96 protein-coding genes and 2 pseudogenes (1 of these 98 cut by a window edge) are annotated in these 115,343 nt (G+C 59.9%); 60 read left to right on the forward strand and 38 right to left on the reverse strand.

Features of this window, described 5'->3' with window-relative positions; translation table 11 throughout:
* Positions 1-58 precede the first annotated feature (58 nt).
* On the forward strand, positions 59-352 hold the full coding sequence (locus tag AACY50_RS04145) for a hypothetical protein (protein ID WP_339431857.1): 294 nt from the start codon (positions 59-61) through the stop codon (positions 350-352).
* A gap of 100 nt (positions 353-452) precedes the next feature.
* On the forward strand, positions 453-1,802 hold the full coding sequence (locus AACY50_RS04150; RefSeq protein ID WP_339431856.1) for an MATE family efflux transporter: 1,350 nt from the start codon (positions 453-455) through the stop codon (positions 1,800-1,802).
* On the opposite strand, the gene AACY50_RS04155 is transcribed toward AACY50_RS04150, so the two are convergent.
* The 7 genes from AACY50_RS04155 to AACY50_RS04185 form a co-directional block, all read right to left on the reverse strand.
* Positions 1,796-2,671, reverse strand: a complete 876-nt coding sequence (locus AACY50_RS04155) for an alpha/beta hydrolase (protein ID WP_339538193.1) — start codon at positions 2,669-2,671, stop codon at positions 1,796-1,798. The two genes, AACY50_RS04150 and AACY50_RS04155, sit on opposite strands and share 7 nt — an antisense overlap.
* A gap of 17 nt (positions 2,672-2,688) precedes the next feature.
* Entirely contained in the window at positions 2,689-3,483 is a 795-nt protein-coding gene (locus AACY50_RS04160) for a DUF4123 domain-containing protein (RefSeq protein WP_339538194.1), read from the reverse strand.
* Entirely contained in the window at positions 3,480-4,829 is a 1,350-nt protein-coding gene (locus AACY50_RS04165) for a type VI secretion system Vgr family protein (protein ID WP_339538197.1), read from the reverse strand. Before AACY50_RS04165 ends, AACY50_RS04160 begins: the two co-directional genes overlap by 4 nt.
* A 233-nt stretch (positions 4,830-5,062) precedes the next feature.
* The gene (speA, locus tag AACY50_RS04170; RefSeq protein WP_339431852.1) at positions 5,063-6,976 is read right to left on the reverse strand and encodes an arginine decarboxylase; all 1,914 of its coding nucleotides are present in this window, start codon (positions 6,974-6,976) and stop codon (positions 5,063-5,065) included.
* Positions 6,977-7,194: 218 nt separating this feature from the next.
* Entirely contained in the window at positions 7,195-7,566 is a 372-nt protein-coding gene (locus tag AACY50_RS04175; protein ID WP_007914613.1) for a translation initiation factor Sui1, read from the reverse strand.
* 187 nt (positions 7,567-7,753) lie between these two features.
* Positions 7,754-8,311 carry an NUDIX hydrolase gene (locus AACY50_RS04180; RefSeq protein WP_339431851.1) on the reverse strand — a complete coding sequence of 186 codons (558 nt, stop codon included), beginning with the start codon at positions 8,309-8,311 and terminating at the stop codon, positions 7,754-7,756.
* Between the two features lie 3 nt (positions 8,312-8,314).
* Positions 8,315-9,382 (reverse strand): DUF2333 family protein, encoded by a 1,068-nt coding sequence (locus tag AACY50_RS04185; RefSeq protein ID WP_339431850.1) that lies wholly within the window; start codon positions 9,380-9,382, stop codon positions 8,315-8,317.
* Between the two features lie 436 nt (positions 9,383-9,818).
* Between AACY50_RS04185 and gcbA the strand changes: the two genes are divergently transcribed.
* The 12 genes and pseudogenes from gcbA to AACY50_RS04245 all read left to right on the forward strand — a co-directional run bounded on the left by gcbA (position 9,819) and on the right by AACY50_RS04245 (position 26,007).
* Complete coding sequence (gene gcbA, locus AACY50_RS04190; protein WP_339431849.1) at positions 9,819-11,489, forward strand: diguanylate cyclase GcbA; 1,671 nt, start codon at positions 9,819-9,821, stop codon at positions 11,487-11,489.
* Positions 11,490-12,980: 1,491 nt separating this feature from the next.
* Positions 12,981-13,487, forward strand: a pseudogene (locus AACY50_RS28665) (methyl-accepting chemotaxis protein); the annotation flags it as partial.
* Positions 13,488-13,726: 239 nt separating this feature from the next.
* Positions 13,727-14,182: a type II 3-dehydroquinate dehydratase gene (gene aroQ, locus AACY50_RS04200; protein ID WP_064593231.1), complete on the forward strand. Its 456-nt coding sequence runs from the start codon at positions 13,727-13,729 to the stop codon at positions 14,180-14,182.
* A gap of 24 nt (positions 14,183-14,206) precedes the next feature.
* Positions 14,207-14,671, forward strand: coding sequence for an acetyl-CoA carboxylase biotin carboxyl carrier protein (accB, locus tag AACY50_RS04205; protein ID WP_096819740.1), 465 nt, complete (start codon positions 14,207-14,209; stop codon positions 14,669-14,671).
* 17 nt (positions 14,672-14,688) lie between these two features.
* Positions 14,689-16,047, forward strand: a complete 1,359-nt coding sequence (accC, locus tag AACY50_RS04210; protein ID WP_339431847.1) for an acetyl-CoA carboxylase biotin carboxylase subunit — start codon at positions 14,689-14,691, stop codon at positions 16,045-16,047.
* A 254-nt stretch (positions 16,048-16,301) separates the two neighbouring features.
* Positions 16,302-17,180 (forward strand): 50S ribosomal protein L11 methyltransferase, encoded by an 879-nt coding sequence (prmA, locus tag AACY50_RS04215; protein ID WP_339431846.1) that lies wholly within the window; start codon positions 16,302-16,304, stop codon positions 17,178-17,180.
* A 30-nt stretch (positions 17,181-17,210) separates the two neighbouring features.
* On the forward strand, positions 17,211-18,461 hold the full coding sequence (locus AACY50_RS04220; RefSeq protein WP_339431845.1) for a DUF3426 domain-containing protein: 1,251 nt from the start codon (positions 17,211-17,213) through the stop codon (positions 18,459-18,461).
* Between the two features lie 185 nt (positions 18,462-18,646).
* On the forward strand, positions 18,647-19,657 hold the full coding sequence (dusB, locus tag AACY50_RS04225; protein ID WP_339431844.1) for a tRNA dihydrouridine synthase DusB: 1,011 nt from the start codon (positions 18,647-18,649) through the stop codon (positions 19,655-19,657).
* Positions 19,654-19,974: a DNA-binding transcriptional regulator Fis gene (gene fis, locus AACY50_RS04230; RefSeq protein WP_002555375.1), complete on the forward strand. Its 321-nt coding sequence runs from the start codon at positions 19,654-19,656 to the stop codon at positions 19,972-19,974. Before dusB ends, fis begins: the two co-directional genes overlap by 4 nt.
* Before the next feature lie 82 nt (positions 19,975-20,056).
* The gene (gene purH, locus AACY50_RS04235; RefSeq protein WP_339431843.1) at positions 20,057-21,664 is read left to right on the forward strand and encodes a bifunctional phosphoribosylaminoimidazolecarboxamide formyltransferase/IMP cyclohydrolase; all 1,608 of its coding nucleotides are present in this window, start codon (positions 20,057-20,059) and stop codon (positions 21,662-21,664) included.
* Positions 21,665-21,837: 173 nt separating this feature from the next.
* Positions 21,838-23,133, forward strand: a complete 1,296-nt coding sequence (gene purD / locus AACY50_RS04240) for a phosphoribosylamine--glycine ligase (protein WP_339431842.1) — start codon at positions 21,838-21,840, stop codon at positions 23,131-23,133.
* A 99-nt stretch (positions 23,134-23,232) separates the two neighbouring features.
* Positions 23,233-26,007: a hybrid sensor histidine kinase/response regulator gene (locus AACY50_RS04245; RefSeq protein ID WP_339431841.1), complete on the forward strand. Its 2,775-nt coding sequence runs from the start codon at positions 23,233-23,235 to the stop codon at positions 26,005-26,007.
* A 22-nt stretch (positions 26,008-26,029) separates the two neighbouring features.
* On the opposite strand, the gene AACY50_RS04250 is transcribed toward AACY50_RS04245, so the two are convergent.
* From AACY50_RS04250 to AACY50_RS04260, 3 genes are read right to left on the reverse strand one after another with little or no spacing between them, the layout of a single operon-like run.
* On the reverse strand, positions 26,030-26,671 hold the full coding sequence (locus tag AACY50_RS04250) for a hypothetical protein (RefSeq protein WP_339538199.1): 642 nt from the start codon (positions 26,669-26,671) through the stop codon (positions 26,030-26,032).
* On the reverse strand, positions 26,668-27,405 hold the full coding sequence (locus AACY50_RS04255; RefSeq protein WP_339538200.1) for a hypothetical protein: 738 nt from the start codon (positions 27,403-27,405) through the stop codon (positions 26,668-26,670). The genes AACY50_RS04250 and AACY50_RS04255 overlap by 4 nt, the downstream gene beginning before the upstream one ends.
* 21 nt (positions 27,406-27,426) lie before the next feature.
* Entirely contained in the window at positions 27,427-28,227 is an 801-nt protein-coding gene (locus tag AACY50_RS04260; RefSeq protein ID WP_339431838.1) for a hypothetical protein, read from the reverse strand.
* Between the two features lie 235 nt (positions 28,228-28,462).
* Here AACY50_RS04260 and AACY50_RS04265 point away from each other — a divergent pair, with 235 nt between their 5' ends.
* Positions 28,463-29,059 (forward strand): MarC family protein, encoded by a 597-nt coding sequence (locus AACY50_RS04265; RefSeq protein WP_221732815.1) that lies wholly within the window; start codon positions 28,463-28,465, stop codon positions 29,057-29,059.
* 131 nt (positions 29,060-29,190) lie between these two features.
* Here AACY50_RS04265 and AACY50_RS04270 read toward each other — a convergent pair whose 3' ends face one another.
* The 5 genes from AACY50_RS04270 to cobG all read right to left on the reverse strand — a co-directional run bounded on the left by AACY50_RS04270 (position 29,191) and on the right by cobG (position 40,905).
* Positions 29,191-36,261 carry a TcdA/TcdB pore-forming domain-containing protein gene (locus AACY50_RS04270; RefSeq protein WP_339538201.1) on the reverse strand — a complete coding sequence of 2,357 codons (7,071 nt, stop codon included), beginning with the start codon at positions 36,259-36,261 and terminating at the stop codon, positions 29,191-29,193.
* A gap of 307 nt (positions 36,262-36,568) precedes the next feature.
* A complete protein-coding gene (cobJ, locus tag AACY50_RS04275; RefSeq protein WP_339538202.1) occupies positions 36,569-38,257 on the reverse strand; it encodes a precorrin-3B C(17)-methyltransferase in 1,689 nt (562 codons plus the stop codon).
* Complete coding sequence (locus AACY50_RS04280) at positions 38,257-38,991, reverse strand: precorrin-2 C(20)-methyltransferase (RefSeq protein WP_401159178.1); 735 nt, start codon at positions 38,989-38,991, stop codon at positions 38,257-38,259. The genes cobJ and AACY50_RS04280 overlap by 1 nt, the downstream gene beginning before the upstream one ends.
* The gene (locus AACY50_RS04285) at positions 38,988-39,614 is read right to left on the reverse strand and encodes a precorrin-8X methylmutase (protein ID WP_339431835.1); all 627 of its coding nucleotides are present in this window, start codon (positions 39,612-39,614) and stop codon (positions 38,988-38,990) included. Before AACY50_RS04285 ends, AACY50_RS04280 begins: the two co-directional genes overlap by 4 nt.
* Entirely contained in the window at positions 39,607-40,905 is a 1,299-nt protein-coding gene (cobG, locus tag AACY50_RS04290) for a precorrin-3B synthase (protein WP_339538203.1), read from the reverse strand. Before cobG ends, AACY50_RS04285 begins: the two co-directional genes overlap by 8 nt.
* Before the next feature lie 132 nt (positions 40,906-41,037).
* Between cobG and cbiE the strand changes: the two genes are divergently transcribed.
* The 25 genes and pseudogenes from cbiE (at position 41,038) to ureC (ending at position 65,561) form a co-directional block, all read left to right on the forward strand.
* Positions 41,038-42,249 (forward strand): precorrin-6y C5,15-methyltransferase (decarboxylating) subunit CbiE, encoded by a 1,212-nt coding sequence (gene cbiE / locus AACY50_RS04295; protein ID WP_339431833.1) that lies wholly within the window; start codon positions 41,038-41,040, stop codon positions 42,247-42,249.
* Complete coding sequence (locus AACY50_RS04300) at positions 42,242-43,339, forward strand: cobalt-precorrin-5B (C(1))-methyltransferase (RefSeq protein ID WP_339464605.1); 1,098 nt, start codon at positions 42,242-42,244, stop codon at positions 43,337-43,339. Before cbiE ends, AACY50_RS04300 begins: the two co-directional genes overlap by 8 nt.
* A complete protein-coding gene (locus AACY50_RS04305; protein WP_339538204.1) occupies positions 43,336-44,061 on the forward strand; it encodes a cobalt-precorrin-6A reductase in 726 nt (241 codons plus the stop codon). The genes AACY50_RS04300 and AACY50_RS04305 overlap by 4 nt, the downstream gene beginning before the upstream one ends.
* A 56-nt stretch (positions 44,062-44,117) precedes the next feature.
* A pseudogene (locus tag AACY50_RS04310) lies at positions 44,118-44,452 on the forward strand (type II toxin-antitoxin system RelE/ParE family toxin).
* A 4-nt stretch (positions 44,453-44,456) separates the two neighbouring features.
* Positions 44,457-44,780, forward strand: a complete 324-nt coding sequence (locus AACY50_RS04315; RefSeq protein ID WP_339494013.1) for a helix-turn-helix domain-containing transcriptional regulator — start codon at positions 44,457-44,459, stop codon at positions 44,778-44,780.
* Between the two features lie 112 nt (positions 44,781-44,892).
* On the forward strand, positions 44,893-45,291 hold the full coding sequence (locus AACY50_RS04320) for a DUF2946 domain-containing protein (protein ID WP_339538205.1): 399 nt from the start codon (positions 44,893-44,895) through the stop codon (positions 45,289-45,291).
* A gap of 48 nt (positions 45,292-45,339) precedes the next feature.
* Positions 45,340-45,819 carry a copper chaperone PCu(A)C gene (locus AACY50_RS04325; protein WP_339538206.1) on the forward strand — a complete coding sequence of 160 codons (480 nt, stop codon included), beginning with the start codon at positions 45,340-45,342 and terminating at the stop codon, positions 45,817-45,819.
* A gap of 21 nt (positions 45,820-45,840) precedes the next feature.
* Positions 45,841-46,287, forward strand: a complete 447-nt coding sequence (locus AACY50_RS04330; protein WP_339538207.1) for a DUF2946 domain-containing protein — start codon at positions 45,841-45,843, stop codon at positions 46,285-46,287.
* Between the two features lie 83 nt (positions 46,288-46,370).
* Positions 46,371-48,488, forward strand: coding sequence for a TonB-dependent copper receptor (locus tag AACY50_RS04335; RefSeq protein WP_339464601.1), 2,118 nt, complete (start codon positions 46,371-46,373; stop codon positions 48,486-48,488).
* A gap of 174 nt (positions 48,489-48,662) precedes the next feature.
* Positions 48,663-50,042 (forward strand): PepSY-associated TM helix domain-containing protein, encoded by a 1,380-nt coding sequence (locus AACY50_RS04340; protein ID WP_339493971.1) that lies wholly within the window; start codon positions 48,663-48,665, stop codon positions 50,040-50,042.
* A gap of 150 nt (positions 50,043-50,192) precedes the next feature.
* The gene (locus tag AACY50_RS04345) at positions 50,193-52,316 is read left to right on the forward strand and encodes a TonB-dependent receptor (RefSeq protein ID WP_339431825.1); all 2,124 of its coding nucleotides are present in this window, start codon (positions 50,193-50,195) and stop codon (positions 52,314-52,316) included.
* A 113-nt stretch (positions 52,317-52,429) separates the two neighbouring features.
* Entirely contained in the window at positions 52,430-53,218 is a 789-nt protein-coding gene (locus AACY50_RS04350) for an ABC transporter ATP-binding protein (RefSeq protein WP_339431824.1), read from the forward strand.
* Complete coding sequence (locus AACY50_RS04355) at positions 53,215-54,162, forward strand: ABC transporter substrate-binding protein (protein WP_339493968.1); 948 nt, start codon at positions 53,215-53,217, stop codon at positions 54,160-54,162. Before AACY50_RS04350 ends, AACY50_RS04355 begins: the two co-directional genes overlap by 4 nt.
* Entirely contained in the window at positions 54,159-55,169 is a 1,011-nt protein-coding gene (locus AACY50_RS04360) for a FecCD family ABC transporter permease (RefSeq protein ID WP_339431822.1), read from the forward strand. Before AACY50_RS04355 ends, AACY50_RS04360 begins: the two co-directional genes overlap by 4 nt.
* A gap of 326 nt (positions 55,170-55,495) precedes the next feature.
* Complete coding sequence (gene urtA, locus AACY50_RS04365; protein ID WP_221732833.1) at positions 55,496-56,761, forward strand: urea ABC transporter substrate-binding protein; 1,266 nt, start codon at positions 55,496-55,498, stop codon at positions 56,759-56,761.
* Between the two features lie 162 nt (positions 56,762-56,923).
* Positions 56,924-58,426, forward strand: coding sequence for an urea ABC transporter permease subunit UrtB (gene urtB, locus AACY50_RS04370; protein WP_339538208.1), 1,503 nt, complete (start codon positions 56,924-56,926; stop codon positions 58,424-58,426).
* On the forward strand, positions 58,426-59,505 hold the full coding sequence (urtC, locus tag AACY50_RS04375; RefSeq protein WP_339431819.1) for an urea ABC transporter permease subunit UrtC: 1,080 nt from the start codon (positions 58,426-58,428) through the stop codon (positions 59,503-59,505). Before urtB ends, urtC begins: the two co-directional genes overlap by 1 nt.
* Entirely contained in the window at positions 59,502-60,371 is an 870-nt protein-coding gene (gene urtD, locus AACY50_RS04380) for an urea ABC transporter ATP-binding protein UrtD (RefSeq protein WP_401159194.1), read from the forward strand. The genes urtC and urtD overlap by 4 nt, the downstream gene beginning before the upstream one ends.
* Positions 60,372-60,417: 46 nt before the next feature.
* Positions 60,418-61,116, forward strand: a complete 699-nt coding sequence (gene urtE / locus AACY50_RS04385; protein WP_103306101.1) for an urea ABC transporter ATP-binding subunit UrtE — start codon at positions 60,418-60,420, stop codon at positions 61,114-61,116.
* Between the two features lie 30 nt (positions 61,117-61,146).
* Entirely contained in the window at positions 61,147-61,986 is an 840-nt protein-coding gene (locus tag AACY50_RS04390) for an urease accessory protein UreD (protein WP_339538209.1), read from the forward strand.
* Between the two features lie 42 nt (positions 61,987-62,028).
* A complete protein-coding gene (gene ureA / locus AACY50_RS04395; protein ID WP_339431817.1) occupies positions 62,029-62,331 on the forward strand; it encodes an urease subunit gamma in 303 nt (100 codons plus the stop codon).
* A gap of 9 nt (positions 62,332-62,340) precedes the next feature.
* On the forward strand, positions 62,341-62,874 hold the full coding sequence (locus AACY50_RS04400; RefSeq protein ID WP_339431816.1) for a GNAT family N-acetyltransferase: 534 nt from the start codon (positions 62,341-62,343) through the stop codon (positions 62,872-62,874).
* 5 nt (positions 62,875-62,879) lie between these two features.
* Entirely contained in the window at positions 62,880-63,413 is a 534-nt protein-coding gene (locus AACY50_RS04405; protein WP_339431815.1) for a GNAT family N-acetyltransferase, read from the forward strand.
* On the forward strand, positions 63,413-63,718 hold the full coding sequence (locus tag AACY50_RS04410; RefSeq protein ID WP_007915947.1) for an urease subunit beta: 306 nt from the start codon (positions 63,413-63,415) through the stop codon (positions 63,716-63,718). The genes AACY50_RS04405 and AACY50_RS04410 overlap by 1 nt, the downstream gene beginning before the upstream one ends.
* 142 nt (positions 63,719-63,860) lie before the next feature.
* Positions 63,861-65,561, forward strand: a complete 1,701-nt coding sequence (gene ureC, locus AACY50_RS04415) for an urease subunit alpha (protein ID WP_339431814.1) — start codon at positions 63,861-63,863, stop codon at positions 65,559-65,561.
* A gap of 163 nt (positions 65,562-65,724) precedes the next feature.
* Here the strand turns inward: ureC and AACY50_RS04420 are convergent, their stop codons facing one another.
* The gene (locus AACY50_RS04420) at positions 65,725-67,353 is read right to left on the reverse strand and encodes a hypothetical protein (protein WP_339538210.1); all 1,629 of its coding nucleotides are present in this window, start codon (positions 67,351-67,353) and stop codon (positions 65,725-65,727) included.
* Between the two features lie 430 nt (positions 67,354-67,783).
* Between AACY50_RS04420 and AACY50_RS04425 the strand changes: the two genes are divergently transcribed.
* Positions 67,784-68,911, forward strand: a complete 1,128-nt coding sequence (locus AACY50_RS04425) for a sensor histidine kinase (protein WP_339431812.1) — start codon at positions 67,784-67,786, stop codon at positions 68,909-68,911.
* 148 nt (positions 68,912-69,059) lie between these two features.
* On the opposite strand, the gene AACY50_RS04430 is transcribed toward AACY50_RS04425, so the two are convergent.
* On the reverse strand, positions 69,060-69,365 hold the full coding sequence (locus tag AACY50_RS04430; RefSeq protein ID WP_339431811.1) for a chaperone modulator CbpM: 306 nt from the start codon (positions 69,363-69,365) through the stop codon (positions 69,060-69,062).
* Positions 69,366-69,388: 23 nt separating this feature from the next.
* Complete coding sequence (locus tag AACY50_RS04435) at positions 69,389-70,336, reverse strand: DnaJ C-terminal domain-containing protein (protein ID WP_339431810.1); 948 nt, start codon at positions 70,334-70,336, stop codon at positions 69,389-69,391.
* Positions 70,337-70,628: 292 nt separating this feature from the next.
* Here AACY50_RS04435 and AACY50_RS04440 point away from each other — a divergent pair, with 292 nt between their 5' ends.
* Complete coding sequence (locus AACY50_RS04440) at positions 70,629-71,903, forward strand: Hsp70 family protein (protein WP_339431809.1); 1,275 nt, start codon at positions 70,629-70,631, stop codon at positions 71,901-71,903.
* A 134-nt stretch (positions 71,904-72,037) separates the two neighbouring features.
* Here the strand turns inward: AACY50_RS04440 and AACY50_RS04445 are convergent, their stop codons facing one another.
* The 3 genes from AACY50_RS04445 to AACY50_RS04455 all read right to left on the reverse strand — a co-directional run bounded on the left by AACY50_RS04445 (position 72,038) and on the right by AACY50_RS04455 (position 74,418).
* A complete protein-coding gene (locus AACY50_RS04445) occupies positions 72,038-73,051 on the reverse strand; it encodes an AI-2E family transporter (protein ID WP_221732846.1) in 1,014 nt (337 codons plus the stop codon).
* Positions 73,052-73,254: 203 nt separating this feature from the next.
* Complete coding sequence (locus AACY50_RS04450; RefSeq protein ID WP_339464598.1) at positions 73,255-73,560, reverse strand: PsiF family protein; 306 nt, start codon at positions 73,558-73,560, stop codon at positions 73,255-73,257.
* Between the two features lie 63 nt (positions 73,561-73,623).
* On the reverse strand, positions 73,624-74,418 hold the full coding sequence (locus AACY50_RS04455) for an AraC family transcriptional regulator (RefSeq protein WP_339431806.1): 795 nt from the start codon (positions 74,416-74,418) through the stop codon (positions 73,624-73,626).
* Between the two features lie 96 nt (positions 74,419-74,514).
* On the opposite strand from AACY50_RS04455, the gene AACY50_RS04460 reads away from it, so the two are divergent.
* On the forward strand, positions 74,515-75,402 hold the full coding sequence (locus AACY50_RS04460) for a DMT family transporter (protein WP_339431805.1): 888 nt from the start codon (positions 74,515-74,517) through the stop codon (positions 75,400-75,402).
* A gap of 96 nt (positions 75,403-75,498) precedes the next feature.
* Here AACY50_RS04460 and AACY50_RS04465 read toward each other — a convergent pair whose 3' ends face one another.
* The gene (locus AACY50_RS04465) at positions 75,499-76,377 is read right to left on the reverse strand and encodes a triacylglycerol lipase (RefSeq protein ID WP_339431804.1); all 879 of its coding nucleotides are present in this window, start codon (positions 76,375-76,377) and stop codon (positions 75,499-75,501) included.
* Between the two features lie 258 nt (positions 76,378-76,635).
* Here AACY50_RS04465 and AACY50_RS04470 point away from each other — a divergent pair, with 258 nt between their 5' ends.
* Entirely contained in the window at positions 76,636-77,166 is a 531-nt protein-coding gene (locus AACY50_RS04470; protein WP_221732851.1) for a ferritin-like domain-containing protein, read from the forward strand.
* 59 nt (positions 77,167-77,225) lie between these two features.
* On the opposite strand, the gene AACY50_RS04475 is transcribed toward AACY50_RS04470, so the two are convergent.
* Complete coding sequence (locus AACY50_RS04475) at positions 77,226-79,301, reverse strand: AsmA family protein (protein ID WP_339538212.1); 2,076 nt, start codon at positions 79,299-79,301, stop codon at positions 77,226-77,228.
* Positions 79,302-79,685: 384 nt separating this feature from the next.
* On the opposite strand from AACY50_RS04475, the gene AACY50_RS04480 reads away from it, so the two are divergent.
* From AACY50_RS04480 to AACY50_RS04510, 7 genes are all read left to right on the forward strand, one after another.
* On the forward strand, positions 79,686-80,027 hold the full coding sequence (locus AACY50_RS04480; protein ID WP_339431802.1) for a hypothetical protein: 342 nt from the start codon (positions 79,686-79,688) through the stop codon (positions 80,025-80,027).
* 172 nt (positions 80,028-80,199) lie between these two features.
* On the forward strand, positions 80,200-80,832 hold the full coding sequence (locus AACY50_RS04485; protein WP_339431801.1) for a TetR family transcriptional regulator: 633 nt from the start codon (positions 80,200-80,202) through the stop codon (positions 80,830-80,832).
* A gap of 300 nt (positions 80,833-81,132) precedes the next feature.
* Positions 81,133-81,633, forward strand: coding sequence for an urease accessory protein UreE (gene ureE, locus AACY50_RS04490; RefSeq protein ID WP_339431800.1), 501 nt, complete (start codon positions 81,133-81,135; stop codon positions 81,631-81,633).
* On the forward strand, positions 81,630-82,304 hold the full coding sequence (locus AACY50_RS04495) for an urease accessory protein UreF (protein ID WP_339431799.1): 675 nt from the start codon (positions 81,630-81,632) through the stop codon (positions 82,302-82,304). Before ureE ends, AACY50_RS04495 begins: the two co-directional genes overlap by 4 nt.
* Before the next feature lie 23 nt (positions 82,305-82,327).
* Complete coding sequence (ureG, locus tag AACY50_RS04500; protein ID WP_339431798.1) at positions 82,328-82,942, forward strand: urease accessory protein UreG; 615 nt, start codon at positions 82,328-82,330, stop codon at positions 82,940-82,942.
* Positions 82,943-82,969: 27 nt separating this feature from the next.
* A complete protein-coding gene (locus tag AACY50_RS04505) occupies positions 82,970-83,542 on the forward strand; it encodes a HupE/UreJ family protein (protein WP_339431797.1) in 573 nt (190 codons plus the stop codon).
* 181 nt (positions 83,543-83,723) lie between these two features.
* Positions 83,724-84,857 carry an AGE family epimerase/isomerase gene (locus AACY50_RS04510; protein ID WP_339431796.1) on the forward strand — a complete coding sequence of 378 codons (1,134 nt, stop codon included), beginning with the start codon at positions 83,724-83,726 and terminating at the stop codon, positions 84,855-84,857.
* 53 nt (positions 84,858-84,910) lie between these two features.
* Here AACY50_RS04510 and AACY50_RS04515 read toward each other — a convergent pair whose 3' ends face one another.
* The 8 genes from AACY50_RS04515 to amaB all read right to left on the reverse strand — a co-directional run bounded on the left by AACY50_RS04515 (position 84,911) and on the right by amaB (position 94,863).
* Positions 84,911-85,675: an SDR family oxidoreductase gene (locus AACY50_RS04515; protein ID WP_339431795.1), complete on the reverse strand. Its 765-nt coding sequence runs from the start codon at positions 85,673-85,675 to the stop codon at positions 84,911-84,913.
* Positions 85,676-86,447: 772 nt separating this feature from the next.
* Positions 86,448-87,164 (reverse strand): ABC transporter ATP-binding protein, encoded by a 717-nt coding sequence (locus AACY50_RS04520; protein ID WP_339431794.1) that lies wholly within the window; start codon positions 87,162-87,164, stop codon positions 86,448-86,450.
* Positions 87,161-88,033: an ABC transporter ATP-binding protein gene (locus AACY50_RS04525; RefSeq protein WP_339538214.1), complete on the reverse strand. Its 873-nt coding sequence runs from the start codon at positions 88,031-88,033 to the stop codon at positions 87,161-87,163. Before AACY50_RS04525 ends, AACY50_RS04520 begins: the two co-directional genes overlap by 4 nt.
* Positions 88,030-89,331, reverse strand: a complete 1,302-nt coding sequence (gene livM / locus AACY50_RS04530) for a high-affinity branched-chain amino acid ABC transporter permease LivM (RefSeq protein ID WP_339431792.1) — start codon at positions 89,329-89,331, stop codon at positions 88,030-88,032. Before livM ends, AACY50_RS04525 begins: the two co-directional genes overlap by 4 nt.
* A gap of 3 nt (positions 89,332-89,334) precedes the next feature.
* Complete coding sequence (locus AACY50_RS04535) at positions 89,335-90,249, reverse strand: ABC transporter permease subunit (RefSeq protein WP_221733065.1); 915 nt, start codon at positions 90,247-90,249, stop codon at positions 89,335-89,337.
* A gap of 178 nt (positions 90,250-90,427) precedes the next feature.
* Entirely contained in the window at positions 90,428-91,561 is a 1,134-nt protein-coding gene (locus tag AACY50_RS04540) for an ABC transporter substrate-binding protein (RefSeq protein WP_221733066.1), read from the reverse strand.
* A 368-nt stretch (positions 91,562-91,929) separates the two neighbouring features.
* The gene (gene amaA / locus AACY50_RS04545) at positions 91,930-93,213 is read right to left on the reverse strand and encodes an L-pipecolate oxidase (RefSeq protein WP_339431791.1); all 1,284 of its coding nucleotides are present in this window, start codon (positions 93,211-93,213) and stop codon (positions 91,930-91,932) included.
* A 159-nt stretch (positions 93,214-93,372) separates the two neighbouring features.
* The gene (gene amaB, locus AACY50_RS04550; RefSeq protein WP_339538215.1) at positions 93,373-94,863 is read right to left on the reverse strand and encodes an L-piperidine-6-carboxylate dehydrogenase; all 1,491 of its coding nucleotides are present in this window, start codon (positions 94,861-94,863) and stop codon (positions 93,373-93,375) included.
* Between the two features lie 162 nt (positions 94,864-95,025).
* Between amaB and AACY50_RS04555 the strand changes: the two genes are divergently transcribed.
* Complete coding sequence (locus AACY50_RS04555) at positions 95,026-95,922, forward strand: LysR family transcriptional regulator (protein WP_339538216.1); 897 nt, start codon at positions 95,026-95,028, stop codon at positions 95,920-95,922.
* 35 nt (positions 95,923-95,957) lie between these two features.
* Here AACY50_RS04555 and AACY50_RS04560 read toward each other — a convergent pair whose 3' ends face one another.
* The gene (locus tag AACY50_RS04560) at positions 95,958-96,767 is read right to left on the reverse strand and encodes a helix-turn-helix domain-containing protein (RefSeq protein ID WP_339431788.1); all 810 of its coding nucleotides are present in this window, start codon (positions 96,765-96,767) and stop codon (positions 95,958-95,960) included.
* 174 nt (positions 96,768-96,941) lie between these two features.
* On the opposite strand from AACY50_RS04560, the gene AACY50_RS04565 reads away from it, so the two are divergent.
* The 5 genes from AACY50_RS04565 (at position 96,942) to nadE (ending at position 101,165) form a co-directional block, all read left to right on the forward strand.
* On the forward strand, positions 96,942-98,408 hold the full coding sequence (locus AACY50_RS04565; protein WP_339538217.1) for an alanine/glycine:cation symporter family protein: 1,467 nt from the start codon (positions 96,942-96,944) through the stop codon (positions 98,406-98,408).
* 135 nt (positions 98,409-98,543) lie between these two features.
* Positions 98,544-98,813 carry a hypothetical protein gene (locus AACY50_RS04570; RefSeq protein WP_339538218.1) on the forward strand — a complete coding sequence of 90 codons (270 nt, stop codon included), beginning with the start codon at positions 98,544-98,546 and terminating at the stop codon, positions 98,811-98,813.
* A complete protein-coding gene (locus AACY50_RS04575; protein ID WP_339431785.1) occupies positions 98,806-99,060 on the forward strand; it encodes a hypothetical protein in 255 nt (84 codons plus the stop codon). The genes AACY50_RS04570 and AACY50_RS04575 overlap by 8 nt, the downstream gene beginning before the upstream one ends.
* Positions 99,061-99,109: 49 nt before the next feature.
* Positions 99,110-100,333: a nicotinate phosphoribosyltransferase gene (gene pncB / locus AACY50_RS04580; protein ID WP_221733073.1), complete on the forward strand. Its 1,224-nt coding sequence runs from the start codon at positions 99,110-99,112 to the stop codon at positions 100,331-100,333.
* A gap of 4 nt (positions 100,334-100,337) precedes the next feature.
* A complete protein-coding gene (gene nadE / locus AACY50_RS04585) occupies positions 100,338-101,165 on the forward strand; it encodes an ammonia-dependent NAD(+) synthetase (RefSeq protein WP_339431784.1) in 828 nt (275 codons plus the stop codon).
* Positions 101,166-101,275: 110 nt separating this feature from the next.
* Here the strand turns inward: nadE and AACY50_RS04590 are convergent, their stop codons facing one another.
* Both AACY50_RS04590 and azu read right to left on the reverse strand, forming a co-directional pair.
* Positions 101,276-101,569, reverse strand: a complete 294-nt coding sequence (locus AACY50_RS04590; protein ID WP_339538220.1) for a hypothetical protein — start codon at positions 101,567-101,569, stop codon at positions 101,276-101,278.
* Between the two features lie 183 nt (positions 101,570-101,752).
* Positions 101,753-102,199 carry an azurin gene (azu, locus tag AACY50_RS04595; RefSeq protein WP_339431782.1) on the reverse strand — a complete coding sequence of 149 codons (447 nt, stop codon included), beginning with the start codon at positions 102,197-102,199 and terminating at the stop codon, positions 101,753-101,755.
* A gap of 343 nt (positions 102,200-102,542) precedes the next feature.
* On the opposite strand from azu, the gene AACY50_RS04600 reads away from it, so the two are divergent.
* Both AACY50_RS04600 and AACY50_RS04605 read left to right on the forward strand, forming a co-directional pair.
* Positions 102,543-103,130: an LOG family protein gene (locus AACY50_RS04600; protein WP_339431781.1), complete on the forward strand. Its 588-nt coding sequence runs from the start codon at positions 102,543-102,545 to the stop codon at positions 103,128-103,130.
* A 68-nt stretch (positions 103,131-103,198) separates the two neighbouring features.
* Positions 103,199-103,378 carry a hypothetical protein gene (locus AACY50_RS04605; RefSeq protein WP_339431780.1) on the forward strand — a complete coding sequence of 60 codons (180 nt, stop codon included), beginning with the start codon at positions 103,199-103,201 and terminating at the stop codon, positions 103,376-103,378.
* 128 nt (positions 103,379-103,506) lie between these two features.
* Here the strand turns inward: AACY50_RS04605 and AACY50_RS04610 are convergent, their stop codons facing one another.
* The 4 genes from AACY50_RS04610 to AACY50_RS04625 all read right to left on the reverse strand — a co-directional run bounded on the left by AACY50_RS04610 (position 103,507) and on the right by AACY50_RS04625 (position 112,926).
* Complete coding sequence (locus AACY50_RS04610) at positions 103,507-104,400, reverse strand: transglutaminase family protein (RefSeq protein ID WP_339431779.1); 894 nt, start codon at positions 104,398-104,400, stop codon at positions 103,507-103,509.
* Positions 104,400-106,886, reverse strand: a complete 2,487-nt coding sequence (locus tag AACY50_RS04615; RefSeq protein ID WP_339464591.1) for a circularly permuted type 2 ATP-grasp protein — start codon at positions 106,884-106,886, stop codon at positions 104,400-104,402. Before AACY50_RS04615 ends, AACY50_RS04610 begins: the two co-directional genes overlap by 1 nt.
* 88 nt (positions 106,887-106,974) lie before the next feature.
* Positions 106,975-110,250 (reverse strand): transglutaminase family protein, encoded by a 3,276-nt coding sequence (locus AACY50_RS04620; RefSeq protein ID WP_339507625.1) that lies wholly within the window; start codon positions 110,248-110,250, stop codon positions 106,975-106,977.
* A 363-nt stretch (positions 110,251-110,613) separates the two neighbouring features.
* Positions 110,614-112,926: a YgiQ family radical SAM protein gene (locus AACY50_RS04625; protein ID WP_339464589.1), complete on the reverse strand. Its 2,313-nt coding sequence runs from the start codon at positions 112,924-112,926 to the stop codon at positions 110,614-110,616.
* Positions 112,927-113,114: 188 nt separating this feature from the next.
* Between AACY50_RS04625 and AACY50_RS04630 the strand changes: the two genes are divergently transcribed.
* Positions 113,115-115,343, forward strand: partial view of a hypothetical protein gene (locus tag AACY50_RS04630; RefSeq protein ID WP_339433669.1) — the 5' portion only. The gene runs 495 nt beyond the window's last position; only the first 2,229 of its 2,724 coding nucleotides appear in the window; it begins with the start codon at positions 113,115-113,117; its stop codon lies off the right edge, out of view.

Raw genomic sequence — 115,343 nt, forward strand, 5'->3', positions numbered from 1 at the left:
GGGAACTCGGCCACCCACGTTGTGGCCCAAGGCTCAGCTCTTTCATCAGGATGCACACATGCAGGTAGAAAGCTTTTTCGAATGGCTCGGCCAGGCACTCGGCTCGGTCATCCGCTTTATCGTTGATGGCCTCAGCGGGCTGTTCAACCTGTTGAGCAATGCCGGCGGCAACTTTGTCGACGGTTTGGCCAGGACCTTGGGCATGGATACGTCGATCATCAGCATCATCGCGCTGATCGTCGGCTTGATGCTGCTGTGGTCCGCGATCCGCGCATTCATGAATGCATCGATCATTGCCGGGATCATCTGGTTGCTGCTGGGGTTATGGCTGCTGAGCTGGATCATCCACTGACACCGCAAAACCCTGTGGGAGCGAGCAGGCTCGCCCCCACAATTGATCGCCTTGCAACCCGCATCAATCGCTACAATCCCCGCTCCCCCAAGGAGCCCGCATGTCCAACCTGATTGCCGACTGGCGTGACCGCCCGACTCACCGCAAGGTCTGGGCGCTTGCTGCGCCGATGATCCTTTCCAATATTTCCGTACCACTGGTGGCGCTGGTCGACAGCACTGTCATCGGCCACCTGCCTCACGCCCATCAATTGGGCGCGGTGGCGGTCGGGGCCAGCCTGTATACCTTTCTCGCCTGGGCCATGGGTTTTCTGCGCATGGGCACCACAGGCTTCGCCGCGCAAGCGGCCGGGCGCAGTGATGGCGCGGCGTTGCGGCAAATTCTGTTGCAAGGTCTGCTGCTGGCGCTGGGACTGTCGCTGGTGCTCGGCACTTTGGGCGTACCGTTAAGCGGCGTGGCGTTGCACTTCATGCAACCGTCGGCGGAACTTGATCAACTGACCCGCGACTTTTTCCACACCCGGCTGTTCGGCTTGCCCGCCGCGCTGGCCAGTTACGCGCTGGTCGGCTGGTTCCTCGGCACGCAGAACGCCCGGGCGCCGCTGGCGATACTGCTGACCACCAACCTGATCAACATCGTGCTAAACCTGTGGTTCGTCATGGGGCTGGACTGGGGCGTGGTCGGCTCGGCTCGGGCTTCCGTGATCGCCGAATGGAGCGGTGCCCTTCTGGGGCTAATGCTGACCCGCAAAGCATTGCGCGCCTATCCGGGGCATATTGTCTGGGCCGCCCTCAAGGTGTGGCAGAGCTGGCGCCCGCTACTGGCGGTCAATCGCGACATTTTCATCCGCAGCCTGGCGCTGCAATCAGTGTTTTTCATGATCACCGTGCAAGGCGCTCGTCTCGGCGATGCCACTGTCGCGGCCAACGCATTGCTGCTCAACGGCCTGCTGCTGACTGCTCACGCGCTGGACGGTCTGGCCCACGCGGTCGAGGCGTTGTGTGGACACGCCATCGGTGCCCGTGATCGCCTCGCGTTGCGCCGTTCTCTGGTGGTGGCCGGCGGTTGGTCGCTGATCGCCAGCCTCGGATTCGCCACGCTGTTTTTGCTGGCGGGGCATGTGTTTATCGAAATGCAGACCAACATCCAGAGCGTGCGCGACACGGCGTTCATTTATCTGCCCTACCTCGCCGTGCTGCCGTTGATTGCGGTCTGGAGTTACCTGCTCGACGGTCTGTTCATCGGTGCCACCCGTGCGCGCGAAATGCGCAACGGCATGCTGCTGACAGTGCTACTGCTGGTGCCGTTCGCGTGGGCGCTGCAAGGTTTGGGCAATCACGGTCTGTGGATAACGTTTCTGTTGTTCATGGTGCTGCGCAGTCTCACCCTCGGCGCGCAAGCCCTCTGGCTCAAGCGCAACGACGGTTGGTTCAGCGGCGCGACTCACTGAGTCGGCGTGTGTTCGATGAACCCGACCACTTGATCAAGCACCGGCGCCAGTCGACGCAGTGGCCGTGACAGCGTCGCCACCAGTGTTATGTGATTGGGCCGCGAGTAATACAAATCCTGCACCGGCACCCCGACCTCGCGCAGTTTGCGCGCAAGGCCGCCGGTGTTGCGTGTCGGGTTGACCAGATCATCTTTGTTCGCGGCGATCAGCAGAGCCGGTGGAGCGTGGCGACTGACGTGATTGATAGGCTGCGATTGCGGCGGTGAGTCCGGCCAGAAAAACACCGGGCGCACGTCTGGATTCTTGATCGGCAGAAAATCATAAGGCCCGGCCAGACCGATCCAGCCGCTGATGTCACCGGGCGACATGCCCACCGCCGCGAGCCAGTCCTTGTCCAGCGCCAGCATCGCCGCGTTGTAGCCACCGGAGCTGTGGCCCATCAGATACAAGCGCTGCGGATTGCCGGAAAACTCGCGGATGTGCGTTTTGGTCCAGGCAACCGCCCGGGCGCCATCCCGCAAGAACTGCGGGTAACGCACCTGCGGATACAAGCGATAATCCGCCACCACCGCGACTATCCCCCGCGATGCCAGCGCCTCACCGACAAACGTGTAGTCTTCACGCTCGCCACTGTTCCAACTGCCACCGTAGAAAAACACCACCACCGGCGCATCCGGCAACGCATGATGCGGCACATACACATCGAGCTTCTGCCGGGGATCGTCACCATAAGCAATGCCCCTGGTTTTGTCGAACGTGGTGTCCGGGGTCAGCGCATTGAGCAGTTTGACCGGTGAACAACTGCTCAGTGCCAACAGCAACACGCCCCCCAGCATTGCGCCGAACCCTTGCCGGAAAAAACCTGCCATACGCGCAGAACCTCATCTCAAAATTGATCGCCGTGCCACTGGCGACGTACATGGTCAAGCCGCTCCTGCTGGGTCAGCCCCACCGGGGGAGGCACCAGCACGGCACGCGGATGCAGCAAGCGTAGCCACAACCAGCCATCGAGCACGGTGCGGTCGCTGAACCCCAGCTCCAGGCCTTGCTGGACATGGGAGGCCATTGCCGCGTAATCGGTTCCCAACGATTGGCACCAGCGCCAGATGTGCTGCTCCAGCAGGCAGGTTTGCAGGCGCTCGCGCTGACGACGGGTGAGGTTTTCTTCGATGTTCAGTGGCTCGACGGCCAGCCCGGGGTTACGCAACTGCTGCCAACCCTGACTGCCAATCGCGTAGTCGGCCCAGGTGCCACCGAACCAACGCAACAGGCGGATCGGCCCGAGCCAGCGACTCAATTCGCCAGCGTCGCAGGCGTCGAAAAAATAGCTCGCGGTCTGGCGGTTGTAATAGCTGAGCAAGGCCCGATGGCTCAAGCCGAACGAGACCGTGAGCATGCGCTGCAAGTGGCTGAGCAGCTCCTGCGCCGTTGCCTCGCTGCCCAGCAGCAGACCGCGCCAGGTATCCGGGTCGCTGTGACACAACGACGCCAATGCCGGGCAATCGTGCAAGTCGACCAGCACCGGACCGTGCTCACTGACCGGTTGAAACTCGGTACCGTCAAACAGCCTGAAGCGCCGCACTCCGGGGAAGCCCTGATGCAATACCGTCAATGCCCGCGCGGCATCCGCGCCGTCGAGCAACAGCCATTGCGCCGTCGGCTCATGCGCCGCGCCACTCATGTTGCGCCGCTCTGTTCAAGCGCCGCGACCAGCCGACAACTGCAGACCGACTCTGCGCAGTGGCTGAAACTGCCACCTCCCGGAATCAGGCACAGCAGCAATAATGGTTCGCCCGACGTCAGCAGTTGCTGCAAGCCTTCACTCACCAGCCGGTCCGGCACAGGCACCGGCGGCTCATCGCTGATCTGCGCCTCCATGACCGACGGCAGGAGAACGCCGCTGATCACCGGTTGATCTGGATCGCCCTCAAAGAAACTCACCACCACTTCCACGCCATCGCTCAGCGCCGCCAACGGCGCATCGGCCAAGGCCGGTGCGAGCGGCAGCCAACAATGACTCGGCGCCGCACCTTCGCCCTGATAGAGCCAATCGAACTGCACCGCCACCGGCCGCCTGCAGTCAGGCTGCGGCTCATCGACCGTCACCACCCAGGCCCGCTGCAGGCTGTGCATGCGTGGTCTCGACGGCATTGCGGCCGCCGCAGACGGCGGCAACTGCAGCGCGCCGAACAGTCGGTTGGCATAGGGCAGATCAAGGGCCGGATCCGCGCTATGTTCAATCCGCGTCAACAACCAATGGCGATTGCACTCGGCGAACGGATGATCGGCCAGGCGCAGCCATTGACCGCTGCGCAACGCCGCCAAATCACTGCGTCCTTCAGCATTTGGCGCCTGCCACGCGCCCTCGCCCTGAAACGATTCCAGCAATTGCCAACGGTGTACCGCGGGAGAAGAAAAAGGATCGGCGTGCTCGCCTTGATACTGCGCGACGTCAGCCAATGGCAACTGTGCCGGATCATCGCCGAACACCAGGCAATGCCGGTCGTGCGCGTGTTCAAAGAAATAGTGAATCCGTGCCTGCGCGCACAAGCGCTGGAGCAGTTGCAGATCGGACTCACGGTATTGCGTGCAGAACGTGCGGGCCGGGTAGTCGCCGCGCAACGCGAAGCGTCGCTGAGCGCCGACAATCCCGTGTTCCCTGAGTACCTGATCGATGATCTGCGGCACCGTTCGGCCACTGAATATCCGCTGACTGATACGCAGGTCAAGGCAACCGAGTTTCGGCCCCAGACGGATCCGGCTCAGCCGCGAACCGTGCCCGTGCTCATGCTGGACAAGACTCTGCAACTGCCCGTGCAAGCCCTCCCCCGACGGTCCGAAACACAGGAACGCCGAACGGTAAAGCAGGCCGGCGAGATCCAGCTGCGGATCGTCGATCAACACATCGATCTCGAACGCAAAAGGCTCGCTGAGGGCTTCGCTACCGGTAAAGGCCAGGACTTCGAAAGGGGCGGACAGGCCCGCTACATCGAGACGAAACGACGACTCGTTGACTGGATCGAACATGGGCGGATCTCTACAGGAGGGGCGGTCGGGGATTCTCGCCGAGACCCCGTGCCGAGTAGAGTGCCGAAGTACAACTTAGGAAATGACCTACGCGAAAAGCAGACCGGATGACTTTGCCGGCCTGGATAGCCAAGCATTTCGCGAAGATTTTGGGATGTATCCCACCGAGCCATCCGATTTTTCCGCAGCGTTTGGGAAAATTTCAGACAACCCGGCGAGATTGCAACCTGGCCTCAGGAGGACAGGTAGGAGGAGCGGGTCAGGCCCAGACGCAAGGCATCGAGAAATTGCGTACGTTCGCTGGCACTGATGCGGGCACTGGCGCATTTGTCGCGGTAGTGAGTCATCAGTTCTTCCGGCGACAAGTGCACGTAACGCAGCATGTCTTCGATGGTGTCGTGGGTTTCGATGCCGGCGTGGTACACGCTGCCATCGGCGTTCTGGTAGATGTTCACCGAGTCGGTGTCACCGAACAGGTTGTGCATGTCGCCGAGGATTTCCTGATAGGCGCCGACCAGGAACACACCCAGCAAGTAGTCTTCACCTTCGTTCAGGCCGTGCACGGGCAGGCTGGTCTCGATGCTCTGCTCGTCGACGTACTGGTTGATCTTGCCATCGGAGTCGCAGGTCAGATCCTGCAGCACGGCACGACGCAGCGGCTCTTCGTCGAGGCGGTGCAGCGGGATGATCGGCAGTACCTGATCAATGGCCCAGGTGTCCGGCAGGCTCTGGAACACCGAGAAGTTGCAGATGTACTTGTCGGCCAGCTTGTCGTTGAGCTCGTCGAGTACCTGACGGTGCGAACGCTGACGGGCTTTCAGCGAGTTGTGCAGGCGACGGCACACGGCGAAGTAGCACTGCTCGGCCAGGGCTTTCTCGGCCAGGGTCAGTTTGCCGTCGGCGTACTGAGCTGCCACGTCGCTCATGTAGTGCGTGGCGCGCCAGTAGGTTTCGGTGACCATTTCAATGTCGGTCGGACCCAGCAGGTCAACCAGCCACTGCACGGTTTCCGGCAGCGATTCCTTGTTCTCGATCTTCGGCACGTCGTCGTTGTGTTTCTCGACGTCGGTTACCTGCACCACCAGCATCGCGTGGTGCGCGGTCAGCGAACGGCCGCTTTCGGAGAAGATGTGCGGGTGCGGCAGGCTCTGCGCGTCGCAGAACTCCTTGAGCATCCCGACCACGACACCGGCGTAATCGTCCATGTCGTAGTTGATCGAACTGGCGTTGCGCGAGTGCGTGCCGTCGTAGTCGACGCCCAGACCGCCGCCAACGTCGATGTGATCGACCGGCAGACCAAGATTGCGCAGCTCGCCGTAGTAACGGATCGCTTCCTTGAAGCCGTGCTGATAGTCAGCCAGGTTGGCAATCTGCGAACCCATGTGAAAGTGCAGCAGGCGAATGCCTTGATCCAGGCCGGCCGCGCGGAAGCGCTCGACAACCGACAGCAGTTGCGCCGCCGACAGACCGAACTTGGACTTCTCACCACCGGTGTCCGCCCACTTGGACGACGCCAGCGACGACAGACGCACGCGCAGGCCGACCTGTGGCTTGACCTTGAGCGAGGCGGCTTCGTCGATCACCAGCGCGACTTCGGACTCTTTTTCGATGACGATGAACACGTTGTGACCGAGCTTCTGGCCCATCAGCGCCAGACGAATGAACTCGCGGTCCTTGTAACCGTTGCAGACGATGGTGCCGCCCTTCGGCGCCAGTGCCAGCACGGCCAGCAGCTCAGGCTTGGAGCCGGCTTCCAGACCGATGGAGACGTCCTGAGTGGCGATGATGTTCTCGATCACCGCTTCTTGCTGGTTCACCTTGATCGGGTACAGCGCGGTGTACTTGCTCTGGTACTCCAGGCGCTCGATGTTCGCATCGAAAGCACCGGTCAGTTGACGGACACGGTCTTGCAGGATGTCGGGGAAGCGAACCAGCAACGGCAAGGACAAACCGCTTTGGCGCAGTTGGTCGACTTGCTCGAACAAGTCGATAGGCGAACTGTTCGGGCCGTTCGGACGAACTTCGACGCGACCGGCGTCATTGATCGCGAAATACCCGGCCCCCCAATGGCGAATCCCGTAAACACTGCGGCTGTCCGCAACTGTCCATTGGCTGCCATCGTCTTTGCGTGTGCGTCTTACGGACATCGAAGTCCCCTATAAAGAAGTCATAGTGCGTCGCCTGATCTCAGGCCGGCGCAGTCTAAAGAATGAAAATGACGGTTCGTCAGCGCGGCGGTAGACCGCGCTGACAGCGTGGAGTTTAGAAACCGGTCATGAACAGGCTCTGTGAAACCATGGAGACGACGCCGATGCTGAAACTGTTCAGAACCGGATCAAGCCGCAGGTGGGTTTCACAGAGGCTGCTAGCCGCCGGACTTCTTCGCTTTGAAACCGTGCTTGATCAGCTCAGCCAAGAGTAGCTCGACATGATCGCCCTGGATTTCGATGATCCCGTCTTTCAACGCCCCACCGGTGCCGCAACGTTTCTTCAACGTTGTCGCCAACTCTTTGAGCGCGTCTTCAGCCAGCGGCACGCCGGTGATGGTGGTCACCGTCTTGCCGCCACGGCCCTTGCTCTCGCGACGCACGCGGGCAATGCCGTCACCGGCCGGGATCACGGTTTGTTTGCAGATACAGGCGTCCACCGGTTTACTGCATTCCGGGCAATGACGACCTGCGTCGGTGGAAAATACCAGGCCACCTAGGGCGGCGAAGGATGCGGCTTTTTTGGCCACCGGCAATCCTCTTGGGAGGACAAAGACTGATCGCAACCTTGGGCAAGGTTATCGACCGCGAAGCCCCACTCAGGCAGGGGCAGCGCTACTGCACCGACGCTTCACTGAAAGCAGTCCGGTACAGCTTGAAAAGGTCGCGCAGTGTAACGGCAAAAACGCCGATTGCTAAGAGCCAATCAGCGCCAATTTATGTGTTCTTTGCGACGTCGCTTTGCTGAGCCTTCAGATAGCGCTTGAGCGCAGCCAAAGAGTCCGGGCAATAAGGCTTTTGCTCGATTTCGCGCATCACTTGTTCGACGGGAATGAAGCGCGCTTCCAGCACTTCCTCGGGCTGCAGGATCAGCGGACCATCCCACACCGCGGAAAACGCCGAACACCACAGACGGTTGCCGGTGTCTTCGAAGTAGAAATGGTCGTGAGCGGTAAGTTCAACGCCGCTCACACCCAGTTCCTCTTCCAGCTCACGGGCCGCCGACTCGGCGTAAGTCTCATTCGCCTGAACCATGCCGCCGGCCGCCACGTCCCAGTAACCGGGATAAATGGCCTTGCTCAACGTGCGCCGGTGTACGCAAAGGTCGCCGGCAGAATTGAACAGCATGATGTAAGTGCCGCGACCGATCAGCCCTCTATCGCGCAAATCGGCACGTACCAAGGCACCGAGCAGGTTGTCCTGCTCGTCAACCCAGGCAATGTGTTCGGCATCCGAGGCAGCGCGATGCGCCGCCTCTTTGGCGCTCTGAGTCATGAATCAGCCCTGATTGAGCAGTTGACGCAAATCGATGACGGCGGCATTAGCCCGGGAAATATAGTTGGCCATGACCAGCGAGTGGTTGGCCAACACGCCGAAGCCACTGCCGTTGAGGATCATCGGGCTCCAGACAGGCTCCTGCGAGGCTTCCAGTTCGCGGATGATCTGACGCACGCTGACGGTGGCGTTCTTCTTCGCCAGCACGTCGGCGAAGTCGACTTCGATGGCGCGCAGCAAGTGCGACAGCGCCCAGGCCTGACCGCGAGCTTCGTAGAAAACATTGTCGATCTGCATCCACGGGGTTTCGACAACTTCTTCGTCGACCTGCGGCACTTGGCCAACGGCCGGCGCTTCGGTTTTCAGCGCGGTGTTGAGTTTGACCCGGCCAACGCTTGCCGAAAGCCGTTGCGACAGCGAACCCAAGCGGGTGCCGACATCGCCCAGCCAGTTGTTCAGGTTATCGGCACGGGCGTAGAACAGCGCGTTTTTCTGGGTCGGATCAGACAAGCGTGCCTGATAACGGCTCAAGGAGTTGATGCCTTCCTGATACTCCGACTCACTGGACGGCAGGATCCAGCTCTTGTTGTCGAAGTTGAAACGCGGTTCGGCCTTGGCCAGATCGGCATCTTCCGCCGACTGCGATTGCGAACGGGCGAAGTCTTTGCGCAGGGCACGGGTCAAGTCGCGCACTTGCACCAGTACGCCATATTCCCAGCTCGGCGTGTTGTCCATCCACAGGCCTGGCGGGAAGCGGTCATTGGAAATGTAACCGCCCGGTTTGTCGAGCAAGGTGCTGGCAACGGTCTTGAGGGTTTCGACGGTGGTGTAGCCGATCACCATTTGCTTGCCTTCTTTCTCGGCAGCCACCTGCGCGTTTTGTGCCACCGCAAACAGCGCCGGCTCCTGGCTCCAGTACCAGCCAAGGCCGATGGTCACCAATAGATAGATGCCGACCAGCGTGGCCAGCGCACGGCTGAACAACACCCCGCCGGCATAGCTGCGGGTTGCCGACTTCGGCTCGGCAGCACGTTCAGGCGCGCTGCCCGCGCGGTTTTTCCAGTCCAGCATGGCGATATCCTTTCAATCACTTGGGTTCAACGGTTCGACCACAACCATACAACAACGTGCCTTGGGCCGGCACCCGCCATTAAAGATAAGCAGTAATTCGTTCGAGCGAATGAAGCAACATTTGAACTAAGGGTTTCCCTGATACCGACTCCCCACATCCATAGCGTCTCAGGGCAGTGAAAACCCTCGCACAGCGCATTCACTGCACTGATGAGATGGGCACCTGAAAATCACTCAGAGTTAAGCAGATCACACAGCAAATTGCCGATTCAACGGGACTTCGCCGATGAACAGGTCAAAAACAAAACCAACGGGTCAGGAACTGAATAGTGACGCACTGCAGATTATTGACTCATGACACTCGTCTAAGGGAAAAGAGGTGCTAGCATAGAGCCACCAGTCGATCTCAGCATGCAGCCTAACTAGTAGTCAGGATATGACCGAGCCAGAAGACCCCAGCCGTGAGCGTCTCAAGCACCACTTTGCCCAGCGGGTAATTCATCAGGCACGTCAGATTCTTGAGATATGGCAGCGCCTGCAACGCAGTGAGTGGTCCACCGTCGACCTCGCCGAACTGAGCGAGGCCAACTTGCGCCTGCTGCGTTTTGCCGAGCGCTTCGAACAGCCCGAACACACCCAGCTTGCGCGCCACATCGGTCAATCGCTGGAAGCGGTGGATGCCAATCGTGGCCGACTGAGCAGCGGATTGATCACTGAACTCAATCGCCTGATGCAGCGCCTGTCGCGCACCGGCCTGCGCCATGGCGACCAACTCGACCAGACCTTTCTGCCGCCGCTGCGCAAACCGATCTACGTCATGCTGCAGGACCACGACCGCGCAGAGCGGCTGGCCAAACAACTGGAATTTTTCGGCCTGAGCGCTCAGGCGCTTGATAGCGTGCCAGCGTTTCGCTCCTCGATGGTCGAGCGTTTGCCGGCCGCGATCGTCATGGACGTGGATTTCAGCGGCGCTGGCGTGGGTCTGAAGCTCGCCGCCGAAGCGCAAGTGGGCCTGGACGAGCCGCTACCGTTGCTGTTCTTCAGCCTGCACGAAACCGACACCCCGACCCGTCTCGCCGCCGTGCGAGCCGGCGGTCAGGAATTTCTCACCGGCACCCTCGAAGCGTCGAGCCTGCTGGAGAAGATCGAAGTCCTCACCTGCGTCGCTCAGTACGAACCTTATAAAGTGCTGATCATCGATGATTCCCGCGCCCAGGCCTTGCACACCGAACGCCTGCTCAACAGCGCCGGGATCGTCACCCGCACGCTGATCGAACCAATTCAGGCCATGGCCGAACTGGCGGATTTCCAGCCAGACCTGATCATCCTCGACATGTACATGCCGGCCTGCACAGGCACTGAGTTGGCCAAGGTGATCCGCCACAACGACCGCTACGTCAGTGTGCCGATCATTTACCTGTCGGCCGAAGACGATCTGGATAAACAGCTCGACGCCATGAGCGAGGGCGGCGACGACTTCCTGACCAAACCGATCAAGCCACGCCACCTGATCACCACCGTGCGCAACCGCGCCGCCCGAGCGCGCAACCTCAAGGCGCGGATGGTGCGCGACAGCCTGACCGGTTTGTACAACCACACGCACATTCTGCAGTTGCTCGAAGACTGCTCATTCCGCGCCCGCCGCGAGAACAAGCCGCTGAGCTTTGCGATGCTCGACATCGACCACTTCAAACGGGTCAATGACAGCCACGGCCACCCAATGGGCGACCGCGTGATCAAAAGCCTCGCACTGTTTCTCAAGCAACGTCTGCGCAAAACCGATTTCATCGGCCGGTACGGCGGCGAAGAATTCGCCATCGTCATGCCTGACACCGATATCGAAGCCGCGCACAAAGTGCTCGACGAGATTCGTCAACGCTTTGCCGAAATCCACTACCCCGCGCAACCGCAAGACTTGTGGTGCACCTTCAGCGCGGGCGTGGTGGAAATGCATGACGATTCCGACAGCCTGATGATGGCCAGCCAAGCCGACGAAGCGCTGTACCGCGCCAAGGGTGCGGGACGTAATCGGGTGCAGGCCGCGCGGGACTCAAAGCAAAGTGCCATCTTTTCATCGGAATCAACCGATTCGGTCATAACCTTGTAATAGAACCGCAATAAATTCAGGCGCTTACCATTTCTGCCGTTGGTAGCCGTCATGCGCCTGAAGTTGCTCACCAATCTCAATACTCTGCTGCTGGTCGCCGTGTGCGTGGCACTCGGCGCCACCCTGTGGTGGTCGCAAAAAGCCCTGGAACGTCCGTATTTGCTGATGGAGCGTTATCTGGGACTGTCGCAGCAATTTCAGAACGAGGTGGCGCGCAACGTCGAGGACTACCTTGCCAGTGGCGATGCACTGCGCCTGAGCAGCGCCAGCCAGGCCATCGAAGGCTTGCAAAAAGAACTCGGCGACTGGCCTAAGGCACTGGCCGACACGCTGCACCCGAGCCTGTCGAGCCTCGAAGAATTCAGCAAAACCGATCTGCTCGCTGCCGGCAAACTGGCCGGTGATCCGCAGGCACTCCTGCTACAGGCCGAACGCGAACTGAGCGCCAACCTCGAGCAACTCAGCTCTTACGCCAATGGCAACGCGGCCTACCTGACGCCGCTCCTCGTCGCGTCTCAGCACGTGGGCAAACTGTCGTTGGCGCGGGACAAACTGGTCAGCAGCGGACGCAGCGAACTAGCCGCCGACGTTGAGCGAGAAGTCAGCAACATCCGCGCCCAGGCGCAGGTGATCGACGCCCTGCCCCTGCTCGGCGTGGTCGCCAGCAATGAATCGAACAGCGATGACTTCGCCGCGATGATGGGCATCGAGAACACCGAAAAAGCCGTCGCCGAAGACGCCGGTGTCGGCCTCAAGCGTGAACTCAACAGCCTGCTCGGCCGCTACCCGGCGGAGCTGGAACGCACCCGCGAGCAGATCCAGAAACGCACGGACCTGAGCAGCGCCACACGCTTGAAAATCGCCGCCGTGCAGCAAGCCATCGCCGGACTGGAGCCGGTGGTGCGCGCCCAGCACGGACAAATCCAGGGCGAAGTGCGACTCATGCAGGGCGCGATGATCGGCTTGATTCTGTTGATTGCGCTGCTGATCGATACCCTGCAGCGACGGCTGGCCCGCACCCTGACCCACCTGGCTCCAGCCCTGTCGACCTGGGCCGAAGGCGATTTCAGCCGTGACATTCAGTTGGGCAAAACCAACCGCGAACTGCACGACATCGAAGCCTCCCTCAACCGCCTGCGTGCCTATCTGGTCGATCTGGTCGGCACCATTCGCGGCAATGCCGAGCAAGTGGCGGGCAGCAGTCGGACCCTCGCCGAACTGAGCAACGATTTGCACAGCGGCGCCGAACATCAGGCCGGTGATACGGCGCTGATCCGTGACTCTCTCGGCGAACTTGAGGCCACCATCCAGCAAGTCGCCGACGATGCTCAGCAGGCAGCAGATGCCAGTCGCCATGCAGGCCTGGCCGTCGAACACGGCCAGACCGTCATCGGCCAGAGCCTGACGGGACTGCACGCGCTGGTGGGTGAAGTGCAGGGCAACGCGCAGATGATCGAGCATCTGGCCGAAGAGTCGGCGACCATTGGCGGCGTACTGACGGTGATCCGCTCGATTGCCGACCAGACCAACCTGCTGGCGCTGAACGCAGCGATTGAAGCGGCACGCGCCGGAGAAATGGGCCGCGGTTTCGCCGTGGTGGCCGAGGAAGTGCGCTCGCTCGCGCAGCGGACGGCGGGAGCGACGGCAGAAATCCAAACACTGATCGCTGGCCTGCAAACCGCCGCCCGGCAATCGGTCGAAGGCATGCGCGCGCAGGTCGAACACGCCGAAGCCACGGCCAATCAGGCGCAAGCGGCGGATGGCGCGCTGGATAAAATCGTTGGCGCGATCCAGACCATTTCCGACACGGCAATTCGCATTGCCGATGTCACCGCCCAGCAGAGCGGCGCGGTCAGCGAGATTCGCGATCACAGCGAACGGATTCATCAACTGGGTGGGGATAACTTGCTGCGAATCGGTCAGGGACGTGAACAGGGTGAGAACCTGCTGGTGCTGGGCGGGCAACTGCATACAGCCGTTCAGGCCTTCCGCGTTTGATCGATCGCCTTTGCGGGCAATCTCCCACAATCAATCGGTGTTGTTCACAATCCTGTGTGCGAGCTTGCTCACGAAGGCTTCCAACCATCACAAATGACCGGACTTAATGACACGGTCACAAATTTCGCGCAAACATCGGCCATCGTGCTGGCTATTGCATAGAACTGGACAGTCACAAAGCCTTTGCGGCATAGTCGCCGGGTTCTGACGATTGCTCACTCATGACAAGGACTACGCGGATGGCAACCCTACTGGTGCTGCACGGCCCCAACCTGAACCTGCTCGGCACCCGTGAACCGGGCACCTATGGGTCGACGACCCTGGCGCAGATCAATCAGGACCTGGAACGCCGCGCCCGCGAAGCAGGCCATCATCTGCTGTATCTGCAAAGCAATGCCGAGTACGAATTGATCGACCGCATCCACGCCGCTCGCGGCGAAGGGGTGGACTTCATCCTGATCAATCCAGCGGCTTTTACGCACACAAGTGTCGCATTACGTGACGCGCTGCTGGGAGTGAGCATCCCATTCATCGAAGTGCATTTGTCCAACGTGCACAAACGCGAACCTTTCCGCCATCACTCTTACTTCTCCGACGTAGCGGTAGGAGTGATCTGCGGCCTTGGCGCCAGCGGTTACCGACTGGCCCTGGAGGCTGCACTAGAGCAGCTTGAACACCAAGCTATACGCCCCTGACCGACCCTTGGGAGTTGATGATTCATGGATATCCGTAAAGTTAAGAAACTGATCGAATTGCTGGAAGAGTCCGGCATCGACGAGCTCGAGATCAAGGAAGGCGAAGAGTCCGTACGTATCAGCCGCCACAGCAAGACCCCGGCTCAGCAGTACTACGCGCCAGCTCCGATGCAAGCGCCGGCCGCTGCACCTGTCGCTGCTGCTGCTCCGGTGGCTGCTGCCGCCCCGGCTGCCGCTGCTGCTCCAGCGCTGAACGGCACCGTTGCCCGCTCGCCGATGGTCGGCACTTTCTACCGCAAGTCTTCGCCAACCTCGCCGTCCTTCGTCGAAGTCGGCCAGACCGTGAAGAAAGGCGACACCCTGTGCATCGTTGAAGCCATGAAGATGATGAACCACATCGAAGCTGAAACCAGCGGTGTGATCGAGTCCATCCTCGTCGAAGACGGCCAGCCGGTTGAGTACGACCAACCGCTGTTCACCATCGTTTGAACTGCGGAGAGCCTTTGATGACTGCGAAGTTGGAAAAAGTTCTGATCGCGAACCGCGGTGAGATCGCCCTGCGGATTCTGCGTGCCTGCAAAGAGATGGGCATCAAGACCGTCGCCGTTTACTCCAAGGCCGATAAAGAGCTGATGCACCTGGGTCTGGCAGACGAATCCGTCTGCATCGGCCCGGCGTCTGCCGCCCAGTCTTATCTGCACATCCCGGCCATTATCGCTGCCGCTGAAGTGACTGGCGCTACCGCCATTCACCCAGGCTACGGTTTCCTCGCGGAAAACGCCGATTTTGCCGAGCAGGTCGAGAACTCCGGCTTCGCTTTCATCGGCCCGAAAGCCGACACCATTCGCCTGATGGGCGACAAGGTATCGGCCAAGCACGCGATGATCGAAGCAGGCGTGCCAACCGTTCCAGGTTCCGACGGCCCGTTGCCGGAAGACGAAGAAACGGCGCTGCGCATTGGTCGTGAAGTCGGTTACCCGGTGATCATCAAAGCCGCTGGCGGCGGCGGTGGTCGCGGCATGCGCGTAGTGCACAAGGAAGAAGACCTGATCGCCTCGGCAAAACTGACCCGCTCCGAAGCAGGCGCGGCGTTCGGCAACCCGATGGTCTATCTGGAAAAATTCCTGACCAATCCGCGTCACGTCGAAGTACAGGTGCTGTCCGACGGCCAAGGCCAGGCCATCCATCTGGGCGACCGCGATTGCTCGCTGCAACGTCGTCACCAGAAGGTTCTCGAAGAAGCGCCGGCACCGGGCATCGACGAGCAGGCTCGCCAGGAAGTTCTGGCTCGCTGCGTCAAGGCGTGCATCGACATCGGTTACCGTGGCGCGGGCACTTTCGAGTTCCTGTACGAAAACGGTCGTTTCTACTTCATCGAAATGAACACCCGTGTTCAGGTGGAGCACCCGGTTTCGGAAATGGTCACCGGTATCGACATCGTCAAGGAGATGCTCAGCATCGCCGCTGGCAACAAGCTGTCGTTCACGCAGGATGACGTGGTGATCCGCGGTCACTCGCTGGAATGCCGGATCAACGCTGAAGACCCGAAAACCTTCATGCCGAGCCCGGGCACGGTCAAGCATTTCCACGCCCCAGGCGGCAACGGCGTTCGCGTCGATTCGCACCTGTACAGCGGTTATGCGGTTCCGCCGAACTACGACTCGCTGATCGGCAAACTGATCACTTACGGCGCCACCCGCGACGAAGCCATGGCTCGCATGCGCAATGCCCTGGACGAAATCGTGGTTGACGGGATCAAGACCAACATCCCGCTGCACCGTGATCTGGTGCGTGATGAAGGCTTCTGCAAAGGGGGGGTGAACATTCACTACCTCGAGCACAAGCTGGCAGGCGAGAAGCACTAAGCTTCAGCCCGCACCTGACAGAGCCGCCTTCGGGCGGCTTTGTTGTTTCTACAGTTTTCAAATACCCCTTGCGGGAGCGGGCTTGCTCACGAATGCGGTGTATCAGATACATTTATTTGTCTGGCACACCGCTTTCGCGAGCAAGCCCCACACAGGGTGCAATGCCGCTCCCACAAAACCTGCGCGCTCGCGTAAACTTGCGCGCTTCTCGCTGGCCGCTAGGCTGCAATCATATTTTTTCAAAGGTGCCCGCCATGCCTTGGCTGCAAGTACGTCTGGCCATCAGCCCGGAACAAGCCGAAACCTACGAAGACGCGTTCCTTGAAGTCGGCGCCGTATCGGTGACCTTCATGGACGCCGAAGATCAGCCGATCTTCGAGCCGGAACTCAACACCACCCCGCTGTGGGCGCACACACATCTGCTGGCCCTGTTCGAGGGCGGCACCGAACCCGCACCGGTACTGGCCCACCTGGAACTGCTGACCGGCAGCCCGCTGCCGGAGCATCACAGCGAAGTCATCGAAGACCAGGACTGGGAACGCAGCTGGATGGACGGTTTCCAGCCAATGCGCTTCGGTCAGCGCCTGTGGATCGTGCCGAGCTGGCACGCCGCGCCCGAGCCTGACGCGGTCAATCTGCTGCTGGACCCGGGCCTGGCCTTCGGCACCGGCACCCACCCGACCACCGCGCTGTGCCTGGAATGGCTCGACGGTCAGGACCTGAAAGACTGCAATGTGCTGGATTTCGGCTGCGGCTCGGGGATTCTGGCCATCGCCGCCCTGCTGCTCGGTGCGAAAGAAGCCGTCGGTACCGACATTGACGTGCAGGCACTGGAAGCTTCGCGTGACAACGCCGGACGCAACAACATCGCCGAAGAGCTGTTCCCGCTGTACCTGCCGGAAGATCTGCCGCAGGTCAAAGCTGACGTGCTGGTCGCCAATATCCTCGCCGGGCCGCTGGTTTCGCTGGCCCCGCAACTGTCCAGCCTGGTCAAGTCCGGCGGGCGCCTGGCGCTGTCGGGCATTCTTGCCGAACAAGGTGAAGAAGTCGCTGCCGCGTATGCTCAGGACTTCGACCTCGACCCGATCGCCAATCGCGATGGCTGGGTGCGCATCACCGGACGTCGGCGCTAGAATGGCCGCCTGCATAATCCGGATCGCCGCATGACCGACAGCTTCGTCACCCAGTGTCCGCATTGCCAAACCAGTTTCCGTGTCAGCCATGCTCAATTGAGCGTGGCCCGCGGGGTGGTTCGCTGCGGCGCCTGCCTGCAAGTATTCAATGCCGCCAAACAGCTGCTTGAGCAACACGCCGGCAAGGACGCGGTGATGCCGGTCGCACCGCCGATTGAAGCGCCGCCCGCCGAAGAGCTACCGGCTATCGAGCCACCAGCCATCGTCGAACCGCCCGCGCCGCGCGCCATCAGCCAAAAGCAGTGGAGCGCCTCGGAGCTGGATCTCGACAGCCTGGATCTGGATGAAGAGCTCGCCCGCCTCGAACAACGGGAAATTCAGCCAGCCAGCGAACTCGGTCGCCCGCGCGAAGACGCCCTGAGCGCCCGTCGCGACAGTCACGAGCCGGAAGAGTCGACATGGCCCGACAGCCTGTTCAGCGCACCCGCTGACGAGCGAACGCCGGGACCCGAAGCAGAAAAGGATATCGTCGACATCGAGCCAGTCAAATCGGCGCGGACCGAGCCATCGCTGTCGCTGGAACCGGTGGAGCTGGATGACGAACCCGCGATCCCGCAACTGCGCCTGCACGACCCAATCGATCCGAATGCCCGCCGCGAACGCCGGTCCGCCAGTCACGAAGCCGATGACGACGATCTGCCGTTGATCGAACCGCAACGCAAAAAACGCGAGCGCAGCGAAGTCCTGCAAGACCTGACCGACGACCCGCTGCAACTGGACTGGCAGAAACGCCGCTCACCGTGGGGCCGCCGCCTGCTATGGATGCTGTTGGTGCTACTGGCAGCCGGCGCCCTCGCCGGCCAATACATCGCCTATCATTTCGATGAGCTGGCGCGCCAGGATCAATACCGCCCGTGGTTCCAGCAACTCTGCCCGCAGATCGGTTGCACGGTGCCGTCCAAGGTCGATATCGCCCGAATCAAGAGCAGCAATCTGGTCGTGCGCAGTCATCCCGAGTTCAGCGGCGCACTGGTCGTCGACGCGATCATCTATAACCGCGCGACGTTCTCCCAGCCGTTCCCGCTACTGGAACTGCGTTTTGCCGACCTCAACGGTCATCTGATCGCCAGTCGTCGCTTCAAACCGGGGGAATACCTCAGCGGCGACCTGGAAGGTCTGGCGGAAATGCCGCCACAAACACCGATCCACATCGCGCTGGACATTCTCGACCCAGGCCCGAAAGCGGTGAATTACAGCCTGAGTTTTCACTCGCCCGAGTGAACCGCTTCATCGTTTCCTGATTGACGGCAGTTTTCTGACTGCGCCGTGCCCAACCAAACCGCTGGCGATAACAGATTAACTGTTCAGATTTTGTTCAATTCAGCCTTTATCCAGTCATCGAGAGCGGGTATCATGCCAACCCTTTTTCGAACTCTCATGATCCGGCCCCACTTCAGGGAAGTCCTATGTCGGCGGTACGCATCGGCCCATACACATTGCAGAACGGCTTGATTCTCGCCCCGATGGCGGGGGTCACCGATCAGCCCTTTCGTCAGCTCTGCAAGCGTCTGGGCGCAGGGCTTGTGGTCTCGGAAATGGTCACCAGTGACATGAGCCTGTGGAATACCCGCAAGTCGCGCATGCGCATGATCCACGAAGGCGATCCCGAGCCACGCTCGGTGCAGATTGCCGGTGGCGACGCGCAAATGCTGGCAGAGGCGGCACGGGCCAACGTCGAATTGGGCGCACAGATTATTGACATCAACATGGGTTGCCCGGCAAAGAAGGTCTGCAACAAGGCCGCCGGCTCCGCGTTATTGAAAGATGAAGCATTGGTGACCGAGATCCTGCAGGCCGTCGTGGCCGCGGTTGATGTGCCGGTCACCCTGAAGATCCGCACCGGATGGGATCGCGACAACAAGAACGGCCTGACCGTGGCGAAGATCGCCGAGCAGGCCGGGATCACCGCGCTGGCAGTGCATGGCCGCACTCGCGCCGATCTGTACACCGGCGTTGCCGAGTACGACACGATTGCCGCGATCAAGCAGGCCGTGTCGATCCCGGTATTTGCCAATGGCGATATCGATTCACCGGAAAAGGCCCGTTACGTGCTTGACGCGACCGGTGCCGATGGCCTGTTGGTAGGCCGTGCCGCTCAAGGGCGGCCATGGATTTTTCGCGAGATCGATCACTTCCTGCGTACCGGCGAGAAATTGCCGGCGCCGAAGCTGGTCGAAGTGGAACGCATTCTGCTTGAGCATCTGGCCGCACTTCACGCTTTCTATGGAGACGTGATGGGCGTACGCATTGCTCGAAAGCATGTGGGCTGGTATCTCGCAACCTTGCCGGGCGCCAGGGAGTTTCGCGCCCACTTCAATCGTTTGGATGGTACGGAAACACAATGCGCCAACGTTCGGGAGTTCTTCGCCGAGCGTTACAAGAGCCTGACAGGGGACGAAGAAGGGGTGGCCGCATGACGATGATGACCGAGACTTTAGTGAGTGGAACAACACCCGTGAGCGACAACGTGAATTTGAAACAGCACCTCAACACCCCGAGCGAAGAAGGTCAGACCCTTCGCGGGAGTGTCGAGAAGGCGCTGCACAATTATTTCGCCCACCTTGAGGGCGCGTCCGTCACGGACGTGTATAACCTGGTGCTCTCCGAAGTCGAGGCTCCCCTGCTCGAAAGCGTGATGAACTACGTCAAGGGCAACCAGACCAAGGCCAGTGAGCTGCTGGGACTTAACCGCGGCACACTGCGCAAGAAACTCAAGCAGTACGATCTGCTGTAAGCATTCAATCAAACCAGAAAGGCGCCCGCGTAAAACCGGTCGCCTTTTTTGCTGACTTCCTTTGCTTTTGATGGAAATTGAGATGACCGACCAGACTACCCGCCTGCCGATCCGCCGCGCCTTGATCAGCGTTTCCGACAAGACCGGGATCCTCGAATTCGCCAAGGAGCTAGAAGCGCTGGGCGTCGAGATCCTCTCCACCGGCGGGACGTTCAAGCTGCTGCAGGACAACGGCGTTGCCGCAGTGGAAGTCGCGGATTACACCGGTTTCGCAGAGATGATGGACGGTCGGGTGAAAACCCTGCACCCGAAAATCCACGGCGGCATTCTCGGCCGTCGCGGTATCGACGACGCGATCATGAACGAGCATGGCATCAAGCCCATCGATCTGGTTGCCGTTAACCTCTACCCGTTCGAAGCCACCATCAACAAGCCTGGCTGCGACCTGCCGACCGCCATCGAGAACATCGACATCGGCGGTCCGACCATGGTCCGTTCGGCCGCGAAAAACCACAAAGACGTAGCGATCGTGGTGAACGCCAGCGATTACGCCAATGTCCTCGAAAGCCTCAAAGCCGGTGGTCTGACCTACGCTCAGCGTTTCGACCTGATGCTCAAGGCCTTCGAACACACCGCCGCCTATGACGGCATGATCGCCAACTACATGGGCACCGTGAACCAGGCTGCCGAGACACTGAGCACTGAAGGTCGCAGCGAATTCCCGCGCACCTTCAACAGCCAGTTCATCAAGGCTCAGGAAATGCGTTACGGCGAGAACCCGCACCAGAGCGCGGCGTTTTATGTTGAAGCCAAACCGGCCGAAGTCGGTATCGCCACCGCGACCCAACTGCAGGGCAAAGAGCTGTCGTACAACAACGTGGCCGACACCGACGCTGCGCTGGAATGCGTAAAGAGCTTCGTCAAGCCAGCCTGCGTGATCGTCAAGCACGCCAACCCGTGCGGCGTGGCTGTGAGCCCGGACGCCGAAGGCGGCATTCGTCAAGCTTACGAACTGGCCTACGCCACCGACACCGAATCGGCGTTCGGCGGCATCATCGCCTTCAACCGCGAACTGGATGCTGAAACCGCCAAAGCCATCGTCGAGCGTCAGTTCGTCGAAGTGATCATTGCCCCGTCGGTGAGCGAACAAGCCCGCGCCATTGTGGCGGCCAAAGCCAACGTGCGCCTGCTGGCCTGCGGCGAGTGGTCGGCTGACCGCGCTGCCGCGTGGGACTACAAGCGCGTCAACGGCGGCCTGCTGGTACAAAGCCGTGACATCGGCATGATCGGCAGCGAAGACCTGAAAGTCGTGACCAAGCGCGCTCCGACCGAGCAAGAGATCAACGACCTGATCTTCGCCTGGAAAGTCGCCAAGTACGTTAAATCCAACGCCATCGTCTACGCGAAAAACCGTCAGACCATCGGTGTCGGCGCCGGCCAGATGAGCCGCGTGAACTCGGCACGTATCGCCGCGATCAAGGCGGAGCACGCTGGCCTGCAAGTGGCGGGCTCGGTCATGGCATCGGACGCGTTCTTCCCGTTCCGCGACGGTCTGGACAACGCGGCCAAGGTCGGTATCACTGCGGTGATCCAGCCGGGTGGTTCGATGCGTGATGCTGAAGTGATTGCAGCGGCCGATGAAGCCGGCATCGCCATGGTGTTCACCGGCATGCGCCACTTCCGTCACTGATTCAACGCGATCCAAATGTGGGAGCGGGCTTGCTCGCGAATGCAATCTGTCAGCGACAACGGTTTCGACTGACACTGCGCTTTCGCGAGCAAGTCGAATCGTCGCACCGCCGCTCCCACAAAAAAGCAGCTTCATTGCTGCCTCCAGAATGAGCGTCATCCGAGGTTTTAGAAATGAATGTTTTGATCATTGGCAGCGGTGGCCGTGAACACGCCCTGGCCTGGAAAGTGGCTCAGGATCCGCGCGTACAGAAGGTTTTTGTCGCGCCGGGCAACGCCGGTACGGCGATCGAAGCCAAGTGCGAGAACGTCGCCATCGACGTGCTGGCCCTTGAGCAGCTTGCCGACTTCGCCGAGAAAAACGTTTCCCTGACCATCGTCGGCCCGGAAGTGCCGCTGGTGGCTGGCGTGGTTGATCTGTTCCGCTCCCGTGGCCTGGACTGCTTCGGTCCGACCGCCGGCGCTGCACAGCTGGAAGGCTCCAAAGCCTTCACCAAGGATTTCCTGGCGCGCCACAAGATCCCGACGGCCGACTACCAGAACTTCACCGAGATCGAGCCAGCCCTGGCTTATCTGCGTGAAAAAGGCGCGCCGATCGTGATCAAGGCCGACGGCCTGGCCGCCGGTAAAGGCGTGATCGTTGCCATGACGCTGGCTGAAGCAGAAGACGCCGTGCGCGACATGCTCGCCGGCAATACCTTCGGTGACGCCGGTTCGCGCGTGGTCATCGAAGAGTTCCTCGACGGTGAGGAAGCGTCGTTCATCGTCATGGTCGACGGCAAGAATGTACTGCCCATGGCCACCAGCCAGGACCACAAACGCGTCGGCGACGGCGACAGCGGCCCGAACACTGGCGGCATGGGTGCTTACTCCCCTGCCCCGGTGGTCACCGCCGACGTGCATCAGCGTGTGATGGATCTGGTGATCTGGCCGACCGTGCGCGGCATGGCCGAAGAAGGCAACGTCTACACCGGTTTCCTCTACGCGGGTCTGATGATCGACAAGGCGGGCAACCCGAAAGTCATCGAGTTCAACTGCCGTTTCGGTGATCCGGAAACCCAACCGGTGATGCTGCGTCTGCAGTCGAGCCTGGTTCTGCTGGTCGAAGCGGCTCTGGCACAAGCGCTGGACAAAGTTGAAGCGCAATGGGACCCACGTCCAAGCGTCGGCATTGTACTGGCCGCCGGCGGTTACCCGGGCGACTACGCCAAGGGTGCAGCGATCAACGGTCTGGACGCAGCCGCAGGCCTGGAAGGCAAAGTCTTCCATGCCGGTACTGCGCTGAAGGATGGCAATGTGGTGACGGCCGGTGGTCGCGTACTCTGCGCCACTGCCATGGGCGCCAGTGTCGGCGAAGCTCAGCAGCAAGCCTACAAGCTGGCGGCGGCCATCGACTGGGAAGGCTGCTTCTACCGTAAGGACATTGGCTACCGCGCCATTGCCCGTGAACGTGGCGAAACCCAGGAATAAGCTGTGCATCAAGTCCGGCCTGGGATACCGTTCCTCGCCGGGCTGTTCCGCCGCCGCGCATCGTTATATTCTGGCATCAACCTACGAAGGGATTTCGCCGTGCGCTGGCTCAGGATTGCCATAAGCTTCACCGTCACGCTGCTGACCTTGCTCTGCATGCTCCCGGCCCTGGCCGCACAAGGCAGTGGCTGGTCGGTATTGCTTGATGATCAGGGCAATCTGCAACTGAGCGACATCCGCTCAGCCCGCTACACCAATCAATTCAGCCCCATCGACCTTGACCGCCTCACGGCAGCCGAGCCCGATGGCGCGTTGTGGCTGCGATTCAGACTGGCGCCCGGCAAGCACGAACAAGTGCTGCGCATCTTCGCCCCTGACCTTTCACACCTCAATCTGTACGTGCTGGACGGCGACAAGCTGATCGAGCAACGCAACACCGGCAACGACCAGCCCCAGTCCGAGCGGCCGCTGCCGAGCAGTGACTTCCTGTTGCCGCTGCCCCAGAGCGACAAGCCCCTCGACGTTTATCTGCGGATGGTTTCCGACCATCAGTTGCGTCCGTACATCACCTTGCAATCAGCCGTGATGAGCGCGGCCAACCACAACCAGACGCTGCTCTACGGCCTGCTGTTCGGCTGCCTCGGCATGCTGATCCTGCACAATCTCATCCGCTACGCCTACACCCGCTCTCGCAGCAGTCTGTGGCTTGCGGTCTGCGAAGTTCTGCTCAGTCTGAGCCTGTTGCTGTTGCTTAACCTCGCAGGCCCCTGGCTGCCGAACTGGCACGCGATCCAGACCCCGGGGGCTTATCTGGCCCTGCTGCTGACCGCCCCGGCGGGTTTGATGTTCGCCTACCGATTCTTCGCTCCGCTCGGCCCGCACCCGCTGAATAAACTGTTGCTGGGCGACATTCTGTTCATCGTGATCTGCAGCCTGCTGCTGTTGTTCGTCAACACCCTGCCGCTGAACATCATCACCTACGCCTTGGTGGCCCTCGCCGGCCTGAGCATGCTGCTGGTCGGCTCCTACCATTGGCAGAAGGGTTATCGTCCGGCACGCCTGTTCGTCGCAGCAATGGTTGTGTTCAACATCGGCACACTGATTATCCTGCCAGCGCTGCTGGGGCTGACCCTGGTCGCTCCGCAAGGCCTGATCATGACCCTGATGGCGTTCATCTGCATCAGCGGCCTGCTGATGAGCATCGCTTTGGGCGAGCGCCAGCGCAGCATCACCGAAAGTCGTTTCAGCATCAGCCGCGACCTGGCCGCCAGCAATGCCGAGATCAACGCCAAGGCCGAATTCCTCGCCAAGATCAGCCACGAGATCCGCACGCCGATGAATGGCGTGCTGGGCATGACCGAACTGCTGCTCGGCACGCCGTTATCGGTCAAGCAACGCGACTACGTGCAGACCATCCACAGTGCCGGTAACGAACTGCTGACGTTGATCAACGAGATCCTCGACATCTCCAAGCTCGAGTCCGGACAGATCGAACTCGATGACGTGCAATTCGATCTCAACGCCCTGATCGACGATTGCCTGAGCATCTATCGGGCCAAGGCCGAGCAACAGAACGTCGAACTGATCAGCTTCATTCAGCCGCAAGTGCCACGGGTCATCAGCGGTGACCCGACCCGTCTGCGTCAAACGTTGCTGAGCCTGCTGGAAAACGCCCTGAAGAAAACCGATGAAGGTGAAGTGCTGATCGTCGTCGCTCTCGACGAGCGCAGCGCCAAGCCACGCCTGCGTATTGCCGTACAAGACAGCGGCGCGCCAATGGAGCAGGAAGAGCGCGATGCCCTGATGCACGCCGAACTGCACAGCAAGCACTTCCTTTCGGCCAATCGTCTGGGCGGTAATCTCGGGCTGGTGATCGCACGCCAACTGATCCGTTTGATGCAAGGCGAATTCGGTATCAAGAGCGGCGCCAATCAGGGCAGCACCTTGTGGCTGACCCTGCCACTGGACCCCGACCGTCTCGAACACCCCACCTCCGATCTCGACAGTCCGCTGCAAGGTGCGCGGGTACTGGTCGTCGACGATAACGACACCTGCCGCAAAGTACTGGTGCAGCAATGCAGCGCCTGGGGCTTGAACGTCAGCGCCGTGCCATCGGGCAAGGAGGCGCTGGCGCTGCTGCGTACCAAGGCGCACCTGCGCGATTACTTCGATGTGGTGCTACTTGATCAGAACATGCCAGGCATGACCGGCATGCAACTGGCGGCCAAGATCAAGGAAGACCCGAGCCTGAACCACGACATCCTGCTGATCATGCTCACCGGCATCAGCAATGCGCCGAGCAAGATCATTGCGCGCAACTCGGGGATCAAACGCATTCTGGCCAAACCGGTGGCGGGCTACACCCTCAAGACAACCCTGGCGGACGAACTCAACCAGCGCAACAAAGGCCAGGTGGTGTTCCAGCCGCAAGTGGTCACCCCCGCCACGGCGGCAAAAGTGCCGAGCGACTTCCGCATCCTCGTCGCCGAAGACAACACGATTTCGACCAAAGTGATTCGCGGCATGCTCGGCAAGCTCAACCTGCAACCGGACACCGCCAGCAACGGCGAAGAAGCCTTGCAAGCGATGAAAGCCCAGCGATACGACCTGGTATTGATGGATTGCGAAATGCCGATTCTCGACGGTTTCTCCGCGACGCAGCAATTGCGCGCCTGGGAAGTCAGCAACCAACGCATCCGCACGCCAATCGTCGCGCTGACGGCGCACATCCTTGCAGAGCACAAGGAACGCGCGCGCCAGGCCGGGATGGACGGGCACATGTCCAAGCCTGTCGAACTGTCGCAGTTGCGTGAATTGGTCGAACATTGGGTCGCACAGCGTGACCAGCAAAACCGGACGGCATCGACCTTCTGAGTGGCCTTGTATATCGATTCGATCAAATCTGGAGACTGCTCAGGTATTTAAGCGAGCCGGTTATCACCGACTTTTTGACCTTTTCCCGAAACTGGGCGTAGTGAAGTGTGTTGAAGGTGATGGCTGCAAATTGCTCAACGCTTTCGCAGACCAGTGATTCATCCTCGGAGTACAGGAATCCGGGCACCTGGCGCTCAATCTTGAACTGTCGAGAATAAATGCCCATCTCCACCTTGTTCGGCCCGCTCATGATGCAGGGGATCAATTGAAAGATACCGACACTGCCGTGCAGGCTGGTGGACTCGAACACATCTCGCGCCGATGCGTTTCGCTCCATCGCCACCAGCGCACGACGCATGGGCTCGGAAAACGCCTCGCCCATGAGGGTTGAGATCCGCTGCGCGCCCTGGCCGGCCATCAGATTGTTCTGCAAGGGCGGCAAGGTTTGTGGCTTCGGCACATCCCAACCGACAAACTTGAGTACGTTGCGGTAGTACTCGAACCAGTCCCCCGATAACCCATCTTCAAACGCCGCGCGCGTAGCCCTTTGTGCATAAGCGGTGCTCATGCAGATGTCATCTCGGTGTGACGCGGGCAGGCCACCGGCAAATGACACAACGCTACCACCCACCACCGCTGCTTGCGGTGTCATCGGATCCGTCATGATTCAATCTCCGTTGGCAGGGTCAACGTCGCAACATTGCCCGCGACCTTGCCGCTGACTTTCAAGGCAATCGCATCACGCGCAGGGCCGTAAAGGGTTTCGGAAAGATTTGCCCGAGCGTGATGCACGTAAACCAAACCTTGCAGATCACAAGTGGGGTATGGCTGCTGGAATGGATTGGGGCCTAATACTCGTCGAGTTTTGAACTCGACATACGCACTGGTGATCGAGGTGGGAGATTTCGCGCATATCACCAGCAAACGTACATCCGCCAGCGGCGCTGGCTCTGCGCTCGACTCGGGCTCAACTGATGCCTGCATGCAACGGCGCAGCAGTTGGAGCGCGGGATCGTCGCCCGGCAACGTTGCGATTCGCGCTAGAACCGTGGCGATTGTATGGGTTTCACCCAAAGCACCGTTAGTCAACATGGCAGTAAACACGTCGGGCGCGAGTTCTTCGGCGTCAAGACTGAACTCCCATGTCTGTTTCGTCTTTTTCTGGCGCAACCAGAAGTCATCGAGAACACCTACATAAGCGTCATACCAGTTTATCCCGGTGGATTTTTCGACCTTTTTATTAGCCACCAATTGCGCCAGCAAGGTCGAGTTGAGCAGATCGTCGTAAGCCGCCACACCATCAGCCTCAGGCACAAGCACAATGGAATTACCAACAACCACCGTTAAATATTCGTCGACCATATCATCCCCTTGAATATAAAAACGGGCAGTCGACATTCGACTGCCCTGCGTTACTTATTAAATCTCGAACTCTTCGATTTTAGTAAGCGCATTCAGACCCAATGCATTACGGATATACTCGCGCGTTGCGTTGGCGACATCATTATTCTTTTCAAATACTGTTTCGCCGCGGTACATTTTTACGTTGCGAATATCCACATCGACAAACAACACTTTGTCCGATGTGTTCCTGCGCAGAAAACGAACGGCACCGACAGCCATTTTGGGTACGCCGTTTACTTCGGTACAGGCACCGGTGGAGATACCACCTACGCCGTTATTCAGAAGGTTTCGTTCATACAGCGTTAACGCCGTCTCACGTTTGCTGAGGGCCGCAACGGCATCAGTTGCCACTTTCAGCATCAATGCGCTGGTCGGACCGGGCACTGCGACACCCGCGAGAACAGAGCCCAGAATCTCCAACACCAGTTTGTCCATGCGGACACTGGTGCCGCCGACTTCAAGATCACTGTAGTAGATACTGGTAGGCGTCCAGCCCGTGGAGGTCATGGCCTTACGGAAATGAAGATACCAATCCTGGCCTTGATCTTCCTGAGGATACTTTTTGTTCGCCGCCAGGCTGGCGAAAAGAAAGGCATTTTGCGCATCGGTTCGATTTACCTCACTGAGGTTACCCGTAAAGGACAAGATACCTTCACCCACGATAGAGCCTTTACCCGGTACTTCAACAGCATCCCCTGCGGTAATACCCGAGGTAAAACTGCGACTATGAATAGCAGGCACTTGATCGACCTCATACTGCTGAATATCTTTTAAGCAGCTAGCAATAAACCCTTGTTGCATTACTTGGTTACTCATAACGAATTCCTTATCATCATTTAAACAAGTCCTCATGAACTTGCGAAAACAACAATAACCAACCCACCAAGAACGCACAAACTTAAACATGTAACACCAATTACCAAAACAAAAAAACAGCAACTAACAAGCAAACAAACAAACAACTATGCATAACACTCTAAAAGACAATACCCACAAGTCCTTGAACGACTGATAGACTTCTCCCTACACTCTACTGCTGCGAGCCAAGACCATGCTCCACGTGTTATTCAGCGTTTACCTGAAAATGCTGGTTCTCTACAGCCCGTTCTTCGTGCTGTCCTGTTTCATCAGCCTGACCCGTGGCTATTCGCGCAAGGAGCAACGCCGCCTGGCCTGGAAAGTGGCCGTCGCCACGCTGGTCTCCAGCGTTCTGCTGTACTTGTTCGGACGGGTGATTTTCGATGTGTTCGGCATTACTGTGGATGCGTTCCGCATCGGCGCCGGCAGCGTGCTGTTCATTTCGGCACTGGGCATGGCACAGGGCAAACCCGCAGTGCAGGCCGACAATGTGCAGCAGGATGTGACTATCGTCCCCCTGACCATTCCATTGACTGTCGGCCCCGGCACCATCGGTGCCTTGTTGGTGATGGGCGTCAGCCAGCCGCACTGGGACGATAAACTCACGGCGATCATGAGTATTGCGCTGGCCAGTTTTACCGTTGGCGTGGTGCTTTATCTGTCCAACCGTATCGAACGGATTCTCGGCGATCAGGGTTTGCAGATCGTCAGTCGCTTGATGGGATTGTTTGTTTGCGCACTGGCAGCGCAGATTATCTTTACCGGCGTTAAAGGGTATCTGGTGCACTGAGCAGGGTTATCGACAACGTCTACCCAGCGAACGCCGAGCCCGCCAGTGGGCCCATTCCTGCCCGGCATCAAAATTAAAAAGGTCGCGAACTGTTTGTTCACGACCTTTTATTTTTAGTCTGGCTCGATGTTTCAGACGATCTTTTGAATGACCTTTTCAAGGGTCGCAACCCCTTGATCGACTCTGGCTTGCGACAAGGCTTTCAGCCAATGTTCGACCCCATGCATGTGGTGCTGACCATCGATCCGGACACTTATCTGCACTGGCACACCCGGCTCACCCTCATCGGATTTCACGTCTCGCACAATCAGGCTGTGAGCATTGTACGGATCGGTGAACACCAGTTGCCCATCGACCAGCGACATCATCAGCCGCTCGCTGGCGGCCATGTCCAGAACCAGTGTGCAAGCGCTTGGCATTTGATCTCCTGAAGAACGCCGACTATCGACCACGATGCAGCTCAACCGCTGCCACGCCTGTTCCGACACCCGATAGCTCGACACCTGCGAACCGAAAGCCAGAATCAACGTGTCGACGCCGTCGGGTAACAGCTCCATAACCTGCGCGATCTCACCGCTCAACTCGAGCGACAGGACGTCCTCCTCACGATGCGCATAGTTACCGGGCCCCCACGAACGATCGGCAGCGTCAGGGCTGAAGATCAGGCCGTCAATCGGGTCAAACAGCATCGGTATCGACGCCTGGCGAGTACCGAGAAACACCGCCCACTGCCCGTCGGCCCGTCCTGTAACAGCGAACAGGCGATCCAGGTCCGGCACGTAATACTGATAGCGATCCGCAGACTGCTCGACTTGCAGTACCGAGGCGTGGGATTGCCCATCCAGCAGCGCCTTCAAACGCGCCTGCAACTGTGCAGGCGTCTGCCCCTGAACCTGCGACCACTGATTCTCGACACTGACGATGCGAGCAGGCTGCTGGTCGAGCAGTTCCAGATTGATACCTTCGCGGGTGCGCCCCAACAGACCCTGCCCATGTTTGAGCACCTGGACGAACGCCCATTGCGGCCAGACTTTTTGTACCAACGGCAGTTGCTCGGCAGACACCAGCCGCGTGCCATCGGCAAAAGCCTGGCGCAACGTCTCGAACGTGACCAACGCCTGCCGGTAAAGCTGCCCCACAGAAACATCCAGCAGCCAGACGGCCTGTTTGTCAGGCGTCAGCCCCAGCAGTTCCAGCTCCTTGCCATCGGCGTTGTCGACCAGCACTCCCTGCCCGTCAATGCACCACACAGCCACGAAGCCACTGCCGGACACGTTGCTTAACCCGATGATCGGGAAAGGTGCGCCTTTGTACGATTCGGCCAGCGCAGGTAGCGCGGTCAGCCAGTCCGGGTGCCTTTTCAGCCATTGCTGGCCGAGGCCGACAAACTCAAGAGCACCGTGTTTATCGATCTCCAATAGCCGGCCATCGGCCTTGGTGGCGATGTAGCGTTTACCAGCCTGCGTGACCGCGATGACGTCACGCTCAAGCACTTCGTTTCGATAAAAACCACCCGCCACTCCAGGCGCCACGCCTCGGCTGATCAGCCGGCTTTGCTTGCTGTAAAAGAGCATCGCGAAGTCATCAGGCTCATGCGGCATCAGCATTACCATGTCCCGGTCACTGCCCAGTTCGGCGCGAAAGTACTTGCCGGTGCCACCCTCGCCAAGCCAGGCCTGATCGTGCAGACCTTCAAGAATGTAGGCCCGGGCGTGAACGAACAAGGCGGATTGCCAGGTGCTTGTCCCGGCCATCATGCCCGGTGTTTCATCCCTGAAAGGACGTGGCGTCGCGAAGTGATTGATAAGGGAAGCCCAGTACACGGCGCCTGGCTTGTTGACATAGTCGCGCGCAAGAGACGAAGTCTTGATCCCCGTCAGCACCACGTTCCAATCCGCGATCCGGTAATGCAACGTGACCTCGACCTCCGTCTGCTCAAGCATGCGTTGCGATACCCGCAGCGTACCGTCGTCATCCTGTAGGCAGCCGATGATCTTCGAGCCACTCGCCGGGTTCATCAAACGAAAACGGTGAACGACTGTGCCGGTGACCGCGTCGACACACCACACCGTCGCGTGATCAGGGTGGTAGAACCAGGCATGGTCGACGCTGGCACCACCGAGCACGATCCCCTCCCTGACAACAACCGGCAGATTGCGGGCATACAACATTCGATCCCGCAGCACATCATAGAAAGCGGTGGTGAACACCGATCGCTCACCCGGAGTGAAAGGCACCTTGAACGCGTAAAGAGGCACATACCCGGTCACCCATCGCTGCTCGTTTACCCGTTTACGCAGATGTGCCAGAACCTGCGCCATGCTGCGGCTGGCATCAAGCGTGATCGAGACCAGATGCAATCTGAGGTCATTCCAGTCGATCCGGAATAACTCGCCCCCGGCCAGCTCAATAAACCCGTCGAAGGCATTGAGCACAATGCCGTCGACCTTCAGTTGGGGATCGTCGAAGGTCACGCGTTCGAGGCTGGCCCAAGGCGCGCGAACCACCCATTGAGCGCGCCCTTGCGGGAGCGTCACGGCGACAATCCCTGGTGTGAGCCAGAAATGGTAGAGCCCGGTTTGAGCGGTGATTTCATAGGAAACCAGATTTTTCCACTCCGCCGGCAGCTCCGGCACCACCAACTGACGCACATGCTCGTCCAGTTGCACCTCGATCGTCGTCGGCTTATAGACCGGGTGCAGTTTGTAGAGAATGTGCGGAAACGGTGTGTTGACCGTGAAATAGAAACGCTGATGACCATGCTCGTCGTACTCCAGCTTTTCTACTGCGCTGTTACGCAAATCCGGGTACCAGGTTTCAATGCTACCGCTGGCGTAATCCAGCAATGCCAGGCCAGGCACAACGTACGAGGCGAAGGATGTCGGGACCTCGCTGCTGGCCCGTGGTTCGTGCCATTCTCCGGGCATTGGCGTGTAGGCAAAACCCGGCGTTCCGAGTTGGTATTCATAACCGTAATAACAGGTCGGCGTACACGGCAGCACGACCGTCTGGATATCGTCGGGCACGACCCTGACCAGATCGATTCGCCCGGGCAGTCCCAGCGCCTGACGGATATCGATGGCTTGATGAATTCGCTTCGGATCATCGTTGTACTGCGGTAACTCCAACCCTGCGCGATCCATGGGGTAGAACTTCTGGCTGTCAAAATAAACCTGGCTATTTTGCAGATCCAAGCGCGTGACGACCGCCTCCGGTTCGAGGCGCAGCACACGGCCCTTGCGCGTGTAACCGGCCGTTCCGTAAGCATTCTGAATCTTGCGCAAATGGGCACCCACGGCCCGGGCCTTGTCGCTGATCTGCCCCAGGTTACTGGCGATGGCCGATACACCGATGCCAACACCGAGCAACGGCACTGACACAATAGCGGCGGCAGCGCCGACGGTTCCACCCGCGGCCAGTGCGACGATATCCAGCCCCAGCGCTGACGCATCGAACACCAGTTGCGTGGCCAGCCGCGAGCGCTGCTCCTGGTGGGTGGCAACCGCCAGGCCGTAAATGTCGAAGCCGATATTGGCCACGGAAAAAACAGTTCCGACGCCTGTGGCTGCACGCCCCAGAAGCCGTCCGGACAATGACGATTGGCGTAGCGCCAGACTCTGCTCACTGGCCGCCACCTGACGCACCAGGCGGATTGTCTGTAGCGAATCGCTCAACACGCCATACCCCAACTGGGCGTAACTGACATACACCTGCACCTGCAGGGCTATCGACAATGCCGGTACCTGCCCGTGCCCGGCCTGATAGTCGCGATGACGCATTTCGGTGATCAGCGTCTGGATCGCAAAGGCAAAACTCAAACGACTGCCGCCATCGGCTTCACCCGATGCGCGGTCAGCGCCTGCCAGGCTTTTCACCAGACGCTGCACATGTTTTTTGACGTTGCTTAGCCGCGAATCGAGGGTGGTGATATTCAAGGTCTTTTGCGGGTTGCGCGCATCCACCAGCGTCACGCTGTAACGGCTATCGGAATCTTCCCGAACCGTTTCCAGCAGGGGTAAGTACTCACGCCCCACTTTGTGTTCAGTGCGCAAGGCATGAGTGGCCTGTTCAAGCTCACCTGCCCAGTACCGAGCATCGAGTTGCGCCAGACTGGCCCCCATCCGGCTGTTGTCGTTTAACGAGCGTGTACGCGCGATGGCTTGTTTGTCCCACACCGTGACGGTTTGCGTGTCAACAACGGCGGAGTTTTGCACAAAGCCGTCCAGCAGCAGATTCACCGACGCAACCTTTTGCGCAATCGCCGCGGTATTCAACTCGATGACGTTGAATTGCGGATGAACGCCGTCACCCAGACCGTACAACCTGGCCAAGGCGCCGTTCTCGGCACTCAGGTAATGCGCCACGCCGTGCTTCAGTTCCTGTACACCTGCAAACCCATAGATCGCAAAGTTCGGCTCATAAAAACGATAGACGCTCTGATCACCCACTCTGGTTTTCGCCACCAGCAGGGCGTGATTACCGGTATCGAGCAGCATGACGACGGGCGCCGTTTTCGCCTCAAGCGCCTGTGCGATGTGTTCCAGGCTTTGGCTGCCCAACGGTTTGCCGACATCACTCAGAGGCAAGTCATGCAATTCATCCAGCGCCTGCAGCAAGGTCCGGGCGTCTGCGTCTTCAGGGGTCTGGCTGGCGTTGGCCACCCTGCCGATCAACGCCCGCTCCGCTGACTCGCCACGAGGCAGTGCCGCCGCCATCAACAGTGCCAGCGGATAACACCTGCGGCCGGGGTCACCGGTTGTCTGCATCAGCAGGTCTTGCGGCACCTGCCGGGAAGAAACGGCGCCTGCCTTGACAAATGCCTCACGAACCTGGGCACCGCGATTGAGGATGCGCAGGTGATAGTGACGTTGCGCGGTGTTGTTGATTTGCCCGAGGCGCTCGCCCCATTGACTCAGAGTCAGCGGTTCGTTGAGCGCGAGCACTTTGAGTTCGCGCGCCGTGTGTTTGCCGGATACGCCACCGCGCGCAAGGCCTGCCTGAAATGCCGGTGACGGACGCTGGCGCAAGGCTTTTTCAATGGCATTGAAACGGGCAAACACTCCCCCTTCAGAGGTTTCGCGAGCGATAGTCAGCACCTCTTGCCATGCGCCGGCAAACCCGTTGGCATCCAGGTGCATGGCACCGAAAATACCGCCCAGCATGACCCGCTGCAGCGGGCTCAACTGCTCAAGCGTCAGTGAACCGTGAGCAACATGGGAGAACAGCTCGTTCAAGTTTGTGGTGGACTGCGCCCCATGAGAAACGGGTAAGTCACTGTTAGGCTGCGCGAGGATTTCCTGGCGTGCGTCGAATCCGATGGAAACGTTTTTGTTGAAGGTGATGTCACCACTCAACTTGTCCTTCATTGCACGATTGAACGGTTCGCCCAACTCATCCATCAGTTGTTGCAATACCGAGGTCAACAGCACCGGCTTGCCTTCAATCACCGGCCAGCCTTGTTTGAACGTCAGGGTCTGCTGATTCAGCAACTCTGCCAGATTGCCGGCAAAACGTGATTTGAGTTTGCCGGTTTGCCATTTTTCCTGCTCTTTCGCCAACCACGCTTCAGGCTGGGCATTGACGGTCCAGCCGGAGATCGTTTCCTCTTCGGTATTGAAGTTATAGCCTTCACTCAGCGCCAGTCTGTTCATGATGCCGACGTAGTCGGTTTGAAGATGAGTTTCGATATATCCCCGCAAACCTATGTTGGCGGCACCGGGGCCCGTCAGGTTTATTGTGCCGCGAGCGTCGATGCGAATACCGTCCTGGTAGTAACTTAAAATGGACTGAGCCAAATGACTCAGAAAATCTTCGACTGATGGCGTGAGCTTTCCTTCTGCTCTTTTTTCGTTCATGACGTTTTCAATCAGACCCGACAACTTGTCGATTTCCGACCAGTTGATACCCGCCTCGGCAGCCCTGCGTTCAACGGTTTGCAAAGCGTCATAATTGAAGCGAATCAACTGCATGATCGACAGGGTCATACCACTACGAGGATGTGCCAGGAAGTGCGCATTCATTTGTCGGTCGAATTGAATGCCCATGCGAAATCCATTCTCGGGCACTCGCGCATCGGCCGATGGAACAAATATGTCACGGGCATCCGGCTTGCCGCGCGCGAAAGCGAGCAGCGACGCCTTGTGACTGGCAGGAATTTTGTCGGTTTTATCCGCATAACGTGCGCGATCCCGTCCCGGCATCAGTGCCTCGTTGTGATTGAGTAACAACTGCAAGACACCCAACCGCTGTACATCATCGAAACCACTGATATCCACCCCACCCAACTTATCGGCCAGCGGTGGCAAGTAATCCATATCGCTGTAACGACCACCCTCCAAATACTCGGCCTGCAACCGCACAACATCACTGGCCGCGGCAAAATTGCCACGCAGGGCGACTTCTCGCTGGTAGACATCCTGTAAAAAGTGGTCGGCGAACTCATGCCTGACGTCACGCAACTGCAGATCCTGGCCGGCCATTGCCAGATGCGTCTCAAGGCAGCGCTGGCGAAAGGCGTCGAGGGTTGCACGGTCCTTGCCGTAAGCGCGGACCATCAGGTCAATGCGTGCCGCGTCCGCTTGACCGCGCCATTGCGGTTGTTCGAGATACTCGAACATCTGGTGTTTCAACACCCGTGCGCGATCCTCGATCATCCGTGCCAGGTAGTTGGGGTGGGTGACCTTGTCGCCTCCCGCCTCCATGGCATGCGCTCTTGCACTGTCGAGAATCACCCGGTTCATCTCAAACGCCAACAATGCATCACTGTCGAACCAGAGATTGAACCGATACCCCTCAGGCTCCAGTACTGCGCGCCAGATGTTCATGTAATCACGCTGGATGTCACCGACTTCACTGCCACCAACCCAGACGAAGTGCATGATCTTCGGCACTGGCCGGGCGACGCCATGAAGCATGTCCACCGTCGCCGACAGCCTCGCCTCCGACTGACTCAGCCAGTTTTTAATCCGATTGATCTCCACAGGCACGGGTGTCTTCTTGCGGTCCAGCAATGTTGTCAGCGACTCTTGGAAAAGTTTCAGCGACAGCCATTGTTCGGCTTCATTGTGCGTTTGATTGAACAATTGATAGTACGTGGCCAGTGCCGTGTATTCGGCGGAACCGGCAAACTCGCTCAATGCCATTTGAAGTGCTGAATAATCTTCAGCCGATATGAACCTGTAGTCATCCGTATTCTTTTTCATCGCTCTCATCCTTGAATCAACTATTCAAAAGTCGGACAAAACTAAGGCGTAAACACGGAGCACTCAAAAGTGAAGAAACGCAAGTAATGTCAAACGAAACATTGAACAACATTCAGCGTCGACAACGGCATAATTCGGCAACAACTGCGCCGGGGCATTTCAAACCAATAAACGCACAAGGCCGCGAACCCGGAAGGTTCGCGGCCTTGTTTATACGCACTGACTTTAAACGCGAAAAGTATTAACCCGATGTCACGTCGACTTGAAGTTGCTTACAACATTCTCGACGCTGCAACGATGGTTTTTTTCAAGAAACCGGTTTTTCCCCATACCAGCGTGGCGTATAGACCCAATCTCCACCGCCGGCACGGGCAAAAGTGCAAGTGGTGGAAGAACCAATCAACACCATGGTGCGCATGTCCACCTGATCGGGGGTCAAGGCGCCGAGGGTCGTCGTACGCAAGGTCTGCCCCGGACGCCCGATGTCTCGCCCCAGTACCACGGGCGTTTCGGCGCTGCGATGTTGCGCCACGATTTCCAGCGCGCGGCCCAATTGCCATGGGCGCGCACGGGAGATCGGGTTGTAGAAGGCCAGTGCCAGGTCCGCTTCGCCGGCCAGATCCAGACGTTTTTCGATAATCGACCAGGGTTTGAGGTTGTCCGACAGCGACATCACACAGAAATCATGCCCCAGCGGCGCGCCGGCCTGAGCGGCGGTGGCAAGTGAAGCAGAGACGCCCGGAAGAATGTCCAGATCAACGTTGTGCCAGGCCGGGTCATCGGACTCGTGCAGCGCTTCGAGCACTGCCGCAGCCATGGCGAACACCCCCGGATCACCGGATGACACCACAATCACCGAACGCCCGGCAGCCGCCAGCCTGAAGGCGTGGCGGGCACGTTGCATCTCTTCACGGTTGTCGGTGCAATGCTGCACCTGATCGTCACGGAACGGGCCGGCCATACGCACATAGGTTTCGTAGCCGAGCACGTCGGTGGCGCGGGCCAGTTCGGCTTTCACCGCTGGCACCATCAGTTCGGCAGCGCCGGGGCCGAGGCCGATGACGGCGAGACGACCGCGCGCACGCCCAACTTGCGCGATGTCCAACGGTTGCTCAGCGAGAGCCAAAGTGATGCCGTGTACAGATTCAATCATCGACACGCCCGGCAATGCCGGGAGTTCGTCCGTTGCGCCAATAAACCGCAGCGGCACGCCCAGTTCCAACGCCGCTTCACGCAGATTCGCCGAAGCCATCTGCGTGTCGATCGCCACCAGACACGCCAACGATTGCACCGCCACTTTCGCGTCGTGCAACGCTGTACGCAGGGTGTTTGGCAGATCGGCGACGTCGGCGCTGACCAGCGCCGCCACACTGCGCGGATAGATCAGCAGCTCATTGGCGCTGGCTTCGCGCTCGGCACTGCTCACATGAATTGAACGCTGCGCCTGCGGATCTTCCGGCAACTGTGCCTGCGCCAGCCACGGCGCGGCGCCTTCGATGCGCACGCTGTGCCCGGCCAGCAGATCGGAGACAAAACGCTTGCCCAGCTCCAGATCCGCCAGTGCGTAGCCGCTCGGGGGATTGAGCAGGCAGGTGCCAAAACGCAGCTCGCCGCTGGTCGTAATGGCCGGGGCGACTTGCAGCCCGGCGGCGATTTCCCGCGCCATGACGTTCACGCCGCCGAGGCCACCAAGCAGCGGCACCACGGCGCTGCCGTCTTCGGCGACGGCGAGAACCGCAGGCTCGGCGCCCTTCTCCAGCAACAGCGGCGCCAGCGTGCGAATGACAATCCCGGCCGCACACAGGGCAATGATCGGCGTGTCCTGCTGATACAAGTCACGCAGCGTGGCGCCGAACTCCGGATAGGTGCAGTCAGCGCCTTCGACCCGACCGGCCAGGCCATGGATCTGCGCAGCGGGGTATACCTGCTGAATACGGCGGGCGGTGGCCAGGCTGCCCTGACCGAGAATGACGATGGCGGGTGTGGAGTGAGTCATCAGCCTTGCCACCGCTCGCCAGGCACGATGATCAGCGAGAAGTACGGCGAGGACATCGGCTCGACCTGATCCATCGGCACGATTTTCTGATTGGCCATGGTCGCGCGCTCGACATACAGCGCGCGCTCAGCCAGACCGAGCTCTTCGAGCACCTGACGCACTTTGGGGAAATTGCGCCCCAGCTTCATGATCACCGCCGCATCGGCATCGGCCAGGCGTCGTTTCAACTCTTCATGGGGCAAGACCCCGGACAGCACCGACAGGCTCTGATTGCGATACACCAACGGCGCGCCGAGTACCGAAGCGCCGCCGAGCATCGAGCACACGCCCGGCACCACTTGCGCCTCGTAACGGCTGGCGAGGCGATCGTGCAAATACATGTAGGAGCCGTAGAAGAACGGATCCCCTTCACAGATCACCGCGACGTCGCGACCAGCATCCAGATGCGCGGCCACCGTTTGGGCCGCTTCATCGTAGAAATCACTGATGACCTGTTCATAGGAAAGCGGTGCCGGCAGCGCTTCGGTGGTCACCGGGTAAACCAATGGCAGCAGGTTCTGTGCTGCTTGCAGGTGCGCTTCGATGATGCCGAATGCGTTGCCCTTTTTGCCCTTGGCCACGAAGTACGCCACCACGGGCGACTCGCGCAGCAGGCGCAGCGCCTTGACGGTAATCAGTTCCGGGTCACCGGGGCCGACGCCCAGGCCAATCAAACGACCTTTTGCCTGCATCATTCGATCTCCGTGGCGAGGGCGTTGACGGCGGCGGCGGCCATCGCGCTGCCACCGAGCCGGCCTTGCATGATCACGAACGGCACGCCTCGGCTGTCGGCCGCCAGCGCGGCTTTCGATTCAGCGGCGCCGACGAAGCCCACCGGGAAGCCGAGGATCAGCGCCGGTTTCGGCGCCCCGGCGTCGAGCATTTCCAGCAGATAGAACAGCGCGGTCGGCGCGTTGCCGATTACCACCACACTGCCTTCCAGATGCGGCCGCCACAGTTCCAGCGCGGCGGCAGAACGGGTGTTGCCCAACTCACGCGCCAGCACCGGCACGCTCTCATCGCGCAGGGTGCAGATCACTTCATTGTTGGCCGGCAGACGCGCGCGGGTCACGCCTTCGCAGACCATGCGTGCATCACAGAGGATCGGCGCACCGGCAGCGAGCGCATCGCGCCCGGCCTTGCCGGCCCCTGCCGAGAATTGCAGACCGTCGACAGCCTCGACCATGCCGCAGGCGTGGATCACCCGCACCGCGAGTTTTTCCAGGTCGGCCGGGATGCGCGCCAGATTGGCCTCGCGGCGAATGATCGCGAAGGAGTTGCGATAGATCTCCTGACCGTCGCGGATGTAATCAAGCATCAAGGGAGCTCCGAGAGCGGGCGTCGAGCAGGGTCGCGGCCGCTTCAATAGTAAGGTTGCTTGCGCGCAACGCGCCGAATCCCGGCAGCAAAGCATCGCGAAAATAGAGGTCGTAATGACCGGGACTGACGGCCAGCAAGGTCACCGGGGCACAGTGGGCGGCGGCGCACGAACGCGGGCAGCCGCACAGGTGCGCACTCACACCCGGGGGCAGCAGTGGCGCCAGCAGGCGGGCATCCTGTTTGGTGTCGGCCAGACCTTTGCCACAGCCGTCAGAACCGGTACAGGCGATCAGTCGCGCCAACGGTTCGAGGGGCTGCGTCAACAGGTTCAGGTGTTGCAGGCTGCGCAGCACCTGCGCCGCGTCACACGGTTTCACGTTGGGCAGCAACAGACTTTGCCAGGGTGTGAAACGCAGGCTGCCATCACCGAACTGACGCGCCAGTTGTGCCGCGCCACGCAGCATGACCGGGTCGAGACGCCCCAGTGGCGGCACGGCACCGACATAGACCCGGTTATCGGTGTGCTGCGGATGAACGCCGATGTGCAAATCATCCGCCGCTGATGCGCGCTGCCAGCCCATGACCGATTTAACCGGCACACGCTCTCGCAACCGCTCAAGAAAGGCCCGCATGGGCAACTCTTCGAGCAAATGACGCATGCGCGTCTGCTCTGGTCGGGCCAGGTCAAGGAACAACGTCAGCACCGCCACGACCAGCGCATGGCCGTTTTCCAGCGACACGGCGCCGACTGCCCGGTCCGTCGGGCATCCGGCAAACCCGAACGCCAACAGCACTTCGCCGTCGTGTTCGAACGCCGACAGCCACAGATCATGCGGATGTTCGAGCATTGCCAGCGCTTCCCCGCCGTCCAGTTGCACGGCGAACTTGGCGCTCAGCTCAGAGAAGCGTGGGTGGCTTTGCAAGGTGTCGAGAATCTGCGCGGCGAGTGCGCGGGTATCGACACGCATCTGCCGGTCGATACCGGCGGCAGGGCTGAGCATGAGGTTGCGTACATCGTCGCCGGCAGCACTTCGCGGCCCTAGACCGGCGGCCAGCAGACTGTCGATCAGGGCGGCGCTGTGCGGGCCGATCCCGCGAATTTGCAGGTTGGCGCGGTTGGTCGCCTCGATCACGCCGCCAGCAAACCGCTGGGCAGCCTGCGCCACGGCATCGGCCTGATCCGCGGTGATCGAGCCGCCATTGAGCTTGATCCGGCAGATGCCACCGTCCAATGCCTGGACGATACGCAGCAACCCCGGGCAGGCCGAGGGGCGTATGGCGGTGGACATCGGGCGTTCGTTCAAGGGGCTGACCGGCTGCGTGGGAAAGGCGCTTCGTGGACGAAGGCGCGGTATTATGCCTGCTTTGTCCGGTGGCATGAAAAGTCTGCCCGTCGGATCGACATGTTTAGAGGAATATAGATGTCACCCTGGCTGACGGTTGTGGGAATCGGTGAAGACGGCTTCAAGGGCTTGGGCAAAAACGCCCGGCGAGCCCTGATGGGCGCCTCGCGGATCGTCGGTGGCCAGCGGCAACTGGATTTACTGCCAGTGTGCATTCGCGGCGAGCGGGCGTTGTGGCCGAGCCCGTTTTCCCTCGCGCCGGTGCTGGAACAACGCGGCGCGGCCGTCTGCGTGCTGGCCAGCGGTGACCCGATGTTCTACGGCGTTGGCGCCAGCCTCGCGCGTCAGGTGCCGAGCAACGAGATGCTGATTCTGCCCGCGCCGTCCTCCTGTTCGCTGGCCGCTGCCCGCCTCGGCTGGCCATTGCAGGACGTGGTGACACTGTCACTGGTCGCCCGGCCGCTGGCGGCGCTCAATGCCCAATTGTTCAGCGGCGTGCGCCTGTTGCTGTTGAGCAACGACGGGCAGAGCCCGGCGGCTGTGGCGGCGCTGTTGCGTGATCGTGGTTTTGGCGCGAGCCGGATGAGCGTTCTGGAGCATCTGGGCGGTGCGGCCGAGCGGCGGCTCGACAGCAGCGCCAATGACTGGAACAACGCGCCGACGGCCGATCTCAATGTGATTGCCATCGAATGCCTGGCCGACAGCCACACTCCGCGTCTGTCGCGCCTCGCCGGCCTGCCCGACTCGGCCTTCCGGCATGACGGTCAACTGACCAAGCGCGACGTGCGCGCCATCACCCTCGCCCGCCTCGCCCCGACGCCGGGCGAATTGCTCTGGGATGTCGGCGCCGGCAGCGGCTCGATCGGCATCGAATGGATGCGCACCCACCCGGGCTGCCGGGCGCTGGCCATCGAAGCCGATGAGGGCCGTCAGCAATTGATCGAACACAATCGCGAGGCGCTGGGTGTGCCGGGGCTGCAACTGATCCGTGGTCGTGCGCCGCAGGCTCTCGCCGGTCTGGAGCGCCCGGACGCGATTTTCATCGGTGGCGGCGTAACCCGCGAAGGTGTCTTCGAGGCGTGCTGGGAGCAGCTCAAACCCGGTGGCCGTCTGGTCGCCAACGCGGTGACCCTGCAAAGCGAAATCACCTTGATGAACTGGCGCGAACGTTACGGCGGCGAGCTGACGCGCATCCACGTCGCCCAGGCGCAACCCCTGGGCGAGTTCGACACCTGGCGTCAGGCGCTGCCGATCACCTTGCTCGATCTGGTCAAACCTCTCGATGCGTGACGAAACCGCCGAACAACCCGCACCACTGCGCAGCGGCCTGACCACCGGCAGTTGCGCCACGGCCACCAGCCTCGCCGCCGCACGCCTGTTGCTCGGCGGCACTGCAGCCGACGCCGTGCAAATCGTGCTGCCCAAAGGTAAACAGGTGCAGATGCGTCTGGAGTTCTGTCGACTGACCGACAACGGCGCGGAAGCCGGGACGATCAAGGACGCCGGCGACGATCCGGACGTGACCCACGGCGCGCTGCTCTACTCGCAGGTGCAACTGATGACCGAGCCAGGCGTTCGCTTCATGGCCGGCAAGGGCGTTGGCACCGTGACACGCCCGGGGCTGGTGCTGGCCGTGGGCGAACCGGCGATCAACCCGGTGCCACGCAAGATGATCAGCGACCACCTGAGCCTGCTCGCCGCCGAGACCGGATACGCTGGCGGCTTCGAGGTCACGGTGAATGTCGAGGGCGGTGAAGCGCTGGCGCTGAAAACCATGAACCCGCGCCTGGGCATTCTCGGCGGGCTGTCGATCCTCGGCACCAGCGGCATCGTCCGGCCGTTTTCCTGCGCGGCGTACATTGCATCGATCCATCAAGGCATCGACGTCGCCAAGACCAACGGTTTTCTGCACATCGCGGCCTGCACTGGCAACGCCAGCGAAGACACCATGCGCCGGGTCTACGACCTGCCGGAAATCGCCCTGATCGAAATGGGTGACTTCGCAGGTGCCGTGCTCAAGCATCTGCGCAAGGTGCCTGTGGATAAACTCAGCCTGTGCGGTGGCTTCGGCAAGATCAGTAAATTGGCGGCCGGGCATATGGATCTGCACTCGCGACATTCCAGCATCGACTTGCCGCAACTGGCCGAATGGGCCGCCGCCATCGGTGCCGATGAAGGTTTGCAGCGCGACATTCGTGCAGCGAACACCAGCCAGCAGGCATTGGCCATGGCCAGTGCGGTGGGGATCGCGCTGGGCGATGAGGTGTGTCGCCACGCGCTGAATTTCGCCCGCAGCGTGGTGCCGGCGCAGGTACAGGTCGAAGTGTTTGCGATTGACCGTCAGGGCGGCATCGTCGGTCACGCAGGAGGGTTTGCATGAAGCGCATTTTGCTACTGGGCGGCGTGACCGAAGCACTGGCCATCGCCCGGACTTTAGGGCCTTCGCACATTTACAGCCTGGCCGGGGTGGGCCGTGTGCCCACCGACCTGACCTGCCAGGTGCGCATCGGCGGCTACGGTGGCGCCCAAGGGCTGGCGCAATTCATCCGTGACGAAGGCATTGATCTGCTGTTCGACGCCACCCACCCCTATGCCGCGCAAATCAGCCAGAACGCCGCCACCGCCGCGCAACTGACCGGCATCCCCTGCTGGGCCCTGCGCCGCCCCGCATGGCAGCCGCATCCGGGTGACGATTGGCGCGAAGTCAGCGACTGGACCGAATTGATCAGCGCTCTGGCGCCGTTTCGCCGCCCACTGTTCACCCTCGGTCGCGAACCGTTGCAGCATCTGGACGAAATCCCGGCGGATCAATTCTGGACCCTGCGCGCCCTCGATGTTTATCCCGGCAACGAACGCTGCGAAGTCATCGGCGCGCGCGGGCCGTTTCTGCTGGAGGATGAACGGACGTTGTTCGAGCGACGGCAAATCGATGTGCTGATCAGCAAGAACAGTGGCAGCACCGCGACCGAGCCGAAGCTTGCAGTGGCGCGCGAGCGTGGGGTGCCGGTTCTGGTGTTGAAGCGGCCGGGGTTGCCGGGGGCTGATCGGGAGTTTCTGTCGCTTCAAGAAACACTTGCTGCGTTGGAGGCAATCGACCTGTAGGGCAAGATCCATAGCTTGCGTGATAAGTAACCTATTCGTTACCTTCTGAGCCAGCCGTGATCACACTCGAAGAATATCTGCAGGAAGATGAATCAAGCCCGTTTGGCCGGTGGATTTCCACGCTGAACGTACAGGCGCCAATCAAGGTTTCTAATGCAATGATTCGATTGGAAATGGGCAACACTTCCAACATCAAATGGTTCGACGGTCTAGGCGAATACTGAATCAATTGGGGACCAGGGTACAGAATCTATCTCGTACAAGAAGGAAAACGGCTGATCATTTTGTTCGGAGGAGGAGACAAATCCACACAAAAAAAGACATCAAACAGGCGAAAGCGTTGATAGCCGAATTTCGAACTCGAAAAAAAGCTGAACAGGACCGGAGGTAATTTGATGGTTCTCACTCGAAGCTACAAACGTTCAATTGCAGAACGTGCCCAACGAGACCCGGAGTTTGCTCAAGCATTGCTGGATGAGGCCGCTACGCTGTTCCTGAATGGCGAACCAGAATTGGCGAGGATCATTTTGCGCGATCTTGTTAACGCGACGGTCGGCTTCGAAGAGCTTGCAAGGGAGACCCAAAAACCCAGTAAAAGCCTGCATCGAATGCTGTCAGCCAACGGTAATCCGAGCATGGACAACCTGGCCAGAATATTTTCGGTAATCCGCGCTACGCTTGGTGTCGATATGCAGGTTCATGCCGTACCAGTGAACTGAGCAAGTAATTGAAGAGAGCGCTGCGACACCAAACCGCACGACGCTTTTTTACTTATCGGCCCCGATCAGGCTAAATAGCCGCGCCTGATCGCCCACCCAACGGATCTGTCCCATGAACCGACAACGGCTAGCCATTGCCTGGATCGCCTGCTTTGCAGTGCTGTTCAACATGCTCGCCATGCCGATGACGGGGGCGATGGCGCAAGCGGCCAATTCACCGGCCGAACAACTGCTGTGGAGCAGTTTCTGCACCGGCAGCGGGACGAAAATGGTGGCGATCGACATCGGCGCCACGGATCAGCAAGCCCCGCCCAGCGACAGCCATTCCAACATGCAGCATTGCTGGTGTTGCTCCGGGTCGGCGCCTTTGGTGGCGCTGCCGAGGCATGCGCCGCAGCTGTATTTCGCCCGTTACGAAAGCCATCGCAGCGTCGCCCCGGTTTCACTGCAAACACCCACACCGCGCCAGCAATGGCCGAGCCTCAATCCCCGCGCTTCCCCTCTGGTTTGATTTGTTCGCGCAATTGACCTGCGTTTCAAATCGTTCTGGAGAACTGCCATGTTGAAAAAAATCATCGTCCTCGCTGCGTTACTGTTGCCTGCGTGTTTTGCCCATGCCCATGAATACAAGGCCGGGGAACTGGAAATCACCCACCCGTGGTCGCAGGAACTGCCGCCCAACGCACCCACCGTCGCGGCGTATTTCGTGATTCACAACGCCGGCAAGACGGCCGATCGACTCCTCAGTGTCGACTCGCCCATCGCCCCCCAAGCGCAATTGCACGAGCATGTGATGCAGGGCGATCTGATGAAGATGCAGCAAGTGCCGAGCGTAGACATTCCGGCCGGCGGCAAGGTGACGTTCGCGCCGATGGCCTATCACGTCATGCTGCTCAACCCGACCGATCGCAGCCTGCTCAGCGACGGCCAACGTTTTCCGCTGACGATGCATTTCGAGAAGGCCGGGGACGTCACCGTCGAAGTCGCCGTGCAGAAGAAACCGCCGCACGACATGCCGGAACACGCGCACGCCCAATAACCGATACGGTTAACGACGCCCATGCGCCCGCTGAGCGCCAGGCCATCCCTGCAACGCCGTCAGACTGAACACCTGACCTGCGGCAGCTGGATTGCCCTGTTCGCCATGTTGATGATTTTCATCGGCCCACTGATTTCTCAGTCGATGCCGATGGATCAACACGCCTCGACCTCCATGCCGATGAGCATGGAGATGTCGATGGACATGCCGGGCATGGATCATGCCCGGCACGATGCCAAACCCAGCGCTGAACACTGCCCGCCGCAATCCTCGCATCATGCGCTGTGGGAAAAGTGCGGTTATTGCAGCCTGCTGTTCAATTGCCCGGCGCTGACCGGCGGCGGCACGTTTACCGCGTTCAGCATCGCCCACACCAACACGTTCACCCCGCCCTCCCCGCGCCTGGGCCATGCCCGGCCAACCTTCTTCCCCGGCGCCCGCCCCCGCGCCCCGCCCGTCGCCGCGTAAACACCCCCTCTGATTGCACACGGTTGAGAAGACAGCTTCAGGCTGCCGGCTGTGTCGTTTACGACTGTTTGATGGAAATTGTCATGTCCAGGTTTTCTGCTGTTCCACGCTCGGGCGCTGCCCAGGCGTCCTTCGCTTTGAACGAATCGCGTATTCGTTTCAGGCACGCGACCGCCGTCCTTTGCGGCGTCCTGCTGTCCCCACTGGTGCTGGCCGATGATCACGCCGCACACGCGGATGAACTGAGCCCGACGGTGATCACCGCCATTGCACCGAGTTCGCCACTGACCGTTGTCACCAACCCCCAGGACCCGCGCCAACCGGTGCCGGCCAGTGATGGCGGCGATTACCTGAAGACCATTCCGGGCTTCGCCCTGGTGCGCAACGGCGGCACCAACGGCGATCCGGTGCTGCGCGGCATGTTCGGTTCGCGGCTCAACATCCTCACCAACGGCAGCATGATGCTCGGCGCCTGCCCTGGCCGGATGGACGCGCCAACGTCGTACATCTCGCCGCAAACCTACGACAAGCTCACGGTGATCAAAGGCCCGCAAACCGTGCTTTATGGCCCCGGTGCATCGGCCGGCACGGTGCTGTTCGACCGTGAACCGGAAAGCTTCGGCGAACTCGGCACGCGGGTGAATGCCAGCATCCTGGCCGGCTCCCACGGGCGCTTCGACAAGGTCATCGACGCCGCTGCCGGCGGGCCGTTGGGTTATGTAAGGGTGATCGGCAACACCGCGCATTCGGACGACTATCGCGACGGCAACAATGACACTGTCGCTTCACGCTACGACAAGTGGAACGGCGACGTGGCGCTCGGCTGGACCCCAGACGCCGACACCTTGATCGAGCTGACTGCCGGCAAGGGCGACGGCGAAGCCCGCTACGCCGGTCGCGGCATGGACGGTTCGCAGTTCCTGCGCGAAAGCCTCGGCCTGCGTTTCGAAAAGTCCAACATCAGCGATGTGCTGGAGAAACTCGAAGCACAGGTCTACTACAACTACGCCGACCATGTGATGGACAACTACACCCTGCGCACGCCGTCCGGTACGGGGATGATGGCCGGCCCCATGGCCTCCAACGTTGATCGCCGGACCCTCGGCGCACGCATCAAAGCGACCTGGCGCTGGGCCGATATCCAACTGATCACCGGGCTGGATGCACAGACCAACGAACACCGTCAGCGCAGTTCGATGGGCATCGATACCTACAAGGATCTGCCGTATACCAAGGACGCCGACTTCCATAACTATGGCGTGTTCAGCGAGATGACCTGGTACGCCGCGGACCGTGACCGGTTGATCACCGGCGCTCGGGTCGACCGGGCGTCAGCCAAGGATTATCGGCAGAGCACCGGTTCGGGAATGATGTCGCGCCCCAATCCAACCGCCGACAACACCCGTGCCGACACACTGCCAAGCGGCTTCGTGCGTTACGAGCATGACCTGGCCGACAGCCCGGCCACGCTCTTCGCCGGCCTCGGCCATGTGCAGCGCTTCCCGGATTACTGGGAACTGTTTTCGCCCAAGTCGGGCCCCGCAGGTTCGGTCAACGCGTTCGACTCGATCAAACCGGAAAAGACCACCCAGTTCGATTTCGGCGTGAACTACAAGAGCGCCGAACTCGAAGCCTGGGCGTCGGGCTACATCGGCGTGGTGCGCGATTACATCCTGTTCGATTACACCCCCGGGATGATGGGCACGACCTCCCGCGCCGAGAACATCGACGCGCGAATCATGGGCGGTGAACTCGGAACGGCTTACAAACTCACCGATCACTGGAAAGCCGATGCAACCCTGGCCTACGCCTGGGGCAAGAACAGCAGCGACGGCAAAGCCCTGCCGCAGATGCCGCCGCTCGACGCACGTTTGGGCCTGACTTACAGCGAAGACAACTGGAGCGCCGGTGCACTGTGGAGAGTGGTGGCCAAGCAAAACCGTATCGACCAGAACAAGGGCAACGTGGTCGGCAAGGACTACGACAAGAGTTCGGGCTTCGGTGTGTTCTCGCTCAACGGTGCCTACCGGATCAACAAGCACTGGAAGGTCAGTACCGGCGTCGACAACCTGTTCGGCAAGGCTTACGCCGAACACCTGAACCTGGCGGGCAACGCCGGTTTCGGCTACCCGGCCAACGACCCGCAAGCCATCAATGAACCGGGGCGCACGCTCTGGACCAAGGTGGACATGAGTTTCTAACGAAGCTGCCCCCTCCCCTGTGGGGGCGGGCTTGCTCGCGAAAGCGGTGTATCAGGCGCCAGCAATGTTGGCTGTGCCGCCATCTTCGCGAGCAAGTCCGCTGCCACAGGGGTAATGCGGTGTTCCACCCAATGCAGAACAACTAAAAGATCCAAGCCAAGCGGAGCAAACGTGATGCAAAAGCCCAAACCGAATTTCTACAACCTGGCCTGGCGTTGGCATTTCTATGCCGGTCTGTTCGTCGCGCCCTTCATGGTGATGCTGGCCCTGACCGGCATCGTTTACCTGTTCAAACCGCAGCTCGATTCGCTGATGTACAGCAGCCTGCTCAACGTCCCGGCCGGGCACCACACCGTTGCGGCCGACGATTTGCTACAACGGGTGAAAAGCGCCTACCCACAAGGCCAGGTCACGCAATACCTGCCACCGTTGAACGCCGAGCGCAGTGCGCAATTTGTCGTCAAGAACGCCGGGCACGAACTGAATGTGTTCGTCGACCCGTACCACGGCGACATCCTCGGCGAGCAGGATGCCAAGCAGAACCTGCAAGCCATCGCCCGGGCGATCCATGGCGAATTGATGATCGGCACTGTCGGTGACCGTCTCATCGAAATGGCCGCCGGATGGGGCGTGGTGCTGGTGGTGTCGGGGCTTTTCCTGTGGTGGCCGCGCGGTCAGGCAGCGGGGATTCTCTGGCCGCGCTTGAACAGTCGCGGCCGCGTGTTGTGGCGTGACCTGCACGCCGTCACCGGGTTCTGGGGCGCGACCCTGTTGCTGGTGATGCTGCTCAGTGGCATGACCTGGACCGGCTTCTGGGGCAAACAATACGCACAGGTGTGGAACGTGTTCCCGGCCGCCATGTGGGACAACGTGCCGACCTCTGACGTCGAGGCCCGCAGCCTTAACAGCGCCACCCGCCAGACCGTGCCATGGGCGATGGAAAACACGCCGATGCCGATGTCCGGCGACCACGCCGAGCACATGGCCCACGGTGACGCCCACGCGGGCCCCGCGGCGCCTGCCATCAGCCTGCAAGCGGTGCAGGACATCGCCAACCAACGTAAGGTCGAGCCGGGTTACAGCATCACCCTGCCAACCACCGCGACCGGCGTATTCACCATCGCCGTGTTCGCCGACGACCCTCGCAACGACGCCACCCTGCATGTCGATCAGTACACCGGCAAGGTCCTCGCCGATGTGCGTTTCGAGCAGTACGGCGCGGTGGCCCGCGCCACCGAAATCGGCGTGATGCTCCACGAAGGCAAAATGTTCGGCACTTTCAATCAGATCGTCGTGCTACTGATCTGCCTGATGATTTTGCTCAGCGCCGTCAGTGGTGTGGTGATCTGGTGGAAACGTCGGCCACAGGGCAAGTTGGGTGTGCCGCCGCTGCGTCATGATTTGCCGAAATGGAAAACCGGGGTGGTGATCATGCTCGCGCTGGCGGTGATTTTCCCGCTGGTGGGCGCTTCGTTGGTGGTGGTGTGGTTGCTGGATCGCCTGCTGTTGTCGCGCCTGGGCCGCCAAGCTGAATCTGCCTCAACTTCATCGTGAAGCAGGCGAGATGCGCGGTTTAGACAGATCTATAAACTGCTGGGGCTTAAACTCCGGTATTTTTTAGTGTTACTGTATAACGCAAATATGCCGCTCTGCCCGCAACCAAAAGTTGCGGGCTTTCTTTTGAAGAAGTGATTCACCACCCCGATGAACAAGTACCTCTTGTCCAGCCTCTGTCTGTTCGGCCTGAACAACGCCCATGCCGACAACCAGGCGCTGACACTGCCCACCGGCACCATCAGCGCACCGGTCATCGACGACGCAAGTGTCAGCCTCAACACGCCGACCACCGCCGGCTCGCGCCTGAATCTCAACGCCATGCAAACCCCTGCCAGCGTCCAAAGCCTCAGCGGCGAACAGGTTCGCGCCCGGGGCGATCGCAGCGTGCAGGACGCCGTGTCGCGCAGCACCGGCATCAGCCGCACCGGTACGCCAGGCGATGGCGGCACCTCGTTGCAGGCACGCGGGTTTACCGGGCAGAGTTCGGTGATGCAGTTGTATGACGGCAATCGAATGTACAGCGGCATGGGCACAGTGACCTTTCCGGTCGACACCTGGTCGGTGGAACGCGTCGATGTGCTGCGCGGCCCGGCCTCGGTGTTGTACGGCGAAGGCGCGACCGGCGCGGTGGTCAACGTGACCCCGAAGAAGCCGTTCGAAGGTGAAATCGAAAACCATGTGCGCGTCGGCTATGGCTCCTACGACAGCCAGCAGCAGGCCTTCGACAGCGGCGGTTCGCTGACCGACACCCTGAGCTATCGCCTCAATCTCAATCGCTTGCGCAGCAACGGCTGGATTGATCGCGGCGACTCGTCCAGCGATTTCATCAGCGCTGCCCTGCGCTGGCAGGCCACCGATGATCTGGCCTTCACCCTCGCCCACGATTACGGCGACCAGCACCCGCAAAACTACTTTGGCACACCGCTGATCAATGGCCGGTTACACGACAGCCTGCGCTACAAGAACTACAACGTGCGCGACGACCAGCAGCACTACAACGATCAGTGGACGCGCCTGACCACGGATTGGCAGATCAACGACGCGGTCAGCGCCAGCAACGAGCTGTATTACCTCAAGGCCCAGCGCCGCTGGCAGAACGCCGAGAACTACAACTTCGACACCGCCACCCAACAACTCAGCCGCAGTGGCTATTTCGGCATCGGCCACCGACAGGAGCAGGTCGGCGACCGTCAGACCTTCACCTTCAAGCACTCGCTGTTCGGCCTCGACAGCCAGACCGTGACCGGCGTCGATTACAACCGCATCCGCTTCCAGCTCGACAGCAACTCGCCGTTCAACGACGTGCTGCCCAAAGGCCAGGCGCTGGATCTGTATCACCCGCAACCGGGCTACTTCGAAAGCGCCAACCCGTACCGGGATCAGTTCGACAGCACCACCAAACAGATGTCGGTGTTTGCCGAGAACCTTACGCAACTGAGCGAGCGCTGGTCGCTGGTGACCGGCGTGCGCCGCGACTACGTGCACGTGGATCGCAACAATCTGGTCGACATTAGCCAGAGCGACAAGACCCTGACCGGCAACAACTGGAAGGCCGGGCTGGTGTTTGCGCTGACGCCGCAGACTTCGTTCTATGGCCAGGTCGCGACCAGCACCGATGGCGTCGGCGGGCTGATTTCCCTGAGCCCGAGCCAGCAGCAATACGATCTATCGACTGCCCGGCAGACGGAAATCGGCCTGAAGCAATTGTTCTGGGATCAGCGCGGCGAGTTCACGCTGGCGGCTTATCGCATCGTCAAGAAGAAGCTGCTGACCGACGATCCGGGCAACCCGACGCTCAAGCAGCAAGTCGGCCAGCAATCGTCCAATGGCCTGGAAGCCAGCCTTGACCTGCAATTGCCGCACGCCTGGCAACTGCAAGCCAACGCGGCGATTGTGAAGGCCAAGTACGACGATTTTTCCGAAGCGGTGAACGGGCAGACCCTGTCGTACAACGGCAACCGTCCGCTGGATGTACCACGTCGTACCGCCAATCTGTGGCTGAACAAAAGCATCAGCGATGACCTGCAGGCCGGTGCGGGTGTGCGTTATGTCGATGCGCGCTACGCCGATATGGCCAACCGCAATAAGCTGCCGAGTTACACCGTGGTGGATGCGACCCTGTCGTGGAAAGCCTTGCGCAACACCACGCTGGGCTTGCAGGTGAACAATCTGTTTGACCGCCAGTACGCACAAAGCCAATACAATGAGGGCCAGCAGTGGATACTCGGCGAGCCGAGGTCGTTCTTTGTCACTGCTGATTACACCTTTTGATTCACCGGCCCCTTCGCGAGCAAGCCCGCTCCCACATTGAAATACGTTCCACTGTGGGAGCGGGTTTGCTCGCGAAGGCGTCATCAGCAGCACCCGATATTTCAGAGTAGACGATGACCTCACTGACAATCGCCAACCTCGCCTGGACACCCCTGGGCCACGGCCACTGCCATCACCAGTTCCAGCTGCGTGACGCCTCCTTGCGAGTGGCCGCCGGTGAGTTCGTCGGGCTGATCGGCCCTAACGGCAGTGGCAAAACCAGCCTGCTGCGGTGCGCCTATCGATTCAGTCAGCCGGAAAGCGGTGAGGTCAGACTCGATCACCACAACGTGTGGAAGCAATCCTCGCGCTGGTGCGCAAAACGCATCGCCGTGGTCTTGCAGGAATTCCCCGATGCCTTTGGCCTGACCGTCGAAGAAGTGGTCGCCATGGGCCGCACGCCGCACAAAGGCCTGTTCGATGGCGACACGCAGGAAGATCGCAACCTGGCGACTCAAGCGCTCAAGTCCGTCGGTCTCGACGGCTTCGAAGACCACGCTTTCGCCACGCTATCGGGCGGTGAAAAACAGCGGGTAATCCTTGCCCGCGCCCTGACTCAGCAACCGCAACTGCTGATCCTCGACGAGCCGACCAACCACCTCGACCCGCGTTATCAGCTTGAGCTGCTGCAACGAGTCAAGCGCCTGCAGATCGGCACCCTCGCCAGCATCCACGACCTGAACCTGGCCGCCGCGTTCTGCGATCGACTGTACGTGATCAACCACGGCCGCATCGTCGCCAGTGGCACACCGCAAGAAGTCCTCACCACCCAACTGCTGCGTGACGTCTTCGGCGTCGAGGCATTGATCGACTCTCACCCCCTTCACGACTACCCGCGAATCACCTGGATAACCCGACCATGACTGTGCGTTCCCTGCTTTGCGTCGCTCTTGTGCTGTGCAGTGCCCAAGCCTTGGCCGAGGCCACGAAATACCCGCTGACCGTTCAAAGCTGCAACCGCGAAGTGACGTTCAAGGAAGCGCCAAAACACGCGGTCAGCCACGACATCAACATGACCCAGATGATGCTCGCCCTTGGCCTCAAACCGAGGATGGCCGGTTACAGCGGCGTCAGTGGCTGGAAGTCAGTGACGCCCCAGATGCAGTCACTGCTCGACGGTTTGCCGGAGCTGGCCGCGAAATATCCGTCGGTGGAAACCCTGCTCAACGCCAACGTCGATTTCTTCTTCGCCGGCTGGGATTACGGCATGCGCGTGGGCGGCGATCTCACGCCGCAAACCCTGCAACCGCTGGGCATCAATGTGTATGAGCTGACCGAGTCCTGCGCGTTCGTGATGAAGCGCCCGGCGGCGACGCTGGACGACACCTATAACGACCTGCGCAACCTCGGGAAGATTTTCGACGTGCAGGATCGCGCCAATGCGCTGATCGCCCGGATGCAGGCGCAAGTCGCCGACGTGCGCAAAGACCTGCCCGCCGACAAGCCGCGAGTGTTCCTCTACGACAGCGGCGAAGACCGCGCCATGACGTCCGGCCGTCTCGGCATGCCGCAAGCGCTGATTGATGCCGCCGGCGGGCGCAACATTCTCGATGACGTCGAAGCGAGCTGGACGCGGGTCAACTGGGAGACCGTGGTCGAGCACAATCCGCAGGTCATCGTGATCGTCGACTACAGCGAAATCACCGCCGATCAAAAGATCGCATTCCTGCTGAAGAACAAGGCCCTGCAATCGGTGGACGCGATCAAGAACCAGCGCTTTATCGTCATTCCGTATGTGCAGGCCACACCGGGAATCGACAACGTGCTGGCTGTTGAAACACTGGCCAAAGGTTTCCACGGCGAATGATCAACCGTCGCTACGCCCTGTTGCTGATGGCCTTCGGCGCCCTGTTGCTGGTGTCGTGTGTGGTGTCGCTCGGCTTCGGCCCGGCGCGGGTGCCGGTGGACGTGGTGTGGCGGATTATCCTGCACAAGACGCTCGGTTTCGGCGAGCTGAACTGGAGCGCCGGGCAGGAACATATCGTCTGGCTGATCCGCGTGCCGCGCATGTTGCTCGGGGCGCTGGTCGGTGCCGGCCTCGCACTGATCGGCGCGGTGCTGCAAGCGGTGACGCGCAACCCTCTGGCCGATCCGCATCTGCTCGGTGTGACATCCGGAGCGACGTTGGGCGCAGTGATTGTGGTGCTGCACGTCGGTGAAATCATCGGCCTGCTGACCTTGCCGATTGCGGCGTTCATTGGCGCGTTGCTGAGCATGCTCGTGGTGGTGGCGATTGCCAGTCGCCATGGCCGGCTCGACAGCGATCGCTTGCTGCTGTGCGGTGTGGCGGTGTCGTTCGTGATGATGGCGATCGCCAATCTGCTGCTGTTCATGGGCGATCACCGCGCCAGTTCAGCGGTGATGTTCTGGATGCTCGGCGGACTCGGGCTGGCGCGCTGGGAGTTGCTCGCGGTGCCCGCGGCCAGCGTATTGCTCGGATTGTTTTTGCTGCTGGGCATGGCGCGGCCATTGAACGCGTTGATGGCGGGCGAGCAGACCGCCGTGACCCTCGGCCTGAATGCTCGCTCGGTACGCTTGCGGGTGTTTGTCATCGCCTCGTTGATGACCGGGGTGCTGGTGTCGATCAGCGGCTCCATCGGGTTTGTCGGGCTGATGGTGCCGCACATTGCGCGGCGTCTGGTCGGCGCCGAACATCGGCGCTTGCTGCCGGTGTGCATGTTGCTCGGCAGTGTGTTTCTGATCTGGGTCGATGTGGCCGCGCGCACAATGATCGCCCCCGAAGACCTGCCCATCGGCGTCGCGACCGCTGCCATTGGCGGGCTGTTCTTCATCGGTCTGATGCGCCGTCGCTGACTCTCCACCTTTCAAAACTGTGGGAGCGGACTTGCTCGCGAAGGCGTCGTGCCAGTCACCTTATGCATTGACTGACAGACCGCTTTCGCGAGCAAGCCGCTCCCACATTTGATTTTTGTTTACCACCAGATCGCGCCCCAATCTGGCGCGGCCGCCTGCACCAACGCTCCACGAGCGTTCCTTCATGGTGCACCCAACCCACGCGCAAGCGCTCTAAACCGACATTTTCCTGCCCATCCCCGACCGGGCACAGCCCTTGCAAAACACCCTTCAGTCGTCCGCATCTGCCAACCATAAAAAACTTTAACGTTCATGGAGATCGCACAATGAAGCGTCGCAGTTTGATCAAGGCTTTCACACTCACGGCATCCATTGCCGCGATGGGCATGACCTGGACTGTCCAGGCCGCCGAGACCATCAAGGTCGGGATTCTGCATTCGTTGTCCGGCACCATGGCGATCTCCGAAACATCGCTCAAAGACATGGCGCTGATGACCATCGACGAGATCAACGCCAAGGGCGGCGTCAATGGCAAGATGCTCGAGCCCGTTGTCGTCGACCCGGCGTCGAACTGGCCGTTGTTCGCCGAAAAGGGCCGGCAGTTGCTGACCCAGGACAAGGTTGCCGTGGTGTTCGGCTGCTGGACCTCGGTGTCGCGTAAATCGGTGCTGCCGGTGTTCGAAGAACTCAACGGTCTGCTGTTCTACCCGGTGCAATACGAAGGCGAAGAGATGTCGCCGAACGTGTTCTACACCGGCGCTGCGCCCAACCAGCAAGCGATCCCGGCGGTTGAATACCTGATGAGCGAAGAAGGCGGCAGCGCCAAGCGTTTCTTCCTGCTTGGCACCGACTACGTCTACCCGCGCACCACCAACAAGATCCTGCGTTCGTTCCTGCATTCCAAAGGCGTGGCCGACAAGGACATCGAAGAGGTCTACACGCCGTTCGGTCATAGCGACTATCAAACCATCGTTGCCAACATCAAAAAATTCTCGGCCGGTGGCAAGACTGCGGTGATTTCCACGGTCAACGGCGACTCCAACGTGCCGTTCTATAAAGAGCTGGCCAACCAGGGCCTGAAAGCCACCGACGTACCGGTGGTGGCTTTCTCGGTGGGCGAAGAAGAGTTGCGCGGCATCGACACCAAACCGTTGGTGGGCAACCTCGCGGCATGGAACTACTTCGAGTCGGTGGAGAACCCGGTGAACAAGAAGTTCGTCGCGGACTGGAAAGCCTACGCGAAGAAACACAACCTGCCGGGCGCCGACAAAGCGGTGACCAATGACCCGATGGAAGCCACCTACGTCGGCATCCACATGTGGGCGCAGGCCGTGGAGAAAGCCAAGTCCACCGACGTCGACAAAGTCCGCGAAGCCCTCGCCGGCCAGACTTTTGCCGCACCGTCGGGCTACACCCTGACCATGGACAAGACCAATCACCACCTGCACAAACCGGTGATGATCGGCGAGATCCAGGCCGATGGTCAGTTCAACGTGGTCTGGCAGACCGAAGGCCCGATCCGTGCGCAGCCGTGGAGCCCGTTTATCGAAGGCAACGACAAGAAGCCGGATTATGCGGTGAAGAGCAACTGAGCCACTGGGTGTCAGGGCCCGAGCACAAAACCCGGACCTGATGCAATTCCCTGTGGGAGCGGGCTTGCTCGCGAAGACGGCGGCACATCCAACATCAATGTGACTGACCCATCGTATTCGCGAGCAAGCCCGCTCCCACATTGTCCGCGTAAGGCCAATGACATGCTGACTGCCCTTTACCGTCTATTCCTCGCTATCGCGCTCTTACTGCCGATGGCCGCGCATTCCGGCGACGCCGAAGACTTCGTCGCCGCCAACGCCATGCAACAAGCCAAACTGCTGCAAGACTGGGCCGCGCAGCCCGACCCGGCCCGTATCGAGCTGATCAACGCCCTGCAACAAGGCGAACTGACCGTCGACGGCCAAGCCAAAACCCTGCGCCTGAACAACCGCCTGCGGGGGCTGATCGACACCGCTCTGGCCAGCCACCAATTGCTCGCCGCCGACGCCAAAATCCGTCTGGCTGGCGCGCAGCAATTGCAGAAAAGCGCTAAACCCGCGCAGCTGAAATTCCTCGACCAGCAACTGGCTGGCGAAACAGATGAAAGCGTCCACGCCGCCCTGAGTCTGGCCCTGGCCAATCTGCAACTGGTCGACACTGACCCGGCCGTGCGGCTGGCCGCCGTGCGCTTGCTCGGTAAAACCGGCGATCCGCTGGCTCGCACTCGTCTTGAAGGCTTGCTTGAACCCGGTGTCGAAACCGATGTCGGCGTGCGCACTGCCGCCCAAACCAGCCTCGCTCAGGTGAAACGCAAACTGTTGATCGGCGAAATACTCGGCCAGGCGTTCAGCGGCATGTCACTCGGCTCGATCCTGCTGCTCGCGGCGCTGGGCCTGGCGATCACCTTCGGTCTGCTGGGCGTGATCAACATGGCCCACGGCGAAATGCTGATGCTGGGCGCCTACTCGACCTACGTGGTGCAACTGATGTTCCAGCGCTACGCCCCACAGGCCATCGAGTTCTATCCGCTGATCGCCCTGCCGGTGGCGTTCTTCGTCACCGCCGCCATCGGCATGGCGCTGGAGCGCACGGTGATTCGCCACTTGTATGGCCGACCGCTGGAAACCCTGCTCGCCACCTGGGGCATCAGCCTGATGCTGATTCAGCTTGTGCGTTTACTGTTCGGCGCACAAAACGTTGAAGTGGCCAACCCGGCATGGCTGTCTGGTGGCATTCAGGTGCTGCCGAATCTGGTGCTGCCGTACAACCGCATCGTCATCATCGCCTTCGCGCTGTTTGTGGTGGTGCTGACCTGGCTGCTGCTGAACAAGACGCGCCTGGGCCTCAACGTGCGCGCGGTCACCCAGAACCGCAACATGGCCGCCTGCTGCGGCGTGCCGACCGGACGCGTCGACATGCTCGCTTTCGGTCTCGGTTCCGGTATCGCCGGCCTCGGCGGTGTGGCGCTGAGCCAGATTGGCAACGTCGGCCCGGACCTCGGCCAAAGCTACATCATCGATTCGTTTCTGGTGGTGGTGCTTGGCGGCGTCGGCCAATTGGCCGGTAGCGTGCTGGCGGCGTTCGGCCTCGGTATCACCAACAAGATTCTCGAACCGCAGATCGGTGCGGTGCTCGGCAAGATCCTGATCCTCGCGCTGATAATTCTGTTCATTCAGAAACGTCCGCAAGGCCTCTTCGCACTCAAAGGACGGGTGATCGACTGATGAACCAGCCTCTATTAGTCACGGCCACGCAAAAGGCTGGCCCGAAAATCACGATTGCCGTTGGCGCGGTGATCCTCGCGCTACTGATCGCAATGCCTTTGCTGTCGCTGTTGTCGCCGGAAAACGCGCTGCATGTCTCGGCGTACACCCTGACGCTGGTCGGCAAAATCCTCTGCTACGCCATCGTCGCGCTGGCGCTGGATCTGGTCTGGGGTTACGCCGGTCTGCTGTCCCTCGGCCACGGCTTGTTCTTTGCCCTCGGCGGTTATGCGATGGGCATGTACCTGATGCGTCAGGCCGCCGGTGATGATTTGCCAGCGTTCATGACCTTCCTGTCGTGGACCGAATTGCCGTGGTACTGGGCCGGCACCAGCAGCTTTGTCTGGGCCCTGTGCCTGGTGGTGCTGGCGCCGGGGTTGCTGGCACTGGTGTTCGGCTTCTTCGCCTTCCGTTCGCGGATCAAGGGCGTGTATTTCTCGATCATGACCCAGGCCCTGACCTTCGCCGGCATGCTCCTGTTTTTCCGTAACGAGACCGGGTTTGGCGGCAACAACGGCTTCACCAATTTCCGCACGATTCTCGGTTTCGGCATCACGGAACCGGGCACCCGTGCGGTGCTGTTCCTGGCCACGGTGTTGCTGCTGGTGGCGAGTCTGTTTATCGGCTGGCGTCTGGCGCAAAGCAAGTTCGGCCGAGTGCTGACGGCGCTGCGCGATGCGGAAAACCGCCTGATGTTCTGCGGTTACGACCCGCGTGGCTTCAAGCTGTTTGTCTGGGTGTTGAGCGCAGTGTTGTGTGGCTTGGCCGGTGCGCTGTACGTGCCGCAGGTGGGGATCATCAACCCGAGCGAAATGTCGCCGACCAACTCCATCGAAGCGGCGGTCTGGGTCGCCCTCGGCGGGCGCGGCACGTTGATCGGGCCGTTGCTTGGCGCCGGCGTGGTCAACGGCATGAAGAGCTGGTTCACCGTGGCGTTCCCCGAGTACTGGCTGTTCTTCCTCGGTGCGCTGTTCATCATCGTGACCCTGTATTTGCCCAAAGGCGTGATTGGTCTGCTGAAGAAACGAGGTGAACAATGAGAGTCACGGCAAGTGCTGAATTCATGCTCGAACCGGCCTTTTTTCCCGTGGAGCCCAACAAGGATGAGGGCACCAGCCGCGACTCGATCGGCCTTGGCCAGCGCGTTGGCCCGGGGCTCGACACGCGTCACGGGACGATCCTGACCCTGGAAGAGATCAGCGTCAGCTTCGATGGCTTCCGGGCGCTGAACAACCTCAACCTGTACATCGGCGTCGGCGAATTACGCTGCATCATCGGCCCCAACGGCGCGGGCAAGACCACGCTGATGGACGTGATCACCGGCAAGACGCGCCCCAGCCACGGCAAGGCCTGGTTCGGCGAAACCCTGGACCTGACGCAGATGAGCGAAGTGCAGATCGCCCAGGCCGGCATCGGCCGCAAGTTCCAGAAGCCGACGGTGTTCGAAGCGCTGAGCGTGTTCGAAAACCTCGAACTGGCGCAAAAAACCGACAAGTCGGTGTGGGCCAGTTTGCGTGCGCGCCTCAGTGGCGAGCAGAAGGATCGCATCAGCGAAGTGCTGGAGACCATTCGCCTGACCGCCTCGGTCAATCGCCCGGCGGGCTTGCTCTCTCATGGCCAGAAGCAGTTTCTGGAAATCGGCATGTTGCTGATGCAAGACCCGCAACTGCTGCTGCTCGACGAACCGGTCGCGGGCATGACCGACGCTGAAACCGAATTCACCGCCGAGCTGTTCAAGTCGCTGGCAGGCAAGCATTCGCTGATGGTGGTGGAACACGACATGGGCTTTGTCGGCTCGATTGCCGATCACGTCACGGTGTTGCACCAGGGCAGCGTGCTGGCCGAAGGGTCGCTTGAGCAGGTGCAGGAAAACGAGCGGGTGATCGAGGTCTACCTGGGCCGCTGAACTGCAAACACCCGCTCCCACAAGGGGATTTGAGGAGACTCTGAACATGCTGCAAGTCGACAAGCTGCACCAGTACTACGGCGGTAGCCACATCCTGCGCGGCCTGAGCTTTGACGTGAAGGTCGGGGAAGTCACCTGCCTGCTCGGGCGCAACGGCGTGGGCAAGACCACCCTGCTCAAATGCCTGATGGGTCTGTTGCCGGCCAAGGAAGGCGCAGTGAATTGGGAAGGCAAACCGATCACCACGTTCAAGCCGCATCAGCGGGTGCACGCCGGGATCGCTTATGTGCCGCAGGGCCGGGAAATCTTCGGCCGCCTGACGGTGGAAGAAAACCTGCTGATGGGGCTGTCGCGATTTCCCGGCAGCGAAGCCAAAGAGGTGCCAGGTTTCATCTACGAATTGTTCCCGGTGCTGCTACAAATGAAGCAGCGGCGCGGCGGCGACTTGTCCGGTGGTCAGCAACAACAGTTGGCCATTGGTCGAGCCCTGGCCAGCCGCCCGCGTTTGCTGATCCTCGACGAGCCCACCGAAGGTATTCAGCCGTCGGTGATCAAGGAGATTGGCGCGGTGATCAAAAAGCTCGCCGCCCGAGGCGACATGGCGATTCTGCTGGTGGAGCAGTTCTACGATTTCGCCGCTGAACTGGCCGATCAGTATCTGGTGATGTCCCGGGGCGAAATTGTCCAGCAGGGACGCGGAGAAAACATGGAAGCCGAGGGTGTGCGCGGACTGGTTACGATCTAACCTGTAGCGTCCTGACGATAATCAGAAAACATGAATTTACCTTTAACGACTGCCCTGTTTACCCCGAGCTGGCACGCCGAGCTGGAGTTGGCGTACGCCCGCTTCGGCGACTGCACGCGCCCGGTTCAGCGCCGGCACCTCGGCCCGCTGCGGGTGCAGAAGCATCTGTATGCCGAAGGCCCCGAGGTCTGCCAGCACATCATCGTCCATCCGCCGGGTGGCATTGCCGGCGGTGATCGGCTGGACATCAGCGCCCGCGTCGAACCACACGCCTGGGCGCAGATCACCAGCCCCGGCGCGGCCAAGTGGTATCGCGCCGCGGGCCCGGCCTTTCAAAAGCTCGACTTGAAAGTCGCTGCCGGAGCAACGCTGGAATGGCTGCCACAGGAAACCATCGTCTACAGCGCAGCACAGGCCGAGCTGACCACCTCGATTGAGCTTGAGGGGGATGCGCGGCTGTTCTACTGGGACGTGGTGGCGCTGGGTCGTCCGGCCAGCGGCGAGCGTTTCGACCTCGGGCATTTTCAATCGCACCTGGATATTCGTCGCGACGGTCGATTGCTCTGGCATGAGCGCCAGCGCATTGTCGGCGATGACGGTTTGCTCGATTCGCCGATAGGGCTGGACGGCCAACCGGTGTTTGCCACGTTGCTGGTGACCGGTGAGATTGATGCCGAACGGCTGGAACTCTGCCGCTCGCTGGGCCATGACGTGCGCGGGGATCTGACGCAGTTGCCGGGATTGCTGGTTGCCCGTTGCCTGGCGAGCGAGGCACTGCTGGCCCGCGCCTGGCTGATCGACTTGTGGCGCTTGCTGCGCCCCGCCCTGCTAGGCCGCGACGCCCTGCCCCCAAGAATCTGGAACACCTGAAATGCATGACAACTTTTCAATCTGCCCTGATGGATATCCACAATGGACCTGACCCCACGCGAAAAAGACAAGCTGTTGATCTTCACCGCCGGCCTCGTCGCCGAGCGGCGTTTGGCGCGCGGTGTGAAGCTCAACTACCCCGAAGCCATGGCCTACATCTGCGCCGCGCTGCTCGAAGGCGCCCGTGACGGCCAGACCGTGGCCGAGCTGATGCACTACGGCACCACCCTGCTGACCCGCGAACAAGTGATGGAAGGCATCCCGGAGATGATCCCCGAGATCCAGGTCGAAGCGACGTTCCCCGACGGCACCAAACTGGTCACTGTTCACCAACCGATCGTCTGAGGCCGGGCCATGACTTACAGCATTCGCGATGCGCTGCATGCCGACCTGCCGGCGATCCGCGACATTTACAACGACGCGGTGCTCAACACCGCGGCGATCTGGAACGACGCGCCCGTCGACCTCGGCAACCGTCAGGCATGGTTCAGCGCCCGTCAGGCCCAGGCTTATCCGATTCTGGTGATCGTCGACGCCGACAACGCGGTGCTCGGCTACGCTTCTTTTGGTGACTGGCGGCCATTCGACGGTTTTCGTCATACCGTCGAGCACTCGGTTTATGTGCGCAGCGACCAACGCGGCAACGGCCTCGGCCCGCAACTGATGAGCGTGCTGATCGAGCGGGCCCGGGCCTGTGGCAAACACGTCATGGTCGCCGCCATCGAAACTGGCAACGCTGCCTCGATTGCTCTGCATGAACGCGCCGGTTTCATCACCACAGGCCAGATGCCGCAAGTCGGCACCAAGTTCGGTCGCTGGCTCGACCTGACTTTCATGCAGCTCACCCTCAACCCTGGCGCGCAGCCGCCTGACGCCAACAAGGAGTGACATCGATGAACGCCGCCCAACTGCGCCGCGTCAATGCTGAAAGCTTTGCCCACTATCGTCAGGGCCTGATCGATCTGCTGCTCGATGCAGTGGGTTATGGCGCCAGTGTCGGATTCATGGCCGACCTCGATGCGGCTCAGGCTCGCGCCTATTTCGATGAGGTTCAGGACAACATCAACAAAGGCAGCGTGTTGCTCTGGGTGGTGGTCAAGGACGAGCAAGTGCAGGCCAGCGTGCAACTGGGACTGTGCCAGAAGGCCAACGGCCTCAATCGCGCCGAAGTGCAGAAGCTGCTCGTGCGCGAACACGCCCGTCGGCGTGGCCTTGGCCAGCAATTGATGAGCGCCCTGGAGCTTGAAGCCCCAAGACACAAACGCGGCATGCTTTACCTCGACACCGAAGCCGGCTCTCCAGCCGAAGACTTCTACAGGGCGCTTGGCTACATCCGCGCAGGTGAAATCCCCGACTACGCCTGTGACCCGCACGGCACCTACCGGCCAACCGCCCTCTACTACAAGATTCTGCAAGGAGCCCAGTGATGATTCCCGGTGAATACCAGATCCAGCCCGGCGACATCGAACTCAACGTCGGCCGCCGCACGGTCAGCCTGAAAGTCGCCAACAGCGGCGACCGGCCGATTCAGGTCGGCTCGCACTATCACTTTTTCGAAACCAATGACGCCCTGACCTTTGATCGAGCGGCCAGCCGTGGCATGCGCCTGAATATTCCGGCCGGCACGGCGGTGCGCTTCGAGCCGGGACAGAGTCGCGAGGTTGAGCTGGTGGATTACGCCGGGCATCGCCGGGTGTTCGGTTTTGCCGGACGGGTGATGGGTGATCTCTAAGTAATGCGGTGTCTGCTCTGGCCCCTTCGCGAGCAAGCCCGCTCCCACATTTGGACCGCGTTCCCTTGTGGGAGCGGGCTCGCTCGCGAATCTGTGAGCGCAGCGAACAGTCTCAAACTCAACTGAATTTCAAGGCGAACGAATGAAGATCTCCCGTCAAGCCTACGCCGACATGTTCGGCCCCACCGTCGGCGACAAGGTGCGCCTGGCCGACACCGAGCTGTGGATCGAGGTCGAAAAAGACTTCACCACCTACGGCGAAGAAGTGAAATTCGGCGGCGGCAAAGTCATCCGCGACGGCCAGGGACAGAGCCAGTTGCTGGCCGCCGAGGTGGTCGACACCGTGATCACCAACGCACTGATCGTTGATCACTGGGGCATCGTCAAAGCCGACGTCGGCCTCAAGGACGGCCGCATCGCCGCCATCGGCAAGGCCGGCAACCAGGACGTGCAACCCAACGTGACCATGGCCATTGGCGCCGGCACCGAAGTGATCGCTGGCGAAGGCATGATCCTCACCGCCGGCGGCATTGACACGCACATCCACTTCATCTGCCCGCAGCAGATCGAAGAGGCGCTGATGAGCGGCGTCACCACCATGATCGGCGGCGGCACGGGACCGGCCACCGGCACCAACGCGACGACCTGCACTTCCGGCCCGTGGCATCTGGCGCGCATGCTCCAGGCCGCCGACGCCTTCGCGATGAACATCGGCCTCACCGGCAAGGGCAACGCCAGCCTGCCGGAGCCGTTGATCGAACAGGTCAAGGCCGGCGCCATTGGCCTCAAGCTGCACGAAGACTGGGGCACCACCCCGGCGAGCATCGACAACTGCCTGAGCGTTGCCGATCAATACGATGTGCAGGTGGCGATCCACACCGACACCCTCAACGAATCCGGCTTCGTCGAAACCACCCTCGGCGCGTTCAAGGGCCGCACCATCCACACCTATCACACCGAGGGTGCCGGTGGCGGCCACGCGCCGGACATCATCAAGGCCTGCGGGTTTGCCAACGTGCTGCCGAGTTCGACCAACCCGACCCGGCCGTTCACCCGCAACACCATCGACGAACACCTGGACATGCTGATGGTCTGCCACCACCTCGACCCGAGCATCGCCGAAGACGTCGCGTTCGCTGAAAGCCGCATCCGCCGCGAGACGATTGCCGCCGAAGACATCCTCCACGACCTCGGCGCCTTCTCGATGATCAGCTCCGACAGCCAGGCCATGGGCCGTGTTGGCGAAGTCATCACCCGCACCTGGCAAACCGCCGACAAGATGAAAAAGCAGCGCGGCCCGTTGCCGCAGGATGGCGAAGGCAACGACAACTTCCGCGCCAAACGCTACATCGCCAAATACACCATCAACCCGGCGATCACCCATGGCATCAGCCATGAAGTCGGTTCGATCGAAGTCGGCAAGTGGGCCGATCTGGTGCTTTGGCGTCCGGCGTTTTTTGGTGTCAAACCGACGCTGATTCTCAAGGGCGGCGCGATTGCCGCCAGCCTGATGGGCGATGCCAACGCCTCGATCCCGACCCCGCAACCGGTGCACTACCGCCCGATGTTTGCCAGTTATGGTGGCTCGCTGCACGCCACCAGCCTGACCTTCATCAGCCAGGCCGCGCAGGAGGCCGGTTTGCCCCAAGCATTGGGTTTGAAGAAGAAGATCGCCGTGGTCAAAGGTTGCCGCGAGGTGCAGAAAACCGACCTGATCCACAACGATTACCTGCCGAACATCGATGTCGATCCGCAGACGTATCAAGTCAAGGCTGACGGTGTGCTGCTGTGGTGTGAACCGGCGGAAACGCTGCCGATGGCTCAACGCTACTTTCTGTTTTAGAGCCCGCGTCCCGAGTACGGACACTCGTGTCCGTACTCGAGATCCCTGCATAGGTGACGGTGTCCCGATTTACGGCGGGACTGATGACTCACCCACAGATCAGCCACGCTCTTGAATCCGCCCCGCTCAGTGTTGTATCGGCAATGAGATTACAAACATTCCATCATGGAGCCGGAAACAACAAAGCGACCATCTCGCGAGAGTAGTGATAATTCAACCTTAGTTCCTTACCCGCCGGAATATCCGTGGTTGCAAAAACAGTACTCAGCTCTAATCCTCTGCGAACCACCTCTCCCCCGGATCGGTCTTCGGCGTCAACGCGAAAAGCAACGGTTTCAACGTTATACCCTCCCGGCGATTGTCGCAGTGGCCGGCCGGCCGCGTTAAATACGAAGTTGGTGTTGATTCTGGAAACAATATTGTCGCCCACCACAACGATTGAAAATTCCCGTGGCCTGCCATCCTCTATAAAAGTGCCGGTAGTTGCGTACATGGCAAATGTTTGTTCGGCCAGTGACAGGCGAGCGGCAGGTACAAGATCTCCACCATATACCCCCATGATTTCCCCTTTGCTGATGCGCCGGTTCGCCACCACCATCGATTGTCCGATCAGAGCCTTTTCGCCGGGAACGATAATGTCTGCTTCAGTAAAGGTCCGTAACTGCAGTTTTTCCTCATACAACCTGGCAACCTGTTCAAAACCACCCGCCTTCAGGTAGGGCAGAACCTGCTCCGAGGTGTATCTGTTTCCACTGGCCATGGACGCTTCTGGCTCAATGCTTCTGACATACATCGGTTTGCCATCAATTCCCCTGATCGGATATTTACCATTGTTGGCACGGTTGTATGAGCCCAGCTTGTTGTTCTCGCCCGAATAACGCACGTAGTGGCGCATGCTGCTGAGTTCTTCAGGGGTATAAGGCTTGATCGGCATCGACTCCGACGCCAGTTCAAAAACATCATCGGGAGAATCCGATCGCGTCGGCAATGATTCCAGCGCCAATTCGAACTCTTCATCGGAATGCCCGGCCTTCATTCCGCCCTTGCGACCTCGACGATGCCAGGTACCCGCCGCATCGGGAGTGGCAATGATCCCGCTGCTGAGCAGCTCGGACGGTTTTTGAGGGTCGCGTACCCGCAGCAGGTAATGCTGCCCGTCTCCCGCGTCAGGTGACCGGGCGGCGAAGTATTTGGCGCCGTTGAATTCCACTTCGTGCGCGGCCGACAGTTTCAGTTGCACGGTTTTGTCAGATGCGAATATCCGAGGGCTGGCGGATCGGCTGGCACCCGATCCGAATTCACTCAGCTCGGCCCATTGCCCACTGACAGGATCACGCTCCAGCGCAGGCCCCGACGCAAACCGTTCGCTTTCCAGTCGTGCCCGGTACAGACCGGTTTGCGGATCCGTTGCGACAGGCACGATATCTCCGCCCGACACTTCGGCATAACCACGTCCCTTGACTGACCGTAAACCGTGCGCGTCGGCCTCCGGCAGTTGGACCGACGCCCTGAACGCGTAATCTGGCAAAGTGTTTCGAGTCACCGCCCGGGCGAAGTCGGGAGGGGGGGTGACCGCGCTGATCGTGACCGTGGATGCTGGCAAAGATGTATCAGGCGTCACGCCGGCGGCGGTGCCGTCACCGCGCAGATTTCGCGCTGGCGCGATGTCAGGAGAAAGGAAATCGAAGCGGTGTAGCGTATCGCGAGGCGGCGAGACAGCGCCCGACGGTGGCGTGGGCCCTGTGTGCCCATCGACAGAGGCAGGGCCTTTGGAAGGCGGTTTTCGTACCATGAATTATTCGTCCTTGAATAGGTTTTATCAGTGACCGACATCGGTAACCGAGTAGCGTGCTGCATGATTGCTTGTTGACTGTGTAACTGCCGCGCCCGGTATCAGACAAGTACATATCCTTATGTACGACGCTATATAAACAACACAACCAAAACATCTTATAAAACGGAAAGCATGCACTTAAGATCATCTGCAACTCTTTCATGCACGATAAAAATACCAGATATCTCGCAGATAAAAACAACTAAAAATCATCAAGAAACCGCTCACAAAGAGCAGCCAATCATTCACAATTTCGAAGTTTAAATTTATGAATCAATACCAAACAGTACTATCAGTACAATAGAAACTTTCCGATACGTATCAACGGTACTGTGGCAGGGGCTACAAAGAGGTTAATATCCCGAAACAATCCAGAAGGGAACCTGCCATGCGCCTATCCGAATTCATCAGGCAACACGTTGATCGTATCGTCGATGAATGGGAGGAGTTCGCAGGCACCATTACGCCCGCCGCCGATTATCTGGACTCGACCGCGCTGCGTGATCACGCCAAGGCCATCCTGCTGGCCGCCGCACGGGACATGAACAAACCGCAGAGCCCCGACGAGCAAGCGGCCAAAGCCAAGGGTGAAGGCCTGGAAGTAACCCCCAGCCTCAATCAGGCCGGCTCCAGCCATGGCGAACTGCGCCACACCGTCGGTTTTGATCTGGTGCAGATGACCTCGGAGTTTCGCCACTTGCGCGCCTGCGTGATCCGCCGCTGGGTCGAAAGTCTGGGGACGCCGGAGATGGTGTACTTCCAGGACATGATCCGTTTCAACGAAGCCATCGACCAAGCGTTGGCCGAGTCGACTGCGGCATACGCCGAGCAGGTCGAGCGTTCGCGGGACATTTTTCTCGCCATCCTGGGGCACGATTTGCGCGTGCCGCTGCAAGCGGTGAGCATGTCCAGCGAATTGCTCTTGCGCAAAACCAGTCTGGAGGGAGATGCGCTGACCTGTGCCCTGAACATCAAGCGTGGCGCCCGGCACATGGCGTCGATGGTCAGCGACTTACTCGAACTGGTGCGCTGTCGTCTGGGAAAGAGCCTGCCGATCGAGTCAGTGCCAATGGACATGGCCGACGCTGCAAGGGCAGCGATTGCCGAGGCCCGCGCCGGCAATCCGCAGTGCCATCCAACGTTGAAAATCAGCGGCGACACTCACGGAACGTGGGACGCGGGGCGGATCGATCAGTTGCTGCAAAATCTGATCGGCAATGCCTTGCAGCATGGTTCGAATCAACGCGACGTAGCGATCGACCTCAGGGGCGAAGGCGACAGCGTGCTTGTGTCAGTGCATAACCACGGTACGCCGATTCCCGAAGAGGCGATTGGCACGATTTTCGACCCGTTGGTGCGCAGCGCCGACGAGCAACTCGGTCAGCCGTCAACCAGCCTGGGGTTGGGTTTGTTCATCGTCAAGGAAGTGGTCAGCGCCCATGGCGGGACGATTGAAGTCAGCTCGAACGAGGCTGACGGGACGCGCTTCAGCGTGGTGTTGCCCAGAAACGTTTAGTCAGGATTAGCGCGTTATCGTTCTTCGCGAGCAAGCCCGCTCCCACAGAAGTCCGCATTTCACTGCGCACCGAAGTCCGCATGCCAATTGTGGGAGCGGGCTTGCTCGCGAAGGGCCATGCCCAAACAACCGATCGACATCAGACAAGCTATTCGACCACCAAGCGTCCCAACCGCTGCTTGAGCATGCGGTTCTCGGCCCGCAGTTGGCGAACCTCCTCAAGCAGATCGAGCGCCAGCGCCACCCCTTCCCACTCCAGCTCCAGATCGCGCCGCAACTTGGCGGCGCGTTTGGCCAGGGCCAGTTCGTAGTCGGTGAAACGCCAGTCCCGGGGCTGTGCGCCCTGAGGTTCGAGGATGCCGTGTTCGACGATTTCGATCACGTAGACGTCCGATAAATCGGCTGCCTCACAGAATTCTGCCATGTCCAGTTGAACGATCAGGGGGCTGCTCATGTTGGGCTACTCCGTCGCTGGGTTCAGAAGTTCTCTCGCGGATTGAAGGCGGCTTTCTTCGCCAGTTCCTGCCACAACGCGATGACCTCATCGTCTGCGGTTTTCGGCATGACGGCCTTGAGCTGCACGAACAGGTAACCGCGCTCGCCCGCCTTGTTTTTCAGACCATGACCCTTGGCCCGCATGCGCTGACCGTTCTGGCTGCCGGCCGGCACTTTGAGGTTGATCTTGCCGGTCAGGGTCGGCACGGCCACTTCAGCCCCCAGCACCAGCTCCCACGGCGCCAGTGGCAGCGTGATGATCAGGTTGTCGCCTTCGACATCGAACTTGGGGTGCGGCGCAAAACGAATCGTCAGGTACAGATCGCCATTCGCCCCGCCACCGATGCCCGGTGCGCCCTGGCCTTTGAGGCGGATGCGCTCGCCGTCGGCCACGCCTGCCGGGATCTTCACGTTCAGGCTCTTGGTGGTGTTGCTGACGTGCTGGCCGTTAGCGTTGTATTGCGGCACCTGGAAGGTGACTTTCTTGGATTCGTTCGAAAGCGTCTCTTCAAGGAAAACCGGCAGTTCCATTTCCACGTCTTGCCCTCGGCGTCCCGTACTGCGTTGTTGCCGACCTTCGCCGCCACCGAAACCGGGGCCGCGATTGCCAAAGATCGAACTGAAGAAGTCCGAGAAATCGCCGGTGTCCTGACCGCCGCCAAAGCCGCCACGGCTCTGCCAGCCCGGCGGCCCCTGGAACGGTTGTCCGTGCTGGCCATAGCGGCGCAGTTCGTCGTATTCGGCGCGTTTGTCCGCGCTTTTCAGCGCTTCATAGGCTTCCGAGGCATCCTTGAACTTGGCCTCGGCGTCTTTTTCCTTGCTGACATCGGGGTGGTATTTGCGCGCCAGCTTGCGATAGGCCGCCTTGATGGCCTTGTCGTCTGCTGTCGGCTCCACGCCGAGTATCTTGTAATAGTCTTTGAAGTCCATTGAAGGAGTCACCATCCGTTATCGATTTCGCGCCGATGCCAGCATGCGCCTATTTGCGCGTGCCGGGTTGACCGATCTCAAACTTGTGACCGGGTGGCGCAACAGAAGTTTATCGGCAGTGGGCGGCGGTTCTTGCGACCGCCGGTATGTCTGCCTGCCCATGCCAGCAAGTTTGGGGCAAAGCTGAGACTTTCAACCCAGCGTGCTCGTGAAATAGCTGATGACCGGCCTTCGAATCTGCCGCGCACTGACATACACTGCGCGGCCGTTTTTTGACCGGAACCCGAAAGACATGAACAACGCCTCTCCAGCCCGTGCCTGCGGCATCGACTTCGGCACGTCCAACTCCACCGTCGGCTGGCTGCGCCCCGGCATGGAAACGATGATCGCGCTGGAAGACGACAAGATCACCCTGCCGTCAGTGGTCTTCTTCAACATTGAGGAGCGCCGTCCGGTGTACGGTCGCCTGGCGCTGCACGAGTACCTGGAAGGCTACGAAGGCCGGCTGATGCGCTCGCTCAAGAGCCTGCTCGGCTCCAAGTTGATCAAGCACGACACCAGCGTCCTGGGCACCGCGATGCCGTTCAAGGACTTGCTCGGTCTGTTCATCGGTCAGCTCAAGAGCCGTGCCGAAACCGCCGCCGGTCGGGAATTCGAGCAAGTGGTGCTGGGCCGTCCGGTGTTTTTCGTCGATGACGATCCGCTGGCCGACCAGGAAGCCGAAGACACGTTGGTAGAAGTCGCGCGCAAGATCGGCTTCAAGGACGTGTCATTCCAGTACGAACCCATTGCCGCGGCCTTCGACTACGAGTCGACCATCGAGAAAGAAGAGCTGGTACTGATCGTCGACATCGGCGGTGGTACGTCCGACTTCTCGCTGGTGCGTCTGTCGCCCGAGCGTCGCGGTGTGGATAACCGTCACGACGACATCCTCGCCACGGGCGGCGTGCACATCGGCGGTACCGACTTCGACAAACAACTGAGCCTGCAAGGCCTGATGCCGCTGTTCGGCTACGGCAGCCGTATGAAGAGCGGCGCCTACATGCCGACCAGCCACCACATGAACCTGGCGACCTGGCACACGATCAACTCGGTGTACTCGCAAAAATCCAGCCTGGCGCTGGGCAGCATGCGCTACGACATCGAAGACACCGGCGGCATCGATCGCCTGTTCAAACTGATCGAACAACGCGCCGGGCACTGGCTGGCGATGGAAGTGGAAGAGACCAAGATTCAGCTCACTCATACCGACAGCCGGCATGTGCCGCTGGATCGCATCGAAGCCGGGCTGAGCGTGGAACTGACCCGTGCCCTGTTCGAATCAGCCATCGACGCGCAACTGGAACGGGTTCGCGGCAGCGTCACGCAACTGTTGAACGACGCCAATGTATCGGTAGGTCAGGTGGATACGGTGTTCTTCACCGGTGGTTCCAGCGGCATTCCGGCGCTGCGCAACAGCGTCTCGGCGATGCTGCCGAATGCGCGACATGTCGAAGGCAATATCTTTGGCAGCATCGGCAGCGGTCTGGCGATTGAAGCCATGAAGCGTTATGGCGCCATGGCCTGATCCGAAATCGGCGGTGCGCCCTTCGCGAGCAAGCCCGCTCCCACACTGGATTGCATTCTAGCTGAAGGAATGCGGTCAAATGTGGGAGCGGGCCTGCTCGCGAAGAGGCCCGCTCAAACACTACAAAATCTGAATCAAACCATCCCGCCCAGCTTCAACTCACTCTTGAGATACGCGTAGTAAATCGGCCCCGCCACCACCCCCGGCAGGCCGAACGCGGCCTCGAACACCAGCATCGCCAGCAGCAACTCCCACGACTTGGCACTGATCTGCCCGCCGACAATGCGCGCGTTGAGAAAGTATTCGAGCTTGTGGATAAAAATCAGGTAGCCCAGCGCCGCCAGCGCCACCCAGATCGACAGCGACAGACCGACAATGGTAATCAGGGTGTTCGACATCAGGTTGCCGATCACCGGCAGCAGGCCGAGCAGGAAGGTCAGCACGATCAGGGTTTTGGTCAGCGGCAGTTTGATGCCGAACATCGGCAGGATCACCGCCAGGAAGATGCCGGTGAAGAAGGTGTTGAGCAGGGAAATCTTGATCTGCGCGAAGACGATGTTGCGAAACGCCTGCACCAGCAGGTGCAAGCGGTCGAACAGTGCGGCGGCCAGCGGCTTGCGCTTGGTCACGTCCGGTATGCGCTGCAGCGCGATGATTGCGCCAAGCACCATGCCGATCAGCAGCGTGACGAACATGTGCGCTGCGTCCTTGCCCACCAGTTGCAGATCGGCCAGGTGTTTGCCGGCCCATTCGCCGATCGCCACGCGAAATTCCGCCGCACTGGCCGGCAGGTAGGCGTCGATGAACGGCGGCAACTGACCGCGCGCGCGATCAATCACGCCCATGAATTTGTCGAGCGACGCCCCGGGATTTTCCGCTTCGTGCAGCAGGAAACTGATGGCGCCGGCGAAGAGCAGCGCCAGCACACTGACCACCAGCGTACCGAGCAACGCCACCGCCAGCCAACGTGCGCGGCGGCCTTCAATCAGCCGTTGCAGTTGCGGGGTGAGCATGTTGACCAATTCGAACACCAACAATCCGGCCAACAGACTGGGCAGCAAGCGCAGCGGCAACACCAGCAGCAAACCGCCGAAAATGATGATGCAACTGACCCAGAACACAACATGACGCTGAGAAAACGTTGGCATACAGCCTCAAAACGAACGGCGTAAAAGGATGGGCAGTCTGCCAGCGATCCGGGGGGAGCACTAGAAATATGCAGGGGCGAAGGGTGTGGGTGCGCTCAATGGCCCCATCGCGAGCAGGCTAGCTCCCACTGGGGTACGCATTTCAATGGGGGAGCGAGCCTGCTCGCGAAGAGGCCGGCCCGTTCGCCGCATATCCCTGCTGATTACTTTTTCTTCAGGCAATCACTCATGAAAGTCTTGCGTGCATCGCCGGTCAACGCCTTGGTTTTCGCATCAGCGTTGCAGGTTTTCATTTTCTGCTGCTGGGGCGTCATCGCCTTGCCATCGTTGGCTGCTGGCGCGGCTTTGAGGCAGGTGCTCATGAACGTTTTGCGCGCATCGCCTTTCAGGCTCTTGGCGGTCGCATCGGCATTGCAGGTGGTCATTTTGTTCTGTTGCGCGGTGGCGGCAAAACCCTGGAAGCACAGCAGCAGACCGATCATCAACAAAGGGACACGCAACATCTTCATGGAGTTTTCTCCTTGTCGCCGCACCGATGGATGCGGCCTACGCAGAAGTGTAGCCAAATCTTGTTACACCTTCCTGCCTTCCAGGTGGCTGCGCCGGTACTGCTCCGGCGTACATCCGGCCTGACGGGCGAACATGGCGATAAACGCCGAGCCACTGCTGTAACCCAGGTCGAAGGCGATTTCCTGCACGCTGCGCGACGTTTCCAGTGCATCGATCGCGGCGAGATAGCGCAGGCGCTGGCGCCACTCACCGAAACTCATCCCCAGTTCGCGCACGAACTGCCGAGCCAGCGTGCGTTCGCTGACATGCACTTGCGCCGCCCACTGTGCCAACGGCTGGTTGTTGCCCGGATAGGCCTGCAACGCGTCGAGGATCGATAGCAAACCGGGACTGCTGGCATACGGCAGGTAACACTCATGCACCGGCGCCTGTTGCAGTTGATCGACCAGCACCTGGGCCAGACGCTGATCGGCATCGTGTTCGGGGATCTTCACGTCGCGGGCGGCGAAGTCCTTGAGGATCGCCTTGAGAATGTCGCTGATCGCCAGCGTGCAAGCCCGCGCCGGCAACTCGGCACAGACCTTGGGCGCGAGACACACCGCCCGATAATTGACCGGTTGATGGCTGTAGAAACTGTGCTCGACCTGCGGCGGCACCCACACCGCGTATTGCGGCGGCGACATGAAACGGCTGCCGTCGACGTCCATGTGCAGCACGCCATGAGCCGCATACTCCAGCGTGCCCCACGGATGGCGGTGCGGCGCGGCGAATTCGTGGGCGTTGAAGTCGGCGTAACGGAAGTACACCGTCGACGGCAGTTCGCTGAAATCCAGCAGATCGATGTGTTTGCTGTTCATGCTGTCCGGTTTCAGAGGCAGGTTGTCCGGTTCGAAGTATAGGGCTGTATCCAGACAGAGGATAATCACGCTTCATTAACGTTCTGGTTTCAACGCATGCAATACGCTTTTCCCCTGCTGGCGATTTTTATCTGGGCCGGCAACACCGTGATCAACAAGCTCGCCGTCGGCGCGATCTTCCCGGCCGAAATCGGTTTCTACCGCTGGCTGCTCGCCGGCTTGCTGTTCACCCCGTTCATGCTCAAACCGGTGATTGCCCACTGGTCGAAGATCCGCCCGAACCTGGGCAAAATCTTTGTGCTCGGGGTGCTCGGCATGGCGGTGTACCAAAGCCTCGCCTATTTCGCAGCGACCCTGACCACAGCGACCAACATGGGCATCATCCTGTCGCTGATGCCCTTGATGTCGCTGGCCATGGCGATCATCAGCCTGGGCCAGCGCCTGACCGCCGGTGCATTGGTCGGTGCCGTGCTGTCGTTTGCCGGTGTGCTGGTGGTGGTGTCGTCCGGCAGCCTCGGCGCGCTGCTGCAACACGGGGTGAATCTGGGGGACGCGATGATGCTGATCGCCACCCTGGCGTACGCGGTTTACAGCACGTTGCTGAAGAAATGGCAGCTGCGTTTGCCGCCGCTGGTGTTGCTGTATTTGCAGGTGCTGGTGGCGATTGTGGTGTTGTTTCCGCTGTTTGCTGTTTCGCCGAAAACCGGCCTGACCCTGCAGAACATTCCGCTGGTGTTGTACGCGTGTCTGTTGGCTTCGATGCTGGCGCCATTGGCGTGGATGCAGGCGGTGCAGCGCCTGGGGCCGAGCCGCACCACACTGTTCTTTAACCTGCTGCCGTTGATCACGGCGCTGATTGCGGCGCTGGTGCTAAAGGAGCAATTGGCGATGTATCACTTGGTCGGCGGGTTGTTGACCTTGGGAGGGGTGATTCTTTCCGAGCGCTGGACCACCGTGCTGGGCCATAAACGCCGCGTTGCCTGATCCGGCCTCTTCGCGAGCAAGCCCACTGCCCCATTTGGCCTGCATTTTCCTGTGGGGGCGGGCTTGCTCGCGAAGAACGCTCACTTGGGCTGACCGCTAGACCCCGGCAGCCTTGAGCCGCGCCGCATGCTCGACAAACAGCCGCACCGGATCAGCCCCCTTCCCGACCAGCCCCAGCGACTGGTTGACGATGTCGAAATGATCCAGAGGAAAGTCATCGCCAATCACCGTGCCCAGATGCGAGCTGTAACGCCCGACCATGCCGTCACACTGCCCCGCTTCACGTTCGAACGTCGTGGCAAACAGCCGACAGCTGCGATGGGTGCCGTCAAACAGATTACCGCCGCGATCGGTCTTGCCCGGCTGTAACGTCCCCGACCACGAGTAATAACGCACGCCATTGACCACTTCCGGCCCGTGCCCGCCCCAGGTGTCGGGCAGCCCCTGTGGATAACGCTGATTGAACAGCGCCACGCCTGCTGTCGTCAGCGAGTGATGCGAGGCATGGATATCCACCGGCAGTTTCGGCCCGTGATAACCGGTGTCGAGTAACGCCATCATCCAGCCGATAGCGCGTAGCAACGCATCAAGAACGCGCCCTTTGGCACTGTCCGCGGGGTAGTGCTTGAGCAGGTAATCGGCCAGCTCCGAACCGTGATTGGGCCCGGCGACCGAGGTCACCGAAGCCACCAGATCCGGACGTTTGGCCGCCGCATAACGCGCCGTCAGCGAGCCTTGGCTGTGACCGAACAGGTTGACCTTGGCCGCGCCGGTCTCGCGCAAAATCTCCTCGATGCGCCGCAGCAACTGCTCACCGCGCACCTCGGTCGAGTTGAGCGGCGACACCTGCACGGCAATCACCGTCGCACCACCACGGCGCAACGCCTTGATGATCCCGAACCAATACGGATAAAACACCAGCCGGATAAACCCGAGCATGCCCGGCACCAGCACCAGTGGATAACGCGTCGACATGGGCAAACATCCTTGTGGTCGGTGAGTGGATGCAAGGCGTGCAAAACGCCCGCCAAGCATCCGCCCTGAACATGACAACTCGATGAGCAGCCTGCCCCCCCCGCCACCATCAGCCCCACCGGTAAGCATTTGGATGACGGGCGTCAAGACCGCAAAAAATCCCATAAAACTTTTTGCGTCGCTCAAGACTCACAACCTGGGTAGGCGATCACGACTGTAGAACGTGGCGCCAATCGGATTAGCCTCCAGGAGACTGAAATGAGCGACCTGCATTTGTCTGATGTTCAAACCCTGCGCGAGCGCGCACGGCAACACGTTGAAAACGGTGCCGTCACCGAAAGCTACAGCGCCAACCGTGAAGAGGTGCTGCGCTTGCTCAACGAATCGCTGGCCACCGAACTGGTCTGCGTCTTGCGCTACAAGCGCCACTACTTCATGGCCAACGGTTTGAAAGCCAGCGTGGCCGCCGACGAATTCCTCGAACACGCCATTCAGGAAGCGCAGCACGCTGACCGCCTGGCTGAACGCATTGTGCAATTGGGCGGCGAGCCTGAGTTCAACCCCGACCTGTTGTCCAAGATGTCCCACGCCCAGTACGTGGCCGGCAACACCTTGAAGGAAATGGTCTACGAAGACCTCGTGGCCGAACGGATCGCTATCGACAGCTACCGCGAGATCATTCAGTACATCGGTGATAAAGACCCGACCACCCGGCGTATCTTCGAAGATATTCTGGCTCAGGAAGAAGAACATGCCGATGACATGGCGGACATTCTGAACGACCTCTAAACCTTCGAAATTGCCATCGCGGGCAAACCCGCGATGGCGTCCTGACAGGCGCTGTAGATTTACTTGCTTGGCTTGACGGTCACCGGCGCCTTGCCCGCCTTCATCTGCTCAAGCAGCGGCGCACACTGATTCGGCTCTGCGCCACTGGGCGCCACCAACGCCAGCAGCCCTGCCGCCGGTGCAGCAATCACCCCCAACGCCACCATCCCCGCCCCGCGCAGCAACAGCGGCACCGCTTTGACCCCGGCATCGGGCTTGATGAACTTGCCACGCACATACAGCGGCGAGCGCAGCGAGATCAGACGCCAGCCCTTGGATTCGGGGGTCACCGTCAGGTCCAGTTGCTCGGTGGCCATGTTCGCTGTGCCGTCGACGTAAATGATCGCGTTCTCGGTATCAAAGACAAACAGTCGCGTGGTCGCCAAACCGGTCTTGATGTCGAAGTCCGCCGCCGCGCAGTTGATCTTCACTTCCTTGTCGCCAAAGATCTTGCCGACCACGTAGTTGCCGACGTTGAGACCGGCCAGCTCCATCAACTCACGACTGATCGCGCCGTCGTTGATCAGCATCTTCAGGCTGCCGTTGGCGCCGCCCAGCAACTTGGCAACCGAGTTGCCGCGACCACTGATATCGGCATCGCCATTGAGCTCACCAAAACTGGTCTTCATGGGCTCAAACGTCGGGAACAGTTCCTTGAGTTTGAACTTGCGCGCAGTCAATCTGGCCCGGCCTTCCAAAGGTTCGGTGCGCCCGTTGAGGCGGATCTGTGCGTCGAGATTGCCGCCCGCGACGCCGAAGCGCAGCGGTTCCAGGCTGAGCTCACCGTCATCGAGTTTCAGATGGGTATAGAGGTCGGTGAGCGGCAGTTTTTCACTGTGGACGATGCGCTTGCCGGTGAATTCAACATCCGCGTCCATCGCCCGCCAGCGGTCGGTCTTGAATGCCTCGACCGGCAGCACTTTATCGGCCGGTTGCTTGCTCTCGCCGCCCCGGGCCTTTTGCTTGTCATTGGCGTCAGCACCGATCAACGGCGCGAGGTCAGCGAACAGCAATTGATTGGATACCAGCGCGCCGCTGAGTTTTGGCCGTGGCTGGCTGGCGATGTAGGTCAGGTCGCCATGGATGTCGCTGCCGCCGATCTTGCCGTTGAATTGCTCATAGGTGAATGTCGCGCCCGCCGCGTCATGCAGCTTGGCGATCAGATGGCCGTCGGTTGCATACGGGGGCGTATCCGGCAGGGTCACGCCGGTCAGCGGGTAGAGGTTGCCGAGGCTGGCACCGGCCAGTTTCAGGCGCAGGTCGAGGGCGCCGAGGTTGAGCGGGTCGGTCAGGGTGCCGGCCGATTCAATGCGGGTGTCGCCGATTTTCGCCTGGGCTTGCAGCGGGAACGGTTTGCTCGCGTCCTGCAACGCCAACAACCCGCCGATCTTGCCTTGGCCGGTGAGGTTCTGGCCGTGATATTGGCCGTTGACCTTCAACGCGAACGCGTAGTCTTGTGGCGCGCCGCCCTTGTCCTGTGCGGTTTTGGCGGCTTTATCACCGACGATTTCGCTGAACGGAATCGGCTTGCCCAGCGGATCGATCAGCACATCCAGCTTGGTCTTGAGGGTTTGATCATCAAGCGTCACATGGCCCTTGTCGAAACCGATGGCGCCGATATCGACCACCCAGTTCGACGGTTCGGCATTCGGGTCCTTGGGATCAAACGTGAACGTCCAGTTGGCCCGGCCATCGGCCAGGCGTTGCAGCTCAGCGTTGGGCTCGGTCAGGTCGATGCGCGGGATGACCACACGTTGCGCCAACAACGCCAGAGGCGAGATGCGCAGCTCAACGCGCTTGAGCGTGACCATCTGCGGCGTCTTCGACCAGCCCGGATTGCCCAGGCTCAAGTCCTCGGCGACCACATGCGGCCAGGGTATCCAGGCACGCCAGCCCCCTTCATCCGGTTCACGCTGCCAGATCACCGCCAGGTTGCCGTTAATGGCAAATGGTCGATGCAGTTCTTGCGAGACTTTGGCATTGAGCGGCGGTTTGATCCGGTTCCAGTCGAAGAACACGATGATCAGGACCAGCACGGCCAAGAGCAGCACAAGGGTGGCGAAGGTCCAACTGAAGATTTTTCCGGTGCGCGTCATGCACAAAGCTCCTGATGACGACCGCACGCCCACATCACGGCGAACGGCTGAAACGGCGGGCCAAAGCGGCCCTCATGAATTCTGTGACTGGCAAAAGGCCCGCAGGTTTAATCGAAAGCCGGATCTGGGCGGAAAAAGCCACGCAAATCTGACCGATTGGTCGAACAGCGTTACCGCCCCCCGCACTTTTGTGAGGCGCGAGTGGGTCGAAAATACCCACCAAGGTGCAAAACCGTCACCCTGAAAGGCCCGTTCTAGAGCCTCCCGTCAGAACAATCAATTCTGTTGATTATTACCATTGCGTTTATGAACTTTTATATCGACTTATCGAGAGTAGCATTGCCCTCGTACCCACTTTATCGCCCTCCCAAGGAGCAACCCATCATGAAACGCCAATTACTGCTCAGCCTTACCCTGTCGATGCTAGCCAGCACTGCTTTCGCCCTGCCCGCTGCCGAACAGGCGACTCCACAAGTCAAAACCAGCTACTCCGTGTTCAGCCAGACCGTTGCTGCTGACGGTTCCGACCGCACGCCACAAGGCCAGACCCTGGCTGAAGATGGCTACGACAAAACTCCACAAGGCCAGGCGCTCGCCGAAAACGGTCGCAACCGCCTCGAACAAAAAGGCCTGGTTGAAGACGGTTACGACAAAACCCCACAAGGCCAGGCGCTCGCCGAAGGTGGTGGTGACCGTGTGATCGAACGCAACGCCGCTTTAAGCTAAGCCCGTGGTGGCCTGGAAAAAAAGCCCAATTCCCCGATTGGGCTTTTGACTTTTCAGCCACAGCGTTAAAGAAGTCGCGATTTCCCTCCGTTGCATCCCCGCTGCCGTTCGACGCCGATAAAGCCGATTTGCTAGAGTGCGGCGCTTGTCCTGCCAAAGAACACGTCCTGCGATGCTGCCCCGCGCCGAACAGAAACAACAGACCCGCAACGCCCTGATGGACGCTGCCCGCCACTTGATGGAAAGCGGCCGAGGATTCGGCAGCCTGAGCCTGCGCGAAGTGACGAAAACCGCCGGAATCGTGCCCACCGGTTTCTATCGGCATTTTGCCGATATGGACGAATTGGGCTTGGTGCTGGTGAGTGAAGTCGGCCAGACCTTCCGCGAGACCATCCGCTTGGTGCGCCACAACGAATTCGTCATGGGCGGCATTATCGATGCGTCGGTGCGCATCTTTCTTGATGTGGTCAGCGCCAACCGTTCGCAATTTCTGTTTCTGGCCCGTGAGCAGTACGGCGGCTCGCAACCGGTGCGACAGGCGATTGGCCGCTTGCGCGAAAACATCAGCGCAGACCTGGCGGCTGACCTTGGGCTGATGCCCAAGCTTCAGCACCTGGACGCAGCCGGCCTGAGCGTGATGGCCGACCTGATCGTCAAATCCGTTTTCGCCACCCTGCCGGACATCATCGACCCGCCCGCCGAAGCCTTGCCGGAGCATCTGACGCCTCAGGCGAAGATCACCCAGCAATTGCGCTTCATCTTTATCGGTCTCAAGCACTGGCAAGGGCTGGGCAGTACCGAATAACCCTCCTCCCTCCAAATAGTCATACATCTCCTGTGGGAGGGGGCTTGCTCCCGAATGCAGTGTGCCCGTCGAAACATGCCTGCCTGACACACCGCTTTCGGGAGCAAGCCCCCTCCCACAATTGGATCAGCGTCTCGGCCTCCATTTGGTGCATGTAAAAATCTTCATGCACCAAAACCTCTCAAACTCCCGCAACATCTTGAAACATTCACTACGCTCCGACAGGGATTTCCTACATCTCGTCCGATTGGCAAGCCCCTTGCTCTAGCCTGAGTATTGTCCACTGCTGGAAGCTTTCCGATGCTGGTGATTCATCGCAGAATCGACCCTCAACCCCTCTGGGCCGCCGAGTTGCACCTGACCTTCGAAGCACGGAGCAAAAGCCGTTTGCGCTGTTTCAGTGCCGAAGGTGAAGACGTCGGGTTGTTTTTGGAGCGCGGTCAGGCACCGCTGTATGACGGCGAATGCCTACAGGCTGAAGACGGACGCATCGTTCGAGTTTGCGCCCGCCCCGAACAACTGCTGCACGTCACCTGCGCCAATGCCTTTGAACTGACCCGCGCCGCTTACCACTTGGGCAATCGCCACGTTGCCCTGCAAGTCGGCGAGGGCTGGCTGCGTTTGCTCGATGATTACGTGCTCAAGGCGATGCTCGAGCAACTCGGCGCGCAGGTCGAAGCCATCGAAGCGCCGTTCCAGCCGGAGCACGGTGCCTACGGCGGCGGCCATCACCATTCGCGCCACGGCGACGAAGACTTCAACTACGCGCCCAAACTCCACCAGTTCGGCGTGCGTCTGTGAATCCGGCCTGGGCGCTGTTGCGCCTGGCCAGTCCGCAATTGCCGATTGGCGGCTACAGCTATTCCCAAGGCCTGGAAATGGCGGTGGATAACGGCCGGGTCAACAACCCGGACAGCGCTCGCCGCTGGATCAGTGATCAGTTGCTGCTCAACCTCGCCCGATTCGAAGCGCCGCTGCTGCTCGCCCATTGTCAGGCCGCGGCGGATGAAAACTGGGGCGAACTGCTGCAGATCTGCGAAACCCACCGCGCCAGCCGTGAGACCCGCGAGTTGCATCTGGAGAGCCGGCAGATGGGTTACTCGTTGCAGCAACTGCTCAACGGCTTGCCGGAACTGGACGCACCCGCACGCGATTTTCTTGAGCAGTGCACCGAACCGCATCTGGCCCTCGGCTGGGCGCTGGCCGCCCGTGCCTGGGGCATCAGCCCGCAGGACGCCCTCGCCGCGTGGCTGTGGAGCTGGCTGGAAAACCAGCTGGCCGTTCTGATGAAAACCCTGCCGCTGGGCCAGCAAGCCGCCCAGCGCCTGACCAGCGAACTGCTGCCGCTGCTACAACAGGCACAGCAGGACGCCACCCGAATCAACCCCGAACACATCGGCAGCGCCGCGTTCGGTCTGTCCCTGGCGTGCATGGCCCATGAGCGCCAGTACAGCCGCCTGTTCCGTTCCTAGGGCCCGTTATTTTGGAGAAGCATATGAACACACAACCTCTGCGCGTCGGCATCGGCGGCCCGGTCGGTTCCGGCAAAACCGCATTGACCCTGGCCCTGTGTCTGGCACTGCGCGAGCGCTACAACCTCGCCGTGGTCACCAATGACATCTATACCCGCGAAGACGCCGATTTTCTGGTGCGCAATGAAGCCCTGGCACCGGAGCGGATCATCGGCGTGGAAACCGGTGGCTGCCCGCACACGGCGATCCGCGAGGACGCCTCGATCAACCTCGAAGCGGTCGATCAACTGAACCGACGCTTCCCGGGGCTGGATCTGATTCTGGTGGAGTCCGGCGGCGACAATCTTTCGGCGACGTTCAGCCCGGAACTGTCCGACCTGACGATCTACGTGATCGATGTTTCGGCCGGCGACAAGCTGCCGCGCAAGGGCGGGCCGGGTATTTGCAAGTCCGACCTGCTGGTGATCAACAAGATCGATCTCGCCCCGCTGGTCGGCGCCTCGCTGGACATGATGGACAGCGACACAAAACGCATGCGCAACGGCAAGCCGTTTGTGTTCAGCAACCAGAAAACCGGTCAGGGCCTGGAAGCGATCATCGCCTTCATCGAACGCCAGGGCCTGCTGACCGCAGCCTGATTCACTTATCAACAAGGAAGCTTATCCATGACATTCAAACGTATTCTGGGCGCCCTGGCGCTGCTGCTGACCCCGGCGCTGGCCTTTGCTCACCCAGGGCATGGCGACAGTGGCTTGATCGCGGGTATCAGCCATCCGATGGGCGGCCTCGATCATTTGCTGGCGATGATTGCCGTCGGTTTGTGGGCGGCTCAGCAGCAAGGCGCGGCGCGTTGGGCGCTGCCGTGCACCTTCGTCGGCACCATGTTGATCGGCGGCATGCTCGGTTTTGAAGGGCTGGAGTTGCCGGCACTGGAAAGCGGGATTGCGGCGTCGGTGCTGGCGCTGGGCCTGGCGGTTGCGCTGGCGGTGCGTCCGCCATTGGTGATGGCGGTGGCGGCGACGGCGTTGTTTGCGCTGTTCCATGGTGTCGCGCATGGCCTGGAGTTGCCGGACATGTCGAGTCCCTGGGCGTATGCGACAGGATTTGTGGCGGCGACCGCTGCGCTGCATGCCGCTGGTTATGCGGTGGTTCGCTTTCTGCCTCAGGCTGCTGCGCCGCTGGTGCGCCTGGCGGGTGCTGCTTCGGCGGTGACGGGTGCGTGGTTGCTGGCGGGCTGATCTCTATCGCCTGATCGGCCCCTTCGCGAGCAAGCCCGCTCCCACAATGGATTGATGGTCCATACAAAACCTGTGGGGAGCAGGCTTGCTCGCGAAGACGGCCGATCAGACACCGCATCGCTCCCCCCATGCTGTCTGCTACCATGTCGCGCAATCGCCCCAGCCGTGACGACGTCCGCCCATGCCCCTCGCTTCCCGCTCCAAGTCCCTGCCTGAATTGACCGCCCTGTTCAGCGACGTGCAACAGCATTTCGTCAACGTGATCGTGCCCCTCTGGCAAGGCCCGGGCTGGAACGCCGACATGGCGCTGCCTTACGAGGCGCTGGACGCCGCGCATCAGCCGCTGCCACCGCAACGCTATCGGGCGATGGCCTGCGCGCGACAGCTATATCTGTTTTCCAGCCTGATCGGGGTTGTGGATAACGCCGAAGATCGCGCGGCCGCGCTGTTTCGCTCGCTGCAACGACACTTCCACGATGGCGAACATGGCGGCTGGTTCTACAGCATTGATCCACAGGGCAAACCGCTGGATCAGCGCAAGGATCTCTATACCCACGCCTTTATCCTGTTCGCCTGCGCACATTACTGGGACAAGTCCCGTGAGCCGCTGGTGGAGTCGACGCTCAATGCCGCACTGGAAATCATCGGCCGCCGTTTTGCGACCGGTGACGGCTTGTACGAAGCGTGCCTTGAGCGCGACTGGATCACCCTGCAAACCGGCCCGTTGCAGAACCCGCTGATGCACTTGGCCGAAGCCTTTCTCGCGACCTTGTCAGTGCGTGAAGACGCGGCAACGCAACAAGCGCTCGTTGAGTTATGCACAGCCATGCACAAGCGGTTCATCGATCCACAACATGGCGTGTTGATGGAGAAACCGCTCGGGGCTGTGGATAACTGGTACGAGCCGGGGCACCAGTTCGAGTGGTACTTCCTGCTGCAATCCTCGGCGCTGTTGCGCGGCTCGAAACTGCATTCGGCGCTGGACAAGGCGTTCGCGTTTACCGAGCAATTCGGTGTGCAGCAGCCGTGCGGCGCCGTGCGGGCGATGCTTGATCTGGAACTGGACGGACGCCCGAAAGATTCGACTCAACGGATCTGGGCGCAGGCCGAATATCTGCGGGCGCTGACCTTACGCCCCGACAGCGAGGCTGTGGTGCTGCATCAATTGCAAGCATTGCAACAGCGCTTTCTGCATGCCGGTGGCTGGCATGAGTGCCGCGATGAACAAGGTGACGTCAGCCGCAAGGACATGCCTTCGACCACGCCCTATCACCTTGCGACCTGCTACAGCGGACTGGCGGCCTATCTTCGTTGATGGGCTGCCTGTGACCTGTGCCAAGCGTGCTCGCTCGGCACAGGCTGCTGGCTCTAAACCTTGTTGCGCTCGATGGCAAAACCCGCCCAGGTCTGGCTCACCGGCATCAGCTCAAGGCTGTTGATGTTGATGTGCGCCGGCGCATTCATGACCCAGAAAATCGTCTCGGCGATGTCCTGCGGCTGGATCGGCTCGGCACCGGCGTAGGTCGCGTTGTAACGCTCCTGATCGCCGGCAAAACGCACCAGCGAAAACTCGCTTTCACACAGCCCCGGCTCAATGTTGCTGACCCGCACACCCGTGCCCTGCAAGTCGCAACGCAGGTTCAGCGAGAACTGCTTAACGAACGCCTTGGTCGCGCCGTACACATGGCTGCCCGGATACGGATAGTTGCCGGCGATAGAACCAAGATTGACGATGCCAGCGCCACGACCGTGGGCGATCAGGCGCGGCAGCAGCAAACGCGTGGCGTACATCAGGCCTTTGACGTTGGTGTCGACCATCGTGTCCCAGTCATCCAGATCGCATTTCGGCGCAGGGTCGACGCCCAGCGCCAGACCGGCGTTGTTGATCAGGCCACGCAGCTTGGCGAACGATGGCGGCAGGTTGGCAATCGCCGCCTCCATCGCCTTGCGATCACGCACATCGAGCACCAGGCCATGCACTTCGGTTTGCCTGGACAGTTCGGCGCACAGGGCATTGAGGCGTTCTTCACGACGGCCGGTCAGCACCAGTTTCCAGCCAGCCTCGGCAAAACGGCGGGCACAGGCTTCACCAAAACCGGACGTCGCGCCGGTGATAAACAGGGTGTTGGACATCGTGTTCTCCTTGCTTCGGCCGCCAAGGCAGCCCTTGAAATAGAAAATCAGGTGGCAGCATGCCCGGCCTCGCAATCACGAGCAACACTCGCGAACTGTGCAAAAAACAACCAGCAGCGCCAACGCTATAGCGAACGTGGCTTGTAGCCATGTGCACGCACCTTATCCACAGGCCCTTCCACAGTTTCCGGGGGCAAGTGGAAACGCGTAAAGCCTCGCCACACAAGGCTTTGCGGGACGAATAGAAAGTTTTTTGCTTGACCCTGAAGCGGCAGATGTGCGGGACATGGCATTTTGCACGACCGAGCAGTCACCGCGATGATTGCGCGAAGCCAGTCATTACGCCGCTTAGCGGAGTCTTTCCAGAGTTTAATCACAGACTTATCCACAGCCTGACCAACCTCGGGTCGACGGCAATACACGCCCCATAAAAAGGTTGACAACGGCGTCTGTCACTCACGCAAAAAAGCCTGATCAAAAAACAATCACACGCCTGAAAGCCACGGTTTCAAAGGCTCGCAGCCAGCTACTACCACGTTATTCACAGCCGGCTCCACAGCAAACGGGGACAAGTCAAAACTGTGGAAAAACAGCCAATTGCAGCGTCTATATGTCGCGCTTTGGCAGGTTGGGGAATTTGTTTTCCACAATTCTGGAACTTGCGCATATCAACTGCGGGAGCGAGCTTGCGCCCACAAGGGGCTGTGGTGGTTCGAGGAATGAAAAAGCCCCGGGACTTGCGTCGCCGGGGCTGTGTGTATCTGGGGATAACTCAGTGCCCGCCCAGATAGGCGTTACGCACCTCCTCGTTCACCAGCAACTCTTTCCCCGTACCCGTGAGGCGAATCTCGCCGTTGACCATCACATACGCCCGATCCGACAGCTTCAGCGCATGGTTGGCGTTCTGCTCGACGAGGAAAATGGTCATGCCGGTTTTCGCCAGCTCGCGCAGAGTGGCGAAAATCTGCTTCACCACAATCGGCGCCAGGCCCAGGCTCGGCTCATCGAGCAGCAACAACTTCGGCCGGCTCATCAACGCGCGGGCGATGGCGAGCATCTGCTGTTCGCCGCCAGACATGGTCATCGCTCGCTGATTGCGCCGTTCTTCAAGCCGTGGAAACAGCGTGAACATGCGCTGCATATCCTCTTTGGCGTGTTTGTCGCCAATCGGGATGGTGCCCATCAACAGGTTTTCCTCGACGGTCATGTCGGGGAACACCCGTCGTCCTTCTGGCGACTGCGCGATGCCGTTGGAGGCGATGTAGTGCGAAGACTTGTGGGTAATGTCGACGCCTTGATAGAGGATCTGCCCGCTCGCCGCTCGCGGCTGGCCGAAGATCGACATCAGCAACGTCGACTTGCCCGCGCCGTTGGAGCCAATCAGGCTGACGGTTTCGCCTTCATTGATCTGCAGCGAAACACCCTTGAGTGCCTGGATCGGACCGTAGAACACGTCGAGGTCTTTGAGTTCGAGGATCGGTTGAGTCATACCAGCTCCTCTTCGTCGGCGCCCAGATAGGCGGCAATCACTTTTGGATCGTTACGGATGGCTTCGGGCCCGCCCTCGGCGATAACGATACCGTGGTCCAGCACCACAATGTGGTCGGAAATGCTCATGACCATGCCCATGTCGTGTTCGATCAGCACCACGGTCAGATCGTGCTCGTCGCGCAGCAGCCGGATCATCGCGCTCAGCGCTTCGGTTTCCTGAGGGTTGAGGCCGGCGGCCGGTTCGTCGAGACAGATGATCTGCGGCCGTGTGCACATGGCCCGGGCGATCTCCAGTCGGCGTTGCTGGCCGTAGGAGAGCTCACCGGCCAGACGGTTGGCGCAGTCCACCAGATCGACCACTTCCAGCCAATAGAACGCACAATCGAGCGCGTCGCTTTCGGATTTGCGATAGCCCTTGGTGTTGAGGATGCCGGCCAGCATGTTGCGGTTGACCCACATGTGCTGGGCCACCAGCAGGTTTTCCAGTACCGACATTTCCTTGAACAGGCGAATGTTCTGGAACGTGCGGGCCAGCCCTGCGCGGTTCACCAGGTGAGTGCCACCGAACATCTTGTAGTACATCCGGCTGAGGAAGCTTTTCGGCGAAACGAAATCGGTCGGTTTGAACGACTCGCCCAGCAATTGAATGACGTTGGTCTTCTGGCCGCGCACATTGAGTTCGATCTTGCCACCGGAGGCTTTGTAGAACCCGGTCAGGCAGTTGAACACCGTGGTCTTGCCGGCGCCATTGGGGCCGATCAGCGCGAAGATCGAATTGCGTTTGACCTTCAGGCTGACATCGCTCAACGCCTTGATGCCACCAAAATGCATCATCAGTTTTTCAACAGAGAGTACGACTTCACTCATGGCGCAGTCCTCTCGTAGTGAATGGCACCTTTGCGTGGAGTGACCCCGGAACGGCTGATGCGGATCAGCCCTCGTGGTCGCCAGATCATCATCAACACCATCAGGATGCCGAACAGCAGCACGCGATATTCGGCGAAGCCGCGCAGCAGTTCCGGGGCCACCGTGAGCACGAACGCCGCAATCACCACACCGATGGTCGAGCCCATGCCGCCGAGCACGACAATGGCCAGGATCAGCGCCGACTCGAAGAAGGTAAACGAGGTCGGGTTGACGAAACCTTGGTAGGTCGCGAAAAACACACCGGCCAGACCGGCCGTCGACGCACCGATGGTGAACGCCGACAGTTTGACCAGTACGTGGTTCAGGCCCATCGCACGGCAAGCGATTTCATCTTCACGCAAAGCTTCCCAGGCGCGGCCGACCGGCATCTTCACCAGACGATGCTTGATGTACAGCACGGCCAGCACCACCAGGAACAACACCGCGTAAATGAAGTAATACTTCACGTCAGAGTTGTAGGCGATGCCGAAGAACTCGTGAAACGGTATCCCACCCTCCTTCGCCCGTTTGCCGAACTCCAGACCGAAAAAGGTCGGCAGCGGTGCCGACATGCCATTCGGGCCGCCCGTCAGCGACAACCAGTTGTTGAGGATCAGACGAATGATTTCACCGAAGCCCAGGGTCACGATTGCCAGATAGTCGCCATGCAGGCGCAAGACCGGGAAACCGAGGATACAGCCGGCAAGGCCAGCCGTGATCGCCGCCAGCGGCAGCACGGTCCAGAAGCCCAGACCGAGATACTGGTAACCCAGCGCCAGCCCGTAGGCACCGATGGCGTAGAACGCCACGTAACCCAGATCGAGCAAACCGGCCAGGCCCACCACGATGTTCAGGCCCAAGCCCAGCAACACGTAAATCAACCCGAGGATGACCACGCCAAGCAGGTAGGAGTTAGAGAAGAACGGCACGGCCACGGCCAGCAGAATCAGTAACGGGATGATCCAGCGCAGGCTTGATTTGTGATCGGCTGGCAGCACATGCACGCCGGAACTGGTGCTCTCGAATCCGTCGAGAATCTTCAGCCCCTTGGGCGTTTGCAGGAACAGGCTGAGGGCAAATCGGCCAACCATGACGATGGCGATAATCCACGCCACACGGGTCGATTCGAGGTTGAAACTGTAGCCGTCGAGTACGACGCCGACAATCGGGCCAAACACGACCAAGGCAATGAGGCCGGCAAGAATCGACTCAACCAGGCTTTTTTTGATATCGATGTTTTTTTGAGTGGTTGAAGACATCGCTTACACCTTCGACACAAGAGGACGGCCCAACAGGCCCTGCGGCCGGAAGACCAGAACAAGTACGAGCAGCGAGAAGCTGAACACGTCTTTGTAGTCGGAGTTGACCAGGCCGGAGAACAGCGACTCGGAGATCCCGAGGATGATCCCGCCGAGCATCGCACCGGGCAATGAACCGATCCCGCCAAGCACCGCGGCGGTGAACGCCTTGATGCCGATGATGAAACCGGCATAGAAGTCGAACGTGCCGTAGTTCATGGTGATCAGTACGCCCGCCAGCGCCGCCATGGCCGCACCGATGATGAACACGTAGGAAATCACCCGGTCGGTGTTGATCCCCAGGATCGAAGCCATCTTGCGGTCTTGTTGGGTCGCGCGGCACATACGACCGAGTTTGGTGTACTTGATCACGTAGGTCAGCAGGCCCATGCCCACGAACGCCGCGACCAGAATGAAGATCTTGGTGTAAGTCAGTTGCACGAAGCCGGTGCCGATGTCGACACGCAAGGCACCGGTCAGCAGGGTCGGCACGCCTTGTTGCTTCGCGCCTTGGGCGATCTGTGCATAGTTTTGCAGGATCAGGGAAATACCGATGGCGCTGATCAGCGGTGCCAGTCGGGTGGAGTTACGCAGGGGTTTGTAGGCTACACGCTCGATGACCCAGCCATAGACCGCCGTGACGACGATGGTGAAGATCAGCGTGCCGAGCATCAGCAGTGGGAAGGATTCGATACCGAAGTAAGCCAGCAGAGCCAGACTGATTGCCGCCAGGTAAGCGGAAATCATGTAAACCTCGCCGTGGGCGAAGTTGATCATGCCAATGATGCCGTAGACCATTGTGTAGCCGATGGCGATCAGGCCATAGACCGACCCGAGGGTCAGGCCGTTGACCAGTTGCTGCAGGAAAATACCATCCATAACGCAATCTCACGCAGTGAGAACCTGCACACCTGAGGCGTGCGGCTCTTCTAGGGAAAATACAGATTTACGTCGGAGCAATGTCAGAGCGCGATTTACCTATCGCCACCGCCCCCTGTGGGAGCGGGCTTGCCCGCTCCCACAGGGGTTTATGGCGTTCAGGTGATCGCGTCAGCCCTTACTTCTGTTTTTCCAGCTGGTGGTATTTGCCGTCCTTGTCCCACTCGTAAACCACGTAGTCGGAGACTTTCAGGTCGCCCTTGGCGTCCCAGGATTTCTCGCCCATGACGGTCTTGACCGGGTTTTTCTTCAGCCATACAGCCGCTTTTTCGCCGTCGTTGGACTTGGCGCCGTTGAAGGCAGCAGCCAGGGCTTGTACAGAGGCGTAAGCGTAGAGGGTGTAGCCTTCAGGCTCGGTGCCGGCCTTGCGGAACGCATCGACGACCGCCTTGCTGTCTGGCAGCAGACGCGGGTCGGCGCCGAAAGTCATCAGGACGCCATCGACGAATTGCGGGCCACCGGCGGTGGTCACCAGTTCGTCGGTCACAATGCCGTCGTCGGACATGAACTTGACGTCTTTCAAGCCCTGTTCACGCAGTTGGCGAACCAGAGGACCGGCTTCCGGGTGCAGACCACCGAAATAGACGACGTCGGCGCCAGCGCCACGGATTTTGGTCACGATGGTGCTGAAGTCTTTTTCGCCCCGGGTCAGGCCCTCGTAAAGAACCGGAGTCACGCCGCGCTTGATCAACTGAGCCTTGGTGGCGTCAGCCAGACCTTGGCCGTAGGTGTCCTTGTCGTGCAGAACAACAACTTTTTTGCCCTTGAGCACGTCGACAATGTAGTCGCCGGCGACGATGCCCTGCTGGTCGTCACGTCCGCACATACGGAACATGGCGCTCAGGCCGCGCTCGGTCACTTGCGGGTTGGTGGAGCCCGGGGTGATCGCAATAATGCCGGCTTCGTCGTAGATTTCCGACGCTGGAATGGTCGAAGAGGAGCAGAAGTGACCGACCACGCCGGCGACTTTCTGGTTGGTGAGGTCCTTGGCGACCGTCACAGCCTGCTTCGGTTCGCAGGCGTCATCGCCCTTGACCAGAACGATTTTCTCCCCGTTGACGCCACCGGCCGCGTTGACCGCATCGGCTGCCGCCTGGGCGCCCTTCATGTACTGCTCGCCAAATGCCGCGTTGGCGCCCGTCATTGGACCCGCTACGCCGATTTTGATGTCAGCCTGAGCAAACGCAGAAACACCCAACGCAGTAGCCACTGCGAGGGCCAGAAAGCCTTTCTTGTAAAACGTCTGGGACATGAGGTGGTGCTCCAAGGTTTTTTTTAGTTGGCACTGCGACTTCATTTCACTGAATGCTCAGAGCAAGGGCCGTGCCATCGGTTTTTTATTCTTCAAAAAGTCGCTGCTTTCTTGTTATTTCGACTGTTTCGTTCCCATTTTCATTGGGCGTGCAACCGTCTAAACCGCGGAAGGTGAAACCTTTTAAAATTTCAGGCGCAACCCGCGTGCGCCATCATTGCAACCGCGGCACCAAACGACGTGCAACCAGCCTGTAACCGCTCGCGTCACCGAACTGCACACTGCTGGTGCGGGACTGCTACAACCCGCACCATTACAGGCTAGTCGCTACGCGCAAAAGCGCCGCGTTACGCAACATCTTTCAACATTCAAATGACAATGCGCAGGCACTGGCCCGCGTGATACAGCGAGAATCCGGCCTCGTACAGGCAACTGCGCAACCCCGCGCCAGACAGGGGCTGCATCGGTGCAAAGGGAATCGGCAGGGCTTGAGGATTACCGTTACACAGATAGTCGGCGAAGGCTTTGCCGACCACCGTGCCCGTGGTCACACCCCGGCCGTTGTAACCGGTGACTGCCACCAGTCCCGGTGCCGGCTCGAACAGACGCATCAAGTGATCGGGCGTAAAAGCGATGCGCCCGGTCCAGGTGCACTCCCACTCGACCGGCTTCAGATTGGGGAAGTAATGCTGCTGCACCCGGTCGGCCCAGGCCTTGAGGAACCAGGTCGGTTTCTGATTGCCATTACCGAGACTGCCAAGCAATAACCGCCCGTCTTTGTCGCGGCGGATGCTGCTGAGCACTTGCCGGGTATCCCACGAGCCCTGCCCGCCCGGAAGGATCTGCTGTGCGGCGTCTTCGCTCAAAGGCACCGAGGCAACCTGATAGTAAAAACCGGGAAAGAAATTGCGCTTGAGCTCGGTCCAGTCGCCTTCGGTGTAGGCGTTGGAGGCAATGACAACCTGCTCGGCCAGCACCGAACCCTGTTCGGTCTGTACCGACCATTTCGGGCCCACACGCTCGAGACGAGTGACCGGGGAGTGATCGAACATCTGCCCGCCGAGCCCCATCACCGCATTCGCCAGCCCGGTGACATAGGCCATCGGATTAAGCGTCCCCGCGCGACGGTCGAGCAACGCAGCAGCAATTTTCTGTGTGCCGGTGGCTTGCTCGCAAGCCTTGCCGGTCAGCAATTCGACGGGGGCACCACGGCGTTTCCATTGTTGCTCACGACTGCGCAGATCCGCCTCCCCCTTGGCGTTGTGTGCCATGTGCAGGGTGCCTTCGCGGCGCAACTGGCAATCGATGTTGTACTTATCCACAAGGCTGAACACCAGCGCCGGCGCCGCACCGAGCATGCGGTTTAGCTGGCTGCCAACGGCTTCGCCGAACCCGGCTTCGATCTCGTCCGGCGGGATCCACATACCGGCGTTGACCAATCCGACGTTGCGACCGGAACCGCCGTGACCGGCGCGATGGGCTTCCAGCACGCAAACGCTCTTGCCTTTCTCCAACAGATGCAGCGCCGCCGACAACCCGGTAAACCCGGCACCGATCACGCAGACATCGACGTTGACCTCACCCTTGAGCGCGGTGTTATCGGGCCTTTGCGGCGTGAGTTTTTCCCACAGACATTCTTCGCGTAACGGCATTGCCAGACTCCAACAGAAACCTAACAAACACACTGTTCAACAATGTGGGAGCGGGCTTGCTCGCGAAAGCGGTATATCAGACAACGTCTAAGTCGACTGACCCGACACCTTCGCGAGCAAGCCCGCTCCCACAAGGGGTTATCCATCTGACTGAAGGTATCAGTCGAAGGTGATGCCCTGCGCCAACGGCAATTCCAGCGAGTAGTTCACGGTATTAGTCTGACGACGCATGTAGGCGCGCCACGCATCCGAGCCCGACTCACGACCACCGCCGGTCTCTTTCTCGCCACCAAACGCGCCGCCGATTTCCGCGCCGCTGGGGCCGATGTTGACGTTGGCGATGCCGCAGTCACTGCCGACTGCCGACATGAACTGCTCGGCCTCACGCACGTCCGTGGTGAAAATGCACGACGACAGACCTTGTGGCACCGCGTTGTTCAAACGCAGCGCTTCCTGGAAATCGCTGTAGCCAACCACATACAAGATCGGCGCGAAGGTTTCGCTGCACACCACATCACTCTGCTCCGGCATTTCAACGATGGCCGGCGAAACGTAGTAGGCGTTGGGGAATTGATCCTCCAGTTGACGCTTGCCGCCAAACACGCGACCGCCCTCGCTCAATGCCTGCTCCAGCGCATCCTGCATGTTCTCGAAACTGTGCTTGTCGATCAGCGGGCCCACCAGATTGCCTTCCAGCGGATGACCGATGCGCACTTTGGCGTAAGCCGCATTGAGGCGGGTGACGATTTCTTCTTTGACCGATTCGTGGGCGATCAAGCGACGCAGCGTGGTGCAACGCTGACCGGCAGTGCCGACCGCGCTGAACAGAATCGCGCGCACCGCCATGTCCAGATCAGCGCTTGGGCCGAGGATCATCGCGTTGTTGCCGCCCAGCTCAAGGATGCTGCGGGCGAATCGTGCAGCGACTTTCGGCGCCACTTCGCGGCCCATGCGCGTGCTACCGGTGGCGCTGATCAGCGCCACACGCGGGTCGTCGACAAGGGCTTCACCGGCGTCACGGCCACCGATGATCACCTGGCAGAGGTTCGCCGGGGCGTCAGTGAAATTCTTCACCACGCGATCAAACAGGGCCTGGCACGCCAGTGCCGTCAGCGGGGTTTTCTCCGACGGTTTCCACACCACCGGGTTACCGCAAACCAGCGCCAGCGTGGTGTTCCACGCCCACACCGCGACCGGGAAGTTGAACGCACTGATCACCCCGACCACGCCCAGCGGATGCCAGGTCTCACGCATGTGGTGGCCCGGGCGCTCGGAAGCAATGGTCAAACCGTATAACTGGCGCGACAGACCGACGGCGAAGTCGCAGATGTCGATCATCTCCTGCACTTCACCCAGGCCTTCCTGAGTAATCTTGCCGGCTTCCCACGACACCAGTTCGCCGAGATCGGTTTTGTATTCACGCAGCACTTCGCCGAATTGACGCACCAGTTCCCCGCGACGCGGCGCCGGCACCTTGCGCCACGCCTCGAACGCATGATCTGCGCGACTGATGTGCTGCTCGACTTCAGCCGCGCCTTCCCAGTTCACGGCGGCAATCCGGCTGCCGTCGATCGGCGAATGCACCGGCACTTTGCCGTTCTGATAAAGGGCCGGGTTTACACCAAGACGATCAAGCAATGCGGCAACCATGGGTCACTCCTCAAGCAAAAACTGAATGTGTGCGGCCGCTTTTTCACGACCGGGCAGGCCTTTAGTTGTAGCGTCCCAACGGCAAGGCAACAAACGACCTTTACGCGAGATATCATTCCGTTTATTCATGCTGAGCATAGAAAGACAAGAAAAGGATCCGCCATGCTGAACAAACGCCACTTGCCATCGATCACCGCGTTGCAGTGCTTCGAGGCCGTGACCCGGCACTTGAGTTTCACCCGCGCCGCCGAGGAGCTGAACCTGACGCAGAGCGCTGTCAGCAAACAGGTCGCGCAGCTTGAGGAATTGTTGCAGCACTTGTTGTTTCGTCGCGTGCGTCGCCGTTTGCAGATGACGCCCGCCGGGGATTTGTACTTGGTCGAAGTCAGAAAAATCCTCACACAGGTAGAGATGTCGACCCATTACCTGCGCTCCTACGGCGGTGAGACCGAAGTCCTGCGCGTCTCGACGCCATCGACCTTCGGCGCTCGCTGGCTGGTGCCGCGCCTGAAGGGCTGGCGTTTGCGCCATCCGTCGATTCATCTGGATCTGTGCAACGAGCAGGAAGCCGATGATTTGCTGCAAGGGCGCAGTGATCTGGCGTTCTATTTCGGCCAGAGTTCGCGGCCCGGCACTGAATCCCTGAAGCTGTTCGGCGAAGAGCTTGTGCCGGTCTGCGCGCCGGGCAGCCTGCCGCAAACACCGTTCACTGACCCGACGCAACTCACCGATCTGGTGCTGCTGCAAAATGCGTCGCGCCCACAGGCCTGGCACGACTGGTTCGACAATCAGGGTTGCCAGACCGAGCACAGCTACCACGGGCCGCGTTTCGAAACCTTTTATATGTGCATCCGCGCCGCACAAGTCGGCTGCGGTGTAGCGCTATTGCCGAGGTTTCTGGTGGAAGAGGAATTGGCCGACGGCAAACTGGTCATTCCCTGGCAGCATGCAATGCCCAGCACCGACGCCTATTACCTGGCCTACCCGGAACACTCGGCGGAAGTGCCCAAGGTGCGCGATTTTGTGAAGTGGATGCTGGAACAGATCGATAGCCCCTGATCCCATTCCCTGCGCCAGCTCCTACACGGACGGGGTCAGGCAATAACAAACAGACCGTCCACAACCTGAGCTTGAGCAAGGCGTGCGCGCAGATCGGCGTCGATAGCGCAATCATTGGCCTTGTACAACCTTACGCGCCGATAGGCATCGGCCCGATTGATTTCCTGCCCGAGATACTCCCAGACAACCCTTGAACATGAAGGAGCACGATGATCGGCTGCAGAAACCCCAAGCTTCAAACCATTGAGCCGAGTGATACAGCTTTTGAAACTTGGGATGAGGATGGTTTGGCTGATCTCGTTTGACGTCAGCGATTCATAATCGACGAAAAACAAGCGATCGCGCAGGTAATAGGCAACACCCAAATATCGATACGTCTCGAAATCATCGCCAACCCCGGCGATCTGTAAGCGCTCGTTTCGCTCATAGACAACGTCGTCACCCTCCTCCCGTACATGCACAAGCGAACACAGAATAGAGCCGGGCTCAGTCATTGCGTTGTAATACTCGTAGTAATAACCGCTGTGGGCTTTCAGCTCAGGTGAGGACTGTTCGCGCAGGTGTTCATGCATGATCCGTGATGCTCTCACCTCCCCCGAGGCCTGATTTTTATTGGCCCTAACGTCAATCAAGGCAACGAATTGCTCCGATGGCAGCGCTATTTCAAACGCTTCCACGCCAAAAAAGTCGCAGATTCGCTTGAGGTTGAAAGGTGTGGGGATGCTTTTCCCACATAGATACTTATTGAATTGCCCACGATTAATTCGAAGTTTCCTACAAACTTCCGCGACAGATCTGTAGTGACTACACAGCAGCCTCAAGTTAGCAGAAAAAAACTCGCACATAGACCGACTCAACAAAAATCAAGAGACAGCAACCATAGCAGCAACTCGCATCACATTTAAGCAACTTGCGAAATTGCATCAATTGAAATACGGCTGGATATTACGAGTCCTGAAAGGCTTCAGGACTGACAACACCATTAATTCGCCAGCACTCTAAATAGCAAGGAGCTTCGAATGCTAGACGTCATCAACGACTTTCTGTCGAGCAAGGTATTGATACCTTTGGTTCTTGGACTGGGAGTCTATTTCACTGTCCGCTCAGGATTTGTCCAGCTCAGATACTTCCCCCATATGTTCGGTATTTTGCGGGGCAGTTGGCATACCGACAGCCATCAATTGAGTTCATTTCAGGCGCTGACACTCAGCCTTGCCGGACGTGTCGGTACCGGCAATATCGTCGGGGTGGGGATTGCAGTGAGCATGGGTGGACCCGGTGCAGTGTTCTGGATGTGGATGACCGCTCTTCTGGGCATGTCGAGCAGCTTCTTCGAATGCACGTTGGGACAACTCTATAAACGTAGCGATGGCAAAGGCCTGTATCGAGGTGGGCCGTCCTGGTACATCCAGCACGGTCTGGACAAGCGCTGGCTCGGGTTGGTCGCGGCCGTGTTATTGCTGGTGACCTTTGGTTTTGCAATCAATGGTCTCGAGTCCCATGCCGTATCACACTCGCTAAAAAATGCGTTTGGCCTGCCGCCTATGTGGTCGGGGCTCGCAATTTCTTTCATGCTGGGAGCTGTCTTCGTAGGCGGGATAAAACGTATCGCGGCAGTAGCCGACCTTCTGGTTCCTATAAAGGTTCTCGCCTACGTCGGCGTAACAGCCTATGTGATCGTTCTGCAGTTCGATCAGGTTCCGGCAATGCTGATGACCATCATCAAAAGCGCATTCGGTCTGGATCAGGCGTTTGGTGGATTGGTGGGCAGCGCAATCATCATGGGTGTCAGACGCGGTGTTTTTTCCAACGAGGCAGGACTGGGCAGTGCTCCCAATGTCGCCTCAGTCGCGAAGATCGACCACCCGGTTGCACAAGGCGCGGTACAAGCACTGAGTGTGTTCATCGATACATTCGTAATCTGCACCTGTACTGCGCTCCTGATTTTGCTATCAGGGTTCTACACACCGGGATTTGAAGGTGACGGGATTGCTCTGGCACAAAACTCGCTGGCAGCCATCGTCGGGGAATGGGGACGGATGTTTATCAGCGTGGTGCTTGCCTTATTCGTATTCACGGCAATGCTTTACAACTATTACTTGGGAGAAAACAGCCTGCGGTTCATGTTGGGTGAACCTCGAAAAATGCTGATTTTCTATCGTGTGCTGGTGTTGATATTGGTGTTCTGGGGCTCCGTCGAAGATCTGTCGACTGTTCTGGCTTTTGCAGACATCACCATGACGCTGCTGGCGCTTGTCAACCTGGTAGCCATGTTTCTGCTCTTCAACATCAGCATGCGTGTTCTGCGCGACTACGACGAACAACGCCGTGCTGGCATCAAGACGCCTGTGTTCGACCCAAGCAAATTCCTTGATCTGGATCTTGATCCTTTAGCGTGGCCGCCGCAGCACGACGGCTCAGGCACAATGATTCGTAGCGAACCCGCTCTTTCCTCAAGCGTAAGCAAACAGCCCATACAGGCTTAGACCGGGCAGGTGCAAAGCCATTAAAACAATTAATGGCTTTGCAGCAACTACACCAACACACTGCAAACATCATATCTAAAGAACTATAAACCCTTCGATCTGTCACGCCTAAAACAAACGGAAGGACTTTACCCCATGAATCATTTTTGCCCCCTAAAAGCAAATGCAACCAATAACCCTACATACTTCATAGATTCACACGCCACGCCCAACCAATTATTTGAAGATGCCTGTTTCAGAATTCGCGCCGCCACCGGACTCTTGGAGTCATTCACTTTAGTTACCATTAAAGGCACCAATGATTCTGACTTTTATAGACTGATACTTCCGGCTTACGTATTACTTCAGGACGGCGTCGACACGCTGGAACAGATCACCTTCAAAGGCGGTGTCATTCATGTATAAAATCGTCACCCACGAAATGCTCAGAGCCGCTTTGATTAAAGCAGTTGAAATCAATTTAATACCAAAACACTCTCTATTGGCTGACTACTTAAAAAGCGGTGACCGACTTGAACAGGTCATTCAAGCCGCGCTGGAGGTGCAACCGAAAACGTATAAGTTCTGTGGGCTGAGATGTATACCATCAGAGGATCTTTCCCCTGAAAGCAAAAAAGCGCTGGCAATCCCCACCGCTGATATGCGCCACTAGCGCCACTGATTGAGCCCGCGCAACGGCGCGGCGTACCTGGAGACCCGTTATGAGCGAGAGTGTGTTTGCCGATCGCATCGTGCAGAACCTGCTCGACACCGACTTCTACAAACTGACCATGATGCAGGCGGTGCTGCACAACTACCCCAACGTCGAAGTCGAATGGGAGTTTCGTTGCCGTAACAGCGAAGATCTGCGCCCGTATCTGGCGGAGATTCGCTATCAGATCGAGCGTTTGGCCGAGCTGAGCCTGAGCGCCGATCAACTGAGTTTTCTTGAGCGCATCTCCTTCCTTAAACCGGATTTCCTGCGTTTTCTCGGGCTGTTCCGCTTCAACCTGCGTTATGTGCACACCGGCATCGAGAACGGCGAGCTGTTCATCCGCCTGCGTGGGCCGTGGCTGCATGTGATCCTTTACGAAGTGCCCCTGCTGGCCATCGTCAGCGAAGTGCGCAACCGCTATCGCTACCGCGAAACCGTGCTCGAACAAGCGCGTGAGCAGCTCTACCGCAAGTTCGACTGGCTGACCGCCAACGCCTCGGCAGACGAACTGGCGCAATTGCAGGTGGCGGATTTCGGCACCCGTCGCCGGTTCTCCTACCGCGTGCAGGAAGAAGTGGTGAACGTGCTCAAGCACGATTTCCCCGGGCGTTTCGTCGGCACCAGCAACGTGCACCTGTCCCGCGAACTGGACATGAAGCCGCTAGGCACCATGGCCCACGAATGGATCATGGCGCACCAGCAACTCGGCCCGCGGCTGATCGACAGCCAGATTGCCGCGCTCGACTGTTGGGTGCGCGAGTACCGTGGTCTGCTGGGGATCGCCCTCACCGACTGCATCACCACCGATGCCTTCCTCGGTGACTTCGACCTGTTCTTCGCCAAGCTTTTCGACGGTTTGCGCCATGATTCCGGAGATCCTGTGGTGTGGGGCGAAAAGTGCATCGCCCATTACCACAAGCTCGGTATCGACCCGATGAGCAAGACGCTGGTGTTCTCCGACAGCCTGACACTGCCCAAGTCGCTGGAGATATTCCGGGCGCTGCACGGTCGGATCAACGTGAGCTTCGGCATCGGTACCAACCTGACCTGTGACATTCCGGGTGTCGAACCGATGAGCATCGTGCTTAAAATGACCGCCTGCAACGGCCAACCGGTGGCGAAGATCTCCGACGAGCCAGGCAAGTCGCAATGCAAAGACCCGAATTTCGTCGCCTATTTGCGACATGTTTTCCAGGTTCCTGCCGATTCCAGTCCATCTAGCAAGGAGTGAATTCATGCAAGCCGTACAGCGTGAGATTGCTGAACAGCTCAAGGTCCAGCCGCCGTTCGCCAACCACCAGGCCCTTGAGGCCGAAGTTGCCCGGCGCATCACCTTTATCCAGGATTGTCTGACCCATTCCGGACTCAAGACCCTGGTGCTGGGCATCAGCGGCGGTGTCGACTCGTTGACCGCCGGTTTGATGGCACAGCGCGCCATGCGCGAGCTGCGTGAGCGCAGTGGCGACAACCGCTACAAGTTCATCGCCGTGCGCCTGCCGTACGAAACCCAGTTCGACGAACACGATGCCCAGGCCTCGGTGGATTTCATCGCCCCGGACGAGCGCCACACGGTCAATATCGGTCCGGCAGTAAAGTCGCTGGCCAGTGAAGTCGCGGCGTTTGAAGGCAAACACGCGGTGTCGGTGGATTTCGTCCTCGGCAACACCAAAGCGCGGATGAGGATGGTGGCTCAGTACACCATCGCTGGCGCGGCGCAGGGGCTGGTGATCGGCACTGACCATGCGGCGGAAGCAGTAATGGGTTTCTTCACCAAGTTCGGCGACGGTGCCTGCGACCTGGCACCGCTCAGCGGTTTGGTAAAAAACCAGGTGCGCGCGATTGCCCGCCACTTTGGTGCACCGGAGTCGCTGGTTGAGAAGGTTCCAACTGCGGATCTGGAGGACCTGTCGCCGGGCAAGCCGGACGAAGCGTCCCACGGCGTGACGTATGCCGAGATCGATGCCTTCCTGCATGGCGAGGCGGTGCGTGAAGAAGCCTTCGACATCATCGTCGCGACCTACAACAAGACCCATCACAAGCGCGTGATGCCGTTTGCGCCGTGATGTCTTGATGTCTTGATGTCTTGAGTATCAGTGAGGCGCTTTTTAAGAGCGCCTCACCTAGTAAAGGATAGAAAGCTCGCTTCGATGACAAAAGCCATCACTGAACGCTGTCACACGATATATAAAATCCAGCTCTGCGAACGCTTTCCGTTAACCACCGCTTCAAGGTAACGCTCGCCCACCGGCAGTTTTTTAAGCGTAGCCCCCCATCCCCCTGTAGGATCCGTGGTCACTTTCTCACGGAAGAGAAAATCATCTTCAATGGTTACCTCCGCTTGACGATAGGCTTTCCCATAGACAATCAATGTCCGATCAGAGGTTTTACCCCCCCGCTCAATCAGATTGCCCTTCGAATCCGTGACTTTGGTAATTTCCAGCTGATTGACTTCAACGTTATCGGTCATGGCCTTCTCCTTCTTTCTCATGTCGCACGACAAGCGCGACGCCTGGAGATTTGAACCTCGAAGTAAAACTGCGTCTACTGTCAGAACTTACAGGTTCAGTGCAGAACCCGACAAACGGTTCAGACATAAAAAAGCCGCTGTAGCGAACTACAGCGGCTCTTTGCTGACAGGTATCTCTGCAATTTACTTCAGGGTCAGGGTGCCTTTCATCATCGAGATGTGGCCCGGGAACGAGCAGAAGAAGCCGTAATCGGTGCCGGCAGCCAGTTTCGATACATCGAAGGTCAGCGAGTCTTTCTCGCCAGCGCCAATGATCTTGGTGTGCGCAATCACGCGATCATCACCTTCTTTCAGGTAGTTTTTGTCGATGCCAGCCGCCAGGCCGTCGGTAGCGATCGGCTGCATGTCGGCCACTTTGCTGATGACCAGGTTATGGCCCATCACGTTCTTCGGCAGGTTGCCGGAGTGAGTCAGTTCGACGGTGAACGTCTTGCAGCTCTTGTCGATCACGATTTCCTTGGTGTTGAAGGACATTTGATCGGTGGAGTCAACGGTGGTTTTGCACTCGGCAGCCATCAATTGGCTGCTGGCCAGCGCCAGCAGGGATACCGCAACAACTTTGGAAAACATGGTGAATCTCCAAGGCAGGGTTAACAAAAACACTAATGGTTGGAAGACTGCCTGAAATCTTCGCAAGTTCCTATGACTTGAGTCAAAAATTGTATACAACTTTCAGGCTATGAGACTCATCGAGACAATCTAACGGCCAGATCAGCCGGCAGAACCTATGATCGGCGCATCTCATTGATACGGAGTGCCAGTCATGATCTTTAACAGCCTGTTGTGCAGCCTGCTTGCCGCGTATGCCTGTGGTGCCAGCGGCACCTGCGAAACACCCCAGCGCGAAGTTTAGACCTTGGAGCGCGGCGTGCCAGCCATTACCCTGTGCGACTGATCGCCCCAGGAGAAAGGCATGTCCCTGAAATCCGTTTGTGTGTTTTGCGGTGCCAATGCTGGCACTGATCCGGCTTACACCGAAGCCGCCCAGGCCCTTGGCAGAGCCCTCGCCGAGCGCAAGTTGACGCTGGTTTATGGCGGTGGCGCCGTGGGCCTGATGGGCCTGGTGGCGGACGCCGCGCTGGCCGCCGGCGGCGAAGTCATCGGGATCATTCCGCAAAGCCTGATGGACAAGGAGATCGGCCACAAAAGCCTGACTCGCCTTGAAGTCGTCGATGGCATGCACGCCCGCAAGGCACGCATGGCTGAACTGAGCGACGCGTTTATCGCCCTGCCCGGCGGCCTCGGCACGCTGGAAGAGCTGTTTGAAGTCTGGACTTGGGGCCAACTCGGCTACCACGGCAAACCGCTGGGCCTGCTGGAAGTGAACGGCTTTTACAGCAAACTCACTGCATTTCTCGACCACATCGTCGGCGAAGGCTTCGTTCGCGGGCCACACCGTGACATGCTGCAAGTGAGCGAATCGCCACAAACGCTGCTCGATGCCCTCGATCAATGGAGGCCGACCGTCACGCCAAAGTGGGTCGACCAAAAACCCGGCTAACCGTCAGGCATCGATACAGGGCAGAATACGCGCCGCTCAACCTCACCTTCGACCCCAGAGGATCGCCCATGGCCAAACCCAATTACTCCTTCGCCAAACGTCAACGAGACCTGGAAAAGGAAAAGAAGAAAGAGGAAAAGCTTCTGCGCAAGAAACAAATGGCTGAAGAAGCAGCACTGAACCCTGACGGTGAAGTGGCGACAGATGATGATGTTGATGCACCGAAAGATCTGGCGCCAGACGCCTGAGCCGTTTGCGCAATTGTTGAACAGAGTTCCTGTGGGAGCGGGCTTGCTCGCGAAAGCGTCGTGACATTCACCCCTGAATGTCACTGGGAAATGGCCTTCGCGAGCAAGCCCGCTCGTACATTTGATGGTTATGACTCCAGTGGCATGACCGTGACCCGTACATCCGGATCATGACTCCCGCCGCCCAGAATCACTCCCCGCAACGGCGACACATCGGAAAAATCCCGGCCCCACGCCAACGTGATGTGCTCCAGCGCAGGCTGCACGTTGTTGGTCGGATCGAAATCCACCCACCCCAGCACCGGACAAAACACCGAAACCCAGGCATGCGACGCATCGGCGCCGATCAACCGTGGCTGCCCTGGAGGCGGCTGGGTCAACAGGTACCCGCTGACGTAACGCGCCGCCAATCCGCGTGATCGCACGCACGCCAGCATCAGATGAGCGAAGTCCTGACAAACCCCACGTCGACGCTCCAGAACCTCCACCAGCGGCGTCGCTACCTGCGTCGCCTCGGCATCGAAGGTGAACTCGCTGAAAATCTTCTGCATCAGGTCCTGCACGCCCAGCAGCAAAGGCCTGCCTGGGGGGAAACAACTTTGCGAGAACTCGACGAAGCTGCGCTTGAGATGCACATACGGTGACTGGAATCGGTAACGGCACGCCTCAAGCAGGTCGGCGGGCAGCGGCTGGCTGCTGTAGGTCAGCGCATTGCGCGTCAGTTCCCACGCCGGGGATTGATTGAAATCCAGTACTGGCCGCGCCAGCACTTCAACCGTGAGCCGGGCATTGACCTGCAATTCATCGTGGGGCCGCTCGAACGCCAGTCGGGTCAATGGATTGCCGAACACATCCTGTTCATCACGACGCGCGGTCGGCTCTGGACTGATCAGCAATTGCTGTTCGGTGCAGCGTTGCCAGGCGCACTCACGCGGCCACAGGTGCGCCAGTTGTTGCGCAAGGGACACCGGGCTGTCGTAGTGATAACAGGTGTCGTGGAAGATCTGGTAATGCGCGTTCATCAGACGGACACCGTGCGCTGGCTGACATCATCGACATGGGCGAAATGGCGCAGGGCCAGACGATCCGATACTTGCCCGCTGGCGTCGGCGACCTCCTGCAGCAGATCCGCCAGCCCCTCAAGCGCCGACCGCACGCTGGATTCACCAAACAACGGATTCTCCAGACACCCCAGATCAAAACGCCCCAGTCGCTCGACCAGTTGCGCCAGCCCGGCCTCCCTTGGCACACCGAAATCATCGTTCAAACGCTTCAACGTGCGGGTCACCAGTTTCAACTGGAACAACACCGCGTGCGGGTTCTGCTCATCAAGCAGTAACAGGTCGAGCACAGGAATCAACTGCGCCACCGCCAGGTAGCGCGAGCGGTAAGTGATGCTGCTGTTACCCAACTCCAGCAACCATTCAAGCCCCGCCTGATCGAACGCCCCTGCGCCACGCAGAAACGCCGCCAGGCTGCTGCTCAGAAATTGCAGACGCTCGATGCGCCGGCCGATCATCAGAAAGCGCCAGCCTTCATCGCGGGTCATGTCGTCCAGCGCGAACCCGGACAGCGCAGCGAGCGACATCACCAGACGATTGAGGAAATCCAGCAACTCGCCGAAGTCCGGCTCGTCGGTATCCAGTTGCGTGGCTTCACGCTGCAATTCCACCAGCGCCTGCCAGTTTTCCCGCGAGAGCTTGCCGCGCACCTGCGAAGCGGCCCACTGCAGGCGTTGCAAGTTGGAACGCAGGCTGAACGACCAGTCCTCGCCGAGCAACGCAGCCAGCAAGCGCTCTGGCAGCTCACCTTCGTCCGGCAACAGCGCCAGCCGTTCACCAAGATCGACCGCGGCCAGCAAGGCTTGCGGGTCATCGCCGTCGACGTAACGCGCCAGCATGATCCGCAGCAGTCGCGCACTGTCGTCGCAACGCTCGCAGTAACGGCCAAACCAGAACAGGTTTTCCACCACCCGCGACGGCAGGTAAGGGTCGCGTCGCACCAGATCGTGTACACCGACGTTGCGTTGAGTCTTCCATTGCTCGCCGCTTGGCGCTCGATCCCCCAGCACCCAGGTGTCCTTGCTCGCCCCGCCGCGCTGCATCGATACCACTTCGGCATCGGCGTCGGCCGCCACTCGGGTCAGACCACCCGGCAGCACCCGATACCCGTCACTACCGGCCACGGCGTACATGCGCATCCCGATGGCGCGGGGCTGCAACTGGCCGTCTTCGGCTTGCCAGATCGGTGCCTGGGACAGCTGGGCCAATTCTTGCGCTACATAGGCGTAAGGCCGTGCCTGCATGCGCTCGGACAAGCTCTTGCGCTGCTTATCACTCAGATCACGGCCAAATACCGGCGCAAAACTTTGCGAGGGAAAGGCCGGTTTGATCAGCAATTCCGGCAGTTTTTCCAAAGCCTGGGCCAACACCGGCGCTTCACCGCACCACCAGGTCGCGATGGAGGGCAGGATCAGTTCTTCGCCAAACAGGTATTGGTTGATCTTCGGCAAAAACCCCAGCAACCCCGGGGACTCCAGCACGCCGCTGCCAAGCGCATTGGCGACCAGCACCCGGCCCTGACGCACCGCCTCCAGCAGCCCCGGCACACCGAGTGCAGAATCCGTGCGCAGCTCCAATGGATCGCAGAAGTCATCATCGAGCCGACGCATGATCGCGTGCACCCGGCGCAAACCACTGAGGGTTTTCAGGTACACCGTGGCATCGCGCACCGTCAGGTCGCCGCCCTCGACCAAGGGATAGCCAAGCTGGCGGGCCAGATACAAATGTTCGAAATAGCTTTCGTTGAAGCGCCCCGGCGTGAGCAACACCACCAGCGGTGCGTCGTCATCGCAAGGCGCCTGACGAGCCAGGGTTTCTTGCAGGGTGCGGAAGAAACCGGCCAGATGCCGCACCTTGAGATCGCGGTACAACTCGGGAAACGCCCGCGACACGATGGTGCGGTTTTCCAGCGCATAACCGGCGCCGGACGGCGCCTGAGTGCGATCCGCCGTGACCCACCAGCGCCCGTCCGGGGTGCGCGCCAGATCCACGGCGTACAGATGCACAAAGGCTTGCTCCGGCAGCGCGATGCCCTGACACGGCCAGAGAAAATTGTTGTGCCCGAACACCAGTTCCGCCGGCAGCAGGCCTTCCCTGATCAGCCGTTGCGGGCCGTACAGATCCGCCAGCACCGCATTGAGCAGTCGCGCACGCTGAGCGATCCCCGCCGACAATTGCTGCCACTCATCCGCAGCGATCACGTTCGGCAGCAGATCCAGCTCCCACGGGCGATCGGCCCCTTTGGGGTCGGCATAGACGTTGTAAGTCACACCGTTTTCCTGAATCTGCCGGGCCAGCAACGCCTGACGCTGCAGCAGTAGCGCCGGACTGCTGCGCTGCAATTGGTCGAACAGGCGTTGCCAGTGCGGGCGCACCGCACCACTGCCATCGAGCAGTTCGTGGTAGGTGCCCGCCGTCAGCGGGTAGCGGTCTAGCAGGTCAGGCATGGAAAGCTCGGCAGACAGCAAGGAACGGTCAGACTAACGCAGGCACATGACGCCCGGATATACGAAAAATCCGGGCGTCGCGCACGATCTAGAAACGTCGTAAATCGAGCGTCATCGGTAGCTCGTCGGAGATTGTCAGATCAGGTATGGGAAGTTTCCCCGGTGTGTGTCCGATACGGAAGAAACGCGCCATGCGCCGACTCTCCGCTTCGTTGGCGTTGACCGGCAGCGTCTCGTAATTACGCCCGCCGGGGTGGGCGACGTGGTACTGGCAGCCACCCAGCGAGCGTTGCATCCAGGTGTCGAGCAGGTCGAACACCAGCGGCGCGTGTACCGGGATGGTCGGTTGCAGGCAGTTGGCCGGCTGCCAGGCCCGATAGCGCACACCCGCGACGAATTCGCCCACACGCCCGGTCGGGTGCAACGGCACGGCAATGCCGTTGCAGGTCAGCAGATACCGCTGCGGCGGCAAGCCCTTGAGCTTGACCTGCAAACGTTCAAGCGATGAATCGACGTACCGTACCGTGCCACCCGCCGTACCCTCCTCGCCCAACACATGCCACGGTTCAAGCGCTTGATGCAGTTCCAGCTCGATGCCATTGACGGCGTAGTCACCGACCTTGGGAAAACGAAACGCCAGATGCGCCGCGAACCACTCGGCGCGCAACGGATAACCGGCGCTGTTGAGTTCGACGATGACGTCGGCGAAATCCTGTTCGATAAAGTGCGGCAACAGGAAACGATCGTGCAGTTCAGTGCCCCACCGCGCCAGTTTCGGCGGCGCATAAGGCTCGCGCCAGAACCGTGCGACCAGCGCTCGCAACAACAGTTGCTGGGCCAGACTCATGCGGGCGTGCGGTGGCATTTCAAAGGCGCGCAATTCCAGCAATCCGAGGCGCCCGGTGGCGCCATCCGGTGAATAGAGTTTGTCGATGCAGAATTCGGCACGGTGAGTATTGCCGGTGACGTCGATCAGCAGATTGCGCAGCAGTCGATCCACCTGCCACGGCGCGCATTCTTCACCCGGGGCCGGCATCTGCGCGAAGGCAATTTCCAGCTCGTACAAGGCGTCGTTGCGTGCCTCGTCGACCCGTGGCGCCTGGGACGTCGGGCCGATGAACAACCCGGAAAACAAATACGACAACGACGGGTGGTTGTGCCAGTAACTGATCAGGCTGCGCAGCAGATCCGGACGACGCAGGAACGGCGAATCCGCCGGTGTCGCGCCGCCGAGGACGAAATGGTTACCGCCCCCGGTGCCCGTGTGGCGGCCATCGATCATGAACTTCTCGGTGGTCAGGCGGGTTTGCCGCGCTTCTTCATAGAGAAACTCGGTGCGTTCGACCAACTCGTCCCAGGTCGCAGAAGGCTGCACGTTCACTTCGATCACGCCCGGATCAGGGGTAATGCGCAAGTTGCTCAAACGCTGATCGCTCGGCGGTTCGTAGCCTTCCAGCAGCACCGGACAGTGCAGTTCTTCGGCGGTGGCCTCGATGGCCGCGACCAGTTCCAGATAGTCCTCGACCCGTTCCAGCGGCGGCATGAACAGGTACAACCGCCCTTCGCGGGCTTCGGCGCAGAACGCGGTGCGGGTCAGCCAATCGGCGGACTCGTCGATTTTCGGTGTGCGCTCGTCAACCGTGGCGGGCTCACCGTGACTGTTCAGTTGCGCGGCATCCGGCAGTTCGGGAAAGTCCTGATTCGGGTCCTGGGGATGGATGAACGGGTACTCCGCCGCCTTCACCCAGGGCTGCGAACCGAGCGGTAAGCGGTAGCCCAGCGGTGAATCTCCCGGCACCAGACGGCAATGTTCGTCGCGCAGATACCAGCGCCCGCTCTGCCATTGATCACCTTTAGCGGTGCGTGCGAGCGGCAGCACTTGGCCGATCACTTTATCCAGACCCTGGCTGAAGACCTTGCGCAGGCGTGCGCGTTCTAAAGGCTCCTCCAGACGCGAATCTTCGGCGCTGACGTTGCTCGGCAACGCACCCTCGCGCCAGAGGTAATAGAAATTGTCCTCATAGGCAGGGAATACAAAATGTGTGGGCAGTTTCAGGCGTTCGGCGACACTCGCCAGAAAGCGTCCGGCCAGCTCGCCATCGGCGCCGTAATCCTGTTGCTCGTCGGCGATCAACGCATCGTTGTGCCAGATCGGCGCACCATCGCGGCGCCAATAGCAGTTCAGCGACCAGCGCGGGAGTTGCTCGCCGGGGTACCACTTGCCCTGACCGAAGTGCACCAGCCCCTTCGGCGCGTAATGCTTGCGCAGGCGCTGAAACAGTTCGGCGCAGAGCCGACGTTTGTCCGCCCCCAACGCGGCGGTGTTCCATTCGGCGCCATCCGGGTCATCGATGGACACGAAGGTCGGTTCGCCGCCCATGGTGAGGCGCACATCGCCTTCCAGCAGGTCGGCATCGATCTGCCGGCCCAGTACCTGAATCGCCAGCCACTGCTCATCGGTGTAAGGCTTGGTAACGCGTGGCGCCTCCCAGATTCGCTCCACGGACATTTCGTGGCTCAATTGCGTCTCGCAAGGTTCGACCATGCCGCTGATCGGTGCCGCCGAAGAGGGATCGGGGCTACAGGCCAGCGGGATATGCCCTTCGCCGGCGAACAGCCCGGACGTGGCGTCCAGGCCGATCCAGCCGGCACCTGGCAAATACACTTCGCACCAGGCGTGCAGGTCGGTGAAGTCGACGTCGGTGCCGCTGGGACCGTCGAGGCTCTTCACGTCGGCAGTGAGCTGAATCAGGTAACCGGAAACGAAACGCGCCGCCAGTCCGAGGTTGCGCAGCAGTTGCACCAGCAACCACGCCGAGTCGCGGCAGGAGCCGGAGGCGTGTTCGAGGGTGTGCTCCGGGGTTTGCACACCCGGCTCCATGCGGATCAAGTAGCCGATGTCTTCACTCAGACGCTGATTGAGCGCCACCAGAAAGTCCACGGCCGGCAACGGCGTGCGGTCGATCGCGTCCAGATAGGCTTCGAAAGTCGGCGTCAGCGGCAGGGTTTCAAGGTACGGCGCCAACTCTTTGCGCTCATCGGCGGCGTAAGCGAAGGGGATTTTCTCGGCATAGGGTTCGAGGAAGAAGTCGAACGGATTGAAAACGGCCATTTCGGCCAGCAGATCGACCTCAATGCGCAACTCATCGGTTTTCTCGGGGAACACCAATCGCGCCAGGTAATTGCCCTGTGGGTCCTGCTGCCAGTTGATGAAATGCTGCTCGGGCGAGACTTTCAGCGCATACGAGAGAATTCGCGTGCGGCTGTGGGCGGCCGGGCGCAGGCGAACGATCTGCGGGCCGAGTTCGACAGCGCGGTCGTAGCGATAATGCGTGACGTGATGCAATGCGACATGAATCGACACGGCGTGCCTCCTGCGAGCCTAAGCGTATTCGAAAGCGCGCAAGACTTATGCCATACAGAGGCTTGGGCGCTTTCCCGGAATGCTTTGGGCAGTACAGCACCAAAATCGGGCAATGCGGGGAAATGGTTTGGGGAGTTTGCTTCTATTTGTGGCAGGCATGTGATCAAGGTCGCCTGTTCTGGCCTCTTCTCGAGCAAACCCGCTCCCACATTGGATTGGTGTTGAATACACATATTGAAACCGACCACAAATCTCCTGTGTGGGCTTGCTCGCGAAGGCGTCAGTAGCCTCACCACATTTCCCGAGCCCTGAAATGCAAAACGCCAACCCGAAGGTTGGCGTTCTGTTGAGCTAAAAAGCGACTTAGCGTGGCACCACCGGTTTGCGCGCCGGTTTCGGCCCTTTGCCCTTGGCCGCGTCCTTGCGCTCCTTGGCGGCCTGCTGGTTGCGGGCGAACGCCGCCGCCTTGGCCTGTTCACGCTTGTCCCACGGATTACCACCATCACTGGCACGCGGTGGCAGACCGGTGTGCTGGGTGAGCATCTTGGTGGTTTTCTCTTTGCCCTCTTTCGCCACTTTATGGCTGCCAGCCGGCGTCGAGTTCTTGCGACGGGCGCTCTGGTAGCTGTCGGTGGACGGCTGATGCAGCGGGATCAGTTGATCCTTGCCCGGTCCGATCAGATCGCCACGGCCCATGCGGGTCAGCGCTTCACGCAGCATCGGCCAGCCTTTCGGGTCGTGGTAACGCAAGAACGCCTTGTGCAGACGACGCTGCTCTTCGCTCTTGACGATGGTCACGCCGTCGCTCTTGTAAGTGACCTTGCGCAGCGGGTTCTTGCCCGAGTGGTACATCGCGGTGGCGGTGGCCATCGGTGACGGGTAGAACGCCTGCACCTGGTCAGCGCGGAAGCCGTTGCCCTTGAGCCACAGGGCCAGGTTCATCATGTCTTCGTCGGTGGTGCCCGGGTGCGCAGCGATGAAGTACGGAATCAGGTACTGCTCTTTCCCGGCTTCCTTGGTGTACTTCTCGAACATGCGCTTGAACTTGTCATAGCTGCCGATGCCCGGTTTCATCATCTGGTTGAGCGGACCTTCCTCGGTGTGTTCCGGGGCGATCTTCAGGTAACCACCGACGTGGTGGGTCACCAGCTCTTTGACGTACTCCGGCGACTCGACCGCGAGGTCATAACGCAGGCCGGAAGCAATCAGAATCTTCTTCACACCCGGCAACGCACGGGCACTGCGGTACAGCTGAATCAGCGACGAGTGGTCGGTGTTCAGGTTCGGGCAGATGCCCGGGAACACACAGGACGGCTTGCGGCACGCGGATTCGATTTCCGGCGTTTTGCAGGCGATGCGGTACATGTTCGCGGTCGGGCCGCCGAGGTCGGAAATGACACCGGTGAAACCTGGCACCTTGTCGCGGATCTCTTCGATTTCGCGAATGATCGACTCTTCGGAACGGTTCTGGATGATCCGGCCTTCGTGCTCGGTGATCGAGCAGAAGGTGCAGCCACCGAAGCAGCCACGCATGATGTTCACCGAGAAACGGATCATGTCGTAGGCCGGGATTTTCTCCTTGCCGTACGCCGGGTGCGGAACGCGCGCGTAAGGCATGCCGAACACGTAGTCCATTTCCTCAGTGGTCATCGGAATCGGCGGCGGGTTGAACCAGACGTCGACTTCGCCATGCTTCTGCACCAGCGCACGGGCGTTACCCGGGTTGGTTTCCAGGTGCAGCACGCGGTTGGCGTGGGCATAAAGCACGGCATCACCACGAACCTTTTCAACCGACGGCAGGCGGATCACGGTCTTGTCGCGGGTCATGCGCGGGCTGGCCAGGATCTGCACGACCTTGGCTTCCTGCGGATCTTCGACCGGGCCCTTTTCCTGCTCGATGGCGCAGGCCTGGGTGTCCTGGGTATTCACGTACGGGTTGATGATCTTGTCGACCTTGCCCGGACGGTCGATGCGTGTGGAATCGACTTCGTACCAGTCTTTCGGCGTATCGCGACGAATGAACGCGGTGCCGCGCACGTCGGTGATGTCTTCGATCTTGTGACCGTAGGACAGGCGCTGCGCGACTTCAACGATGGCTCGCTCGGCGTTGCCGTACAGCAGGATGTCGGCGCTGGCGTCGATCAGGATCGAGTTGCGCACGCGATCCTGCCAGTAATCGTAGTGAGCGATACGGCGCAGGGAGGCTTCAATGCCGCCGAGCACGATCGGCACATGTTTGTACGCCTCTTTGCAGCGCTGGCTGTAAACCAGGCTGGCGCGATCCGGACGTTTGCCAGCCATGCCGCCCGGGGTGTAGGCGTCGTCGGAACGGATCTTTTTGTCCGCGGTGTAGCGGTTGATCATCGAATCCATGTTGCCGGCCGCGACCCCGAAGAACAGGTTCGGCTCGCCGAGCTTCATGAAGTCGTCTTTGGACTGCCAGTTCGGCTGCGCAATGATCCCGACGCGAAAGCCCTGAGACTCCAGCAGCCGGCCAATGATTGCCATGCCAAACGACGGGTGATCGACGTAGGCATCTCCCGTAACAATGATGATGTCGCACGAATCCCAGCCAAGCTGATCCATCTCCTCCCTGCTCATTGGCAGGAATGGCGCTGGCCCGAAACATTCGGCCCAATATTTTGGATAGTCAAATAACGGCTTGGCTGCTTGCATGTCGACGACCGGTGTTGAGATGAAAAATCGCGGGCGCGGAATATAGCACAAAATTTGACCAATTCCGACGGCAATGGTCGGTTGTTAATCTCAGCCCCCTCTTCTGTGCTTCAAGCAGAAAAGGCTACGGCGGCTTTCGACCCGCCAGACACTGGCAATGATGCCAAACGCCAGTCAGGCGCCCATGGATGGGTGCTGCCGACAGCTCCACCGCCACCTGCGCAATCATGCAAACCGGCACGATGCCAAATAAAACAAGCCCTTGCGCGAAAGCCGGAGGGCATTTTTCAAGGATGAAAAACATGGCAGGAAAACCACCTCGTAATGGCCCCCACTTGAATGTGGATGTCCATATCAGACCGAATCGACGAACGGACATCGACGCACCGCATCCTGACGCTGCGGGCCGCAAAGTCTTCGATCCATGGATCGCTGTCGACCCTGCGAAGCCGCCGGCCAGACTGCCGGGCGATACAGACCTTGACGCAATACTACCGGCCCCTGCCGTCATGATTCATCTGACGCCGTCTCCCATTGCAGCGCCTTCCGTCATCCATCAGCCGCTGAAGAACTACTGGCTCAAAGCCGTGAAAGGGTTACCGGCTGCCAACAGCGAAGGTTTCAGGGTTTACAACAAACGCCGGTATGTCGACGTGCCCGATGGCGGTACCGTTCTTGTCGCAGTGGATCCGGACACCGGACTGTATCGGGCGCGACTTTCGAGCGAATTGCTTCCCTCCGGTCCGGTATTGCTGCGCGACACCGACAGCGACCTCTGGCATCCGCTCAATGACGTTGACTCAAGCAGGCTCCCACTGACGCAGGCAAGGCTGAACGCTTTTCGCTCGGATCTGGATTTCAGCGGTGTCGAGCCTGGCAGTGACGGCCTGTTTCGCCACGACGGCAAGCTCTATGTGGTCATCGACAGCCACGCGTATCAGGTCATGCAGGACCTTGACGCGTCCACGCCGACTCAAAAGGTGTGGCGCATTGTTAACCCCAAGGATCCCGTTGCCTCCGATAGCGCGAACATCTACCGCGCCAGTCGCAGTGGCGAAACCCGGGCGATCATTCGGAGCGAGGAGAACACCTGGGTTTCCATCCTCACGGGTTTGAGGGGCGGCATGCGCCGCAATGAGGGCCTGCAAGCCAACCTGGCGCTTCTGATGCAACGTTACCAACCTTTCGCGGATGCTCACCGGGCTCTGACCGAATCATCTGAACATTACGACACACTTTGGGGCCAGGTCCGCGACTTGCCGGATGGCGCGGCCAAAACGGCGGGCCTGATCGCGCTTGAGGTACACCTGCTCAAGCACATCAAAAAACAGACGGACTTTATTCAGTCGCTCGTTGATAACAAGGATTGGCTCCCCCTCGTCAAAGCAAGCGGGGTGTTCAAGGAAGAGCTGCATACCTTCCGGATAGAACGCGTGGAATATCTCAACAGACTGATGGCCGTCATGGATCTCAGGGTCCGGCCTTCGGTGACAGATTTGAGTGCCGGAAACTGCAAGAAAACCATCAAACATCTGAACAAGAAACTGAAGTTTCTCGAAGAGCGCCAGGCGGTGATGGAGCAGATCAGAAAAGCCTCACCCGGAGCAGCCCCTCGACTCGCCGAACTACGCCTCCAGGTGCACGATACCGAGCGCATCAACTTCAACAAACTGACCCTTTACGTTCACCTGTTTGCGGACACTCCCGACCATGCGCCAAACACGACCATGCCCTCGCTCTCGGCCATCGATCTGATCACCGGAGATTTGCAAAACGCTCCGCAACGAGAGCATCCAATGGCACTGCTGTTGGCCCTTGATCAAATCAAGGGAGATAAAACCCGCTTTGAAACACTGCTGGCCGCGGAGCATCCCAACGCCGAATACATCAGGGAGATCGTTACCCTGATCGATCCCATCGAGAAAAAAATCGAAAACAAGTTGACCGAAATTCTTGACGCGTCCGAGCGAGCTCACGATCTGCCGAGCCTCGACCAAGACATTGATTTCGACTTTATCCCGCCGCAACCTATCAACGAGGCGTCAGCCCCTCCCGCGCGCGCCAGGAAAATATTCCGCACCCGTCAGCACGGCACTTACAGAGTGTTGGTCGGGGAAACGGAAACCGCACTGGACGGCACCATCACCATCAAGGTTCCCGACCTGCTGCGACCTGATTCGCCTCCCAGGCGCTACAAAAAAATAGAAGACGAATGGCTGCCCGTGCTTCCTCCGCTTATCCGAACGCCACGGCCACAACTCATTGGCGAGGCGAACCGGTTACTGGCCAGGGTCGAAGATCACGCGACCAACGCGAGAACACAAGAAGCCCAAAACACTAACCCGACAAAGATCGTCGAAGATCTGGGCAAGGAAACCGATCTGCTCAATCAACAGGCAAGGCAACTGGAAAACCAC

Origin of the sequence: Pseudomonas sp. RA_15y_Pfl2_54 (assembly GCF_963971015.1) — a bacterium.
GTDB lineage: Bacteria > Pseudomonadota > Gammaproteobacteria > Pseudomonadales > Pseudomonadaceae > Aquipseudomonas > Aquipseudomonas baetica_A.

Bases quoted from the DNA above. Each gene is read 5' to 3' on its own strand.
- AACY50_RS04145 (WP_339431857.1), top strand. From the start codon at position 59: ATGCAGGTAGAAAGCTTTTTCGAATGGCTCGGCCAGGCACTCGGCTCG.
- AACY50_RS04150 (WP_339431856.1), top strand. From the start codon at position 453: ATGTCCAACCTGATTGCCGACTGGCGTGACCGCCCGACTCACCGCAAG.
- AACY50_RS04155 (WP_339538193.1), bottom strand. From the start codon at position 2,671: ATGGCAGGTTTTTTCCGGCAAGGGTTCGGCGCAATGCTGGGGGGCGTG.
- AACY50_RS04160 (WP_339538194.1), bottom strand. From the start codon at position 3,483: ATGAGTGGCGCGGCGCATGAGCCGACGGCGCAATGGCTGTTGCTCGAC.
- AACY50_RS04165 (WP_339538197.1), bottom strand. From the start codon at position 4,829: ATGTTCGATCCAGTCAACGAGTCGTCGTTTCGTCTCGATGTAGCGGGC.
- speA (WP_339431852.1), bottom strand. From the start codon at position 6,976: ATGTCCGTAAGACGCACACGCAAAGACGATGGCAGCCAATGGACAGTT.
- AACY50_RS04180 (WP_339431851.1), bottom strand. From the start codon at position 8,311: ATGACTCAGAGCGCCAAAGAGGCGGCGCATCGCGCTGCCTCGGATGCC.
- AACY50_RS04185 (WP_339431850.1), bottom strand. From the start codon at position 9,382: ATGCTGGACTGGAAAAACCGCGCGGGCAGCGCGCCTGAACGTGCTGCC.
- gcbA (WP_339431849.1), top strand. From the start codon at position 9,819: ATGACCGAGCCAGAAGACCCCAGCCGTGAGCGTCTCAAGCACCACTTT.
- aroQ (WP_064593231.1), top strand. From the start codon at position 13,727: ATGGCAACCCTACTGGTGCTGCACGGCCCCAACCTGAACCTGCTCGGC.
- accB (WP_096819740.1), top strand. From the start codon at position 14,207: ATGGATATCCGTAAAGTTAAGAAACTGATCGAATTGCTGGAAGAGTCC.
- accC (WP_339431847.1), top strand. From the start codon at position 14,689: ATGACTGCGAAGTTGGAAAAAGTTCTGATCGCGAACCGCGGTGAGATC.
- prmA (WP_339431846.1), top strand. From the start codon at position 16,302: ATGCCTTGGCTGCAAGTACGTCTGGCCATCAGCCCGGAACAAGCCGAA.
- AACY50_RS04220 (WP_339431845.1), top strand. From the start codon at position 17,211: ATGACCGACAGCTTCGTCACCCAGTGTCCGCATTGCCAAACCAGTTTC.
- dusB (WP_339431844.1), top strand. From the start codon at position 18,647: ATGTCGGCGGTACGCATCGGCCCATACACATTGCAGAACGGCTTGATT.
- fis (WP_002555375.1), top strand. From the start codon at position 19,654: ATGACGATGATGACCGAGACTTTAGTGAGTGGAACAACACCCGTGAGC.
- purH (WP_339431843.1), top strand. From the start codon at position 20,057: ATGACCGACCAGACTACCCGCCTGCCGATCCGCCGCGCCTTGATCAGC.
- purD (WP_339431842.1), top strand. From the start codon at position 21,838: ATGAATGTTTTGATCATTGGCAGCGGTGGCCGTGAACACGCCCTGGCC.
- AACY50_RS04250 (WP_339538199.1), bottom strand. From the start codon at position 26,671: ATGACGGATCCGATGACACCGCAAGCAGCGGTGGTGGGTGGTAGCGTT.
- AACY50_RS04255 (WP_339538200.1), bottom strand. From the start codon at position 27,405: ATGTCGACTGCCCGTTTTTATATTCAAGGGGATGATATGGTCGACGAA.
- AACY50_RS04260 (WP_339431838.1), bottom strand. From the start codon at position 28,227: ATGAGTAACCAAGTAATGCAACAAGGGTTTATTGCTAGCTGCTTAAAA.
- AACY50_RS04265 (WP_221732815.1), top strand. From the start codon at position 28,463: ATGCTCCACGTGTTATTCAGCGTTTACCTGAAAATGCTGGTTCTCTAC.
- AACY50_RS04270 (WP_339538201.1), bottom strand. From the start codon at position 36,261: ATGAAAAAGAATACGGATGACTACAGGTTCATATCGGCTGAAGATTAT.
- cobJ (WP_339538202.1), bottom strand. From the start codon at position 38,257: ATGACTCACTCCACACCCGCCATCGTCATTCTCGGTCAGGGCAGCCTG.
- AACY50_RS04280 (WP_401159178.1), bottom strand. From the start codon at position 38,991: ATGATGCAGGCAAAAGGTCGTTTGATTGGCCTGGGCGTCGGCCCCGGT.
- AACY50_RS04285 (WP_339431835.1), bottom strand. From the start codon at position 39,614: ATGCTTGATTACATCCGCGACGGTCAGGAGATCTATCGCAACTCCTTC.
- cobG (WP_339538203.1), bottom strand. From the start codon at position 40,905: ATGTCCACCGCCATACGCCCCTCGGCCTGCCCGGGGTTGCTGCGTATC.
- cbiE (WP_339431833.1), top strand. From the start codon at position 41,038: ATGTCACCCTGGCTGACGGTTGTGGGAATCGGTGAAGACGGCTTCAAG.
- AACY50_RS04300 (WP_339464605.1), top strand. From the start codon at position 42,242: ATGCGTGACGAAACCGCCGAACAACCCGCACCACTGCGCAGCGGCCTG.
- AACY50_RS04305 (WP_339538204.1), top strand. From the start codon at position 43,336: ATGAAGCGCATTTTGCTACTGGGCGGCGTGACCGAAGCACTGGCCATC.
- AACY50_RS04315 (WP_339494013.1), top strand. From the start codon at position 44,457: ATGGTTCTCACTCGAAGCTACAAACGTTCAATTGCAGAACGTGCCCAA.
- AACY50_RS04320 (WP_339538205.1), top strand. From the start codon at position 44,893: ATGAACCGACAACGGCTAGCCATTGCCTGGATCGCCTGCTTTGCAGTG.
- AACY50_RS04325 (WP_339538206.1), top strand. From the start codon at position 45,340: ATGTTGAAAAAAATCATCGTCCTCGCTGCGTTACTGTTGCCTGCGTGT.
- AACY50_RS04330 (WP_339538207.1), top strand. From the start codon at position 45,841: ATGCGCCCGCTGAGCGCCAGGCCATCCCTGCAACGCCGTCAGACTGAA.
- AACY50_RS04335 (WP_339464601.1), top strand. From the start codon at position 46,371: ATGTCCAGGTTTTCTGCTGTTCCACGCTCGGGCGCTGCCCAGGCGTCC.
- AACY50_RS04340 (WP_339493971.1), top strand. From the start codon at position 48,663: ATGCAAAAGCCCAAACCGAATTTCTACAACCTGGCCTGGCGTTGGCAT.
- AACY50_RS04345 (WP_339431825.1), top strand. From the start codon at position 50,193: ATGAACAAGTACCTCTTGTCCAGCCTCTGTCTGTTCGGCCTGAACAAC.
- AACY50_RS04350 (WP_339431824.1), top strand. From the start codon at position 52,430: ATGACCTCACTGACAATCGCCAACCTCGCCTGGACACCCCTGGGCCAC.
- AACY50_RS04355 (WP_339493968.1), top strand. From the start codon at position 53,215: ATGACTGTGCGTTCCCTGCTTTGCGTCGCTCTTGTGCTGTGCAGTGCC.
- AACY50_RS04360 (WP_339431822.1), top strand. From the start codon at position 54,159: ATGATCAACCGTCGCTACGCCCTGTTGCTGATGGCCTTCGGCGCCCTG.
- urtA (WP_221732833.1), top strand. From the start codon at position 55,496: ATGAAGCGTCGCAGTTTGATCAAGGCTTTCACACTCACGGCATCCATT.
- urtB (WP_339538208.1), top strand. From the start codon at position 56,924: ATGCTGACTGCCCTTTACCGTCTATTCCTCGCTATCGCGCTCTTACTG.
- urtC (WP_339431819.1), top strand. From the start codon at position 58,426: ATGAACCAGCCTCTATTAGTCACGGCCACGCAAAAGGCTGGCCCGAAA.
- urtD (WP_401159194.1), top strand. From the start codon at position 59,502: ATGAGAGTCACGGCAAGTGCTGAATTCATGCTCGAACCGGCCTTTTTT.
- urtE (WP_103306101.1), top strand. From the start codon at position 60,418: ATGCTGCAAGTCGACAAGCTGCACCAGTACTACGGCGGTAGCCACATC.
- AACY50_RS04390 (WP_339538209.1), top strand. From the start codon at position 61,147: ATGAATTTACCTTTAACGACTGCCCTGTTTACCCCGAGCTGGCACGCC.
- ureA (WP_339431817.1), top strand. From the start codon at position 62,029: ATGGACCTGACCCCACGCGAAAAAGACAAGCTGTTGATCTTCACCGCC.
- AACY50_RS04400 (WP_339431816.1), top strand. From the start codon at position 62,341: ATGACTTACAGCATTCGCGATGCGCTGCATGCCGACCTGCCGGCGATC.
- AACY50_RS04405 (WP_339431815.1), top strand. From the start codon at position 62,880: ATGAACGCCGCCCAACTGCGCCGCGTCAATGCTGAAAGCTTTGCCCAC.
- AACY50_RS04410 (WP_007915947.1), top strand. From the start codon at position 63,413: ATGATTCCCGGTGAATACCAGATCCAGCCCGGCGACATCGAACTCAAC.
- ureC (WP_339431814.1), top strand. From the start codon at position 63,861: ATGAAGATCTCCCGTCAAGCCTACGCCGACATGTTCGGCCCCACCGTC.
- AACY50_RS04420 (WP_339538210.1), bottom strand. From the start codon at position 67,353: ATGGTACGAAAACCGCCTTCCAAAGGCCCTGCCTCTGTCGATGGGCAC.
- AACY50_RS04425 (WP_339431812.1), top strand. From the start codon at position 67,784: ATGCGCCTATCCGAATTCATCAGGCAACACGTTGATCGTATCGTCGAT.
- AACY50_RS04430 (WP_339431811.1), bottom strand. From the start codon at position 69,365: ATGAGCAGCCCCCTGATCGTTCAACTGGACATGGCAGAATTCTGTGAG.
- AACY50_RS04435 (WP_339431810.1), bottom strand. From the start codon at position 70,336: ATGGACTTCAAAGACTATTACAAGATACTCGGCGTGGAGCCGACAGCA.
- AACY50_RS04440 (WP_339431809.1), top strand. From the start codon at position 70,629: ATGAACAACGCCTCTCCAGCCCGTGCCTGCGGCATCGACTTCGGCACG.
- AACY50_RS04445 (WP_221732846.1), bottom strand. From the start codon at position 73,051: ATGCCAACGTTTTCTCAGCGTCATGTTGTGTTCTGGGTCAGTTGCATC.
- AACY50_RS04450 (WP_339464598.1), bottom strand. From the start codon at position 73,560: ATGAAGATGTTGCGTGTCCCTTTGTTGATGATCGGTCTGCTGCTGTGC.
- AACY50_RS04455 (WP_339431806.1), bottom strand. From the start codon at position 74,418: ATGAACAGCAAACACATCGATCTGCTGGATTTCAGCGAACTGCCGTCG.
- AACY50_RS04460 (WP_339431805.1), top strand. From the start codon at position 74,515: ATGCAATACGCTTTTCCCCTGCTGGCGATTTTTATCTGGGCCGGCAAC.
- AACY50_RS04465 (WP_339431804.1), bottom strand. From the start codon at position 76,377: ATGTCGACGCGTTATCCACTGGTGCTGGTGCCGGGCATGCTCGGGTTT.
- AACY50_RS04470 (WP_221732851.1), top strand. From the start codon at position 76,636: ATGAGCGACCTGCATTTGTCTGATGTTCAAACCCTGCGCGAGCGCGCA.
- AACY50_RS04475 (WP_339538212.1), bottom strand. From the start codon at position 79,301: ATGACGCGCACCGGAAAAATCTTCAGTTGGACCTTCGCCACCCTTGTG.
- AACY50_RS04480 (WP_339431802.1), top strand. From the start codon at position 79,686: ATGAAACGCCAATTACTGCTCAGCCTTACCCTGTCGATGCTAGCCAGC.
- AACY50_RS04485 (WP_339431801.1), top strand. From the start codon at position 80,200: ATGCTGCCCCGCGCCGAACAGAAACAACAGACCCGCAACGCCCTGATG.
- ureE (WP_339431800.1), top strand. From the start codon at position 81,133: ATGCTGGTGATTCATCGCAGAATCGACCCTCAACCCCTCTGGGCCGCC.
- ureG (WP_339431798.1), top strand. From the start codon at position 82,328: ATGAACACACAACCTCTGCGCGTCGGCATCGGCGGCCCGGTCGGTTCC.
- AACY50_RS04505 (WP_339431797.1), top strand. From the start codon at position 82,970: ATGACATTCAAACGTATTCTGGGCGCCCTGGCGCTGCTGCTGACCCCG.
- AACY50_RS04510 (WP_339431796.1), top strand. From the start codon at position 83,724: ATGCCCCTCGCTTCCCGCTCCAAGTCCCTGCCTGAATTGACCGCCCTG.
- AACY50_RS04515 (WP_339431795.1), bottom strand. From the start codon at position 85,675: ATGTCCAACACCCTGTTTATCACCGGCGCGACGTCCGGTTTTGGTGAA.
- AACY50_RS04520 (WP_339431794.1), bottom strand. From the start codon at position 87,164: ATGACTCAACCGATCCTCGAACTCAAAGACCTCGACGTGTTCTACGGT.
- AACY50_RS04525 (WP_339538214.1), bottom strand. From the start codon at position 88,033: ATGAGTGAAGTCGTACTCTCTGTTGAAAAACTGATGATGCATTTTGGT.
- livM (WP_339431792.1), bottom strand. From the start codon at position 89,331: ATGTCTTCAACCACTCAAAAAAACATCGATATCAAAAAAAGCCTGGTT.
- AACY50_RS04535 (WP_221733065.1), bottom strand. From the start codon at position 90,249: ATGGATGGTATTTTCCTGCAGCAACTGGTCAACGGCCTGACCCTCGGG.
- AACY50_RS04540 (WP_221733066.1), bottom strand. From the start codon at position 91,561: ATGTCCCAGACGTTTTACAAGAAAGGCTTTCTGGCCCTCGCAGTGGCT.
- amaA (WP_339431791.1), bottom strand. From the start codon at position 93,213: ATGCCGTTACGCGAAGAATGTCTGTGGGAAAAACTCACGCCGCAAAGG.
- amaB (WP_339538215.1), bottom strand. From the start codon at position 94,863: ATGGTTGCCGCATTGCTTGATCGTCTTGGTGTAAACCCGGCCCTTTAT.
- AACY50_RS04555 (WP_339538216.1), top strand. From the start codon at position 95,026: ATGCTGAACAAACGCCACTTGCCATCGATCACCGCGTTGCAGTGCTTC.
- AACY50_RS04560 (WP_339431788.1), bottom strand. From the start codon at position 96,767: ATGTGCGAGTTTTTTTCTGCTAACTTGAGGCTGCTGTGTAGTCACTAC.
- AACY50_RS04565 (WP_339538217.1), top strand. From the start codon at position 96,942: ATGCTAGACGTCATCAACGACTTTCTGTCGAGCAAGGTATTGATACCT.
- AACY50_RS04570 (WP_339538218.1), top strand. From the start codon at position 98,544: ATGAATCATTTTTGCCCCCTAAAAGCAAATGCAACCAATAACCCTACA.
- AACY50_RS04575 (WP_339431785.1), top strand. From the start codon at position 98,806: ATGTATAAAATCGTCACCCACGAAATGCTCAGAGCCGCTTTGATTAAA.
- pncB (WP_221733073.1), top strand. From the start codon at position 99,110: ATGAGCGAGAGTGTGTTTGCCGATCGCATCGTGCAGAACCTGCTCGAC.
- nadE (WP_339431784.1), top strand. From the start codon at position 100,338: ATGCAAGCCGTACAGCGTGAGATTGCTGAACAGCTCAAGGTCCAGCCG.
- AACY50_RS04590 (WP_339538220.1), bottom strand. From the start codon at position 101,569: ATGACCGATAACGTTGAAGTCAATCAGCTGGAAATTACCAAAGTCACG.
- azu (WP_339431782.1), bottom strand. From the start codon at position 102,199: ATGTTTTCCAAAGTTGTTGCGGTATCCCTGCTGGCGCTGGCCAGCAGC.
- AACY50_RS04600 (WP_339431781.1), top strand. From the start codon at position 102,543: ATGTCCCTGAAATCCGTTTGTGTGTTTTGCGGTGCCAATGCTGGCACT.
- AACY50_RS04605 (WP_339431780.1), top strand. From the start codon at position 103,199: ATGGCCAAACCCAATTACTCCTTCGCCAAACGTCAACGAGACCTGGAA.
- AACY50_RS04610 (WP_339431779.1), bottom strand. From the start codon at position 104,400: ATGAACGCGCATTACCAGATCTTCCACGACACCTGTTATCACTACGAC.
- AACY50_RS04615 (WP_339464591.1), bottom strand. From the start codon at position 106,886: ATGCCTGACCTGCTAGACCGCTACCCGCTGACGGCGGGCACCTACCAC.
- AACY50_RS04625 (WP_339464589.1), bottom strand. From the start codon at position 112,926: ATGCAAGCAGCCAAGCCGTTATTTGACTATCCAAAATATTGGGCCGAA.